The 115,343-nt window shown below is 35.3% G+C and carries 97 protein-coding genes, 8 tRNA genes and 10 pseudogenes (1 of these 115 only partly in view); 59 read left to right on the forward strand and 56 right to left on the reverse strand.

What is annotated here, in order from left to right; all coding sequences use genetic code 11:
- From RRF69_RS01730 to RRF69_RS01755, 6 genes are all read right to left on the reverse strand, one after another.
- Nucleotides 1-184 carry the start of a DUF1080 domain-containing protein gene (locus RRF69_RS01730; RefSeq protein ID WP_316940278.1) on the reverse strand. The gene continues 617 nt to the left of window position 1, outside the view, so only the first 184 of its 801 coding nucleotides appear in the window; it begins with the start codon at nt 182-184; the stop codon falls past the left edge of the window.
- A 2-nt stretch (nt 185-186) separates the two neighbouring features.
- Nucleotides 187-1,242: a sugar phosphate isomerase/epimerase gene (locus tag RRF69_RS01735; RefSeq protein WP_316940279.1), complete on the reverse strand. Its 1,056-nt coding sequence runs from the start codon at nt 1,240-1,242 to the stop codon at nt 187-189.
- A 67-nt stretch (nt 1,243-1,309) separates the two neighbouring features.
- Nucleotides 1,310-2,452, reverse strand: a complete 1,143-nt coding sequence (locus RRF69_RS01740; protein ID WP_316940280.1) for a Gfo/Idh/MocA family oxidoreductase — start codon at nt 2,450-2,452, stop codon at nt 1,310-1,312.
- Between the two features lie 56 nt (nt 2,453-2,508).
- Nucleotides 2,509-3,738, reverse strand: a complete 1,230-nt coding sequence (locus RRF69_RS01745) for a nucleoside permease (RefSeq protein WP_316940281.1) — start codon at nt 3,736-3,738, stop codon at nt 2,509-2,511.
- A 71-nt stretch (nt 3,739-3,809) separates the two neighbouring features.
- Nucleotides 3,810-4,790, reverse strand: a complete 981-nt coding sequence (locus RRF69_RS01750) for a sugar phosphate isomerase/epimerase family protein (protein WP_316940282.1) — start codon at nt 4,788-4,790, stop codon at nt 3,810-3,812.
- Between the two features lie 83 nt (nt 4,791-4,873).
- Nucleotides 4,874-5,905: an AraC family transcriptional regulator gene (locus RRF69_RS01755; RefSeq protein WP_316940283.1), complete on the reverse strand. Its 1,032-nt coding sequence runs from the start codon at nt 5,903-5,905 to the stop codon at nt 4,874-4,876.
- Between the two features lie 138 nt (nt 5,906-6,043).
- Between RRF69_RS01755 and RRF69_RS01760 the strand changes: the two genes are divergently transcribed.
- The 3 genes from RRF69_RS01760 to RRF69_RS01770 are packed head-to-tail and all read left to right on the forward strand — an operon-like array spanning nt 6,044 to nt 9,192.
- Nucleotides 6,044-7,744, forward strand: a complete 1,701-nt coding sequence (locus tag RRF69_RS01760) for a GMC family oxidoreductase (protein WP_316940284.1) — start codon at nt 6,044-6,046, stop codon at nt 7,742-7,744.
- Nucleotides 7,745-7,755: 11 nt separating this feature from the next.
- Nucleotides 7,756-8,355 carry a gluconate 2-dehydrogenase subunit 3 family protein gene (locus RRF69_RS01765; RefSeq protein WP_316940285.1) on the forward strand — a complete coding sequence of 200 codons (600 nt, stop codon included), beginning with the start codon at nt 7,756-7,758 and terminating at the stop codon, nt 8,353-8,355.
- 51 nt (nt 8,356-8,406) lie between these two features.
- Entirely contained in the window at nt 8,407-9,192 is a 786-nt protein-coding gene (locus tag RRF69_RS01770) for a DUF1080 domain-containing protein (RefSeq protein WP_316940286.1), read from the forward strand.
- Between the two features lie 37 nt (nt 9,193-9,229).
- Here the strand turns inward: RRF69_RS01770 and azu are convergent, their stop codons facing one another.
- Nucleotides 9,230-9,757, reverse strand: a complete 528-nt coding sequence (gene azu, locus RRF69_RS01775; protein ID WP_316940287.1) for an azurin — start codon at nt 9,755-9,757, stop codon at nt 9,230-9,232.
- Nucleotides 9,758-10,323: 566 nt separating this feature from the next.
- Between azu and RRF69_RS01780 the strand changes: the two genes are divergently transcribed.
- Nucleotides 10,324-11,349 (forward strand): LacI family DNA-binding transcriptional regulator, encoded by a 1,026-nt coding sequence (locus RRF69_RS01780; RefSeq protein WP_316940288.1) that lies wholly within the window; start codon nt 10,324-10,326, stop codon nt 11,347-11,349.
- A gap of 10 nt (nt 11,350-11,359) precedes the next feature.
- On the opposite strand, the gene RRF69_RS01785 is transcribed toward RRF69_RS01780, so the two are convergent.
- The 3 genes from RRF69_RS01785 to RRF69_RS01795 are packed head-to-tail and all read right to left on the reverse strand — an operon-like array spanning nt 11,360 to nt 15,177.
- A complete protein-coding gene (locus tag RRF69_RS01785) occupies nt 11,360-12,241 on the reverse strand; it encodes a carbohydrate kinase (RefSeq protein WP_316940289.1) in 882 nt (293 codons plus the stop codon).
- A gap of 13 nt (nt 12,242-12,254) precedes the next feature.
- Nucleotides 12,255-13,862, reverse strand: a complete 1,608-nt coding sequence (locus RRF69_RS01790; RefSeq protein ID WP_316940290.1) for a glycoside hydrolase family 32 protein — start codon at nt 13,860-13,862, stop codon at nt 12,255-12,257.
- Nucleotides 13,852-15,177 (reverse strand): sugar porter family MFS transporter, encoded by a 1,326-nt coding sequence (locus RRF69_RS01795; protein WP_316940291.1) that lies wholly within the window; start codon nt 15,175-15,177, stop codon nt 13,852-13,854. The genes RRF69_RS01790 and RRF69_RS01795 overlap by 11 nt, the downstream gene beginning before the upstream one ends.
- A gap of 206 nt (nt 15,178-15,383) precedes the next feature.
- On the opposite strand from RRF69_RS01795, the gene RRF69_RS01800 reads away from it, so the two are divergent.
- The 3 genes from RRF69_RS01800 to RRF69_RS01810 all read left to right on the forward strand — a co-directional run bounded on the left by RRF69_RS01800 (nt 15,384) and on the right by RRF69_RS01810 (nt 21,039).
- The gene (locus RRF69_RS01800) at nt 15,384-15,839 is read left to right on the forward strand and encodes a doxx family protein (RefSeq protein ID WP_316940292.1); all 456 of its coding nucleotides are present in this window, start codon (nt 15,384-15,386) and stop codon (nt 15,837-15,839) included.
- A complete protein-coding gene (locus tag RRF69_RS01805; protein ID WP_316940293.1) occupies nt 15,836-17,869 on the forward strand; it encodes a glycosyl hydrolase family 95 catalytic domain-containing protein in 2,034 nt (677 codons plus the stop codon). Before RRF69_RS01800 ends, RRF69_RS01805 begins: the two co-directional genes overlap by 4 nt.
- A gap of 266 nt (nt 17,870-18,135) precedes the next feature.
- Nucleotides 18,136-21,039 (forward strand): FAD-binding and (Fe-S)-binding domain-containing protein, encoded by a 2,904-nt coding sequence (locus RRF69_RS01810; protein WP_316940294.1) that lies wholly within the window; start codon nt 18,136-18,138, stop codon nt 21,037-21,039.
- 60 nt (nt 21,040-21,099) lie between these two features.
- Here the strand turns inward: RRF69_RS01810 and RRF69_RS01815 are convergent, their stop codons facing one another.
- From RRF69_RS01815 to RRF69_RS01840, 6 genes are all read right to left on the reverse strand, one after another.
- Nucleotides 21,100-22,053 (reverse strand): acetyl-CoA carboxylase carboxyltransferase subunit alpha, encoded by a 954-nt coding sequence (locus RRF69_RS01815; RefSeq protein ID WP_316940295.1) that lies wholly within the window; start codon nt 22,051-22,053, stop codon nt 21,100-21,102.
- A 75-nt stretch (nt 22,054-22,128) separates the two neighbouring features.
- A complete protein-coding gene (locus tag RRF69_RS01820; protein WP_316940296.1) occupies nt 22,129-23,049 on the reverse strand; it encodes a DMT family transporter in 921 nt (306 codons plus the stop codon).
- Nucleotides 23,036-24,118: an LptF/LptG family permease gene (locus tag RRF69_RS01825; RefSeq protein ID WP_316940297.1), complete on the reverse strand. Its 1,083-nt coding sequence runs from the start codon at nt 24,116-24,118 to the stop codon at nt 23,036-23,038. The genes RRF69_RS01820 and RRF69_RS01825 overlap by 14 nt, the downstream gene beginning before the upstream one ends.
- 57 nt (nt 24,119-24,175) lie before the next feature.
- Nucleotides 24,176-25,306, reverse strand: a complete 1,131-nt coding sequence (tgt, locus tag RRF69_RS01830; RefSeq protein WP_316940298.1) for a tRNA guanosine(34) transglycosylase Tgt — start codon at nt 25,304-25,306, stop codon at nt 24,176-24,178.
- 187 nt (nt 25,307-25,493) lie between these two features.
- Entirely contained in the window at nt 25,494-26,327 is an 834-nt protein-coding gene (gene rluF, locus RRF69_RS01835; protein WP_410479473.1) for a 23S rRNA pseudouridine(2604) synthase RluF, read from the reverse strand.
- Between the two features lie 249 nt (nt 26,328-26,576).
- On the reverse strand, nt 26,577-27,179 hold the full coding sequence (locus RRF69_RS01840) for an alpha-ketoglutarate-dependent dioxygenase AlkB family protein (RefSeq protein WP_316940300.1): 603 nt from the start codon (nt 27,177-27,179) through the stop codon (nt 26,577-26,579).
- A 65-nt stretch (nt 27,180-27,244) separates the two neighbouring features.
- Here RRF69_RS01840 and RRF69_RS01845 point away from each other — a divergent pair, with 65 nt between their 5' ends.
- The gene (locus RRF69_RS01845) at nt 27,245-28,012 is read left to right on the forward strand and encodes a LexA family transcriptional regulator (RefSeq protein ID WP_316940301.1); all 768 of its coding nucleotides are present in this window, start codon (nt 27,245-27,247) and stop codon (nt 28,010-28,012) included.
- Nucleotides 28,013-28,091: 79 nt separating this feature from the next.
- On the opposite strand, the gene RRF69_RS01850 is transcribed toward RRF69_RS01845, so the two are convergent.
- A tRNA-Ser gene (locus RRF69_RS01850) sits at nt 28,092-28,176 on the reverse strand.
- A gap of 242 nt (nt 28,177-28,418) precedes the next feature.
- Between RRF69_RS01850 and aroC the strand changes: the two genes are divergently transcribed.
- Nucleotides 28,419-29,486 (forward strand): chorismate synthase, encoded by a 1,068-nt coding sequence (gene aroC / locus RRF69_RS01855; RefSeq protein ID WP_316940302.1) that lies wholly within the window; start codon nt 28,419-28,421, stop codon nt 29,484-29,486.
- Nucleotides 29,487-29,563: 77 nt separating this feature from the next.
- Here aroC and trxB read toward each other — a convergent pair.
- Nucleotides 29,564-30,510 (reverse strand): annotated as a pseudogene (gene trxB, locus RRF69_RS01860) (thioredoxin-disulfide reductase).
- A 186-nt stretch (nt 30,511-30,696) separates the two neighbouring features.
- On the opposite strand from trxB, the gene RRF69_RS01865 reads away from it, so the two are divergent.
- The 28 genes and pseudogenes from RRF69_RS01865 (at nt 30,697) to scpA (ending at nt 50,403) form a co-directional block, all read left to right on the forward strand.
- A tRNA-Pro gene (locus RRF69_RS01865) sits at nt 30,697-30,771 on the forward strand.
- A gap of 47 nt (nt 30,772-30,818) precedes the next feature.
- Complete coding sequence (locus RRF69_RS01870; protein WP_316940303.1) at nt 30,819-31,064, forward strand: GIY-YIG nuclease family protein; 246 nt, start codon at nt 30,819-30,821, stop codon at nt 31,062-31,064.
- Between the two features lie 85 nt (nt 31,065-31,149).
- Entirely contained in the window at nt 31,150-31,362 is a 213-nt protein-coding gene (locus RRF69_RS01875) for a GIY-YIG nuclease family protein (RefSeq protein ID WP_316940304.1), read from the forward strand.
- Between the two features lie 203 nt (nt 31,363-31,565).
- Nucleotides 31,566-32,222 (forward strand): TetR family transcriptional regulator C-terminal domain-containing protein, encoded by a 657-nt coding sequence (locus tag RRF69_RS01880; RefSeq protein WP_316940305.1) that lies wholly within the window; start codon nt 31,566-31,568, stop codon nt 32,220-32,222.
- Nucleotides 32,223-32,226: 4 nt separating this feature from the next.
- On the forward strand, nt 32,227-33,537 hold the full coding sequence (locus RRF69_RS01885; protein WP_316940306.1) for an AarF/ABC1/UbiB kinase family protein: 1,311 nt from the start codon (nt 32,227-32,229) through the stop codon (nt 33,535-33,537).
- Nucleotides 33,537-34,154 carry a flavin reductase family protein gene (locus RRF69_RS01890; RefSeq protein WP_316940307.1) on the forward strand — a complete coding sequence of 206 codons (618 nt, stop codon included), beginning with the start codon at nt 33,537-33,539 and terminating at the stop codon, nt 34,152-34,154. The genes RRF69_RS01885 and RRF69_RS01890 overlap by 1 nt, the downstream gene beginning before the upstream one ends.
- 83 nt (nt 34,155-34,237) lie before the next feature.
- Entirely contained in the window at nt 34,238-35,662 is a 1,425-nt protein-coding gene (locus RRF69_RS01895; RefSeq protein WP_316940308.1) for an SDR family oxidoreductase, read from the forward strand.
- Between the two features lie 3 nt (nt 35,663-35,665).
- Nucleotides 35,666-35,806: a DUF2256 domain-containing protein gene (locus RRF69_RS01900; protein WP_316940310.1), complete on the forward strand. Its 141-nt coding sequence runs from the start codon at nt 35,666-35,668 to the stop codon at nt 35,804-35,806.
- Nucleotides 35,776-37,086 (forward strand): DASH family cryptochrome, encoded by a 1,311-nt coding sequence (locus tag RRF69_RS01905; RefSeq protein ID WP_316940311.1) that lies wholly within the window; start codon nt 35,776-35,778, stop codon nt 37,084-37,086. Before RRF69_RS01900 ends, RRF69_RS01905 begins: the two co-directional genes overlap by 31 nt.
- Nucleotides 37,087-37,089: 3 nt before the next feature.
- Complete coding sequence (locus RRF69_RS01910; protein ID WP_316940312.1) at nt 37,090-38,622, forward strand: cryptochrome/photolyase family protein; 1,533 nt, start codon at nt 37,090-37,092, stop codon at nt 38,620-38,622.
- Nucleotides 38,612-39,382, forward strand: coding sequence for a deoxyribodipyrimidine photo-lyase (locus RRF69_RS01915; RefSeq protein WP_316940313.1), 771 nt, complete (start codon nt 38,612-38,614; stop codon nt 39,380-39,382). Before RRF69_RS01910 ends, RRF69_RS01915 begins: the two co-directional genes overlap by 11 nt.
- The gene (locus tag RRF69_RS01920; RefSeq protein WP_316940314.1) at nt 39,379-40,107 is read left to right on the forward strand and encodes an FAD-binding domain-containing protein; all 729 of its coding nucleotides are present in this window, start codon (nt 39,379-39,381) and stop codon (nt 40,105-40,107) included. Before RRF69_RS01915 ends, RRF69_RS01920 begins: the two co-directional genes overlap by 4 nt.
- A gap of 87 nt (nt 40,108-40,194) precedes the next feature.
- Nucleotides 40,195-40,620, forward strand: a complete 426-nt coding sequence (locus RRF69_RS01925; protein ID WP_316940316.1) for a hypothetical protein — start codon at nt 40,195-40,197, stop codon at nt 40,618-40,620.
- The gene (locus RRF69_RS01930; protein ID WP_316940317.1) at nt 40,617-40,892 is read left to right on the forward strand and encodes a TIGR03643 family protein; all 276 of its coding nucleotides are present in this window, start codon (nt 40,617-40,619) and stop codon (nt 40,890-40,892) included. Before RRF69_RS01925 ends, RRF69_RS01930 begins: the two co-directional genes overlap by 4 nt.
- 14 nt (nt 40,893-40,906) lie before the next feature.
- Complete coding sequence (gene folE, locus RRF69_RS01935; protein ID WP_316940318.1) at nt 40,907-41,599, forward strand: GTP cyclohydrolase I FolE; 693 nt, start codon at nt 40,907-40,909, stop codon at nt 41,597-41,599.
- A 3-nt stretch (nt 41,600-41,602) separates the two neighbouring features.
- The gene (locus RRF69_RS01940) at nt 41,603-41,827 is read left to right on the forward strand and encodes a hypothetical protein (protein WP_316940319.1); all 225 of its coding nucleotides are present in this window, start codon (nt 41,603-41,605) and stop codon (nt 41,825-41,827) included.
- A 75-nt stretch (nt 41,828-41,902) separates the two neighbouring features.
- The gene (locus RRF69_RS01945) at nt 41,903-42,118 is read left to right on the forward strand and encodes a hypothetical protein (RefSeq protein WP_316940320.1); all 216 of its coding nucleotides are present in this window, start codon (nt 41,903-41,905) and stop codon (nt 42,116-42,118) included.
- A 7-nt stretch (nt 42,119-42,125) separates the two neighbouring features.
- Nucleotides 42,126-42,808, forward strand: a pseudogene (locus RRF69_RS01950) (SDR family NAD(P)-dependent oxidoreductase).
- Nucleotides 42,809-42,811: 3 nt separating this feature from the next.
- A complete protein-coding gene (locus RRF69_RS01955; protein WP_316940321.1) occupies nt 42,812-43,294 on the forward strand; it encodes a glutathione peroxidase in 483 nt (160 codons plus the stop codon).
- Nucleotides 43,295-43,297: 3 nt separating this feature from the next.
- Nucleotides 43,298-43,465, forward strand: coding sequence for a Lacal_2735 family protein (locus tag RRF69_RS01960; protein WP_316940323.1), 168 nt, complete (start codon nt 43,298-43,300; stop codon nt 43,463-43,465).
- A gap of 5 nt (nt 43,466-43,470) precedes the next feature.
- Nucleotides 43,471-43,932, forward strand: coding sequence for a TspO/MBR family protein (locus RRF69_RS01965; protein WP_316940324.1), 462 nt, complete (start codon nt 43,471-43,473; stop codon nt 43,930-43,932).
- 14 nt (nt 43,933-43,946) lie between these two features.
- Entirely contained in the window at nt 43,947-44,411 is a 465-nt protein-coding gene (locus RRF69_RS01970; RefSeq protein ID WP_316940325.1) for an SRPBCC family protein, read from the forward strand.
- Nucleotides 44,411-45,721: a deoxyribodipyrimidine photo-lyase gene (locus RRF69_RS01975; RefSeq protein ID WP_316940327.1), complete on the forward strand. Its 1,311-nt coding sequence runs from the start codon at nt 44,411-44,413 to the stop codon at nt 45,719-45,721. The genes RRF69_RS01970 and RRF69_RS01975 overlap by 1 nt, the downstream gene beginning before the upstream one ends.
- A 114-nt stretch (nt 45,722-45,835) precedes the next feature.
- Nucleotides 45,836-45,909, forward strand: a tRNA-Thr gene (locus RRF69_RS01980).
- Nucleotides 45,910-46,012: 103 nt separating this feature from the next.
- Nucleotides 46,013-46,618, forward strand: a complete 606-nt coding sequence (udk, locus tag RRF69_RS01985) for a uridine kinase (protein ID WP_316940328.1) — start codon at nt 46,013-46,015, stop codon at nt 46,616-46,618.
- A gap of 66 nt (nt 46,619-46,684) precedes the next feature.
- Nucleotides 46,685-46,945: an FtsB family cell division protein gene (locus RRF69_RS01990; protein WP_316940329.1), complete on the forward strand. Its 261-nt coding sequence runs from the start codon at nt 46,685-46,687 to the stop codon at nt 46,943-46,945.
- Nucleotides 46,945-48,318 carry a methylmalonyl-CoA mutase subunit beta gene (locus RRF69_RS01995; RefSeq protein WP_316940330.1) on the forward strand — a complete coding sequence of 458 codons (1,374 nt, stop codon included), beginning with the start codon at nt 46,945-46,947 and terminating at the stop codon, nt 48,316-48,318. The genes RRF69_RS01990 and RRF69_RS01995 overlap by 1 nt, the downstream gene beginning before the upstream one ends.
- A 3-nt stretch (nt 48,319-48,321) precedes the next feature.
- Nucleotides 48,322-50,403 carry a methylmalonyl-CoA mutase gene (gene scpA, locus RRF69_RS02000; protein WP_316940331.1) on the forward strand — a complete coding sequence of 694 codons (2,082 nt, stop codon included), beginning with the start codon at nt 48,322-48,324 and terminating at the stop codon, nt 50,401-50,403.
- A gap of 100 nt (nt 50,404-50,503) precedes the next feature.
- Here the strand turns inward: scpA and RRF69_RS02005 are convergent.
- From RRF69_RS02005 to RRF69_RS02115, 23 genes and pseudogenes are all read right to left on the reverse strand, one after another.
- Nucleotides 50,504-50,816 (reverse strand): annotated as a pseudogene (locus RRF69_RS02005) (DUF3467 domain-containing protein).
- Nucleotides 50,817-50,962: 146 nt separating this feature from the next.
- On the reverse strand, nt 50,963-55,240 hold the full coding sequence (rpoC, locus tag RRF69_RS02010; protein WP_316940332.1) for a DNA-directed RNA polymerase subunit beta': 4,278 nt from the start codon (nt 55,238-55,240) through the stop codon (nt 50,963-50,965).
- An 89-nt stretch (nt 55,241-55,329) separates the two neighbouring features.
- Nucleotides 55,330-59,146, reverse strand: a pseudogene (gene rpoB / locus RRF69_RS02015) (DNA-directed RNA polymerase subunit beta).
- Nucleotides 59,147-59,281: 135 nt separating this feature from the next.
- Nucleotides 59,282-59,653 (reverse strand): 50S ribosomal protein L7/L12, encoded by a 372-nt coding sequence (gene rplL / locus RRF69_RS02020; RefSeq protein WP_316940333.1) that lies wholly within the window; start codon nt 59,651-59,653, stop codon nt 59,282-59,284.
- 48 nt (nt 59,654-59,701) lie between these two features.
- Nucleotides 59,702-60,217, reverse strand: coding sequence for a 50S ribosomal protein L10 (gene rplJ, locus RRF69_RS02025; RefSeq protein ID WP_316940334.1), 516 nt, complete (start codon nt 60,215-60,217; stop codon nt 59,702-59,704).
- A 21-nt stretch (nt 60,218-60,238) separates the two neighbouring features.
- Complete coding sequence (rplA, locus tag RRF69_RS02030; protein ID WP_316940335.1) at nt 60,239-60,928, reverse strand: 50S ribosomal protein L1; 690 nt, start codon at nt 60,926-60,928, stop codon at nt 60,239-60,241.
- 20 nt (nt 60,929-60,948) lie between these two features.
- Entirely contained in the window at nt 60,949-61,386 is a 438-nt protein-coding gene (gene rplK / locus RRF69_RS02035; RefSeq protein ID WP_316940336.1) for a 50S ribosomal protein L11, read from the reverse strand.
- Nucleotides 61,387-61,463: 77 nt separating this feature from the next.
- A pseudogene (gene nusG / locus RRF69_RS02040) lies at nt 61,464-62,014 on the reverse strand (transcription termination/antitermination protein NusG).
- Nucleotides 62,015-62,016: 2 nt separating this feature from the next.
- The gene (secE, locus tag RRF69_RS02045) at nt 62,017-62,214 is read right to left on the reverse strand and encodes a preprotein translocase subunit SecE (protein ID WP_316940337.1); all 198 of its coding nucleotides are present in this window, start codon (nt 62,212-62,214) and stop codon (nt 62,017-62,019) included.
- A 22-nt stretch (nt 62,215-62,236) separates the two neighbouring features.
- A tRNA-Trp gene (locus RRF69_RS02050) sits at nt 62,237-62,308 on the reverse strand.
- Between the two features lie 79 nt (nt 62,309-62,387).
- Nucleotides 62,388-63,576 (reverse strand): annotated as a pseudogene (gene tuf / locus RRF69_RS02055) (elongation factor Tu).
- A gap of 61 nt (nt 63,577-63,637) precedes the next feature.
- Nucleotides 63,638-63,710: transfer RNA gene (locus RRF69_RS02060), tRNA-Thr, on the reverse strand.
- Nucleotides 63,711-63,725: 15 nt separating this feature from the next.
- Nucleotides 63,726-63,798: transfer RNA gene (locus RRF69_RS02065), tRNA-Gly, on the reverse strand.
- Between the two features lie 17 nt (nt 63,799-63,815).
- Nucleotides 63,816-63,897: transfer RNA gene (locus RRF69_RS02070), tRNA-Tyr, on the reverse strand.
- A gap of 43 nt (nt 63,898-63,940) precedes the next feature.
- A tRNA-Thr gene (locus RRF69_RS02075) sits at nt 63,941-64,014 on the reverse strand.
- A 97-nt stretch (nt 64,015-64,111) separates the two neighbouring features.
- Nucleotides 64,112-64,421, reverse strand: a pseudogene (hpf, locus tag RRF69_RS02080) (ribosome hibernation-promoting factor, HPF/YfiA family).
- A 3-nt stretch (nt 64,422-64,424) separates the two neighbouring features.
- The gene (locus tag RRF69_RS02085) at nt 64,425-65,327 is read right to left on the reverse strand and encodes a tyrosine-type recombinase/integrase (RefSeq protein ID WP_316940338.1); all 903 of its coding nucleotides are present in this window, start codon (nt 65,325-65,327) and stop codon (nt 64,425-64,427) included.
- Between the two features lie 83 nt (nt 65,328-65,410).
- Complete coding sequence (rpsU, locus tag RRF69_RS02090) at nt 65,411-65,608, reverse strand: 30S ribosomal protein S21 (protein WP_271485526.1); 198 nt, start codon at nt 65,606-65,608, stop codon at nt 65,411-65,413.
- 167 nt (nt 65,609-65,775) lie between these two features.
- Nucleotides 65,776-66,942 (reverse strand): acyl-CoA dehydrogenase family protein, encoded by a 1,167-nt coding sequence (locus RRF69_RS02095; RefSeq protein WP_316940339.1) that lies wholly within the window; start codon nt 66,940-66,942, stop codon nt 65,776-65,778.
- 20 nt (nt 66,943-66,962) lie between these two features.
- On the reverse strand, nt 66,963-67,859 hold the full coding sequence (locus RRF69_RS02100; protein WP_316940340.1) for a helix-hairpin-helix domain-containing protein: 897 nt from the start codon (nt 67,857-67,859) through the stop codon (nt 66,963-66,965).
- Between the two features lie 10 nt (nt 67,860-67,869).
- The gene (locus RRF69_RS02105) at nt 67,870-69,462 is read right to left on the reverse strand and encodes an alanine/glycine:cation symporter family protein (RefSeq protein ID WP_316940341.1); all 1,593 of its coding nucleotides are present in this window, start codon (nt 69,460-69,462) and stop codon (nt 67,870-67,872) included.
- A 261-nt stretch (nt 69,463-69,723) separates the two neighbouring features.
- Nucleotides 69,724-70,722, reverse strand: coding sequence for a potassium channel protein (locus RRF69_RS02110; protein ID WP_316940342.1), 999 nt, complete (start codon nt 70,720-70,722; stop codon nt 69,724-69,726).
- A 3-nt stretch (nt 70,723-70,725) separates the two neighbouring features.
- Entirely contained in the window at nt 70,726-70,953 is a 228-nt protein-coding gene (locus tag RRF69_RS02115) for a PspC domain-containing protein (RefSeq protein WP_316940343.1), read from the reverse strand.
- Nucleotides 70,954-71,119: 166 nt separating this feature from the next.
- Between RRF69_RS02115 and uvrA the strand changes: the two genes are divergently transcribed.
- The 4 genes and pseudogenes from uvrA to RRF69_RS02135 all read left to right on the forward strand — a co-directional run bounded on the left by uvrA (nt 71,120) and on the right by RRF69_RS02135 (nt 80,031).
- Nucleotides 71,120-73,885: an excinuclease ABC subunit UvrA gene (gene uvrA, locus RRF69_RS02120; protein ID WP_316941095.1), complete on the forward strand. Its 2,766-nt coding sequence runs from the start codon at nt 71,120-71,122 to the stop codon at nt 73,883-73,885.
- 45 nt (nt 73,886-73,930) lie between these two features.
- Nucleotides 73,931-74,638 (forward strand): annotated as a pseudogene (locus RRF69_RS02125) (TIGR00730 family Rossman fold protein).
- A 19-nt stretch (nt 74,639-74,657) separates the two neighbouring features.
- Nucleotides 74,658-77,465 (forward strand): aminopeptidase, encoded by a 2,808-nt coding sequence (locus tag RRF69_RS02130; RefSeq protein ID WP_316940344.1) that lies wholly within the window; start codon nt 74,658-74,660, stop codon nt 77,463-77,465.
- A 115-nt stretch (nt 77,466-77,580) separates the two neighbouring features.
- On the forward strand, nt 77,581-80,031 hold the full coding sequence (locus tag RRF69_RS02135; RefSeq protein ID WP_316940345.1) for a thiamine pyrophosphate-dependent enzyme: 2,451 nt from the start codon (nt 77,581-77,583) through the stop codon (nt 80,029-80,031).
- 40 nt (nt 80,032-80,071) lie between these two features.
- On the opposite strand, the gene RRF69_RS02140 is transcribed toward RRF69_RS02135, so the two are convergent.
- Both RRF69_RS02140 and RRF69_RS02145 read right to left on the reverse strand, forming a co-directional pair.
- The gene (locus RRF69_RS02140) at nt 80,072-81,451 is read right to left on the reverse strand and encodes a CotH kinase family protein (RefSeq protein ID WP_316940347.1); all 1,380 of its coding nucleotides are present in this window, start codon (nt 81,449-81,451) and stop codon (nt 80,072-80,074) included.
- 80 nt (nt 81,452-81,531) lie between these two features.
- A complete protein-coding gene (locus tag RRF69_RS02145) occupies nt 81,532-82,803 on the reverse strand; it encodes a DUF2851 family protein (RefSeq protein WP_316940348.1) in 1,272 nt (423 codons plus the stop codon).
- Nucleotides 82,804-82,932: 129 nt separating this feature from the next.
- Here RRF69_RS02145 and RRF69_RS02150 point away from each other — a divergent pair, with 129 nt between their 5' ends.
- From RRF69_RS02150 to RRF69_RS02200, 10 genes and pseudogenes are all read left to right on the forward strand, one after another.
- The gene (locus RRF69_RS02150) at nt 82,933-83,565 is read left to right on the forward strand and encodes an NAD(P)H-dependent oxidoreductase (protein ID WP_316940349.1); all 633 of its coding nucleotides are present in this window, start codon (nt 82,933-82,935) and stop codon (nt 83,563-83,565) included.
- A gap of 30 nt (nt 83,566-83,595) precedes the next feature.
- Nucleotides 83,596-85,056: an aminoacyl-histidine dipeptidase gene (locus tag RRF69_RS02155; protein WP_316940350.1), complete on the forward strand. Its 1,461-nt coding sequence runs from the start codon at nt 83,596-83,598 to the stop codon at nt 85,054-85,056.
- 216 nt (nt 85,057-85,272) lie between these two features.
- Nucleotides 85,273-86,027, forward strand: a pseudogene (locus tag RRF69_RS02160) (ParA family protein); the annotation flags it as partial.
- A complete protein-coding gene (locus tag RRF69_RS02165) occupies nt 85,973-86,857 on the forward strand; it encodes a ParB/RepB/Spo0J family partition protein (RefSeq protein WP_316940351.1) in 885 nt (294 codons plus the stop codon). The pseudogene RRF69_RS02160 and the gene RRF69_RS02165, both read left to right, overlap by 55 nt.
- Nucleotides 86,858-86,898: 41 nt before the next feature.
- Nucleotides 86,899-87,450, forward strand: coding sequence for a DUF5683 domain-containing protein (locus RRF69_RS02170; protein ID WP_316940352.1), 552 nt, complete (start codon nt 86,899-86,901; stop codon nt 87,448-87,450).
- Between the two features lie 2 nt (nt 87,451-87,452).
- On the forward strand, nt 87,453-88,154 hold the full coding sequence (gene dapB, locus RRF69_RS02175) for a 4-hydroxy-tetrahydrodipicolinate reductase (protein WP_316940353.1): 702 nt from the start codon (nt 87,453-87,455) through the stop codon (nt 88,152-88,154).
- A gap of 80 nt (nt 88,155-88,234) precedes the next feature.
- Nucleotides 88,235-89,942: pseudogene (gene lepB / locus RRF69_RS11730) on the forward strand (signal peptidase I).
- Complete coding sequence (locus RRF69_RS02190) at nt 89,942-90,538, forward strand: WbqC family protein (protein WP_316940356.1); 597 nt, start codon at nt 89,942-89,944, stop codon at nt 90,536-90,538. Before lepB ends, RRF69_RS02190 begins: the two are co-directional and overlap by 1 nt.
- A 313-nt stretch (nt 90,539-90,851) precedes the next feature.
- Nucleotides 90,852-91,439: a Crp/Fnr family transcriptional regulator gene (locus tag RRF69_RS02195; protein WP_316940357.1), complete on the forward strand. Its 588-nt coding sequence runs from the start codon at nt 90,852-90,854 to the stop codon at nt 91,437-91,439.
- 107 nt (nt 91,440-91,546) lie between these two features.
- Entirely contained in the window at nt 91,547-91,855 is a 309-nt protein-coding gene (locus tag RRF69_RS02200) for a DUF6122 family protein (RefSeq protein WP_316940358.1), read from the forward strand.
- On the opposite strand, the gene RRF69_RS02205 is transcribed toward RRF69_RS02200, so the two are convergent.
- Genes RRF69_RS02205 through RRF69_RS02235 form a run of 7 tightly spaced genes read right to left on the reverse strand, consistent with a single transcriptional unit; the run spans nt 91,846 to nt 98,505 of the window.
- A complete protein-coding gene (locus RRF69_RS02205) occupies nt 91,846-92,592 on the reverse strand; it encodes a hypothetical protein (protein ID WP_316940359.1) in 747 nt (248 codons plus the stop codon). The genes RRF69_RS02200 and RRF69_RS02205 overlap by 10 nt on opposite strands.
- Nucleotides 92,586-93,332 carry an oligosaccharide flippase family protein gene (locus RRF69_RS02210; RefSeq protein WP_316940361.1) on the reverse strand — a complete coding sequence of 249 codons (747 nt, stop codon included), beginning with the start codon at nt 93,330-93,332 and terminating at the stop codon, nt 92,586-92,588. Before RRF69_RS02210 ends, RRF69_RS02205 begins: the two co-directional genes overlap by 7 nt.
- Before the next feature lies 1 nt (nt 93,333).
- On the reverse strand, nt 93,334-94,599 hold the full coding sequence (locus tag RRF69_RS02215) for a glycosyltransferase family 4 protein (RefSeq protein ID WP_316940362.1): 1,266 nt from the start codon (nt 94,597-94,599) through the stop codon (nt 93,334-93,336).
- A complete protein-coding gene (locus tag RRF69_RS02220; RefSeq protein ID WP_316940363.1) occupies nt 94,596-95,318 on the reverse strand; it encodes a glycosyltransferase family 4 protein in 723 nt (240 codons plus the stop codon). The genes RRF69_RS02215 and RRF69_RS02220 overlap by 4 nt, the downstream gene beginning before the upstream one ends.
- A complete protein-coding gene (locus tag RRF69_RS02225; protein WP_316940364.1) occupies nt 95,315-95,785 on the reverse strand; it encodes a glycosyltransferase family 4 protein in 471 nt (156 codons plus the stop codon). Before RRF69_RS02225 ends, RRF69_RS02220 begins: the two co-directional genes overlap by 4 nt.
- 1 nt (nt 95,786) lies before the next feature.
- The gene (locus RRF69_RS02230; RefSeq protein ID WP_316940365.1) at nt 95,787-98,210 is read right to left on the reverse strand and encodes a hypothetical protein; all 2,424 of its coding nucleotides are present in this window, start codon (nt 98,208-98,210) and stop codon (nt 95,787-95,789) included.
- Nucleotides 98,200-98,505 carry a DUF4834 family protein gene (locus RRF69_RS02235; protein WP_316940366.1) on the reverse strand — a complete coding sequence of 102 codons (306 nt, stop codon included), beginning with the start codon at nt 98,503-98,505 and terminating at the stop codon, nt 98,200-98,202. The genes RRF69_RS02230 and RRF69_RS02235 overlap by 11 nt, the downstream gene beginning before the upstream one ends.
- Before the next feature lie 113 nt (nt 98,506-98,618).
- Here RRF69_RS02235 and RRF69_RS02240 point away from each other — a divergent pair, with 113 nt between their 5' ends.
- The 7 genes from RRF69_RS02240 to RRF69_RS02270 all read left to right on the forward strand — a co-directional run bounded on the left by RRF69_RS02240 (nt 98,619) and on the right by RRF69_RS02270 (nt 104,723).
- Nucleotides 98,619-99,629, forward strand: a complete 1,011-nt coding sequence (locus RRF69_RS02240) for a transporter (RefSeq protein ID WP_316940367.1) — start codon at nt 98,619-98,621, stop codon at nt 99,627-99,629.
- 44 nt (nt 99,630-99,673) lie between these two features.
- Nucleotides 99,674-100,792: a GTP cyclohydrolase gene (locus tag RRF69_RS02245; protein WP_316940368.1), complete on the forward strand. Its 1,119-nt coding sequence runs from the start codon at nt 99,674-99,676 to the stop codon at nt 100,790-100,792.
- 50 nt (nt 100,793-100,842) lie between these two features.
- Nucleotides 100,843-101,550: a 16S rRNA (uracil(1498)-N(3))-methyltransferase gene (locus RRF69_RS02250; protein WP_316940369.1), complete on the forward strand. Its 708-nt coding sequence runs from the start codon at nt 100,843-100,845 to the stop codon at nt 101,548-101,550.
- Between the two features lie 152 nt (nt 101,551-101,702).
- Nucleotides 101,703-101,918 (forward strand): hypothetical protein, encoded by a 216-nt coding sequence (locus RRF69_RS02255; protein WP_316940370.1) that lies wholly within the window; start codon nt 101,703-101,705, stop codon nt 101,916-101,918.
- Nucleotides 101,919-102,038: 120 nt separating this feature from the next.
- Nucleotides 102,039-102,680: a DUF4159 domain-containing protein gene (locus tag RRF69_RS02260; protein WP_316940371.1), complete on the forward strand. Its 642-nt coding sequence runs from the start codon at nt 102,039-102,041 to the stop codon at nt 102,678-102,680.
- Between the two features lie 22 nt (nt 102,681-102,702).
- A complete protein-coding gene (locus RRF69_RS02265; RefSeq protein WP_316940372.1) occupies nt 102,703-103,626 on the forward strand; it encodes a bile acid:sodium symporter family protein in 924 nt (307 codons plus the stop codon).
- A gap of 17 nt (nt 103,627-103,643) precedes the next feature.
- Nucleotides 103,644-104,723: a 1-acyl-sn-glycerol-3-phosphate acyltransferase gene (locus RRF69_RS02270; protein ID WP_316940373.1), complete on the forward strand. Its 1,080-nt coding sequence runs from the start codon at nt 103,644-103,646 to the stop codon at nt 104,721-104,723.
- Between the two features lie 73 nt (nt 104,724-104,796).
- On the opposite strand, the gene RRF69_RS02275 is transcribed toward RRF69_RS02270, so the two are convergent.
- The 5 genes from RRF69_RS02275 to RRF69_RS02295 all read right to left on the reverse strand — a co-directional run bounded on the left by RRF69_RS02275 (nt 104,797) and on the right by RRF69_RS02295 (nt 112,851).
- Nucleotides 104,797-107,718: a glycoside hydrolase family 3 N-terminal domain-containing protein gene (locus RRF69_RS02275; RefSeq protein ID WP_316940374.1), complete on the reverse strand. Its 2,922-nt coding sequence runs from the start codon at nt 107,716-107,718 to the stop codon at nt 104,797-104,799.
- Nucleotides 107,719-107,737: 19 nt separating this feature from the next.
- Complete coding sequence (locus tag RRF69_RS02280; protein WP_316940375.1) at nt 107,738-108,223, reverse strand: ABC transporter ATPase; 486 nt, start codon at nt 108,221-108,223, stop codon at nt 107,738-107,740.
- 52 nt (nt 108,224-108,275) lie between these two features.
- Complete coding sequence (locus tag RRF69_RS02285) at nt 108,276-109,103, reverse strand: exonuclease domain-containing protein (protein ID WP_316940376.1); 828 nt, start codon at nt 109,101-109,103, stop codon at nt 108,276-108,278.
- 230 nt (nt 109,104-109,333) lie between these two features.
- Nucleotides 109,334-110,512 (reverse strand): AIR synthase related protein, encoded by a 1,179-nt coding sequence (locus RRF69_RS02290; protein ID WP_316940377.1) that lies wholly within the window; start codon nt 110,510-110,512, stop codon nt 109,334-109,336.
- A gap of 155 nt (nt 110,513-110,667) precedes the next feature.
- Complete coding sequence (locus tag RRF69_RS02295; RefSeq protein WP_316940378.1) at nt 110,668-112,851, reverse strand: glutamine synthetase III; 2,184 nt, start codon at nt 112,849-112,851, stop codon at nt 110,668-110,670.
- Between the two features lie 169 nt (nt 112,852-113,020).
- Here RRF69_RS02295 and RRF69_RS02300 point away from each other — a divergent pair, with 169 nt between their 5' ends.
- Nucleotides 113,021-114,046 (forward strand): glutamine synthetase beta-grasp domain-containing protein, encoded by a 1,026-nt coding sequence (locus tag RRF69_RS02300; RefSeq protein ID WP_316940379.1) that lies wholly within the window; start codon nt 113,021-113,023, stop codon nt 114,044-114,046.
- 66 nt (nt 114,047-114,112) lie between these two features.
- Here the strand turns inward: RRF69_RS02300 and RRF69_RS02305 are convergent, their stop codons facing one another.
- Entirely contained in the window at nt 114,113-115,045 is a 933-nt protein-coding gene (locus tag RRF69_RS02305; RefSeq protein WP_316940380.1) for a calcium/sodium antiporter, read from the reverse strand.
- Between the last annotated feature and the right edge of the window lie 298 nt (nt 115,046-115,343).

Genomic DNA, 115,343 nt, shown 5'->3' on the forward strand with positions numbered 1-115,343 from the left:
CAGTACGTGAATCCACAGTCACAATTTTTGGTGTTGGCCCCCAAATTTCAGTTTCTTCTGGTTTTGTTGGCTCTTCTGCTACTTCCGTTAAAATGATTTCGTTTCCTTCTGGAACTTCTTTTGCTGTTTGATTACAAGCGAAAAACCCAATACTCAAACTCAATACTAATATTCTTTTTTTCATGATTATATTCCTAAAATTTTTCTTAGATATGTTTCATCTGTTACATCATTTCCTGCAAAATCGTCAAAACGTTTGTTGGTGGTTTCTATCAGATGGTCCTGAATGAAACCAACTCCTTCCCGAGCTCCTTGTTCTGGGCTTTTTATCACACATTCCCATTCTAAAACAGCCCAAACATCACAACCATATTCGGTTAGCTTTGAAAATACTTGCTTAAAATCTACTTGCCCATCTCCAGGAGATCGATAACGGCCTGCTCTGTTTTTCCAATCGTTATACCCGCCAAAAGTTCCTTTTTTTCCTGACGAATGAAACTCTGCATCTTTTACATGGAAAGCTTTGATAAATTGGTGGTAATGATCTATATATTTTAAATAATCTAATTGTTGCAATACAAAATGTGACGGATCGTATAAAATATTCACCCGTTTGTGATTTCCTGTCGCTTCTAAAAATCGCTCAAAAGTATCGCCATCATGAATATCTTCAACAGGATGCACTTCATAACAAACATCAACACCATTTTGATCAAAAACATTCAAAATTGGCAACCACCTGTCGGACAATTCCTTAAATCCTGCCTCAACCAATCCTTTCGGTTGTTGTGGCCAAGGATGCATCATTGGCCAAAGTAAGGAACCTGAAAACGTAGCGTGTGTATGAAGCCCTAGTCGTCTACTTACAATAGCTGCTTTTTTCATTTGATCTGTGGCCCAAAGAGTTCGTTCTTTCGGCTTCCCTTGCAATTCCTTAGGAGCAAAAACATCAAACATAGTATCGTGTGCAGCGTGAACCGCAACTAATTGGCCTTGAATATGTGTTGATAATTCTGTAATTTCTAATCCGTAACTATTAATTTTTCCTTTCAACTCATCGCAATAGACTTGACTGTTGGCAGCAATATCCAAATCGATGATGGTTTTGTCTAACGTAGGAATTTGCACTCCTTTGTATCCTAATTCTGAGGCCCATTTACACAGTCCATCCAATGTATTAAATGGCGCTTTATCGTCCATAAACTGCGCTAAAAAAATGGCAGGTCCTTTAATTGTATTCATTCTTCTTTATTCCTTGTTGATTCTTGATCCTTAGTTTCTGTACTCTATCCACTGCAATACGAAGCAATTACACTTCATCTATAGGTACCCAAACATTTCCGTTTTTGTGTGATGCTACTGCTTTTTCTATAAAACTGACTCCTCGAATTCCGTCGATCATTGTTGGAAATTCACCTGAATTATACGATTCTTTGTTGATGGCTTTGGCAACTCCTTTGTAAATATTTCCCATAGCATCAAAAATTCCTTCAGGATGTCCTGGAGGCAATTTTGTTCCGTCTAAAGACAATTCACTGTTATAGGCATGCCCTGGCTTTAATACCTGAAGTGGCTTTCCGTCTTCCATCAAATACAAATAATTCGGATTTTCTTGTTCCCATTTCAATCCTGCTTTATCGCCATAGACTTTTACCACAAAACTATTCTCTTCTCCCGTAGCTATCTGACTTACACAAATCACTCCTTTTACGTTGTGGCTACACCTCAAAAGAATAGTCCCATCAATATCCATTTGATTATCGGAATACAGGTAGTTGAGATCTGCCAATACACTTTCTACTTTAAGCCCTGAAACAAATTCCAACATCTCGAAAGCATGAGTTCCAATATCTCCAACACAACAACTGATCCCTGATTTCTCTGGATTCAATCGCCAAGTAGTGGAGCGTTTTTCTGAATCGTGAATAATTGGATTGATCCAACCTTGATAATATTGTGCATCTACTTTCTGAATCGTTCCTATTGCACCACTTTTTATCATTTCTCGCATTTGGCGAATCATTGGATATCCAGTATATGTGTACGTTACTGCAAAAACTGTTTTTGCTTTCTGCAATGTCTCTTTTAAAATAACCGCTTCTTCAAAAGTCGTGGTCATTGGCTTTTCACAAATCACATGAAACCCACTTTCTAACAGTTTTTTAGCCATCGAAAAATGCAAAAAATTGGGAGTCAAAATAGACACCACTTGCATTCTTTCGCTTTCTGGAAGTTGTAACTCTTTTTCGATAAGTGTATCGAAATCCCTATAGATTCGGTTGATTGGAAGTCCAATTTTATTGGCAAATCCTATGTTTTCTTCCCAATTAGGGTTGAAAACACCACCAATCACTTCATATGTATCATACATAGAAGAAGCAACTCGGTGTAATACACCAATTAACGAATCGCCACCACCTCCTAGTATTCCTAATTTTATTTTAGAACTCATCTCCTCTTTTATTTCTGTTATCTATTAGATTTATTTTTTAAAACTCTTTATAAACTTTACGAACCCTTGTACACTACTTTTTCACTTTTAAACAACAGTGCGAAAATTACAAGAACTGCAATCGCAAAAAGTGCTGGAAACATCCAAACATCTTGCCAGCTGTGAGTACCATCTGTGAGTACATTTTGGTCCACAATTTTTCCTGCTACCCAAAAACCAACAAGCATTCCAATACCATAGGTTGCTAGGGTAATTAATCCTTGAGCAGCACTTTTTACTTTATCGCCAGCTTTAGAATCGGTATAGATTTGTCCAGAAACAAAAAAGAAATCATAACAAATTCCATGCAACGCAATCCCTGTAACCAACATAAAGAAAAGATCTCCTGTGTTTCCAAAAGCAAACAAGGCATATCGAGCTCCCCATGCAAACATTCCGAAAAGGAGGGTTTTTTTGAAGCCATATTTTTTAAAGAAAAATGGTAAAAGCAACATAAAACCAACTTCAGAAATCTGACCTAAGGTCATTTTTCCAGCAGGATTTTCAACACCAATCTCACCTAAAAACTGGCCTGCATGTTGGTAATAAAATGCCAGAGGGACACAGATTAAAATTGATGAGATAAAAAAGATTAAGAAATTTCTATCTTTTAATAATTTTAAAGCATCCAATCCTAAAATATCTGAAAGGCTTACTTTTTCTCCTTTTCCTTTTGGGGGGGTATTGGGTAATGTAAAACTAAACAGCCCTAAAACGATAGAAGCTGCTGCCGTCATCATAAAAGTATTTTTCAACAATCCGTCTTGAATTCCTTGAGACGAATCCCATTTAAAAACAAAACTGATGAACAATCCCGCTAAAATCCAACCGATGGTTCCCCAAACACGGATGAATGAAAATTCTTTTTCTGGATTTTTCATTTGATTAAAAGACACCGAGTTGACCAATGCCAATGTTGGCATATAGGCAATCATATAGCCTAAAACATAGGGGTAAAAAGTATCAAAATCTGTTGCTTGATACATCATATACATTAAAACAGCTCCTATCATGTGTAATACTCCTAGAATTTTTTCAGCATTAAAATATCGATCTGCAATTAAACCGATAATAAAAGGAGCAATGATAGCACCCCAAGGTTGGGTAGAATAGGCCATTGCTATTTGCCCACCGTCAGATCGCAAGGTATTCGGTAGATAAATTCCTAAGGTTACAAACCATCCTCCCCAAATAAAAAATTCGAGAAACATCATAAATGATAGTTGAATTTTGATTGATTTTTTCATCTTTAATCTCTTTTATTGTGTAATTGTTTAACTGTGTAATAATTGAGTTCCAAACTTTACAAATGAAATTTCTACTGAACCCCTTTTGCAGATTTCAACAATAAATCTCTAATCGCAGAAATTCCTTCTTGCTCACTTAGTCGATCTCCTTCGTACTCTACTCCAATATATCCTGTATACCCTGCGTTTTTTACTAACTGAATGATTCTAGGGAAATCTAAAGTCGTTTCGTTTCCGTTAGCATCAAAATCATAGGCTTTCGCACTAACAGCTTTAGCTTTGGTAAGCATCATTTCTATTCCTTTGTATTTGTCTGAATATTCCTCTAAACAATCTCCCCAAATTGCCCCATCTTTTCTTTTTACACACCAATTTCCAAAATCAGGAAGTGTGCCACAATTCTCCATATTCACTTTTGCAATCGCATCCATTAAAACAGGAACATCTGAAGACAACCATCCGTGATTTTCACACAATACATTGATGTTTTTCGTTGCTGCGTAAATAGATAATTTTTGAAGACCATCTACCACAGAAGGTACCCAGAGCGCAGGGTCATTGGTACCAAAAGTGTTTACACGAATAGAATGACATCCTAATTTCTGTGCAGCATCCACCCATTTTTTATGATTTTCTACTGCTTGATCTCTTACCGCAACATCTGGACTTGCCAAATCGCCTTCTCCATCTATCATAATTAAGACGTTCTGCAATCCATACTTCGTACTTAAAGTTTGAAGTGAGTCAATTACAGTCTCAAAACCAAGGGCTTCAATTTCTTTTGCATACAAATGATTGACATATTCCAGTCCTTCAAACCCCATTTCTTTTGCTTGAGAAGCAAAATTAAATGGAGAGCCCTTTTCCTCATTGACATACTTATGTAGAGACCACTGTGCCAATGATAATTTAAAAAAAGGAGCGGCTACTTGTGCAGCTTCACCTGAATTTGTTTCCGTACTCTTAACTTGTTTTTTACAAGCCTGAACTACTATAAACAATAGGACGAACATGCCTATTGCTTTTAATTTTGAATTGATCTTTGTATTCATAATATTTTGTTATTTATATTTAGGAAGTTGAAAAATAAAAAATGAAACACAAAAAAGTGTGTACAATTAATCAGTGAAAAATTTTAAACAAAATTTCCTCCACTTATTGATCCCTTTTTTCGATAAGCAACTGGGGTACATTTCACTTGTTTTTTAAACATCGTTGCAAAATATTGACTTGTTGAAAAACCACAAAGATATGCCACATCAGAAATACTCATATCCAATTCCTCTAAGAGAACTTTTTTGGACATTTCTACACGTTTTAACATCAAATATTTCATAGGCGTTAAGTTGGTCAACTGCCTGCAATGATGGGTAAAACGAGTCAGCCCTACCCCTGATGATTTTGCCATTTGCTCCACAGTCCAATTCTCTGATAAATTGACTTCCAACTCTTTTAAAAACAATTGAACACTTCGAGAACTATTCATGAGGTCTTCATTTAACTGCACCTCCTCAATAACCATTAAATCTAAAATAAATAACAATAAACTGTTGACTAACAATCGAATTTTTGAAGTATTACTTCCGTTCACATCGGTATCTACCGCTTTTCCAATTCTTTGAAAACAATCTAAAATTCGCTTATCGCCTTTCCAACAAATCTTTTCATTCTGCCTCAAAATAGTAGTTAACTGTTCCAAATCTGAAGGAGCCAAAACAATCCATTCTGGCCATGTCCAATTTTGATGTGGTCGCCGAACATCTAAATCTAAAATAACCCAATAAAACTTCCCCATTCCTATGGAAGGGTTTCCAACTTTGTGTGCTTCCCAGGGTCTTGTAATTGTTAAATGATTGGGTTTCAACTCCATTTCTTCTCCCTGTTGCGCATACGGCATGGTGCCTGATTCTAAAAAATGAATTTCAATGCCTTCATTTCGATGCCAATCGAGTCCCCAGTCTTGAGGCTCATTTGCGTCCCAATAACCAATACTATTGATTCCTAATGTATCTTTTGAGAGTCGTTTGCTAGGATAAGTGTACCTTGCCAATGCGTTAAACTTTAATTTGTTTCTGGAAACTGCATCTACCAAAGGCAAACAGGTATCAGCATGATACTCCATTCCATCAATCTCAAACGGTGTTATTTTTTGTATATTTAATTTCACTGAAAAATATTGAACATTATTAGAATGCAAATTAACTAATTTGGCTGATAAATATGTAATTTTTGATGTATTAAATTTAGAATACTAGAAAAAAATCGATATAATTATACAGATAACAAACAACAATTAAGAGAAAATATGGAAAATCATCAATACGACGCTATTGTAGTTGGCACAGGAATATCTGGGGGTTGGGCAGCAAAAGAACTTTGCGAAAACGGTTTAAAAACATTGGTTCTTGAAAGAGGAAGAATGGTAAAACACGTAGAGGACTATCCAACAGCACATTTGGACCCTTGGGATTTGCCAAATGGTGGAAAAGCAACTCAAGAAACTATTGCTCGCAAACACAAACAGCACCGAACTGGATACACAACTCAAGAAGCTCGTCAACACTTTTTTGTAGACGACATTAAACATCCTTACAATGAAGACAAACGTTTTGATTGGATTCGTGGATACCACGTTGGTGGTCGTTCTTTGATGTGGGGAAGACAAAGTTACCGTTTGAGTGATCTTGATTTTGAAGCAAATAAAAAAGATGGAAATGGTGTAGACTGGCCAGTACGCTACAAAGAAATTGAACCTTGGTATGATAAGGTTGAAGAGTACATAGGAGTTAGTGGGCAAAATTTAGGCTTAAAACACATGCCTGATCAAAAACTACTGAAGCCAATGAATTTAAATTGTGTGGAGGAACACCTACAGGCAAAAATTTCAGAAAAATTTGATGACGGTCGTTTGTTAACCATTGGAAGAACTGCACATATTACCGAAGGAACCAAAGAAGGATTGGGACGAAGTACATGTCAATATAGAGATCGTTGTATGAGAGGGTGTCCTTATGGTGCTTATTTTAGTAGTAACTCCTCTACTCTTCCAGCTGCAGACGCAACTGGAAACATGACCCTAAGACCAAATTCGATTGTACATGAGGTAATCTATGATGATCAAACAAAAAAAGCAACAGGGGTTCGTGTTATCGATGCAGAGACAAAAGAAGTACATATCTATCACGCAAAAGTAATCTTCTTGTGTGCTTCTTCAATGGCATCGGCAGCAATCCTATTGCAGTCAAAATCAGAAAGATTTCCAAATGGATTAGGAAATGATAGTGGAGAACTAGGACACAATATTATGGATCACCATTTTCATGTAGGAGCACAAGCGACTGCAGAAAATTTTGAGGACAAAATTGCGAAAGGAAGAAGAGCCAATGGTATTTACATCCCTCGATTTAGAAACTTAGGTGGAAAAACGAATACAAAAGACTTTATTAGAGGCTATGGATATCAAGGAGGTGCTTCAAGAGGCGATACTTCTGAAATGGTTGCCGAGTTAAAATATGGTCCCAAACTGGTAGATGCAGTATTAAAACCCGGAGAATGGAATGTAAACCTACTCGCATTTGGAGAAACACTTCCAAATCATAAAAATAGAATGTACATGGACGAAAGTAAGTTGGATGAGTGGGGATTGCCAACGATTACTTTTGACGCGGAATTTGGAGAGAATGAATTAGCAATGCGAAAAGACATGCAAGAGCAAGCTGTCAAAATGCTGGAAGCTGCAGGCTATAAGAATGTTAGAGGATATGACAATACCAACCAAAGAGCAATGGGACTAGGAATTCATGAAATGGGAACTGCTAGAATGGGGAAAGATCCAAAAACATCTGTATTGAATAAACACAATCAAATACATGCATGTCAAAATGTATACGTAACAGATGGTGCATTTATGACCTCATCTGGATGTCAAAATCCATCTTTAACCTATATGGCATTTACTGCAAGAGCAGCTAATCACGCTGCAAAAGAATTAAAAAAGAACGCTTAATCCATAGTATTATGAAACGTAGAGACGCATTAAAAAAGTTAGGACTTGCAGCTGGTTTTGCAATAACTGCACCCAGTATTTTCAGCATGTTACAAAGTTGTACCGCAGATGTTAAAACATGGGTTCCCCAATTTTTAACTACCGACGAACAAACGGTTCTTACCAATTTGGTAGATATTATTTTACCAAAGACAGCAACCACACCTTCAGCAACAGAAGTAAAGGTTCCACAATTTATAGACCGATATATTTACGAAGTAATTGAAACCAAAGACCAAGAAATTACAAGAGCTGCCTTTGATAAGATTATGCAACTTTTAAAATCCTCAGGAACCGAATCAATCGACGATGTTACTACAGCACAATACACAGCTTTACTTGACAAATACCTATTGATCACAGGAGATATTGATGAAGAACGAAAAGCCAATCCAGAAGCTGAGATAATGACTACTTCTGAATTTTTAGGACAACTAAAATGGATGACGATCAGTGCTTTTCGAAACTCTGAACAAGTTGGTGAGAATATTCTAGTTTATGAACCCGTTCCTGCGGAATATTATTGTGGAGACATCCAGGAACTGACCGGAGGAAAGGCCTATTCTTTATAAATTTTTTTCCAATATACAAAAGCAACAAGCATTATGAACTCTATTTTTAAAATGGCATTATTCATCTTTTTTGTTGCTTTTTTTGGCTGCAAAAACGAAACCAAAAGTACCGATACAAAAGAAGCATCAATTCCCCAATGGAGGTCCATATTTAATGGAACAAATTTAGAGGGATGGACACCGAAAATCAATGGTTACGAATTAGGCAACAACTACAAAAACACCTTTCGAGTAGAAAATGGTCTTCTAAAAGTATCCTATGAAGAGTACGATCTTTTTACAGAAGAGTTTGGCCATTTATTTTACAAAACTCCGTTATCAAATTACAAAATTCGTCTACAATATCGATTTGTTGGCCAACAAGTAAATGGAGGGCAGCCTTGGGCAGCAAAAAATAGCGGAATCATGATTCATTGTCAAGCTCCAGAGACCATGTTGCTCAAACAAGGCTTTCCGATTTCTTTAGAAGCACAATTTCTTGGTGGTATTCAAGAAGGAGCAGCACGTGCTTCTGGCAATTTATGTACTCCTGGAACCCATGTTGAAATAAATGCAACAACGGTAACAGAACACTGTATTGAAACAAAGGGGAAAACATTTTATGGAGATGAATGGATTCGTGTAGAAATTGAGGTAACCCAAGATGCAATTACACATTACATCGATGGCAACCCAGTTATTTCATACTCCAACCCAACTATTGGGGGAGAATTCTTAGAGACAACTTCAAAAGAAATTCAAGAAAAAGAAGGCCAAGCCCTGACAGGAGGATATATTTCATTGCAAAGTGAAAGCCATCCTATAGAGTTCAAAAATATAGAAGTTCTTGAATTTTAATTGACCCTAAAATTCAAGAACAACAATATATTCGTATTTATTCAACAATAAACTTTCCTTTCATCATCGCATAGTGCGAAGGAAAACTACAAATAAAATCGTAGGTTCCAGCTGCAGGAGCAGTAAATTCAATCGTGGTAGTTTCACCTCCACCAATCATTTTGGTATGTGCTATCACATCTGTCGTTCCAACAGGAATGTAATCATTGTCTTTAGAAGGTGCTGCCTCTCTAGCAAAATCAGAAAGCTTAACCCCTTTTTGTAAGATCACAACATTGTGCCCCATAATTCGTTTGTCTAATTTTCCAGTATGCTGAAGCGTCAGTTTTACTTTCTGCCCCGATTTTACTGTTATTTTTCGAACATCAAACTTCATTGCATCACTCGAGGTAATGACAATATTTGCAACACCATCTGCATCTACGACAACATTGGATGTAGACTTCTTAACGTTTACTTTTTTTGGAGCCGATATTTCTTCTGGTGAAGGAGAAGAACTTTTTTGTGACTTTCCACAACTAACCAATACAAAAAAACTAAAAGTTACAATTAAAATAGATTTCATTTTTTACATTTTTAAGATGTTTAAATTTACAAAAAAAAACAAAACCAGCTCTAAAAATTTAACTAATATTTTCTATTTTTTTCTCACACAGGCTTATGTTTTATACCAATCTATTGAAAAAAAAATGAATTGAAATTTTTACCATTTACTGATCAAAAATAAACTTATTTTTTTTTGAAAATCAGTGAAACTGTTATCTGTTTTAAAAGTAAAAAAATGCTGGATTCACCATCTTAAGATACGCCCTTTTAAAACTTAAGAATATATATTGACTCACGAATCCCCTAATGATTGTAAAATGAGTTTTGATTAAAGTTAATTCACTATCTTAGTCAAGAGTAAATTTCTACACAAATAGATTTCTTACTCACCTCAATCATCAAAAAAAATCAATACTACTCAACAATTAATTATTAAAAAAATAACTTGTAAATTGTATTTTTTTACATCCTGTTTACAAAATGTGTATTTTTGATCTTTAAAGTAGGACCATTAAAGAGGTCATTAATACTTTATTGCATCTCAATTAAAAACAATAGAAAATAGAATAATACCCAAATTCAATAATGCAAAAAGCGAGTTTAAAAATAATTGCAAAAACCCTAGGGATCTCAGTTGCTACTGTTTCAAAAGCGCTGAATGACTATCCCGATGTCAGTAAAAAAACCAAGGGACTCGTGTTAGAATTGGCAGGAAAATTAAATTACAGCCCTAATACTTTTGCGGTAAATTTAAGAACAAAAGAATCTAAAACAATTGGACTGATCATCCCTGTAATTGTTCATCATTTTTTTTCAAATGTGATTGAGGGTATCCTCAAAGAGGCTGAAAAAGAAGGGTATTTGGTCATCATTCTTCAATCGAGTGACTCCTATGAGTTAGAAAAAAAACAACTTGATTTGTTATTGAATCACGGTGTCGATGGAATTATTTTATCTATCGCCAATGGTACCGCAAACTACGATCACTTTAACAATGTTATTAAACAAGGGAAGCCATTGATAATGTTTGATAAAATTGCAAAAATTATCAATTGTTCAAAAATTATTATTGATGATCGGAAAGCAGCATATACAGCCACACAGCATTTAATTGATACTGGCTGTAGGAAGATTGCACATTTTAGAGGAGCCCTCTTACCACAAAATTCAATAGATCGTTTTTTAGGCTATAAGCAAGCACTACTTGACAATAATCTTCCCTTCGATGCCTCTTTAGTATACATTTGTGAATGCGAAGACAAGAGTTTTGAAGAAGGTAAAAAAAATGCAAAACAGTTATTAATCGACCATAAAGATGTAGACGGCCTTTTTATCAATACCGATTTAATTGCAATTGGAGCCATGACCGAATTAACAAGACAAGGAGTTAAAATCCCTGAAGACATTAGTGTCGTAGGTTTTAGCAACTGGTTTATGTCTTCGGTAATCTCTCCTACACTTACGACAATTAACCAACCTGGTTATGAAATGGGGAAAATGGCTTTTAGACAGTTTTATGAAGAGGTAATGGGAATCAAAAACAAGGCTCTTATAACTCCAAAAACCATTACTTTAGAAACGGCTCTGGTTAAAAGAAACTCAACTAAGTAAATAAAACTACTTAGGCATGTAACATATCAGTGATCTGCTGATCGCTTATTTTTGGATTGGCTCCCGAACTTGAAGCCACGATTGCTCCAACTGCACACGCAAAATCAATGGCTTTTTGAGCTGAAACATTTTCTAACAATTGATGAATGAGTGCTGCTAAAAAAGAATCTCCAGCTCCTACCGTATCCTTTACTTGCACCTGATAGCCCTCATTGAAATAAAAAATATTTTCGACAAAGAGCAAAGCTCCTTTAGCTCCCAAGGTCACACATATCTTATTTGTATTGGTTTGTTTTGAAATAAATTCGACACTCTTATTTACATTAGTCGATTGAAAACCAAGCGACTTGCAAATTTCAAACAGTTCTTCATCGTTAAACTTGATGAAATCCGCTTTTTGCATCAATGTATCTATGGTACTGATTTCGTAATGCGGAGGTCTTAAATTCACATCAAAGACCTTAAAAACAGCAACATCCAAAAGTGCTAATAAAGTTGTGAAAGACATTTCACTTCTTGCAATTAAACTCCCAAAAACAAATGCATCAGAACTTTGTACGGCAGAAATTGTTGCATTGTTTAGGGAAATAAAATCCCAAGCACATGGGAATTCTATGGTATAACTCGCAGAACCTGTATCATCAATACTGACGAGTACTTCGCTAGTTTTATAAGAACCCGTAAGCTGTATAGATGTAGTGCTCAGGTCTTTCTCTTTGAGATCATCTAACAAAGCTTCACCTTGCACATCTTTCCCTACACTACTAATGATTGTTACATCATTTTCCAAAGAATTCAATCTCAACGCAACATTAAGAGGCGCACCTCCTATCATCTTATAGGACGGAAATACGTCCCACAATACTTCTCCAAAACAAACAATCGATGACATTTTTTAACAGGAATTAGTTGAATTGAAATTCTTTAATTTTGATATTTTCTAAAATCAATTGATCATCTGAAGTTGAAATTGATAAGGTCTCAAAAGGTTGATTTGGAAAGAAAATTTCAGTCATTACAGTTTCACCATCATTGTAAAAAACTTCAATCGAGGTTTTGTCGACAAGAACTTTCACCTTCAAATTAGAAGATGGAGATCTTTTTTTTGCAATAGAAATGGTATTGGCAAACTTGTCAGAGAAAGCAACTCTTCCCGATTTTTGACGATTCAAAAAATAGTTCTTTTCAATATTGTTCAATCCAAAAGAAAGACTATCTCCTTGACTGTTCTCAAAAAGAAAGGAGTAGGTGTTTTTTGTCAAATTGTTCAATTCCATCTCTAACTCAATTCTTGAAAGATCTACCTCATCTTTTGAAATAATCGCTTTCTTTTGATTGACAACCAGCTTCTCTTTTAAAATTGTTTTTGAAACATAGCTCGACAATTCTGCAATTGGAACGGAAGTCAAAACATAGCTGTTTTCAATATTTTGAAGACTTAATTCTCGAGGAATGGTCATCGCGCTTCGCCAATTTTCTGTGGGTACTTCTCTGGCATATTCCCAATTCGACATCCAACCAATAAATAGTTTTCGCCCGTCTTGTTGTGGAATATTAGACCAGGTTACCCCAGCGTAATTGTCTCGACCATAATCGACCCACAACGCATTTTCTTCTGCCAATTGGATTTTAAAATCGGGATCTACGGTAAATTGACTTCCATCAAAATCGCCTATAAAATATTGTGTTCCACTTCCTCCGTTTGGGGCTGCTGGATTGATGCTTACCAATAAGACCCATTTGGTTTGGTCAGTTCCTGCTATTTTCATAGGAAACAAATCGGGGCATTCCCACATACCGTTATGTTGACCTAGCTCTTTGCCAAACTCCGATTCCAACTTCCAATCTTTTAAGTTGTTCGAACTGTAAAATAAAACCTTGTCTGCAGCTGCCAGTGTCAGTATCCATTTACTTGTTGCTGCATTCCAAATCACTTTTGGATCTCTAAAATCTTTAATCCCTGGATTGGAAATCACAGGGTTTTTATCATATTTGATCCAGGTCATCCCCTCGTCTAAAGAATATGCAATGGCTTGAGTTTGAAAATCTAAATCTCCTGCTTTCTCCCCTTTCATGTTATGATAGGTGTAGATTGCAACGATGGGTACAATTCCATCTTTTCCAAATCCAGAGGTATTATTTGCATCAACCACCGAACTTCCGGAAAAGATCAATCCCAAATCGTCTGGATAAATAGAGATAGGCTGTTCTTCCCAAGTAATCATGTCTTTACTAATTGCGTGCCCCCAGTGCATAGGTCCCCATACATTTCCGTCGGGGTAATATTGAAAATACAAATGGTATTTACCATTTAAGAAAAACATCCCATTGGGGTCGTTCATCCAATTCGCTTTGGGTGTAAAGTGAAAATTAGGTCTATACAAAGTTTCTTCTACAGTCTTTTCTATCTCAGAAACTGACGATGCGTTTTTATTTTTGCAACTTAAACTAACTGCAAATAAAATGACCAAACTAAGACTCGATACAAGCCTTGCAAAATTTTTATGCTTCATCTCTAATTAATTTTTTACTCAAAACCTCCAATGACAACCCTTTTGTTTCTGGCATCATAAAGATGACAAACAACAGTTGAAATACCATCATAATGGCAAATACCATAAAGACAACTCCAGCTCCAATCGTTGAAAAAAGAAGCGGTACTAAAGAAGGAATAATGGCTGCCAACACCCAATGTGTTGAGGACCCAAAAGATTGTCCTTTTGCTCTTAAGTGACTTGGAAAAATTTCTGAAATAAATACCCAGATTACAGCACCTTGTCCAATAGCATGTGATGCAATGAACAAAAACAAGAAAAGTGGAACTGCGAGCCCTCCCCAGTTTTGGAAAAAAGCGATAGAAACCAAACTCAATGAAATGATATATCCTATGGAACCAATATACATCAGTGTTTTTCTTCCTAAACGATCTATTAAAAAAACACCTAGCAACGTAAAGACTAAATTAGTTGCACCAATTCCAATACTACTCAATAAGGCAGTACTTTCTCCAAGACCTGCTTCTTCAAATATTCGAGGAGCATAATATAGAAAAGCATTGATTCCTGATAATTGATTGAAAAAAGCAAGTAAAAAGGCCAAAATTAAAGGGAACCTGTATTTTTTCATGAAAATATTTTCTCCAGCAGTATGGCTTTCATTTTCTGTTTTAATTTCTGAGAGTAACTGTTCAGAATCACCATCAGGATTGATCAAGTCTAATACCTTTTTTGCTTCTTCCTCTCTATTTTTTGAAATGAGCCATCTAGGGCTGTTTGGAACCGTAAAAATAAGTACAGTATACAATAATGCTGGAAAGGCCTCTACTCCAATCATCCAACGCCAAGCATTTTCTCCAACATTGCGTAACAAATAGTTGGAAAGGAAAGCAATTAAAATTCCCAATACGATATTAAACTGATACAAAGCAACGAGTTTTCCTCTGTTTTTGGCAGGAGAAATCTCTGAAACATAGGCTGGAGCTGCAATTGTTGAAGCACCTACACCCACACCTCCGATAAACCTAAAAAAAGCAAATAAATACGGATCATTGACTAAAGAAGATCCAACTGCAGAGACAAAATACAAAGCTCCAATCCATAATAAGGTTTGCTTTCTTCCTAATACATTGGTAGGAATCCCACCAAACAAAGCACCAAATACTGTCCCCCAAAGTGCCATAGCCATAACTACAGAGCCGTGAAAGGCATCAGAAGATCCCCAAAGTGCTTGTAACTTTTTGTCTGCTCCAGAAATCACTACAATGTCAAATCCGAAAAGAAATCCAGCCAAAGCAGCTGTGATTGACCAAATTAGAATTTTTTTATTCATACAGAAGTTTTATTGTTCATTTTATTTAAAGTGAATTTACCTCATCAGCAATCAAAAGGAAGACAAATCGATGAAAAAAGTTATATTTGAATACCGAAAACGATTTCGTCTCTTTTTAGATATCGAATCCTTGAATTTACTTTGTAAGTCTCAAAAAAAACTTCACTTTCGATAAGAAGATACATCAACGGACTAAACTTAAAAAAATGAACATCCTAAGAAAAATAAAAACCAATCATATTTTAGCAATTACAATTGGTATTGTCTATGTTTGGTTTGGATCTTTAAAGTTTTTCTCATTTTTAAGCCCTGCTGAAATTTTAGCAAAAAAAACAATTAAATTCCTTACACTTGGAATGATCCCTTCCGATTTGGCTATCATTTTATTAGCGAGCTTAGAAGTCGCTATTGGTATATTATTGCTCTTCAATTTGTATCGAAAAAAAGTTGCAATCGTAGCTCTTGGACATCTGATACTTACTTTTGTACCGCTCTTTTTATTTACTGAAGATTCATTTATGATGTTGCCTTTTTCTTTTTCATTACTTGGACAATATATTTTTAAAAATATAGTCATCATGGGAGCTTTAGTCACCTTATATCGATTACCAACGAATTGCAAACCTACCATTGAATTGGAAAAAACACAAAAAATCTCATGAAAATAAAACTATTTATTTCCCTTATTCTCCTTACACACATTAGCATTGCTCAAACTGATGGTTGGCATCTTTCTACCACAAAAAACACTGATTATACTGGTATTGTTACCGCTAATGGTAGAATTGGAATCCTTCCCTCTTCGGAGTTGTTTAAAACTGCACAAATTATCTTGAATAATGTCTACGATAAAGAATCTCCGTTAGGGGTAAGCAAAATTCTGAAAGGTATTAATTTTCAAGACCTACAAATCAGTATTGATGGAGAGCTTCTCACTGACAGTACTATTTCCAATTGGAATCAAACCCTCAACATGAAAGAAGCTTCATTTACCACTCGCTTTACCTACAAAGACAAAGCGACCATTTCGTACACCATGTATGCATTGCGAAATGTTCAATATAGTGGTTATTTGGACATCTCCATTGAAGCCCATACAGACATCAACATACAGGCGACTGCAGGAATGAATACTCCTTCAGAATACCATCAACCTATCAGTACATTTAGAGTTTTAAAGGATTTGGAAACCACAATGCCTATCTTACAAACTGTTGCACGAAGTAGAGAAAACAAGCATCTTGTAGCTGCTTCAGGAACCTTTATCTGGCACGATATCAACAGTAGTAGAATACATCAAAGGCCCGAATTGAAACACGAAATCATAGATGACTACAATCATCAATTGTCCTTTTCTAAAAACATCAAAAAAGGAACTGCGTTAGCTTTTGCTTGGTCTGCTGCCATTTGTACTACTCAAGATTTTGAAGACCCTCAAACAGAATCTGAGCGCTTTGTAATTTTCAACTTATTGACTCCAAAGGAAGATTTGTTGAACCAACATAAAAAACTTTGGCAAGATTTATGGGAAGGGGATATCGTTATTGAGGGAAATTTACAAGACCAATTGGATGTTCGATTGGCATTGTATCATTTGTACGCCTTTTCAAGAGGAGATTCAAATTTGAGTATCGCTCCCATGGGTTTGTCTTCGCAAAACTATAATGGACATATTTTTTGGGATACCGAATTGTGGATGTTTCCACCATTATTGGTCCTCAATCAAGATATCGCTCGTTCATTGGTCAACTACCGTTCAGATCGAATTCAAAAAGCAAAACAAAAAGCCATCAATTTCGGATACAAAGGAGCAATGTTTCCTTGGGAGAGTGATGATACCGGTGAAGAAGCAACTCCAGCATGGGCACTCACGGGTACTTTTGAACATCACATTACCGCAGATGTAGCGATTGCCTTTTGGAATTATTATCGTGTTACTAAAAACAAAAAATGGCTGACAGAAAGAGGATATCCAATGTTAAAAGAAGTCGCCGATTATTGGGTTAGTAGAGTCACTCATAATACAGATGACACCTATTCTATAAAAAATGTAGTTGGAGCAAATGAATTTGCACCCAACGTTACCGACAATGCCTTTACCAATGGAGCTGCAAGTACTGCGATCAATTTTGCCATTTTGGCAAGTCAAGAACTACAAAGGCCTTTCCCAAAAGAATGGCAAGAAATCGCTTCAAACATTCGGATTTTAAAATTCAAAGATGGCACAACCAAAGAACATGAGACCTATAATGGAGAGCGGATCAAACAGGCCGATGTCAACTTGTTAACTTACCCACTCAACATAATTAACGACCCAGAAACTGTTGTTAAGGATTTGAAATATTACGAACCAAAATTAGCCAAAGAGGGTCCTGCTATGGGGAAATCAATTTTTGCCGTAATATATGCACGTTTGGGTGATTCTGAAAATGCCTATCGTCTGTATAAAGAAAGTTATGCCCCAAATAAAAGACCTCCATTTGGAGCATTGGCCGAATCGGCAACCAGTAACAATCCGTATTTTGCAACGGGTGCAGGAGGAATGTTGCAAACTGTTTTATTTGGATTTGGAGGACTCAAAATCACCGAACTAGGAATAGAACAAAGCAATCCAATCCTCCCCAAGGCATGGAAGTCTCTTCGAATCAAAGGAATTGGAATCGCTAAAAAAGAGTATTCTATTGAGCATTAATTTTTAGGCTTTTAACACGTGTATCTATGTAAATAGCTGCTGTACAACTTTGCTGATTTCAAATCAAGCAATCTGCTCGAAATGAAATTTTTATTGATTTTAAAATCTCTGAAGTTCAAATTTAGGGATTCAAAACAATCTCAAATTCTTAAAGATCTTGTTTATATATTAGCAAATCAACAAAAATATAGAAACAACTGAGGAAACTTCTGAATATGGTTTTTTTATTCAGATATTTGTAAAATAAGAATATCTCAGGCTTTTATATGATTCACGATGCTACTTTAAAAAAATTAGACCAGTCACTTTCTGGTAGACTAGTATTTGATAAATTACACAAAACCATCTATGCTACAGATGCATCTGTCTATCGTAAAATACCACTGGCAGTTGCATTTCCAAAAGATGAACAGGATATTAAAATTCTGATTGCCTTTGCAACTCGAAACAAAATCACATTAATCCCCAGAACTGCAGGAACCTCTTTGGCAGGTCAATGTGTTGGAGATGGAATTATAGTAGATGTTTCCAAGCATTTTACTTCAATCGTCAAATTTGATGAAATGAATAAAACAGTTACTGTTCAACCGGGAATAGTAAGAGATGAATTGAATGTGTTTTTAAAGCCATATGGATTATTTTTTGGCCCCAATACCTCAACCTCGAACCGATGTATGATGGGGGGAATGGTAGGGAATAATTCCTCGGGAAGTACCTCTATCAAATATGGCGTAACACGAGATAAAGTGTTGCAAATTGATACCATTTTAAGTGATGGCTCGACGGCCATTTTTCATGAAATTACTTCTACCGAATTCTTACAAAAAAAAGAAGAAAAAACTTTAGAAGGAAGTATCTATGCTTCTATTTTCAAAGAACTTTCCTCCAAGGTCAATCAACAAGAGATAAAAGCACAGTTTCCAAAAGAAAGCATTCATCGTAGAAATACAGGGTATGCAGTTGATGAATTTTTAACTTCCGACTTATTTGGAGGAAATCAACCGACTATTAATGTTGCAAAATTCTTATCTGGAAGCGAGGGTACCTTAGCATTTTCAACAGCAATGACATTGCAGTTAGACCCATTACCTCCCTCGGAAAGCATTATGGTTACTTCTCATTTTACGAGTATCAATGAAAGTTTAATTGCCACCGTTACAGCCATGAAACACAATTTGTATAATTGTGAATTGATGGATAAAACAATTTTAGATTGTACAAAAAGTAATCGAGAGCAAGCACAAAATAGGTTCTTTCTACAAGGGGATCCTGCTGCTGTTTTAATGTTAGAAGTTTCAGCGAATACAGCAGAAGAAGCAGAAGTTTTAGCAGACAATTTAATTGCCGATCTTGAAGCGAATCAATTTGGATATCACCACCCTAAAGTCTACGGGAAAGATATTGCAAAAGTGCATCATTTAAGGAAGGCCGGTTTGGGATTATTGGGAAATATGGTCGGTGATCAAAAAGCTGTTGCATGTATTGAAGATACTGCCGTAGCTTTGGAAGACTTACCAAAGTATATCCAAGAGTTTACCCAAATAATGGATACATATCAGCAAGATGCAGTATATTATGCCCATGCGGGAGCTGGGGAATTGCATTTACGCCCTATTTTGAATTTGAAAAAGAAAGAGGATGTGGTTTTGTTTCGTAAAATTACCACAGAAACTGCCGAGCTTGTCAAAAAATACAAGGGGTCATTTAGTGGTGAACATGGAGACGGAATTGTGCGCGCAGAGTTTATCCCATTGATGATTGGAGAGCAAAATTATCAATTATTAAGACGAATTAAAAAAGCATTTGATCCAAATAATATTTTCAATAAGGGGAAAATTACCGATGCCTTTTCAATGGATGAAAGTTTGCGTTATGAAATTGACCGAAAAGAGCCATTCATTGAAACCATTCAAGATTTTTCCGATAGCGAAGGAATTTTAAAGCTCGCTGAAAAATGTAATGGATCTGGAGACTGTAGAAAACCTGTATCTGCAGGTGGAACCATGTGTCCAAGTTATAGAGCCACCAAAAACGAAAAAGACACAACGCGTGCAAGGGCCAATATGCTGCGGGAGGTATTGACCAATAATGATGCGAAAAATAAATTCGACTCGAAAGAATTGAAGGAAGTTTTCGACTTGTGTTTGAGCTGTAAAGCGTGTGCCTCAGAATGCCCGAGTAATGTTGACATCGCAACTCTCAAAGCAGAATTCCTATATCAATACCAAGAAACTAATGGCTATTCATTTAGAAGTAGACTGTTTGCCAACAACGTAAAATACAACAAGCTGGGAAGTATCGCACCTGCTTTGACAAATGCAATTTTAAATACTCCTTTTGCAAAGGCAGCAATGGGTGTTGCTCAAGAGCGAAGTGTTCCAAAATTAGCTCCCAAAACATTTAAAAAGTGGGCAAGAAAGCAACCTACTACCAGTCATCAAAAAGTTGTGTATTTGTTTTGTGATGAGTTCACCAACTTTTATGATGTAGAAATTGGAAAAGATGCCTTTTCTCTTTTAGACCAATTAGGTTATCAGGTACGACTCGTAGATCACGAAGAATCAGGACGAAGCTTTATTTCGAAGGGATTTTTAAAACAAGCCAAAGCAGTTTGCAATACCAATGTGACAATTTTTAAAGAGTTGATTACTGCAGAAACGCCTTTGATTGGGATCGAACCCTCCGCAATTTTAACCTTTAGAGATGAATACATTCGTTTGGCAGATGATCCAATTTCGGCAGAGAAAATTTCCAAAAATGCCTTTACTTTTGAAGAGTTTTTAGCCAACGAAGTTGAAAAAGGAAACATCAATTCCAAAAGCTTTACATCAGATGAAAAGACTTTAAAAATTCATGGACACTGCCATCAAAAAGCACTATCTGGAACTCACGCTAGTTTTCAAATATTAAACATTCCGAAGAACTATGCCGTAACAATTATGAATACGGGTTGTTGTGGAATGGCAGGCTCTTTTGGGTACGAAAAAGAACACTATGCAATTTCGATGCAAGTAGGAGAAGATACTTTGTTTCCAAAAATTAGAAATACCCCAGAAGAAACAGAAATTGTTGCATCAGGAACAAGTTGTAGACATCAAATTTTTGATGGTACACAGCGAATTGCAAAACATCCCATTACGATTTTGAAAGAGGCACTAATAGCTTCCTAAAGAGTACAAAAAAACCGAAACTTAAAAGTCTCGGTTTTTTTTTATAGAACAGAAATTTTTTTAGTCTTTATACACACCCATTTCAGAATATTTCAACATTCTTTGAGCCACTAAATCTTCTGTCGTTAAATCTTTTAATTCATCAAAAGCTGTTGTAATTTGCTCTTGCACTGCTAAGAAAGCACCTTCTCTGTCATAGTGTGCTCCCCCTAAAGGTTCTTTGATAATTCCGTCGATTAAATTTAACTTTTTCATATCGGTACCAGTCAATTTTAAAGCTGCGGCTGCTTGCTCTTTGTACTCCCAACTTCTCCATAAAATTGAAGAACAAGATTCGGGTGAGATAACAGTATACCAGGTGTTTTCCATCATGTATACGCGATCCCCAACACCAATTCCCAAGGCGCCTCCAGAAGCTCCCTCACCGATAACGACCGTAATAATCGGTGTTTTTAAACGAGTCATTTCTAAGATGTTTCTAGCAATTGCCTCTCCCTGTCCACGTTCTTCAGCTTCCAAACCAGGATATGCACCTGGAGTGTCTAAAAGAGTCACAACAGGGATATTGAATTTTTCAGCCATACGCATCAAACGCAAAGCTTTTCGGTATCCTTCAGGATTTGCCATTCCAAAATTTCGATACTGACGTGTTTTGGTATTGTATCCTTTTTGTTGACCAATAAACATAAACGATTGATCTCCAATTTTCCCCAAACCACCAATCATGGCTTTGTCATCTTTTACATTTCTGTCCCCGTGAAGTTCCATAAAAGTGTCACCGCAAATTGCTTTTATATAATCTAAAGTGTAAGGTCTGTTTGGATGACGGGAAAGTTGAACTCGCTGTAAGGGCGATAAGTTTTTGTATATTTCTTTCTTTGCTTTTTCAAGCTTTTTTTCAATCTTTTTACAAGTCGCAGAAACGTCAACCTCGTTGTCTGTACCAATCTCATGACATTTAATAAGTTGCTGTTCTAACTCTTTAATTGGCATTTCAAAATCTAAATATTCCATTTAGTAGTAATTTGATTCTAGTTTGTTTGTAGCAGCAAACATACTATAAAATTTGCTTTTTACTGTACTATCGTTTCAATTTTTGCTAACAGTTTTACGTGAGAACTTCTTTTTAAAAGAAGCACTATTTTTTAAAATTCCATTTAACAAAACTACAAAAAACACAATAAAAGCTCCATAATAAAATTCTGAATTCATTTTTTCTTGATCCCCAAAAATCAATAACGCCAGTATAATTGCATAAATAGGTTCGAGATTGATTGCCAACATCACCGAATACGGCGAGATAAAGCGCATCACTTTTACAGAAACGATAAATGCATAGGCGGTACAAACACTGCTTAACACAAACAAATACATCCAATCTAATTTTGGAATTTGAAAAAATTCAATAGTAAAACTCCCTAAGAAAAATAGATACACCGTCACAAAGAGGACTCCAGACGTCAATTGATAAAAAGAAATTACATCTGCTTCATACTCTTTGACATATAGACCATTTAAAACCGCAAACAAAGCTCCTAAAAAAGAGGCGATGGAAGCATAGAAAATACCGGTTTGATAGCGAGCTACTTCAAAATTATCGAAAATAATATAGAGCCCAAAAACAACAATCAAACCTAAAACGATTTCCAAGGGTCTAATTTTTCTTTTAAAGAATAAAGGTTCTATCAATGCCGTAAAAAAAGCACCCGTCCCCATAGTAACTAGAGCAACTGAAACATTAGAAATTTTAATTGCCTTAAAAAAGAAAATCCAGTGGAGCGCAATGAGGATGCCTGTCAAAAAAAATTTTATCAACCCTTTGGTATCTACCTTAAATGATTTGTGATTCCAAACAAAATACAGCGCAATAAAGAGTACTGCTAGCCCCATACGAAACCAAACCAACGCTACAGACTCAAGAGTGATTAAGGCTCCCAAAATAGCCGTAAATCCCCAGATAAAGACCACTAAATGTAGTAAGAGGTGGTTTTTTAATTTACTTTTTAGCATGGTAGTAGAGATAAATGGCCAAGCAGCCAAAAATGATGTTTGGCAACCAAACATATAATAGCGAATTTACACCCGCAACGGCACCCAATACCTCTGCAATTTTCATTAAAAAAACATAGATAAACATAATCGCAATTCCAATCGCCAAATTCAATCCTGTTCCACCTCTCTTCTTTCGAAAGGCCAAGGCAACCGCAATAATTGTTAAAATATAGGACGCAATGGGCATGCTTGTTCTTTTGTAATACTCGACATAATACGCATTCAGATTCTTAATTCCTCTTTTCTTTGAAAGGTTGATAAAAGCACCCAACTCGTTGGAAGGCATTTCCTGAGACAATGCAGACTTATAAACCAAATCTTTTGGAGTAAATGCAAAAACAGTATCCAATCGATTTCCTTGTGAAATACTATCTTTGTTTGGAAATAACCTTCTTAATTTCCAAGTTGAAAGTGAAAACGTACTGTCTACGGCTTTCCATGTAATAGTGTTTGCAACGAGCTTTGATTTTAAAATAAGCCCGTCATACAATTCTGTTGAAAAATTAAATCCTGAATTGGATTGTGTGTCAAAATTTTGAATAAAAATATAAGTACTATCAGTAAGCTGTAAACTAAAGTTTTTTACATATTTGTCTTGGTAGTTCTGCTGTTTCAAATAATTGTTTTCAAACTTTTTCCGTTCTTTACTGCTATTGGGAACCACAAAATGATTCATCAATAAGGCCATTAAAGTGACCAAGGTAGCTCCAACAAAATAAGGATATAAAAATCTTGTAAAAGAAATTTTCGCATTATTGATGGCGATGATCTCGGTGTTATTGGACAGTTTTGAAGTAAATAAAATAACGGCAATAAACAGGGCCAATGGCATAAATGTATTGGCATAATAGATCGTGAAATGACTGTAATACTCTGTAACTACCTGATAAAAAGAGAGGTTATGATTTAAAAACTTGTCTATCTTTTCTGAAATATCTATTGCAATAGCGATAGGGATCAAAATAAGTAAGGTAAATAAGAATGTTACCAAATATCGTTTTAATATGTACCAATCTAATATTTTCAAAATATCTTAAATCTTATTAATTATTGCTCTTGAACCGATGATAGTACTGAGTAACACCTATAACCGTTTGTCCATTTGCACAACCATTTTATCTTTCCATTCTCTAAAATCACCTGCAAGAATATGTTTTCTAGCTTCTCTTGTCAACCAAACATAAAAACCAAGATTATGAATCGAAGCAATTTGTTTTCCCAACATTTCTTTAGCTGCAAACAAATGGCGCAAATAGGCTTTCGAATACATGGTATCTACCCAAGTAATCCCCATGTCATCAATGGGAGAAAAATCTTCTGCCCATTTTTTGTTTTTGATATTAATGCTTCCATGTGCGGTAAATAACATCCCGTTTCTCGCATTTCTGGTAGGCATTACACAATCGAACATATCAATTCCTAATGCTATATTTTCTAAAATATTAATGGGTGTTCCCACTCCCATTAAATAGCGAGGTTTGTCTTCTGGAAGAATTTCTGTTACAACTTCTGTCATCGCATACATCTCTTCCGCGGGTTCTCCTACGGAAAGACCTCCAATTGCATTCCCCTGTGCTCCTGCATTGGCAATGTACTCGGCAGATTGTCTTCTTAGATCTTTATAGGTACTCCCCTGCACTATTGGAAAAAAAGTTTGCTCATATCCATATTTAAAAGGTAAGGTTTCTAGATGATTGATGCAACGATCCAACCATCTGTGAGTCATGTGCATCGAACGTTTTGCATACCCATAATCACAAGGATATGGAGTACATTCATCAAAAGCCATGATGATATCAGCTCCAATAGATCGCTGAATTTCCATAACATTTTCGGGTGAAAAAAAGTGCATTGAGCCATCGATATGACTTTTAAAATTAACGCCCTGTTCGTTAATTTTTCTTCTTCCAGACAAAGAATAAACTTGATATCCACCAGAGTCGGTTAAGATATTTCGATCCCAGTTCATAAACTTGTGTAGACCTCCCGCTTTTTCTAGAATATCAATCCCAGGACGTAAATACAAATGATAGGTATTTCCTAAAATAATATCTGGATTGATCTCGTTTTTAAGTTCTGTTTGGTGCACTCCTTTTACCGTTCCAACCGTTCCTACAGGCATAAAAATCGGAGTTTCTATCTCACCATGATCTGTCGTAATAACTCCTGCCCTTGCCTTGCTTTTAGGGTCTGTAACTTTTAAATCGAATTTCACACTTTTAAATTTTGTTGCTTCTGCAATGACTAAAGATCACAGCATCAAGAACATCGTTACATACGTAGTTCTCTTTGTATTGTTTTAATTTATTTTTATGAAAAAATAAATTGTTATTTCGGTTCCTTGCGGCAAAGATACCATTATTTAAGATTTGATAAATGAAAAGATCCCGAAAGATAAAAGCTTAAAATCTACGTTTCTTTTTAGAAGAAAAACCAGTAGCATTCTTCGTTTTGGAAGAAGATTTTCGAAATGAAGCACTTTTCTTATTAAAATCATTTTTTAAAGGTGCCGTTTTCTTTTTTGAAATTGTTTTTTTGGTTTTTTGATTCACAGAAGAAGCTTCTTCTGTTTTTGATGAAGTAGCAATCATTGCATTGATCTCACTCATTTCCTCATCGGTAAGTTCTCGCCAATCTCCAGTTTGCAAATAACCCAACTCCACATTCATAATTCGAGTACGTTTCAATTTAGTCACTTCGTAATCGAGGTACTCACACATCCGTCGTATTTGTCGATTGAGGCCTTGGGTCAAAATGATTTTAAAAATTTTATCACTCACTTTTTCTATCAAACACTTTTTAGTCACTGTTCCCAAAATAGGGATTCCATTCCCAATTTTTTGGATAAAGTCTTCCGTAATCGTTTTATTTACAGAAACAAAATATTCTTTTTCATGATTGTTTCCAGCACGCAAAATCTTATTGACGATATCTCCATCATTTGTTAAAAAAATCAAGCCTTCTGAAGGTTTGTCTAAGCGTCCAATTGGAAATAATCGTTCTGGATAATTGATGTATTGAATGATATTATCTGGCTCTCTTTCATCGGTAGTTGAAACAATTCCGACAGGTTTATTCAGTGCAATGTAAAGAGTCGCATTTACAGGAACAACTAGTCGCCCGTCTAATTTTACAACATCTTTTTTGCCCACTCTGTTGCCCAACTGTGTAGCTTTACCATTAATCGTAACTCTCCCTTCGCTAATATACTTTTCAGCCTCTCTTCTAGAACACATTCCTGAAGAGCTGATATATTTATTTAAATTAGTCGTTGTTTGTTTCTTTGAATCCAAATGATAAATTTTATGCAAAAATATAGAAACTTATAACATAAAGTCAGGATTTTTAAGTCTTAAATACAGGGGAGCTGATATCCCAGTATGTGTGAATAATTTATTCCCTAAGACACAACCTCCAGAAAACTTCAAAAGTTTGGCGCTCTCAAAAATTCTTAAAGATAAAAATTGACCAAGAGGAGGTTCTGACTACAATTCGATGGTTCTAAAAGTCAAATTGATCCGGGGTGAATTCACTTTTTTGGTTGGAGGCAATCGATGCAACCAATGAGTTTGTGTAGTATCTTTCATCACCAATAAACTTCCATTTTCTAAAAAAATAGATACATTTTGTTTGGTTTCCTTGTGTTTGAAAGAGAATTTACGAGTCGCCCCTATAGTTACAGAAGCAATTGCTCCATTTTTTTTAAGCATTTTTTCACCATCAGAATGCCACCCCATTCCTTCTTCGCCAGTATGGTAGAGATTTAACAAACACGAATTATAAGTCTCCTTACTTTCCTTTTCTATAATTCTTTTTAGATCGAGTAATTCTTTGGTAAATAGGTGTGCCTTTTTGGTGACATTAGAATAGGTATACGAAAACTCCGACTCACCATACCAAGCTACTTTCCTTTTGGTAATGATCTTCTTCCCAAAAAGAATTGCCTCATCATTTTTCCAAGAAATGGTTTTCAGAAAAGCATCATAAAAAAAAGTACATTGTGCAGTAGTTAAAACTGCACCATGATAATTGGCTGTACCATCAAAGGGTAAAATATTGTCTATAAATGCGCTATTGAATAAATCCATAAGAATTTCAAAAATAGTAAATAAAACTACAAAAAATAGTTTTTGAATCCTATATTTGTAGTATTATGAATCAACTATCAAAAAACATTCGTCATTTAAGAAAACTAAGAAAGTTAACTCAGGAAGAATTCTCTAAGGAATTAAAGATGACTAAATCTAGAATTGGTTCATATGAAGAAGGGCGTTCTGAACCTTCTATAGAAACCTTAGTCGAACTTTCAACATATTTTAAACTGCCTGTAGACGTTCTAATCAAAAACGATTTGACAGCTGCTACGGCGGATTCTTTTCTAGAAATTGGAAATCAACGAATTTTATTTCCAATTATGGTCGAAGCCGATGATGACAATTTAATCGAAGTGATCCCTGAAAAAGCTTCTGCAGGATACTTATTGGGATATAATGACCCTGAATACATTGAGCAGTTGCAAAAAATCAAATTGCCTTTTTTACCGACAGGAAAGCACAGAGCCTTTCCCATAAAAGGAGATTCGATGTTACCAATGAAAGACGGTGCCTATGTCGTTGCAAAATTTGTAGACGATTTTAATAATATTAAAAACGGTAGTTCTTATGTGGTCGTGACTGCAAATGATGGCATGACCTACAAACGTGTCTATAATAAAGTGGAAGAAAGGGGCGCCTTACTACTATCTCCCGACAATAGTTCCTATCAATCCTATCATGTTCCTATTAGTGAGGTTTTAGAGTTATGGGAATTTACCTGTAGCATCAATACCCAAGAATATGACGAACGCGATTTAAAATTGAGTAGTATCATCAAAATGTTTACCGATTTGAAAGTAGAATTGGAAACCTTTGTACGAAATTGACTTGTTCGTTCTTTTACCCCAATAATTAGTAAAAAATAAAATCCCTTATAATCAAAAGATCGTAAGGGATTTTTTTATGCGGAGAAAGAGGGATTCGAACCCCCGGACCTGTTACAGTCAACAGTTTTCAAGACTGCCGCATTCGACCGCTCTGCCATTTCTCCAGAAGTCTCATCAGGTATTCCCTGAATGCGGATGCAAAGATAGAAAGTTTTTTAATTTGTAGAAATAAAACAGTCATTAATTTTAATCTTTTTTGAATATCGTAAAATGAGCTTTCTATTTTACTAACAGTCAAACCTTTTGAGTTCATTTCTCCTCTAGCTAGTCGCAAGAAAGTATAAAAAAATAGGAAGGATGCTGCTTTCTTTAGTATCTTTACGGCTTATTTTATAAAAAACACACTATGTCTTTCAATTCATTTGGAAACCTTTTAAAGCTAACAACCTATGGGGAATCTCATGGAGTAGCAATTGGTGGAGTTATTGACGGCTTTCCTGCTGGTTTAGAGGTAGATTTTGAAGCAATTCAAGAGGAACTAAACCGAAGAAAACCAGGTCAATCAAAAATAGTTACCCAACGAAAAGAGCCCGATACTGTTGAATTTTTATCTGGAATTTTTGAAGGAAAAACAACCGGAACTTCTATTGGTTTTCTCATTAAAAATACCAATCAAAAATCCAAAGATTACAATCACAACACCAATATATATCGCCCTTCGCATGCAGATTATACCTACGACAAGAAATTTGGAGAACGCGATTATAGAGGTGGCGGAAGAAGTTCTGCAAGGGAAACTGCCAATTGGGTTGTAGCCGGTGCGCTTGCAAAACAATTAATGGCAAGTATATCGATCAATGCCTATACCTCTTCTGTTGGAGAGATTTTCATTGACAAACCCTATCAAGAACTGGATTTTTCCAAGACAGAAAACAATATTGTACGCTGCCCAGATGAAGAATCTGCTGAAAGAATGATTGCGAGGATTCAGGAAATCAGAAAAGCAGGAGATACAATCGGTGGAACCATCACCTGTGTAGCTCAAAACATTCCTGTAGGATTAGGCGAACCAATTTTTAACAAATTACACGCTGAATTAGGAAAAGCAATGCTTTCAATCAACGCAGTAAAAGGATTCGAATTTGGAAGTGGTTTTTGTGGTGCAAAAATGAAGGGCTCTGAGCACAATGATATTTTTAATGCTGATGGGTCTACCCAATCAAATCTTTCAGGAGGAATTCAGGGAGGAATCAGTAATGGAATGGACATTTATTTTAGAGTAGCCTTTAAACCTGTTGCAACCATTATGAGAAGTCAACAAACCATAAATTCTGAAAATGAAGTAACAGAAATTACTGGAAAAGGAAGACATGACCCTTGCGTAGTTCCCAGAGCAGTTCCAATTATTGAAGCTATGACTGCTTTGGTCTTGGCAGACTTTTACTTATTAAATAAAACAAGAACAGTGGGTTAATTCAACCATTTTTTTTAAATCTAAAAAAAGAGATTACAATGCTGTAATCTCTTTTTATTTTGATTGTGTTTTAAAAACTATTCTAAAGCTCCTAAATAGCGTTCTGCATCTAGGGCTGCCATACAACCGGTTCCTGCAGCAGTAACTGCTTGTCTGTATTCTTTATCTTGAATGTCTCCAGCAGCAAATACGCCTGGTAAATTAGTTTTGGTCGATTTTCCTTTGGTGATTAAATATCCTGTTTCGTCCATCTCTAAAACACCTTTGAATAAATCGGAATTTGGGGTATGCCCAATGGCAATAAAAACACCAGTAACCGGAATCACTATCGTTTCTTTAGTTTGATTATTGATGGTCCGCACACCTTCTACAACAGTACTACCCAATACCTCATCAATTTCTGTATTGTACAGTACCTCAATGTTTTTGGTTTTATTTACTCTGTGTTGCATTGCTTTCGAAGCCCTCATAAAATCTTTACGAACCAATATCGTTACCTTTTTACAAATATTAGACAAATAGGTTGCTTCTTCTGCTGCAGTGTCTCCAGCTCCAACAACAACAACATCTTGCCCTTTGTAGAAAAACCCATCGCAAGTAGCACAGGCAGAAACACCTCCACCAATCAAACGCTGTTCGCTCTCTATTCCCAGGTATTTTGCAGTTGCTCCTGTAGAAATGATTACCGTCTCAGCTTCAATATGCTTTGACTCATCCACAATAATTTTATGAATCCCTCCAATTTGATCACTTAAATCTACTTTGGTTACCATACCAAAACGTACTTCAGTGCCAAAACGCTCAGCTTGGTTTTTCAAATCCTCCATCATGGCAGTTCCATCTGTTCCGTTTGCATATCCAGGAAATTATCTACTTCTGTTGTGGTAGTCAGTTGTCCCCCCATTTGCATTCCAGTATACATTACAGGTTTCATATCAGCTCTAGCTGCGTAAATAGCAGCGGTATATCCAGCAGGACCAGACCCAATAATCAAGCATTTTATTTTTTCTATATTTTCAGACATTGTTTTATTCATTTAGGATGGTAAATGTATCAAATTTTACACATTGCTAAAACCAATGTTTATAAGTTTTAATAATGAAAATATCAGCATAAACAATTCCATAAATTTTAAAATATTTTTTACCTAAAAATTGTTCATTTAAGAAAAGAACGTATATTTGCCGTCCATTAATGAGCAATCATTTTACGGGGTGTAGCGTAGCCCGGTCATCGCGCCTCGTTTGGGACGAGGAGGTCGCAGGTTCGAATCCTGCCACCCCGACTAAAACCAGTAACTTTTGTTGCTGGTTTTTTTTGTAAATTAGTTTTATGTTTACTGTATATATACTATTCTCAAAACAATTAAATACGTTTTATTGTGGTTACACTGGAACATCAATAGCTAAAAGACTACAACAGCATCTTTATGATCACAAAGGATTTACCAGTAAAGCAAAAGACTGGGAAATTATCTATTCAAAAATAGAGATTAATAAAACTGATGCAATTAAGCTTGAAAAAAAAATCAAAAAACGAGGCATAAAAAGATTTTTGAACGATATCGCGTCACGCTAAAAGCGTGAAGGTCGCAGGTTCGAATCCTGCCACCCCGACTAAAACCAGTAACTTTTGTTGCTGGTTTTTTTTGTAAATTAGTTTTATGTTTACTGTATATATACTATTCTCAAAACAATTAAATACGTTTTATTGTGGTTACACTGGAACATCAATAGCTAAAAGACTACAACAGCATCTTTATGATCACAAAGGATTTACCAGTAAAGCAAAAGACTGGGAAATTATCTATTCAAAAATAGAGATTAATAAAACTGATGCAATTAAGCTTGAAAAAAAATCAAAAAACGAGGCATAAAAAGATTTTTGAACGATATCGCGTCACGCTAAAAGCGTGAAGGTCGCAGGTTCGAATCCTGCCAAGAAAACTCAAAATTTTCATATGCATCAATACCATATTGTATTGATTTCAATCAAAAAAAAGATCTGATAATTTTGTTTAACGATCACTTTTAATCATTAAACATTTTGTATCTTTACACCAATCAAAAAACAACCATTATGGCAAGAAAAAAAATCGTTAAAAAACAAGACCTCGTTTCAATGTATATGGAATTTGTTCTAGAGAACGATCATCCCCCAAAATCAATTTTTAGTTTTGCAAAAGAGAATAATTTTGAAGAAGCCAATTTTTATGAATTTTTTGGTTCTTTTGAAGCTATTGAAACTTCAGTATTTGAAACCTTTTTTGAAAACACACTTCAATTACTTTCAAAAAGTGAGGACTATCAAAATTATGATGCTAGAAACAAATTACTAAGTTTTTATTTTACATTTTTTGAACTATTGACCGCAAACAGAAGCTATGTTGTGTATGCATTCCATAAGGGAAAAAATAATTTAAAGAGTTTAAAAAGCCTGAATGGTTTCCGAAAGCACTTTAAACAATTCATCGATGAATTAGACATCGAGACTCTAGACATCCAACAAGAGCAATTAGAAAAATTTCAACATAAAACCTTACAAGAATCTGCGTGGATTCAATTGTTAGTTACAATGAAATTTTGGCTAGACGACACATCTCCTTCATTTGAAAAAACGGATATTTTTATTGAAAAATCAGTAAATACTAGCTTTGATTTGCTAGACATTAAACCCCTAAGAAGCATTCTTGACTTTGGAAAATTTTTATTCAAAGAAAAAATGATGCAAAACTAAAACAATGAAAACATTAGATTCGATCCCAACTTCCAAAATACAACGAGCTTCTAAGTTAATGACTACTGGCGCAAAAGTTGGTGTGAATTATTTGAAATACTACGGTGATAAATTGGTAACCAACGAAGTAGATGCCAAAGCTCGACTCAACGAAAACAATGCTGAAGATATATACGACGGCTTGAAACAATTGAAGGGAAGTGCATTAAAAGTTGCACAAATGCTTAGCATGGAAAAAAGTATTCTCCCAGCTGCATATGTAGAGAAATTCTCTTTGGCTCAATTTTCGGTTCCACCACTCTCTCCTCCGTTGGTGAGTAAAACTTTTAAAAAATACTTTGGTAAAAATCCCAATGAAATTTTTGATCAGTTCAATTTAACTTCTGTCAACGCAGCAAGTATTGGACAAGTTCACAAAGCTGAAAAAGACGGAAAAACATTGGCTGTAAAAATCCAATATCCTGGTGTTGCTGAAAGTGTCGCTTCTGACCTAGCTTTAGTAAAGCCTATCGCTATTAAAATGTTTAATATCAGAGGTAAAGATTCTGATAAATATTTTAAAGAAGTGGAAGATAAATTGACTGAAGAGACCAATTATATCTTAGAAATTGCACAAAGTAAAGAAATTGGTGAAAAGTGTAAACATATTCCCAACTTAAAATTTCCAGAATACTATTCTGAATACTCTTCAGATAGAATCATTACCATGGATTGGATGAAAGGAGAACACCTTTCTGAATTTACTGCACACAATTCGAATCAAGAAGCATCTAATATGTTAGGTCAGGCCTTGTGGGATTTTTATATGCATCAAATTCATAATCTTAGAAAAGTGCATGCAGACCCACATCCAGGAAACTTTTTAGTTTCTAAAAACACAGAATTGATTGCATTGGATTTTGGGTGTATGAAATCAATTCCGGAAGATTTTTATGTTCCCTACTTCGAACTGGCAAAACCAGAGAGTATTGCAGATCCAGCTATTTTTGAGGAAAAACTATTTGAATTGGAAATCTTACGAAGAGATGATTCTAAAGAAGAACTTATCTTTTTCCGTGCTATGTTTCATGAAATGTTGAGTTTATTCACCCAACCCTTTCACGAAGAAGAATTTGACTTTTCTGATGCAGAATTTTTTGGCAAAATTTCTGATTTGGGTGCCAAATATGCTAAAAGTTCCGAACTTAAAAACATGAACGGAAACAGGGGATCTAAACACTTTATTTACATCAACAGAACCTTTTTTGGATTGTATAATTTGATGCACGACCTAAAAGCAAAATCTGTAAAAATCAACAATTTTAAATCTTTGTAATGGCAATTTTTAAAAGAAAGGATATCGACGCGTTAGATAAAATTTATAAGATCAATTTGATCAACAGTTGTTCAGGGTTTAAGTCAGCAAATTTATTAGGCTCTATCTCCACTGAAGGAGTTTCAAATGTAGCAGTCTTTAGTTCTGTAATTCATTTAGGGTCCAATCCTCCAACCTTAGGATTCATCTTAAGACCCACTTCCGTTCCTAGAAATACACACAAAAACATCAAAGATCTTGGACATTTTACCATCAATCATATTTATGAAGAAATCATAGAAGATGCACATCATACCTCAGCAAAATACCCTGATAATATTTCAGAATTTGATGTTACAGAATTGGAAGAAGAATTTAAGGGCGAATTTTCTGCCCCCTTTGTAAAAAACGCTCCTGTTCAGATGAGTATGAAATTTATTGAGGAAATTTACGTACCTTCAAACGATGTGATGCTGATTGTATCACAAATTGAGGAATTGTATGTGAATGACGCGCTTCTACAAGAAGATGGATTGATCAACCTTTCAATTGGAAAGGTCGTCGCTATCAATGGTTTAGACACCTATACCATTCCCACTTTTAAAAAACAACTTTCTTATCAGAGACCCAGAAAATAGCTGTTTTGAGATAGATCCTAATACTTAAATACTCATAAGAATAACGCATAGACTATACCAGTGACCACTTAAAAAACTAGCACATGAAAATTCTCGTTACAGGAGCAACCGGATACATTGGCAAGCGATTAATTCCGCTTTTGTTAAATGATGGGCATAAGGTTGTTTGCGCTGTAAGAGACAAAGAAAGGGCAAAAAACTATTTTCGAGATCGCAAAAACATAGCGTTGGTAGAAGTAGATTTTTTAAACTCTGAAAGTTTAGAAAATATTCCAAAAGATATCGAAGCCGCTTACTACCTGATACATTCGATGTCCAATTCTGCTAAAGAATTCCATATTTTAGAAGAAAAATGCGCCTTCAATTTTAAGCGTTTTATAGAAAAAACATCAGTAGCCCAAGTTATTTATTTGAGTGGAATTACCAACGACACCAAGTTGTCTAAACATTTACTTTCTAGAAAAAATGTTGAAAAAACATTGTCTTCAAAAAACTATGCACTCACTACATTTAAGGCAGGTATCATAGTCGGCTCTGGGAGTTCTTCTTTTGAAATCATTCGCGATATCGTAGAAAAACTTCCGGTCATGATTGCTCCCAAATGGTTGAATACAAAAACTCAACCACTGGGAATTAGAGATGTATTGTCTTTTTTACACAAAGCCCTCAAAAACGAAACCCTATACAATCAATCTTTTGATGTTTTTGGCCCTGAAGTATTGACTTACAAAGAAATGCTATACCAATTTGCAGAAGTAAGAGGATTGAAACGATGGATCTGGACAGTTCCTGTCATGACTCCAAAACTATCTTCCTATTGGTTGTATTTTGTGACTTCAACATCATACAAACTTGCAAATTCATTAGTCAATTCGATGGGAGTTGAAGTGATTGGAAAAAAAAGTGAGATCAATAAAATCCTAGGAGTAACGCCTATGAGTTATCAACAGGCCGTAAAATTTGCATTTGAAAAAATAAAACAGAACAGTATTATTTCAAGCTGGAAGGACTCTTACATCAGCAGTGGAAAATTGAAAAACTACGTTCATCAATTCATCAATGTTCCTAAGCATGGATGTTTTCGTGATCTTAAAAGCAGAAAAATACTTCACAAAGAAGAATCCTTGCAGAAGATATGGGCCATTGGAGGAGAAACGGGTTGGTACTATGGAACTGCTTTGTGGAAAATTAGGGGATTTATTGACCAATTTTTTGGAGGTGCAGGTTTAAGACGAGGAAGACGACATCCAACAGAATTGAATGCAGGAGATGCTTTGGATTTTTGGAGAGTAATTTATGCTGACAAAACCAATCAAAAATTACTCCTCTATGCAGAAATGGTCTTGCCTTATGAAGCATGGCTTGAGTTTAAAATCGAAGATGGAACACTTTATCAGACTGCTACTTTCAGACCCAAAGGATTGGCAGGAAGGCTTTATTGGTATGCGGTGGCACCTTTCCATTGGTTTATTTTTAATGGAATGATTGATAAAATTGCAAAACCCTAAGCCTTGAAAAAACAACATTTGCCTCAAAAAATTTGTCTGACTTGCAAAAAACCCTATGCATGGAGAAAGAAATGGGAAAAAAATTGGGATAACGTAAAATATTGTAGTGAAAAATGCAGAAGGAACAAAAATCAACAGGACTGATCTGGTTCAAAAACAACTTACGAATTTCAGATAATATAACAATTGATCTAGCTTGTAAAAAACATGATCAAATCATCGCCATATACATCTTTGACAAGAATGTTTTTGATGAAACTATTTTTGGATTTAAAAAAATGGGGGTACATAGAGCTCAATTTCTAATCGAAACAGTTCAACAACTGAAAGAAAACTTGGCTCAAAAAAACATATCACTCCTAACCTTTGTTGGAGTTCCTGAACAAATACTTCCAAAAATTTGTAACGAATATAACATTACCGAAATATTTGCTCAAAAAGAATGGACTTCTGAGGAAGTCAACACCTACAAAAAAGTAGAACAAAAAATACAAAACGATTGTAAGATAAGCTATTCTTATGACCAATTTTTGTATCACCCAGAGGACATCAATATAGAATTTAAAGATATTCCAAGTGTTTTTTCAAACTTTAGGCGAAAAGTCGAAAAGTACATTTCTGTCAGAAAAGAAAGTACTTTTGAAAAGAGACACGAGGAAAACCTCATTGAAACCACTACAACAATTCCGGATGTAAAGGCCCTAGGATATCCTTCATTAATCCAAGACCGTAGTACATCTTTCCCCTTTACAGGAGGAGAAAATGAGGCCTTGAAAAGAATTGATTATTACTTTTTTGAATCTAAAAAAATTAGTTTCTATAAAGAAACTAGAAATGGTTTGCTAGGGGCAGACTACAGTTCAAAACTTTCTCCATGGCTTGCAAATGGCAGTATTTCTGCGAAAACAATCTATTGGAAACTAAAGGAATATGAACTTAAACATGGGGGAAATGAATCAACCTATTGGTTGATTTTTGAACTGATTTGGAGAGATTATTTTAAATACATATCCATAAAACACGGAAATGAACTATTTAAAATAGGTGGAATCTTACAAAAAAAATATGAATGGAGTTCAAATGAACTTGAAATTCAAAATTGGATTCACGGTAGAACAAATGAGCCTTTTGTGAATGCAAATATGATTGAACTAAAAGAAACCGGTTTTATGAGTAATCGAGGAAGGCAAAATGTTGCTTCCTATTTTTCGAAAGAGCTTTTGTTGGATTGGCGAATTGGAGCTGCATATTTTGAATCGATGTTGGTCGATTTTGATGTGCACTCAAATTATGGAAATTGGCTATACCTCTCTGGTGTTGGAAATGATCCTAGAGATCGAAAATTCAATATAAAAGTACAAGCAGAAAGATATGACTCAAAGCAGGAGTATCAAAATCATTGGTTAAAAAACACACACTTTTAGAGGATGAAAACAATCAGATTAATTCTTGGAGATCAATTAAATAAAAATCATTCATGGTTTCTTCAAAAAGAAGATAACGTCCTATATTGCTTGTTTGAAATGCGTCAAGAAACAGACTATGTGGTTCATCACATTCAAAAGGTAACGGGCTTCTTTGCCGCTATGAGAAATTTTGCAGAAGAACTTATTGAAGAAGGACATGCTGTAAAGTACGTGAAAATCTTAGACTTAAAAAACACGCATTCCCTTATCAAAAATTTATCACAAGAGATTGAAGAATTTAAAGCCGAAAAATTTGAATATTTACTTCCTGATGAATACCGTCTGAATGCACAATTGATAGAATTTTGCAAGACGCTAACAATACAAAATTCTGTGGTGGACACAGAACATTTTTATACTCAAAGGGATGAATTGGCCGTTTTCTTTAAAGGAAAAAAACAATTTTTGATGGAGAATTTTTATAGAAATATGAGAAAAAAACATCAATTATTAATGATCAATGATCAACCCGAAGGAGGCAAATGGAACTATGACAAAAGCAATCGAAAAAAATGGAAAGAAGACACCCTGATTCCCCCCTTCAAGAGTTTCGATAATAATGTCGAAGATATTCATACAGAAATACAAAAAGCTGGAATCAAAACAATTGGAAAAATCAATCCAAAATATTTTGAATATCCTATAAACAGATCACAAGCACTAAGCCAATTAGCATATTTTTGCGAACACCTTTTGATTCATTTTGGAGATTTTCAAGATGCAATGCACACCAATCAAATCTATTTATACCATGCGAGGATCTCCTTTGCAATGAATATCAAATTGATTTCACCTAAAGAAGTTATTGAAACTACTATCCAAACCTATCGTCAACAAAAAGAAGAAATTGAAATCTCACAAGTAGAAGGATTTGTTAGACAAATCTTGGGTTGGCGGGAATATATGAGAGGAATGTACTGGGCATTGATGCCGAATTACAAAACGCTAAATACACTCAACAATACCAACAAATTACCAGACTTCTTTTGGACAGGAGAAACCAAAATGAACTGTTTAAAAAATGCAATTAACAATTCTTTAGACAACAGCTATGCACACCACATTCAACGGTTAATGATTACGGGAAATTACGCTTTGCTAACCCAAACACATCCCGACGAAGTTGATGCTTGGTATTTGGGAATTTATGCAGATGCTGTAGAGTGGGTTCAACTTCCAAATACCAGAGGAATGAGCCAATTTGCTGATGGTGGAAAAATTGCAACAAAACCTTATGTTTCTAGCGGGAGCTATATTCATAAAATGGGAAATTATTGCGATAGCTGCTCGTATAATAAAAAAGAAAAAACAACAAAGGACGCATGTCCTTTTAACAGTCTGTATTGGAATTTTTTAGACGACAAAAAAGAAGAATTGTCTGGGAATTTCAGAATGGGTATGATGTACAATTTACTGCGGAAGATTCCAGCAGAAAAGTTATTTGAAATCAAAGAAAAAGCAGCACATATTATAGCAAATCCAAATGAGTATTAATAAAGAACCCATTCATGTTGTTTGGCTAAAACGCGATTTGCGTTTGGACGATAATGAGGCAATTACAAATGCACTCGCATCCAACAATCGCACACTTCTACTCTATGCATTTGAGGAGACATTGATACATGACCCTCATTATAGTGAACGCCACTGGGACTTTATTAAACAATCAATAGAGGATATAAACCTTCAATTACAGAAGTACAACACAAAAGTTTTTGCGGTGAATTCAGAAGTGATTCCCTGTTTGAACCAGCTGCAAAACTATTTTAGTATTGATCATATCTATTCACATCAAGAAACAGGCCTCTTAATTACCTTCAACAGAGATCGAGACGTTAATAGGTACTGTAAAAACAATTCTATAGAATGGACTGAAAACATTAACAACGGTGTTTTAAGAGGGTTACTAAATAGAGAGGATTGGTTTGAAAATTGGAATCGATATATGCACGATGAACAATTCAACTTTAAACCAAGAAAAAATCAATTCTTAACGATTGAAGAAATAGATCATATTTCAACAGATTTTAACACTACAGATTTAAAAACTTCAACTTCCCCATGGTCTTCCAAAAAGGGGGTACAACAACTGCTTGGAAGTATGCAAATTCTTTCTTTGAAGAAAGGCATAAAGAATACCTCTTTAATATTTCAAAACCAGAAAAATCAAGAACAAGTTCGAGTAGACTCTCTCCCTATATTGCTTGGGGAAACGTATCGATCAGATCGATTTTTCAAAAAGCAACATTCTTGAAATCTGATAAAGAAAATAACAAACATCTAGGGGCATTTATTTCAAGATTGCGATGGCAAGCCCATTTTATCCAGAAATTTGAAATGGAGCATACTATGGAAGAATCGAGCATTAACAAGGGATATCACAAACTCAAAAAGAGCATCTCAGAGACCTATAAAACTGCATGGGAAACAGGTATGACAGGCTTCCCTCTAGTCGATGCCAGTATGCGTTGTTTAAATGAAACCGGCTATCTAAATTTTAGAATGCGTTCAATGCTTGTTTCGTTTTTTACGCACATCCTTTGGCAGCCTTGGCAGGAGGCAACCGCTCATTTATCAAAAATGTTTCTAGATTTTGAACCCGGAATTCATTTTCCACAACTACAAATGCAAGCGGGAGAAACAGGAATTAATAGTCTTCGAATTTACAACCCGATAAAAAACAGCCTCGATCATGACGCACATGCTGTTTTTATAAAAAAATGGTGTCCAGAGCTAGCCAACTTACCGGTGTGTTTTATTCATGAACCTTACTTAATGACCGCCTTAGACATGCAGTTTAGTGATTTTGAATTAGGTATTGATTACCCAAAACCAGTCGTAGATATTAAAACAAATAGGAAAAAGGCAAGTGATATCCTATGGAATTTAAAAAAGAACCCTTTGGTACAAGAAGAAAGCTTTCGGATACTTAAAAGACACACCTTATCCAACCGAAGTAAGCTATTGCCAAACGAATGACAAAGCTGCAACACAATTTTAAAAATTTTTGTTTAATCAATATCAATTTTTGTTAAACATTTTGTATATTTGAATAGAATTTAGAAAATGATATTCAACACCACACACAAAAATTCAGAAACAGAAGCAAGCATTAATAGCTTGGTAGGCAAAGCCTATTCATTTTTTGAAGCGATTAAAAAAAAAGGGGTTGGGTCTAAAAGGATGATGATCGCTGAGGTTAGTCAAGGCTTCAAAAACGTCATGAATACCGTTTCTGACATCAACTATGCAAATATTGAAATTCGCGAAAAAGGAATTCTTGTTCATATCAATAAAGGATTGAAAAATTTTAGTTGGGCAATACCCTTCTACCAATTACACACATACAAAACCAATGGATATAGTATCTATGGGCAAGGTAATTTCGTTCGTTTTTCAAACAATAAACTCTTAAAAGAGAATAGAAAATTCATTGATAAGTTGACCGATTTAAAAATCGAGAACGACAAAAACTACGCCTTTTACGAATGATAAGTTTAGATACAATTACAATCGATAGAGTCATTGAAATGGCTTGGGAAGATAGAACAACATTCGAAGCCATCGAATATCAGTTTGGACTTAAAGAACAAGAGGTGATCCGTTTGATGAGAGACCAAATGAAATTAAAGAGTTTTAAACTTTGGAGAGAACGAGTTCAGGGGAGAAAAACAAAGCATGAAAAATTAAGATCTTTTGAAAAAGGAAGATTTAAGTGTACACGACAGAGATCCATCTCTAACAACGGAATCTCTAAAAGGTAAGAAACGAAAAAGCTATGAGTACAGAAGTATCCTTAAAAGAAAACAACCATACATTACAAAACTTTTCAATTGAAGAAGTGGGTGATGATCACTTATATACTGGTTTAAGAACCCCAATGATAACAGATGCTTTCAAGATATCTGATGAAGAAAAGAAAGAAAAAATTGCAGACTTGTTTAAAGAGATTATGAACGTAATGGGGCTTGATCTTACAGACGATTCACTAAAAGGGACTCCAAAAAGAGTTGCAAAAATGTATATTGAAGAAATATTTTCGGGATTGAATCCAGCCAATAAACCCAAAGTTGCATTGTTTAGTAATAAGTATCAGTACAATCAAATGTTGGTAGAGAAAAATATCACTTTCTACTCAAATTGTGAGCACCATTTTGTACCCATTATGGGAAAAGCACATGTGGCATATGTCTCTTCTGGAAAAGTCATTGGATTGTCGAAATTAAATCGGATTGTACAGTACTATGCAAAAAGACCACAAGTTCAGGAACGATTGACAAATCAGATTGCTGAAGAACTAAAAATCCTCCTAGAAACCGAAGACGTAGCTGTCATAATTGATGCGAAACATTTATGTGTTTCATCTAGAGGGATTAAAGACGACACTTCTTCGACAGTGACCTCCTATTTTGGAGGCGCATTTAATAGCCCCGAAAAAATTGTTGAATTACAAAATACTCTAAATTATTAACCCATGGAATTGATAGAAAAAGCACTGGAATTCGAAACAAGAAAAATGCGATTTCCAACAACCAGTGATAGAATTATGGCTGCTAGAGAAGCAAAAGAGTTAATTTTAAATTTGAATGAAATTTACAAAAAAAACAAAGATGAGAAAATCATGGAAGTCATGAAACGTCTGACTTTGATAAAACAACGAATTGAGAGAAGATTGAAAGGAAAACCCTTAACCTCATAATAAGTTCAGTTTTCTCTTGCTTTTTAAACATTTATATTTATATTCGAAAATTACATAAAATCGCATATACATACAATGACATTAACAGAAAAAGCAGTAGAATTTGAAACAAGAAAATTCTCATTCAAAACAACAAGTGACCGAATTATTGCATCTAGAGAGGTAAAAGCCTTAATACTAGAGCTTAACGAAGTTTATAAAAAAGATAAAGATCCAGAAATAATGGACCTTATGAAACGCTTAACAGTAGTCAAACAAAAAATTGAAAAGCGTTTGAAAGGAAGACCTTAAACGATATATGAAAAAAATCTTAGTGATTGGCGGAAGCAAAGGAATTGGACAAGCAATTATTGCTTCTTTAGTAGAAGAAAACAACGTAATTAATCTCAGTAGAACACCTCCTGCGTTAAGTCATCCAAATTTAACGCATCATCATTGCGATATACTTACCGATGAATTACCCCAATTAGAGGAATTAGATACACTTATCTATTGCCCAGGAGCATCAATTTAAAACCCATATCACGTTTAAAGTTAGACGACTTCAGAGTAGATTTTGAAATCAACGTGATTGGAGCTGTAAAAGCAATTCAACAGTACCTTCCTCTTCTGAAAAGGGGAGAAACACCTTCAATATTATTATTTAGTACCGTAGCTGCCAAATTAGGAATGCCATTTCATGCGAGCGTAGCAGCTGCAAAATCGGCTGTAGAAGGTTTAGTAAAATCATTGGGAGCAGAACTAGCACCAACTATTAGAGTCAATGGAATTGCACCAACAGTAACCGATACAGAATTGGCCTCAAAATTATTAAGAAACGAAAGAATGATCGAAAGTATTACCGATCGTCATCCTCTTAAAAAATTCTTAAATCCTACCGAAGTTGCCGACATGGCATGCTTTTTAACCTCGGACAAAGCAAGTTCAATATCTGGTCAAATTTTTCAGATGGATTGTGGAATTGTTAGTTTTAAACTTTAAATCATGGCAAGAACATCAATTTACGACGTGCATATAAATGATTTACAAGGAAATGAAATTCAGTTATCAAAATACAAAGGAAAACATATTCTCTTTGTAAACGTCGCTTCAAAATGTGGTTTCACCCCACAATATGAAAGTTTAGAAAAATTGAGCAGTACTTATAAAAATAATTTAGTAGTCATAGGAGTTCCATGCAACCAGTTTGGGAAACAAGAACTAGGAAGTTCCTCTGAAATTCAAGAATTTTGCCAAGTCAACTATGGAGTAACTTTTCTAATTACTGAAAAGATTGAAGTAAAAGGTGAGAATCAGCATCCACTTTATGAGTGGCTTACCCTTCGAAGTTTGAATGGTAAAAAAAGTTCCTCTGTTAAATGGAATTTCCAAAAGTATTTGATCGATCCTGATGGAAAATTAATCGACTATTTCTTTTCAATCACAAAGCCATTTAGTTCAAAAATAACAAAACACTTAAGATACTAAACCATGTTCGGACTATTTAAAAAAAAATCTGAAGTAGAAAAGCTTCAAGAAAAGTACAAAAAGGTAATGGAAGAAGGATTTAAACTTCAATCCATTAACCGAAGTGATAGTGATCAGAAATATTTGGAAGCAGACGCGATTTTAAAAGAGATCGATGCTCTAAAAAAATAGAGTGCATGAAACTAGCCAAACTTGTCATTCTTTTTATGATTTTAAACTTTGGCGGACTTGCCATGGGGAGTTGGCTGATGAACAATGGTCCAACATCTCCTTGGTATACCAGCTTACATCAAGCACCTTGGACACCCCCTGGATGGGCATTTGGAGTTGCTTGGACCCTGATTATGCTTTGTTTTTCAGTATATCTTGGCTTTCTTTTTCTTAGACAAAACGATCTAAAACTCAGAATAACCTATGCAATACAATTACTTTTAAATGTTAGCTGGAATTACCTATTCTTCAACCAACATTTAGTTTCATGGGCGTTTCTAAATATTCTCCTATTAACAGCAGTGGTATTTCACTTCTATTTCAAATATAAACTACATTCCCAAAAATTAAACTACTTATTAGTTCCCTACATGGGCTGGCTATGTATTGCGAGCTCATTAAATCTATACATTTTAATTTACAATTAGAATCCGCAAAACCAATGAAAATCTATACGCTTCATAAAAAACAACAGCTGCCAATTTCATTGGATGAAGCTTGGGCTTTTTTATCAAACCCATCAAATTTAAAAGTTATTACACCCGACTACATGAGTTTTAATATTGTTTCTACAATAGACAGGCCATTATATACTGGGCAAATCATACAATATATAGTAACGCCGCTTTTAGGGATTAAGACCCAATGGGTTTCAGAAATTACCCATATTTCAGAAAAAAAATATTTTGTTGATGAGCAACTCTATGGTCCCTATGCTCTTTGGCACCATAAACATTTTATTAAGGAAATTGAGGGAGGCGTTGAACTAGAAGACATTATTGACTATAAAGTCCCTCTAGGGATTCTAGGCCAACTGGTACATCCTTTTTTAGTAAAGCCAAAACTGGAAGAAATTTTTGCCTACAGACAACAAAAGCTTATTGAACTTTTTGGGGAATGCAACTGATGAAAGAACAAGTACACATTTTTTGGTTCCGTAGGGACCTTCGTCTAACAGATAATTGCGGCCTATTTCATGCGTTGAGTAGCGAAAAAAAGGTGCTTCCAATTTTTATTTTTGATGAAGACATCTTAACCAAATTAGCTTCAAAAAACGATTCAAGAGTTTCATTTATTCATCAAGAATTAGAAAACATGAATCGTCATTTGCTAACTTTCGGATCTGGAATAGCTGTATATCATGGTAAACCTGTCAAAGTATTTGAGGAATTATCAGAAAAATATGCAATAGACACGGTTTTTACAAACCATGATTACGAGCCCTATGCAATGCAAAGAGATCAAGAGATCAAAGATTTTTTGAGAATAAAGAATATTTCATTCAAAACCTACAAAGATCAAGTACTCTTTGAAAGAAACGAAATTGTTAAAAAAGATGGTACGGCTTATAAAGTATATACTCCCTATTCCAAAAAGTGGATTGAAGCTTTTCAGCACAGAGGAATTGATTTTTTCCCTTCAGAAGAACTTCTCGGTCAGTGTCTCAAAACTGACCTACTCCCTTTTTTAAGCCTTGCAGCAATCGGGTTTCACCCCTCTAGCATCAGAGTAGCCTCCTATGAAGTTAGTTCAGGATTGATCGATTCTTACGATGAAACACGAAATTTCCCAGCTTTAGATAGTACATCTAAACTCGGTACACACCTTCGTTTTGGAACGGTAAGTGTCCGTAAAATGATTGATAAAGCCTCTAAAAGCGATAGTATCACATTTTTAAAAGAACTGATTTGGCGTGAGTTTTTTATGCAAATTTTATGGCATTATCCGCAGACTACAAAAGATAGTTTTAAACCACAATACGACAGAATTCTTTGGAGAAACAACGAAGAAGAATTTAAACGATGGTGCGAAGGTACCACAGGATATCCTTTAGTAGACGCAGGAATGAGAGAACTCAACCAAACTGGTTTTATGCACAACAGAGTGCGGATGTTGGTTGGAAGTTTTTTATGCAAACACTTATTGATCGATTGGAGATTGGGAGAGGCATACTTTGCAGAGAAATTACACGATTTCGAGCTCTCTAGCAATGTTGGAAATTGGCAATGGGTTGCTGGTTGTGGTGTTGACGCGGCACCTTATTTTAGAATCTTTAACCCCATTACTCAAGTTGAAAAATTTGACAAAGACCTCAAATACATTCAAAAATGGGTTCCAGACTTTCAAGAACTCACTTACCCTACACCGATTGTCGATCATAAACTTGCCAGAGAACGTTGCTTGAGCACCTATAAAACCGCTATCAATGGTGAGTAAATAAAGGCAGTATTTAAAAATTAGTTCACAGAGAGAACAATCACTAAAAAAAACAAAAATAAGTGTAGGTGGTTGTCTAAAAAACATAGTAATTTGCCAACTCTTAATTCAAAAGCCGATGTAGCTCAGCTGGCTAGAGCAGCTGATTTGTAATCAGCAGGTCGTGGGTTCGAGTCCCTCCATCGGCTCAAAAAGTTCTTTCCTTTGAAAGAACTTTTTTTATACACAGATATCCCTATATTTTTTTTTAAATTTGTTCAAAATGATCTCCAGAAATAAATGTCAAACAAAATGCTAATTATAGGAATTGCAGGTGGTACAGGTAGCGGCAAAACGACGGTTGTCAATCAAATTATAAACCAACTCCCTACAGATGAAGTATGTGTAATAACTCAAGACTCCTATTACAAAGCAACAGACTCTCTATCTTATGATGAAAGGGTTCAGATCAACTTCGACCACCCAAGATCTATTGATTTTGAATTATTGATTAATCATTTAAAGCTTCTTAAAAAAGGGGAAACCATTGCACAACCTGTCTATTCTTTTGTAGAACACAACAGAACCAAAGAGTCAGTAAAAACACACCCTCGAAAAGTAGTTATTGTTGAAGGCATCTTAATTTTTAATAGCGAAGAACTTCGATCTCTTTTTGATATCAAAATATTTGTCCATGCAGAAACCGATGAACGCTTAATTCGTAGATTGCGAAGAGACATCACAGAACGCGGCAGAGATTTAGAAGAGGTATTGAACAGGTATCAAAACACCTTGAAACCAATGCATCAACAATTTATTGAGCCGACCAAGAATTTTGCAGATATCATTATTCCTAATGACCGACACAATACGGTTGCTATTGATATTCTAAGAACCGTGATTAACGAATACCTGTAAATCGACATGAATTTCAAAAAACTACAACCCAAATCAAAATTTCTAAAGTTCGTTACAAATACCTTTGTGCTAATTATAGTTCCATTTATCATTTGGATGCTTTTTTTTGATGAAAATTCTTATTTAGCACATCGAAAATACAATGCAGAAATAGACGATTTAAAAAAAACCATTGAGTTTTATCAATCAGAAATCACAAAGGATAGTACCATCATCAAAGGGCTGAAAGATTCAATAGAGTTGGAACGCTTTGCCAGAGAAAAATATTTGATGAAAAAAGAAAATGAAGATATTTATATCATAGAATTTGACACCCTAAAAAAATAATGAACCCATCTCTATTTCGTGAATTTGAAGAAAGCTCCGCAGCTGCTTGGAAACAAAAAATTCAAGTAGACCTTAATGGGTTGGATTATAATGAAAGTCTTCTTTGGAAAACTACAGAAGATATTGTCGTAAAACCTTTCTACACCATCGACGACCGAAAGGAACTGAAAATAGCAGCACAAAAAGAACCCTTCTCAATTTGTCAATCCATTTTTATCGATGATGTGAAAATTGCAAACTCATTGGCCCTTAACGCATTAAAAAGAGGTGCTAATGCCATTCAATTTATTGCGAATAAAACATTTGATTTTAAGGCTTTATTGGAACGCATCGATTTACAATCAACCAAATTATTTTTCAAGCTTCATTTTTTGGAGCAAGAATTCGTTGAAAAACTCTCAAATATCACTAATTCAAAAAACACATTCTTTCAATTAGACATTATTGGAAATTTAGCCGAAAATGGTAATTGGTTTGAAAGCTTGTCTTCAGATATTCAAAAATTCGACACCATTTCTAAAAAGACTGCAAACACAGTTTGTGTCGATGTATCGCTTTATGAAAATGCAGGTGCGGGAATTGTACAACAGTTGGCTTATGCCCTAGCCCACACCAATGAATACCTTGTACAACTTCATAAAGATGCAATTACCAACATTCATTTTATGATTTCTGTAAGAGGTAATTATTTTTTCGAAATCGCAAAATTACGCGCTTTCAAACTTCTTGTACAAACGCTCTTTAAAGATTATCAACACAAAGCAGCTCACATTGAACTCTTTGTTCAACCCAGTGCTCGTAACAAAACCATTTACGATTATAATGTAAATATGCTGAGAACAACCTCCGAATGCATGAGTGCTATTTTGGGAGGTGCTACAAGTATCTCGAATCTTTCTTATGACGAAATATATCACAAGTCGAATGAATTTGGAGAACGAATTTCTAGAAATCAATTGCTTATTTTAAAAGAAGAAGCCGGCTTTAATCAAGGACATTTACTTGCTAAAGGAAGCTATTATATCGAGTCTATCACCCATCAGCTTGCTGAAAAAGGATTGGCACTTTTTAAAACCATCGAAAAATCTGGCGGATTCTTAAAATTATTAAAAGAAGGAAGTATTCAACAAAAAATAGCTGAAAAAGCAGGAAAAGAACAAGCGCAATTTGATACACAATCACTTCCTCTTTTAGGAAGTAATTTACATCCCAATACCGAAGATCGAATTCTAAACCATTTGGAATTATATCCTTTTGTAAAACAACGAAACATCAAAACTCTCATTGTTCCAATCAACCGAAAACGTTTGGCAGAAGCCTATGAGAAGGAGCGGTTAGAGAACGAAAAAAAAACTCTAAAAGGTCTTCACTAGGTAATGAATAGAAAAAACATACAACATCTACAAATAGATATCGAAAAGAATTCTGAAGAAGGGTTTTCCCATGAGCACTTTATAGCAGGGACGGCACCCTATTTACGCGGCCCATATAGTACCATGTATGTTCGAAAACCATGGACCATCAGGCAGTATGCTGGTTTTTCAACAGCAGAAGAAAGCAATGCTTTTTATCGAAGAAATTTAAAAGCGGGTCAAAAAGGACTTTCTGTTGCCTTTGACTTAGCTACGCATCGAGGATACGATTCCGATCACGAACGTGTTCAAGGAGATGTTGGAAAAGCAGGGGTGGCAATTGATACAGTGGAAGACATGAAGATTTTGTTTGACAAAATTCCCTTAGAAAGCATGTCCGTTTCAATGACGATGAATGGTGCCGTTTTACCAATTTTAGCCTTTTATATTGTAGCAGCACAAGAACAAGGTGTTGCATTAGAAGCCCTTTCTGGAACCATTCAGAATGATATTTTGAAAGAATTTATGGTGCGAAACACCTATATCTACCCACCTGAACCTTCTATGAAAATTATTGCGGACATTTTTAAATATACCAGCAATAAGATGCCAAAGTTCAATTCCATTTCTATCTCTGGATATCACATGCAAGAAGCCGGTGCCACAGAAGAAATTGAGCTGGCTTATACCCTAGCAGACGGATTGGAATACCTTCGAAAAGGTATTGAAGCAGGCATGGATATTGATGCCTTTGCACCGAGATTGTCTTTCTTTTGGGCAATAGGAATGAACCATTTTAAAGAGATTGCAAAATTAAGAGCAGGTAGAATGTTGTGGGCCAAAATGGTCAAAAAATTCAATCCAAAAAATCCAAAATCACTCGCTTTAAGGACCCATTGCCAAACAAGTGGTTGGAGCTTAACCGCACAAGACCCTTTTAACAATGTTTCAAGAACTGTTATCGAAGCGATGGCTGCAGTTTTTGGTGGTACACAAAGTTTGCATACCAATGCCTTAGATGAGGCCATTGCATTGCCAACTGAATTTTCTGCGCGTATCGCAAGAAATACCCAAATTTATTTACAGGAAGAAACGGGGATTACAAAGACTGTCGATCCATGGGCAGGAAGTTACCAGTTGGAACACCTGACTGAAGAGATTGCCAACAATGCTTGGAAATTGATTGAAGAAATAGAACGTTTGGGCGGAATGACGAAAGCAATCGAAAAAGGAATTCCGAAAATGCGAATAGAGGAAGCTGCAGCAAAAAAACAAGCTAGAATAGACAGTGGAAAGGATGTGATAGTAGGAGTTAATCAATATCAATTACAACAAGAAGATCCCCTACACATTTTAGAAGTCGACAACGATGTAGTTCGTTTATCACAAATAGAACGATTGGAAAAGATAAAATCAGAACGAAATAGTTCAGAAGTTCAAAAATCTTTGCTAAATTTAACAAACGTTGCCAAGACCGGGGAAGGGAACTTATTGGAATTGGCAATAATTGCAGCAAAAAAAAGGGCTACTTTAGGTGAAATTTCAGAGGCTTTAGAACTTGTTTTTGGAAGGTACAAAGCAGTCAATAAAACCATATCTGGCGTGTATCGTAAAGAAATAAAGGACGACATACTATTTAAAGAGGCAGCTTCGTTGACCGATCAATTTGCAAAATTGGAAGGAAGACGCCCTAGAATTATGATTGCCAAATTAGGACAAGATGGACATGATCGTGGAGCAAAAGTGGTAGCTACTAGCTATGCTGATTTGGGTTTTGATGTCGATATGGGTCCATTGTTTCAAACACCACAAGAAGCAGCAAAACAGGCCATTGAAAATGATGTCCATATTTTAGGGGTTTCCTCTTTAGCAGCAGGTCATAAAACTTTGGTGCCACAAGTCATTGAAGCTTTGAAAGAATACGAACGAGAAGACATTATGGTTATTGTTGGAGGTGTCATCCCTCCTCAGGACTACCAATTTTTGTTTGATGTCGGAGCTGTAGGCATTTTTGGGCCTGGTACTAAAATTGCACAAGCAGCTATCGATTTAGTGACCATTTTGATTGATAGTGTTGAAGACGCTAAAGGACAAAAAAAGGAATAGATTAACGACTTCTAGCAGAGTAAAAACCGTATCCATTTTATTTAAAAAATCCCCCAAAAAGCAGTTTGCTATGGGGGATTGTATCTTGTATGTGTTCTTTTTAAGCCTGTCCTGTAGGACCAAAATTCATTGGGATTGGTGGTTGTTCCGAATCTTTGATTTCACCATGGGCACTTTCAAACTTTCGCACATTATCGGCCAATGCCTTGGTCAATCTTTTAGCATGTTGTGGAGTCAGGATAATTCTTGATTTCACTTTTGCTTTAGGAACTCCGGGCATGATATTGATAAAATCGACAATAAACTCTGACATAGAATGATTGATGATTGCCAAGGTTTGAATAGGTTCCTTCAGCAATTTCCTGATCCAATTCAATGTTTAACTGTCCGTCTTTATTTTTATTTTCTTCCATAATGAATTTTATAACTGTTGAATTATATCCTTATTGATTAGGGTTTTCTTTGAAATTTAAAAATACAAAAAAAAAGTTGAATTGAATGCTATCACAAGTATAGTAAACAATTCAACTTTTATGTATGTGTAACGATTGAACGTTTCTTAGAAACTTTGTTCTATTTCATCTTTGGGTCCTACCAAAATATGATCGTACTTTCTCATTCCTGTACCTGCAGGTATTTTCTTACCTACAATTACATTCTCTTTCAAGCCTTCTAAAGTATCAATTTTACCGTTCACAGCTGCTTCATTCAATACTTTCGTCGTCTCTTGGAAGGAAGCTGCAGAAATAAATGATTTTGTCTGTAAAGAAGCTCTTGTAATCCCTTGCAACACCTGCTCTGCAGTTGCTGGTTTAGCATCTCTTGCTTCTACTAAATTCAAGTCATTTCTTCGTAATAAAGAATTTTCATCTCTTAGCTGACGTGCAGTAATAATTTGACCCGCTTTTAAGTTTTCTGAATCTCCAGCACTTTCAACTACTTTCATTCCGTAAATAGCATCGTTGTCTTTGATAAAGTCAATTTTATGGATTAGCTGATTCTCTAAGAATAGAGTGTCCCCTGAATCAATAATCTTCACTTTACGCATCATTTGACGTACGACTACTTCAAAATGCTTGTCATTAATTTTCACACCTTGCAAACGATAAACTTCTTGGATCTCATTTACTAAGTATTGTTGTACTGCTGCAGGTCCTTTAATTCTTAAAATATCTGAAGGAGTGGTTGCTCCGTCTGACAACGGCATTCCAGCTTTGATAAAGTCATTTTCTTGAACTAAAATCTGGTTCGATAACTTTACTAAATATTTGCTGATATCTCCAGTTTTGGATTCTACGATAATTTCTCTGTTTCCACGTTTGATTTTTCCAAAAGAAACTACACCATCAATTTCTGAAACTACAGAAGGGTTTGATGGGTTACGAGCTTCAAATAGCTCAGTTACTCTTGGTAAACCTCCTGTAATATCACCTGCTTTACCAGATTTACGAGGAATTTTTACTAAGGTATGTCCTGCTGCTACTTTATCTCCATCACTTACCATTAGATGTGCACCTACTGGTAAACTGTACGAACGCAATGCATTACCCTCTTTATCTTCAATGATTAAAGAAGCGATAATTTTTTTGTTCTTAGAGTCAGTCATTACTTTCTCTTGAAAACCTGTTTGTTCATCAATTTCAACAGTGTAATTGACACCTTGCTCTAAGTTATCAAACTTCACTTTTCCATCAAATTCAGAAACAATAACTCCATTAAAAGGATCCCACTGACAAATGACATCACCTTTTTTGATACTTGTTCTTTCCTTTTCGAAAATATAAGAACCATAAGGAATAATATTTGTACTCAAAACAATTCCTGTTTTCTTATCGATTACTTTGATTTCAGCAGTTCTAGAAATAACGATCTCAACTTCTTTCCCGTCATTATCTTTACCTTTAACGGTACGTAAATCTTCGATGGTAACTTTCCCTTCAAATTTAGCCGTTAATTTGTTCTCTTCAGAAATGTTTCCTGCAACCCCACCAACGTGGAATGTACGAAGTGTTAACTGAGTCCCTGGTTCTCCAATAGACTGAGCTGCTATAACACCCACTGCTTCACCAATTTGTACTTTATTACGGGTAGATAAACTTTGTCCGTAACATTTTGCACAAATTCCTTTGGTAGATTCACAAGTTAATGCAGATCTTACTTCTACTCTATCAATTCCAGAAGCTTGAATTGCATCTGCAATTTTAATAGTAATAGATTCTCCTGCTCCTACTAATAATACATCATCAGAAGTTGGGTCGTATACATCTTGTAAAGAAATTCGTCCTTCAATTCTATCTGATAAAGATTCTACAATCTCATCATTTTTCTTTAAAGGAGCTACTTCCAATCCTCTTAAAGTACCACAGTCTTCTTCGTTTACAATTACATCTTGAGAGACATCTACCAAACGACGAGTTAAGTAACCAGCATCTGCTGTTTTTAAAGCGGTATCTGCAAGACCTTTACGTGCACCGTGAGTAGAGATAAAGTATTCATGAATCGATAATCCTTCCTTAAAGTTAGAAAGAATTGGATTTTCAATAATTTCACCACCACCTGCAGTCGATTTTTTGGGTTTTGCCATTAATCCACGCATACCTGTTAACTGACGAATCTGTTCTTTAGATCCACGCGCACCAGAATCAAGCATCATGTATACTGAGTTGAATCCTTGTTGGTCTTCACGTAAACGTTTCATAGACAATTCAGTTAAATCATTATTGGTTCTTCCCCAAATATCAATTACCTGATTGTAACGCTCTTTTTGCGTTAACATCCCCATGTTATAGTTCATAATAATTGTATCCACTTCTTTATTAGCTTCTGCAATCATTGATGTTTTTTCTTTAGGAATAATAATATCTCCTAAACTGAAAGATAAACCACCTTGGAAGGCAAATTTATATCCCATGTTCTTTATTTCATCTAAGAAATCTCCTGTAGTAGGAATGTCAGTAGCTTTTAAAATACCACCAATAATTCCACGTAAGTTTTTCTTAGTCAATACTTCATTGATATATCCAGCGGCAGGAGGAACAACTTCATTAAATAAAACTCTACCAACAGTTGTTGCTATAATTTTAGTAACTTGTTCTCCATTCTCATCGATATCTTGAGTTCTAACCTTGATTCCAGCATTCAAATCAACCATTTCCTCGTTAAAAGCAATGGTAACTTCTTCTGGCGAATAGAAAGTCAATCCTTCTCCTTTAATTGGTACTTCTGGAGTAGAAATTCTTTCTTTTGTCATATAGTACAAACCAAGTACCATATCCTGAGAAGGAACTGTTACTGGGGCACCATTGGCAGGATTCAAGATATTGTGAGAAGCTAACATTAATATTTGCGCTTCAAGAATAGCCTCTGGTCCTAGTGGTAAATGAACTGCCATTTGATCTCCATCAAAATCCGCATTAAAGGCGGTACAAACTAACGGGTGAAGTTGGATTGCTTTTCCTTCAATTAATTTTGGTTGAAATGCTTGGATTCCTAGTCTGTGTAAAGTAGGTGCTCTGTTCAATAAAACAGGATGCCCTTTGATTACATTTTCTAAAATGTCCCAAACTACTGGCTCTTTACGATCTATTATTTTCTTCGCTGATTTTACAGTTTTTACAATTCCTCTTTCAATCAATTTACGGATTACAAAAGGCTTGTATAGTTCTGCTGCCATATCCTTAGGGATACCACATTCTGATAATTTTAATTCAGGTCCAACAACAATAACCGAACGAGCAGAATAATCAACACGTTTACCTAATAAATTCTGACGGAAACGTCCTTGTTTTCCTTTTAATGAATCTGATAAAGATTTTAAAGGTCTGTTCGATTCTGTTTTTACTGCTGATGATTTACGTGTGTTATCAAATAATGAATCTACTGATTCTTGTAACATACGCTTCTCATTACGTAAAATAACTTCTGGAGCTTTGATCTCTACCAATCTTTTTAAACGATTGTTTCTGATAATTACTCTTCGATATAAATCATTCAAATCGGAAGTTGCAAAACGACCTCCATCTAAAGGAACTAATGGACGTAATTCTGGTGGTATAACCGGAATTACTTTCATAATCATCCACTCTGGATTGTTCTCTCTGTTTTTCTGAGAATCTTTAAATGCTTCTACGACATTTAAACGTTTCAGTGCTTCTGTTTTACGTTGTTTAGATGTTTCTGTATTGGCTTTGTGACGCAATTCAAAAGACAAAGCTTCTAGATCGATACGTGCTAACAAATCAATTAAACATTCAGCACCCATTTTAGCGATAAACTTCTCTGGGTCTGCGTCATCTAAATATTGATTTTCTTTTGGAATTGCATCTAGGATGTCTAAATATTCTTCTTCTGTTAAGAAGTCCATTTTTTGTAAAGATGCACCTTCTTCATTTTTTGCAATACCAGGTTGTATGACTACATAACGTTCGTAATAAATAATCATGTCTAACTTTTTAGAAGGCAATCCTAAAAGGTACCCCATTTTGTTAGGCAATGATCTAAAGTACCAAATATGTGCTACAGGTACCACCAAATTGATGTGTCCTACTCGGTCTCTACGTACTTTCTTTTCTGTTACTTCAACACCACATCGGTCACAAACGATCCCTTTGTAGCGAATTCTTTTGTACTTTCCACAAGCACATTCATAGTCCTTTACAGGGCCAAAAATACGCTCACAAAACAAACCATCTCTTTCTGGTTTGTGGGTACGGTAATTTATTGTTTCTGGTTTTAAAACTTCACCCTTAGAGATTTCTAAAATAGACTCTGGTGATGATAAACCAATGGAGATTTTATTAAACTTTTTTACAGTGTACTTCTCTTGTTTTCTTGCCATTTCTTTCGTATTCAGTATTCAGTTGGCAGTATTCAGTTTCAGTATTCAGCTCAAATTGGGTGCCGAATACTGAAAACTGTTTACTGAAATTATTCTTCTAATCGAACGTCTAATCCTAAACCTTTCAGTTCGTGCATTAATACATTAAATGATTCTGGTAAACCTGGTTCTGGCATTGCCTCCCCTTTTACAATACTTTCGTATGTTTTGGCTCTACCCATTACATCATCAGATTTTACAGTTAAGATTTCTCGTAAGATACTAGAAGCACCATATGCTTCTAATGCCCAAACTTCCATCTCTCCAAAACGCTGACCTCCAAATTGAGCTTTACCTCCTAATGGTTGTTGTGTAATTAATGAATATGGTCCAATAGAACGTGCATGCATTTTATCTTCAATCATGTGTCCTAGCTTAATCATATAGATGATTCCAACTGTTGCCGGTTGATCAAAACGTTTTCCTGTTCCTCCATCATATAAATAAGTATGTCCAAATCTTGGTACACCTGCCTTAGTCTGTAATTTCATTGATTTGATCTAAAGAAGCTCCATCAAAAATTGGTGTTGCATATTTAGTTCCTAATTTTTGACCTGCCCAACCAAGAACAGTTTCATAAATCTGACCAATGTTCATACGAGAAGGTACTCCTAATGGATTTAAAACGATGTCTACTGGTGTTCCGTCCTCTAGGAAAGGCATGTCTTCTGCTCTTACAATACGAGCAACAATTCCTTTATTTCCGTGACGACCCGCCATTTTGTCACCTACTTTTAACTTACGCTTTTTAGCGATGTACACTTTAGCCAATTTCAAGATTCCAGCTGGTAATTCATCTCCTACAGAAATTGTAAATTTCTGACGACGTAAACTACCTTGTAAATCATTTACTCTAATTTTGTAGTTATGAACTAATTCACCTACTAGAGAATTTAAAGTGTCATCGGTTGTCCAAGATCCTGTTAAGTGCACATAATCGTCTACAGAGTTTAACATTTTAAGAGTATATTTCTTACCTTTTGGCAATACTTCTTCTCCTAAATCATTAAAGACTCCTTGTGATGTTTTCCCGCTAATCAGGCCAAATAACTTATCGATTAAACTGTCTTTTAACTCTTCAAATTTAGAAACAAAAGAAGCCTCTAAAGTTGCTACTGCTTCTTTATCTCTTAATCTCTTGTTTTTATCTTTTACAGCTCTTTTGAATAATTTTTTATCAATTACCACACCTCTTAATGATGGAGAAGCTTTTAACGATGCGTCTTTCACATCACCTGCTTTATCACCAAAAATAGCACGTAATAATTTTTCTTCTGGAGTTGGATCTGATTCTCCTTTTGGTGTAATTTTACCTATTAAGATATCACCAGGATTTACTTCAGCTCCAATACGAATCATTCCATTCTCATCTAAATCTTTTGTTGCTTCTTCAGAAACGTTCGGGATATCATTAGTCAACTCTTCAGTTCCTAATTTAGTATCTCTTACGTCTAATGAATATTCATCAATATGGATGGATGTAAAAATATCTTCACGAACGACTCTTTCAGAAATTACAATTGCATCCTCAAAATTATACCCTTTCCAAGGCATAAAGGCTACTTTCATATTGATCCCTAAAGCGAGTTCTCCTTTTTGTGTTGCATATCCTTCACAAAGAACTTGACCTTCTTCAACTCGATCGCCTTTTTGTACAATTGGTTTTAGGTTGATGTTTGTTCCCTGATTGGTTTTTCTAAATTTAATTAAGTTATATGATTTCTCGTCAGAATCAAAACTTACAAGTTTTTCTTCTTCGGTTCGATCGTACTTAATGGTAATAATATCTGCATCAACATATTCTACAACACCACTTCCTTCAGCATTGATTAAGATTCTAGAGTCTTTTGCAACTCTTCTTTCTAATCCAGTACCAACTATGGGTGCTTGTGGACGCAATAATGGAACTGCTTGACGCATCATGTTCGATCCCATCAATGCACGGTTGGCATCATCATGTTCTAAGAATGGAATTAACGATGCTGAAATCGAAGCTATCTGATTCGGAGCAACATCAATATAATCTACTTCCTTAGGAGTTACAACTGGAAAATCTCCACCTTCTCGTGAAATCACACGATCACCTTGTAAATTTCCTTTTGCATCTACTGCCATATTCGATTGTGCAAACTTCATTCCTTCTTCCTCTTCTGCACTCAAATAAATATGCTCGTGACTTGTATCTACATTTCCATCAACTACTTTGATATAAGGTGTTTCAATAAATCCTAAGTTATTCACTTTTGCAAAAACAGAAAGAGAAGAGATCAGACCAATGTTTGGTCCCTCTGGAGTTTCAATTGGACAAAGACGACCATAATGCGTATAGTGAACATCACGTACCTCAAATCCAGCTCTTTCTCTTGATAAACCACCTTATGGTCCTAATGCAGACAAACGACGTTTGTGTGTAATTTCTGCTAATGGATTGGTTTGATCCATAAATTGTGACAACTGATTCGTTCCAAAAAATGAATTAATTACAGAAGACAAGGTCTTCGCGTTAATCAAGTCAATTGGTGTAAACACTTCGTTATCACGCACATTCATTCGCTCACGAATGGTTCTAGCCATACGTGCTAAACCAACACCAAATTGTTGTGCTAGCTGTTCTCCAACAGTTCTAACACGACGGTTTGATAAGTGATCAATATCATCTACTTCTGCTTTCGAATTGATCAATTCAATCAAATACTTGATGATTGTAATAATATCAAGCTTTGTTAGTACTTTCTGATCAATTGGTTCGTTTAACTGAAGTTTTGTATTCATTCTAAAACGACCAACTTCACCTAAATTGTAACGTTGTTCAGAAAAGAACAATTTATCGATAATTCCTCTAGCAGTCTCTTCATCTGGCGGTTCTGCATTACGAAGTTGTCTATAGATATGTTCTACAGCTTCTTTTTCAGAATTTGTAGGATCTTTTTGTAATGTGTTGTGTATGATAGAATAATCGGCATTTGCATTGTCTTGTTTGTGCAACAAAACTGTTTTGGCACCTGCTTCAATAATTTCGTCAATATGTTCTTTTTCAAGAATCGTATCTCTATCTAAAATGATCTCGTTTCGCTCAATAGATACAACTTCACCTGTATCTTCATCTACGAAATCTTCATGCCAAGTTTTTAAAACTCTAGCAGCTAATTTACGTCCTAATACTTTTTTTAATCCAGCTTTAGAAACTTTGATTTCTTCTGCAAGGTTGAAAATCTCTAAAATATCTTTATCTCTTTCAAAACCAATGGCTCTGAATAAAGTAGTAACTGGTAATTTTTTCTTTCTATCAATATAAGCGTACATCACTTGATTGATATCGGTCGCAAATTCAATCCAAGAACCTTTGAAAGGAATTACTCTTGCTGAATATAATTTTGTACCGTTTGCATGGAAAGATTGTCCAAAGAATACATCAGGAGATCTATGTAATTGAGAAACAACTACACGTTCTGCTCCATTGATTACGAATGTACCAGAATTGGTCATGTAAGGAATTGTTCCAAGATAAACATCTTGTACAATGGTTTCGAAATCTTCGTGTTCTGGATCTGTACAGAAAAGCTTTAAACGCGCTTTTAAAGGAACACTATGTGTCAATCCTCTTTCTATACATTCTTGTATGCTATATCTTGGTGGGTCTACAAAATAATCTAAAAATTCTAATACGAACTGATTTCTAGTATCTGTAATTGGGAAATTATCCATGAAGGTTTTGTATAAACCTTCTTCACCTCTTTCTTCGGCTTTAGTTTGTAATTGAAAAAAGTCTTGAAAAGACTTAACCTGAATATCAAGAAAATCTGGATAATCAGAAACTAGTTGTGAAGATGCGAAGTTGATTCTTTCTGTGGTGTTTTTCGTTGCCAAAAGAGAATATATTTTTGATTAAAATCTGAATTAAAATAAAAACGAATATATACACAAAATGGTTTAGGACTAAAAACATTCATTTTTAGTACCTAAACCTTAATTTGTTGTTCCCGAAGTTGATCGGGGAAAAGCTTACTTAAGCTCTACCTCTGCTCCAGCTTCTTCTAAAGATTTTTTAAGCCCTTCAGCCTCATCTTTAGATACACCTTCTTTTACTGCTGCTGGTGCGCTATCAACGATCCCTTTAGCTTCTTTCAAACCTAAACCAGTTAATTCTTTTACTAATTTTACAACTGCAAGTTTAGAAGCTCCTGCTGCTGTTAAAATTACGTCAAATTCAGACTGCTCTTCAGCTACTTCACCAGCTGCTGCTGGTCCTGCTACAGCTACTGCTGCTGCTGCTGGTTCGATACCGTACTCGTCTTTTAAAATTGTAGCTAATTCATTAACTTCTTTTACTGTTAAGTTAACTAATTGTTCTGCGAAATCTTTTAAATCTGCCATTTTGTTTGTTTTTAAAAATTGTTTTATTATAGTTTATTTGTGCGCTAATTATTTTTCAGATAACGTTGTTAAGATACCTGAAAGCTTGTTTCCACCTGATTGTAATGCTGAAATAACATTCTTGGCAGGTGATTGTAATAATGAGATAATATCTCCAATAAGTTCTTCTCTAGATTTGATGTCTACAAGAGCGTCTAATTGGTCATCACCAATATAAACAGACTCTTCTGCGTAAGCACCTTTCAAGAATGGCTTCTTAGATTTTTTTCTAAACTCTTTGATTAGTTTTGCAGGTGCATTTGCAGCCTCTGCAACTAACATGGAAGTATTACCTTTTAATACTGATGGTAAGTCTCCGAAATCTTTATCAGAAGCTTCCATTGCTTTTGAAAGCAAAGTGTTTTTTACAACTGATAACTGAACACCAGCTTTAAAACAGGCTCTACGTAGATTAGATGTTGTTTGTGCATCCAATCCTGAGATATCTGCTAAATAGATGGTACTTGTATCTGCTAACTTTGCTGTTAAATCTTGAATTACTTGTGATTTTTCCTCTCTAGTCATAATTATAGGTTTTAACTGCGATTAAACAGATTTTACATCAAGTTGTACACTTGGACTCATCGTGCTAGACATGAATACACTTTTAATGTAAGTTCCTTTAGCAGTGGTTGGTTTCAGTTTGATGATTGTTTGAATTAATTCGTTTGCATTTTCTGCAATCTTATCTGCATCGAAAGAAACTTTACCAATTGCTGCATGTACGATACCGGTCTTATCAACTTTAAAGTCAATCTTACCAGCTTTTACATCTTGAACTGCTTTTGCAACATCCATCGTTACTGTACCTGTCTTTGGGTTGGGCATTAAACCTCTTGGGCCTAAAATCCTACCTAAAGGTCCTAACTTACCCATAACACTTGGCATGGTAATAATCACATCAACGTCGGTCCAACCGCCTTTGATTTTTTGTAAAAACTCGTCCAAACCAACATAATCTGCACCCGCTGCTGTAGCTTCGGCTTCTTTATCTGGGGTTACTAAAGCTAATACTTTTACGTCTTTCCCGGTACCATGTGGTAACGTCACTACTCCTCTTACCATTTGATTGGCTTTACGAGGATCTACTCCTAATCTGATCGCAACTTCTACTGATGCATCAAACTTTACAGTAGTAATATCTTTGATTAATGCTGAAGCCGCATTTAAATCGTACGACATGTTAGCGTCTACTTTAGCGTATGCAACTTTTTGCTTTTTTGTTAATCTTGCCATTTTACTAATTTTTATAAAGTTTATGCTGGTGCATTACCTTTTACGGTTAAACCCATAGAACGCGCTGTACCTGCAATCATTTTCATTGCTGAAGAAATTTCAAAGGCATTTAAATCTACCATTTTATCTTCTGCAATAAGTTTAATTTGATCCCAAGTAACGGATGCTACTTTCTTTCTGTTTGGTTCTCCTGAACCCTTTTTAATTTTGGCTGCTTCTAGTAACTGAACAGCGGCTGGAGGAGTCTTTACAAGAAAATCGAATGATTTATCTTTGAAAACAGTAATGACAACTGGTAATACTTTACCTTGTTTGTCTTGCGTTCTAGCATTGAACTGTTTACAGAACTCCATAATGTTAACTCCAGCAGCTCCCAAAGCAGGTCCTACCGGCGGCGATGGATTCGCAGCGCCTCCCTTAACTTGTAACTTAACTACTTTACTAACTTCTTTTGCCATTTTTCTAAAATGTTTAATGATGTGTTTTAATGTTGGAAGCCTTAAAACGCATCGGTAAATATATATTTGTGTAACAATTATATCTTTTCTACTTGCATATAACTCAATTCTAACGGTGTTTTTCTTCCAAAGATTTTCACCATTACCTCAAGCTTACGCTTTTCTTCATTTACTTTTTCTATTGTTCCGTCGAAACCATTAAATGGTCCGTCCACAACTTTTACAGTTTCTCCAATATCGAAAGGAATGGCAACGTTTTCGTCTTGAATAGACAATTCGTCGACTTTCCCTAACATTCTGTTTACTTCTGATTTTCTCATTGGTACAGGCTCACCTCCTTTAGTCTCTCCTAAGAAACCAATTACACCTGTAATCGATTTGATAACGTGAGGAACTTCTCCGGAAAGATTCGCTTCAACCATAATGTACCTGGAAAATAAACTTTTTCCTTGGTGATTTTTTTACCGTCCTTTATTTGAATCACATTCTCTTTCGGAACGATTACCTGATTCACAAAGTCTGAAAGTCCTAAGCGATTAATTTCTGTCTCAATGTAAGACTGAACTTTATTTTCTTGACCTCCAATGGCTCTTACGACATACCATTTCATTACTGAATCAGTTGCCATAATTAATTAGATTTAAACATTGTAAAAAAGTTATCTAAGCCTGTTTGAAAAACATAATCGATACCTGCAACTGCCAAAGCGAACAAAATAGTAAAAACAGCAACAGTTACTGTTGATTTTTGAGCGTCCTCTTTAGAGATCCAGGTCATGTGGTTATTTAATTCTTCAAAAGAATCTTTGATGTATTGAATAAACTTCATTAGTTATAAATGTTTTTATTTGCACGGGCGGAGAGATTCGAACTCCCGACAGCTGGTTTTGGAGACCAGTGCTCTACCGCTGAACTACGCCCGTCTCTGGTTTTTATTCATAAAAGGCATCCCGAAAAATCGGGACACCCTTTTGAATTTATTGGTAATAAACTAAACGAGGTTTAGTCTAAAATCTGAGTTACTTGACCAGCCCCAACAGTTCTTCCTCCTTCACGGATTGCGAAACGTAGACCTAAGCTTAAAGCAATTGGTTGAAGTAAATCAACTGTAATTGTTAAGTTATCTCCTGGCATTACCATTTCTACACCATCAGGCAATTGGATAGTACCAGTAACGTCTGTAGTTCTTACATAAAACTGTGGACGATAGTTATTATGGAATGGAGTATGACGTCCACCTTCTTCTTTTTTAAGAACATATACCTCAGCTTTAAACTTTGCATGAGGAGTTACAGAACCTAACTTACAGATTACCATACCTCTTTTAATATCTTCTTTTGCAATACCTCTTAATAAGATACCAGCATTATCTCCAGCTTCACCTCTATCTAAGATCTGACGGAACATTTCAATACCAGTAATAGTAGACTGCATTTTTTCTGCACCCATACCAATGATATCTACTGAATCTCCTGTATTTGCAATACCAGTTTCGATACGACCTGTAGCTACAGTTCCACGACCAGTAATAGAAAATACATCTTCAATTGGCATTAAGAAATCTTTATCAACCTCTCTTAAAGGCTCTTCGATCCAAACATCAACTTGTGCCATTAATTCTAAAACGGTATCAACCCATTTTTGTTCACCATTTAAAGCTCCTAAAGCAGAACCTGAAACTACAGGACCATTATCTCCATCGTACTCATAGAAAGATAATAATTCTCTAACTTCCATGTCAACTAATTCTAAAAGCTCTTCATCATCAACCATATCCACTTTGTTCAAGAAAACAACCATACGTGGAATACCAATACTGGCGTCCTAATAAGATGTGCTCTCTAGTTTGTGGCATTGGACCATCAGTTGCAGCAACTACTAAAATTGCTCCATCCATTTGTGCTGCTCCCGTTACCATGTTCTTAACGTAATCCGCGTGACCTGGACAGTCAACGTGCGCATAGTGACGATTTGCTGTTTGATATTCTACATGTGAAGTATTAATTGTAATACCTCTTTCTTTTTCTTCAGGTGCGTTGTCAATCTGATCGAATGATTTTGCTTCTGAGAAACCTGCATCAGCTAATACTTTAGTAATAGCAGCAGTTAAAGTTGTTTTACCGTGATCTACGTGTCCGATTGTACCAATGTTTAAGTGTGGTTTCGAACGGTCAAAAGTTGCCTTTGCCATGATTATTAATTTTAATTCTTAGTTTAAATATATTTAGTCTATAATAATACGTATTAAATTGAGCCAGCGATGGGATTTGAACCCACGACCTCATCCCTACCAAGGATGCGCTCTACCAACTGAGCTACACCGGCTTGCTGGTAGTCTTGAGCGAAAGACCGGGTTCGAACCGGCGACATTCAGCTTGGAAGGCTGACGCTCTACCAACTGAGCTACTTTCGCAAAATTTATGTAAATTGTGGGGAGAGCAGGATTCGAACCTGCGAAGACGTAGTCAACGGAGTTACAGTCCGTCCTCGTTGGCCGCTTGAGTATCTCCCCTTAATTTACTATTTTAATGAACTTTTTTAGTTGCTTTTTTTTGAGCCGATGGAGGGACTCGAACCCACGACCTGCTGATTACAAATCAGCTGCTCTAGCCAGCTGAGCTACATCGGCTTTTGTTGCAAAAAAACAACCCGCTATTTCTAACGGATTGCAAATGTATAAAGTTTTTTTATATTCTAAAACAATTTATAATTATATTTTTGTTTTTTTATGAAATTAATGAATCTCGATGTTTTTCCTTAGACCTTTTCAACTGTCTTTTTAGCGAATCTACTGCCAAATTCACACCTTCTTCAAAAGTCTTAGTTTCTCTCTTTACCATTAATTCACTACTATGGTATGTTGATTTTCACTTCTGTAATCTTGTTTTCCTTATCGCTTGTGTTCTGAACCTTTAAAAAAACTTCAGCATCTACGATTTTGTCATGATACTTTGCCAAGGATTCTACTTTCTTAGAGGTAAAGTCAATTAAACTTTGATCTGCATTGAAATTGACTGATTGAGTGAATACTTTCATGAATTATTCTTTTTTTCTACTCCTAGGGTGAGCTTGGTTATATACTTTTTTCATTTCAGCTATACTATTATGGGTATAGACTTGTGTTGAGGCTAAACTGGCATGCCCTAGTAATTCTTTTACCGAATTCAAGTCAGCACCCTCGTTTAATAAATGTGTGGCAAATGAATGCCTTAATAAATGTGGACTTTTTTTCTCCTTTGTTGAGACTTCACTAAAGTAAGAATTTATCACTCTATACACAAGAGTTTCATATATTTTATTTCCTTTATTTGTAATGAATAGAAAATCGAGGGTGGTAGCTACCTCTTTCCTCAAGGCCAAATACTCCGTTAATGTTTTGACTACCGATGGAAGTATAGAAACAAAACGCTCTTTATTTCTTTTTCCTAATACTTTTATTAATTTATCTGAAAGATGTACTGATCCTAATCGAATATGGATCAACTCTGATCTTCGAATTCCTGTAGTATAAAATAACTCAACCATTAATTTGTTTCGAACCGAATCAAAATCGTTCTTTTGAGCTAATAATTCAATAACTTGATTGATTTCCGATTCTGAAAAAGGATTCTGAACTCGCTTGGCTACTTTTAACGCTTTGTGTTTTGTGAGCGGGTTGAAATCGATCTGCTTTGTTTTTTGAAGAAATTCATAAAATGACCTTAACGAACTTATCTTTCGGTTGATACTCCTATTCGAAATCCCTTGATCAACCATACTCACGATCCAACTTCTGATTTGTGGGTACTGAACCGTCACAAGTTCATTCTGTGCGTAGTGACTTTCGCAAAAATATTTAAAGGACATTAAATCTTTTTTATAAGCCGTGACAGTATGCTGAGAATAGTTTTTCTCTAAAGCAACATACTCAATAAAAGCGGGAATCATGATTTCTTTTTTCATTGGCTCAAATCTATGAAAAAATGTGTAAAAAAAAATCTCGCACAATAATGTGCGAGATTTATAGTACAAAGAACTAGATTCAATTAACCTACTTCTTCTTGTGTTCTTAATTTTTGTACATAAGAGGCTTTGATTCTTTGCGCTCTATTTGCTACTGAAGGCTTTGTAAAGTTTTTTCTATTACGTAAGTTCTTCATTGTTTTCGTACGATCGAATTTTCTCTTAAAACGCTTCAACGCTCTATCGATATTCTCGCCTTCTTTTACGGGTATAATTAACATATATTGGCACCTCCTTTCATCTGATCTCAAAAGTTTTAAAACAGTCCTTAAACTGTTTGTTTTTAATTTTGGACTGCAAAGGTAAGTATTAATTACCAACTACAAATTTAATTTAAGAATTTCTTCTTTCAAAGTTCATCCTTGAGTTTTGAACCCTGAACCAACAACTAGGTCGCTGGTTTATATTCTTTATGGTCAATAACTATTTTTGCAATGATCTCTTTTAAAATTTCTGAAGTTCCTCCTCCAATAGGTCCCAATCGACTGTCTCTCATCAATCTTGCCAATGGATACTCTTCCATATACCCGTAACCTCCTAATAGCTGGAGCGCATCATAAATCACTTCGTCTGCCATTTTTGTAGACAACAACTTGGTCATACTGGCTTCTTTTACGACATATTGACCTTGATCTAAGCGTTTTGTTATGGAATAATTATATTCTTTACACATATCGATTTTACTTGCCATTTCTGCAATCTTGTGGCGTAATGCCTGAAAGCTATCTAATGTTTTTCCAAAGGCTTGTCTTTCGCGCATGTACTCCATAGTGTATGCTAAGGCAAATTCTGCCCTTGCATGTGCATTGACCCCCATAATAAGTCTTTCAGATGCAAAGTGCTGCATGATGTATGGAAATCCTTTTCCTTCTTCACCTAATAAATTTTCTGCAGGAATTACAACATTGTCAAAAGCAATTTCTCCAGTATCGGAAGCTTTCCAACCTAATTTGTCCAATTTTGTTGCAGACACTCCAGGGGTATCCCTATCAACAATAAAAAGACTAATTCCTTTGTATTTTTCGGATGCATCTGTTTTAGCAGCTACAATCAAGTAATCTGAATACACCCCATTTGTGATAAAAGTTTTAGAACCATTTAAAACATAGTTGTCTCCTTTTTTGATAGCTGTAGAGCGCATCCCAGCAACATCAGAACCTCCAAAAGGTTCTGTAATACACAAACAACCAATCATCTCGCCAGCAACACTGGGGACTAAATATTTTTGTTTGATCTCCTCAGAAGCTTCGGTATTTAAATGGGTCATTGCCAAATATTCATGCGCCCACATTGCAGCTGCAAACCCTCCTGAGTTTATTTTTTGCATTTCTTCTAAAAAAATAACGGTATAAAAAAGATCTAAACCCAATCCTCCATAGGCCTCTGGGGTCTGTAGCCCGAAGTAGCCCATTTCACCAAATTTTTTCCAAATAAAGCGTTCAATGGTTCCTGTTTTCTCCCACTTCTCAATGTGAGGCACTACTTCTTTTTGCAAAAAATATTTAAAACTCGTTCGAAAAGCTTCGTGCTCCTCAGTAAAGTACATACTGTCCATGTAATAGCAATTAGGGTTGTTTATTCTGCCGTCAAATATAAGGCTATTCTGTCGTATTTCTCCAAAGGAAAATCTTTGATATTTTTTAATTCTACTATCGACTGAAGTTCTGCGACCTCATCTCTATAGTTGAGAATCTTCTTACAAAGCTCATAATCGACATAGGGAATTCTAAGTAACTCCTTGAAGTTTAAGCTATTTACATTCACTTTTTGAATGTTGGGTTTGTGAATAATCTGAAAGGTTTTTAAGATCTTTTGAGTGAGCTTTGCATCGATTTTATATACTTCATCCAACTGACTTTCAAAAGAAAATCCTTCTAATTTAGAACGATACCGAACAATTCTTTCGGCTAGAGAGGCACTAACTCCACTTACAAATTGAAAATCGAGAACTGTTGCCGCATTGAGATCTGTAGTGGTTAATTCGATACTGTGTTTTGTAGCCCTATTGTGTTCAACAACTCCCCTTCTCTTTTTTTGGTCTTGGCGATTTCTGTTTACGACCCAGTCTGGAAATTTAAAATAGATTGAAATTGTTTCCAACAAACTATCGGATACTTTTGTAACCTGCTGAAATTCTTTTTTAGAGTTGACAAACTTTCCTGATCTTCTGAAGGTGAACAAGCGATCTATTTCAGCTACAGATATTCCCAATTGAGCTGCTTTAGCATCGGAAATATAATTGGGATTGAATGGAAAAATTTTAGGTTTTCTAAGTGCCGACTCCATTGCTTTTACACTATCAATCTTTTTTTGAAAAGCAATAATCTCTGGCGAATCTGATGGAGGGATTTCTCCGGGATACCTATCAATTTGATAAGAAACTAGTTGAACGAAAAGGATCAAAAGTAGTAAAAATAAAATCCCATTCCTTTGGCTTTTTTCATACCAGAAATGGGATTTAAATAAATTCATTTGTAGTCGTTTATGCCTTACTCTCTTTGATCGCTTTCATGTATTTATTCAATTCTTCTTTCACTTTTGGTGCTAGAAGAATTAAACCAATCATATTGGGTACCATCATTGCAAAAACCATGGCATCTGAGAAACCAATTACAGAACCTAAACTTGCAGCAGCACCTATGACTACAAAGACACAGAAAATTACCTTGTAGGTATATTCCATTCTTTTTGATCTTCCAAATAAGAAGACCCATCCTTGAAAACCGTAATAAGACCAAGAAATCATAGAACTAAATGCAAATAATACAACTGCTACCGTTAGAACATATGGGAACCATGAAATTGCTGATTCAAATGCTCCTGAGGTTAATAAAATGGCTTGAGCATCATTTAATGTTGCATTTTCAGCAGCTACATTTCCTGTAATGATTAACACTAAGGCAGTCATAGTACACACCACTACTGTATCAATAAACGGTTCCAACAAAGCAACCATTCCTTCACTTGCAGCATATTTTGTTTTTACTGCAGAATGGGCTATGGATGCAGAACCAATCCCTGCTTCGTTTGAAAAAGCAGCTCTTCTAAATCCTTGTACCAATACTCCTACAGCACCCCCTGCAATTCCTTCTGGACTAAATGCGCCGTTAAAAATTTGACTAAAAGCTTCTCCAATCATGGTATAGTTAGAAAAAATCACAAACAAAGAAGCTGCAACATAAATTGCCACCATAAATGGAACGATCTTATCAGTGACTTTTGCAATTTTTTTGATTCCTCCAATAATTACAATCCCTACTAAAGTAGCCATTACCAATCCGAACAACCAGCCTTTACCATGCAAGATAGAAACTCCACCTAAGGGTGTTGTAATATTTTCAACCAATTGAAAAGCTTGATTCACCTGAAACATATTTCCACCACCAAAAGAACCTCCAATAACGAAAATAGCAAACAACACGGCTAAAAATTTACCTAATGTCTTGTTTTTCAACCCTTTTGTTAAGTAATACATTGGACCTCCATAAACAGTTCCATCAGCTTCAATATCTCTGTATTTTACCCCTAAGGTACATTCAACAAATTTGGAAGCCATTCCTAAGAAACCAGCAACAATCATCCAAAAAGTAGCTCCTGCCCCTCCTATTGAAACTGCAATCGCAACTCCAGCAATATTTCCTAAACCAACTGTTGCAGATAGAGCAGCTGTTAATGCTTGAAAGTGAGAAACCTCACCAGTATGACCTTCAATTCTAATTGTGTCAGGATTGTCCTCTTCATCCGTAAACTCTGATTTTGAGATTTCGACATTGTGATCTTCTCTACCTTCTAGACTGTCATACTTTCCTCGAACGATATTGATCGATGTAAAAAACCCTTTAAAATTGATGAAATTAAAATAAAATGTAAAATATAAAGCTCCCAAGATTAATGGAAACAATACCCAATAGATTTGAATTGTATCTGAAAAAGGTATTTGATAAAAAACAATATTCACAAACCAACCTGTTGCATTTCCAAAGGCTTCGTCGATTTGCTGATCCAATCCTTTTTCTTGTGCAAATGATACCATTGGTATTGCCAGTAATAGCAATGAAAGAATTCTTTTCTTCATAATTGATTTGATGAATTATTATAGTTAGTTAGTAAAAGTATTTTAAAAGTTGCAATATCATAAAAAAATGCCCTTTTGACAAGTTTTCCCTGTTAAATGTATTTATTCGTATGTTTTTCTTTGGGTGTTTACAAGTGATAACGAAAGGAATGCACTACTCTCTAAAAACCAATCACTCCATCTCATTATTTTTCTGAAGCAATCCACATGATACAAATTACCCCAATAATTTAGAATCCAATGAAATTAAAATCATCTTCATTAAAACAACTCTCTCAGTTTAATGATTTGTTCGGGTCTTCCTAACACGATTAAACTAGAACCTGAGATGAGTTTAATCCCTGCCTCAGGGTTGATAATATAATCCTTGTCTGGATTTCTAAAACCGATTACAGTACAGCCTGTTTCTCTTCTTAGATCCAAATCTAGAATTGTTTTATTAACATATATTTTAGGCAAATCGTCAACCGCGATCTCTTCCAAATTGGCCGTATTTTTCCCTTCTATTGTTAGTCGATCTACAAATTCAATAACATCTGGGGTCACTACTAGGGATGCCATGTGGTCACCACCTAATTTATCGGGCATAATTACATTGCTAGCTCCTGCAATTTTCAGCTTTGCGTAAGAGGATTCATTTGAAGCCCTACTAATAACAATGCAGGCTCCATTCAATTGTTTTGCAGTGAGTACCACAAATAAATTATCTGCGTCCGAAGGCAAGGCGGTAATTAAATTCGAAGCATTAAGAATCCCTGCTCTCAATAAAGTCTCATCCAAAGTTGCATCTCCTTCAATATGCAAAATGCCTTCTTTTTCCAAGAATGCCATTACCTCTTTATCCTTTTCTACAACAACAATTTGTTTGTTGTAATTGGTTAGCTTAAGAATTGCTTGTTTTCCATTTCTCCCAAAACCACAAACAATCGTGTGTCCCTTTAAATTATTAATCTGCTTTTCCACTTTTCTGTGTTTAAAATGTTCAAATAGTTTTCCACTGACCAAATATTCGGAAAAAGTGGAAACTGCATACCCAAAAACTGAGATGCTTGTAAGAATTAAAATTATGGTAAATATTTTCTCTTCAGGAGTAAAGGGTTTTACTTCCCCAAAACCAACTGTGGTAATCGTGATGACAGTCATATACAATGCATCTACAAAAGAATAGTTCGATAAAAGCATATAGCCCACGACTCCCGATAAAATAATGGAGAAGACCAAAAAGAGAATTTTGTTAATTCTAGATTCTAAAATACTCATAGCTTATAAATCAAAAACGGAATTTCGTTTTGTGTAAATCATGTCTTTTAACTTAAATAAAAAAGCCATCGTTAAGTATACTCCAAACGAAAGACCCACTGTAAAAAATGTGACGTAAATAAAAAATAAGCGCACATTGGTTGCTCTCATTCCAAGTCGATCTGCCAGCCTGGAAGAAACATGAAAGCCATTACGTTCTAAAACATGTCTTGTTGAATCGATCAATTTCATCTTTAAACTTTATATTCAAAGATACTATTTTAAACGAATTTGCTATTAGCATCACTGTTAAAAATGATTTGTAATGATTAACTTTGTGTTTTTATACAAATCTACACTTTTGAAAGACTAGGAATACCTAGAGGTTTACGGAGCAAGAGCTCATAATTTAAAGAATATTGACGTCAAAATTCCGCGAGAAAAACTGGTTGTAATTACCGGTTTAAGTGGAAGTGGAAAATCTTCTTTGGCTTTTGACACCATCTATGCTGAAGGTCAACGACGTTACATTGAAACTTTTTCGGCATATGCTCGGCAATTTTTAGGTGGATTGGAACGCCCCGATGTAGATAAAATTGACGGGCTATCACCTGTCATTTCTATTGAACAAAAAACAACCAACAAAAGTCCTCGCTCAACGGTAGGTACCATTACAGAAATTTACGATTTTTTACGACTCTTATATGCCCGAGCATCAGATGCTTACTCTTACAATACAGGTCAGAAAATGGTAAGCTACTCCGATGAACAAATAAAAGAACTTATTCTTAGCGATTTTGCGGATCAAAAGATTGCCATTTTAGCCCCACTCATCAAATCCCGAAAAGGTCACTACAGAGAACTCTTTGAGCAAATATCCAAACAAGGGTTTTTAAGAGTTCGTGTAGATGGCAAAATCCAAGAAATCGAAAAAGGCATGAAATTGGATCGATACAAAAATCACGACATTGAAGTGGTTATTGATCGATTGGTGGTTCAGGAAACTTCAGAAAAACGTTTAGAAGAAACCATTAAAACAGCTTTGTATTCTGGAGACAATATTTTAATGGTACTTGCCATTGGTGACAATCAACCACGCTATTTTAGTCGGGAGCTTATGTGCCCAATCTCAGGAATTGCCTATCCAAATCCAGAACCCAATTCCTTTTCTTTTAATTCTCCAAAAGGAGCTTGTGATACATGCAACGGCCTTGGAATTACACAAGAAATTAATCTTCAAAAAATCATCCCAGACACTGCTATTTCGATCAAATCGGGGGGAATTATACCACTTGGAGAACAAAAAAATAGCTGGATTTTCAAACAAATTGAAAATATTGCAGAACGCTATCAATTCAAAATCAACGACCCTATTCAAGCAATCCCAGAAGCTGCTATGGAAATTATTCTCAATGGTGGTCGTGAAACGTTTTCAATCACATCGAAAACTGCTGGAGTAACTCGAAATTATGAAATTGATTTTGAAGGAATTATCTCATTTATTGAAAATCAACATGAAAATGCAGAGAGTACTTCTATCAAACGCTGGGCAAAAAACTTTATGGATGAAGTTTCTTGTAAAACCTGCGAAGGAAAAAGGTTGAAAAAAGAAGCATTACACTTTAAAATTTCAGAAAAAAGCATCAGCGACTTAGTGCAAATGGACATTACGGAACTGGCACACTGGTTTCAAAACATTGAGAAAGATTTATCTAAAAAACAACTGGCAATTGGAAGCGAAATTCTGAAGGAAATTCGAACTCGAATTCAATTCCTACTCGATGTTGGCCTAGATTATCTGACTTTAGACAGGACCTCAAAATCACTTTCTGGAGGAGAAGCACAAAGAATCCGCTTAGCTACACAAATTGGATCACAATTGGTGGGTGTGCTATATATTTTAGATGAACCAAGCATCGGCCTGCATCAAAGAGACAACCAAAAACTAATTGATTCGTTAATCAAATTAAGAAATCTTGGAAATTCAGTTTTAGTCGTAGAACACGATAAAGACATGATTGAACATGCTGATTATGTGTTTGACATTGGTCCTGGAGCTGGGAAATATGGTGGGGAAATTGTTTCGCAAGGAACCTTCAAAGAACTCACCCAGCAAAGAACTCTTACCTCTGATTATTTAACAGGAAAAAGAGCAATCTCTGTTCCGAAAAAGCGAAGAGATGGAAATGGAAAAACCATCAAACTTTCAGGTGCATCTGGAAATAATTTAAAAAATGTGACGGTTGAATTCCCGCTAGGAAAAATGATTTGTGTTACTGGAGTTTCTGGAAGTGGAAAATCAACACTAATCAATGAAACCCTGTATCCAATTTTAAACGCACACATCTATAGAGGGGTTAAGAAACCCATGCCCTACAAAAAAATTGAAGGTCTGGAATACATAGACAAAGTTATCGATATCGATCAGTCACCTATTGGAAGGACACCCCGCTCCAATCCGGCTACTTATACCGGTACTTTCGGAGAAATCAGAAGCCTGTTTGCAAAAACACCAGAAGCGGCTATTAGAGGCTATAAGCCCGGGCGTTTCTCTTTTAATGTTACTGGTGGAAGATGTGAAACTTGTCAAGGTGGTGGTGTTCGCGTAATTGAAATGAATTTTTTACCCGATGTGCAAGTAGAATGTGAAACCTGTCAAGGAAAACGCTTCAATAGAGAAACACTTGAGATTCGATACAAAGGAAAGTCCATTTCTGATGTATTAAACATGACCATAGAAGATGCCACGAATTTCTTTGAAAATATTCCAAAAATTTACAGAAAACTGAAAACAATTCAAGATGTTGGTTTGGGATACATTACCCTTGGACAACAATCTACTACCCTCTCTGGTGGTGAAGCACAGCGTATCAAACTGGCTTCAGAGTTGTCTAAAAGAGATACTGGAAACACCTTCTACATATTAGACGAACCTACAACTGGACTTCATTTTGAAGACATAAGAGTTTTGATGGATGTGTTGAATAAATTGGCAAACAAAGGAAATACCGTCTTAATAATCGAACACAATTTGGATGTTGTCAAACTCGCAGACTATATCATCGATGTTGGAATGGAGGGTGGAAAAAAAGGAGGAACTATTTTATGTACAGGAACCCCAGAGGTAGTAGCCAAACATAAAAAGAGTTATACCGCCCAGTTTTTAAAAAAAGAATTACTTTAGTAAAGCTGTTTTCAAAAAAAACATACCCACAAAGGATAGAAAATTATGATGAATGACGACCGAAAAATCAAAGAAAAACTACAAACCAAAACTTGGAATGAAATAAAGACAAACGATTCTTGGGCCATTTTTAAGATCATGGCTGAATTTGTAGATGGGTATGAAAAACTTAGTAAAATTGGTCCTTCTGTTTCTATTTTTGGTTCTGCAAGAACCAAACCTGAAGATCCGTATTATATCTTGGCAGAAGAAATTGCATTTCAATTGACTCAAAATGGCTATGGTGTCATTACGGGTGGAGGTCCTGGAATTATGGAGGCTGGTAATAAAGGAGCCCAAAGAGGAAAAGGATCTTCTGTTGGTTTAAATATCGAACTGCCTTTTGAACAACATTACAATCCATGGATAGACAATGATAAAAATTTAGAATTCGATTATTTTTTTGTTAGAAAAGTAATGTTTGTCAAATACTCGCAGGGCTTTGTTGTCATGTAAGGTGGATTTGGAACACTCGACGAACTTTTTGAAGCAATCACCTTGATTCAGACTCATAAAATAGGTCGTTTTCCAATTATTTTGGTGGGAAGTAAATTTTGGGGAGGCTTGATGGATTGGATCAAAAGCACCTTATTAGAACAAGGAAACATTTCAGAAAAAGATCTAAAATTGTTTCGGGTAGTAGATACCGCTGACGAGGCTATTGACCACCTCAATAAATTCTATTCGAAGTACCAATTAAAACCGAACTTCTAATTATTTTTTAAAGCTATAGATGCAATCTTTCTCAATATTCGTTTTGTTATTTCTCTTGAGCTTCACTACCATCGCTCAACAAAATTCGATTGATATCAAAGCATCACTTGATGACTCTAAAGACCAGCTCAATATTCAGCAGAGGATAGTTTACTACAACAAATCTAACACCGAGTTGAAACGAATTTATTTACACAACTGGGCCAATAGTTTTAAGAACAGAAAAACAGCACTCTCCAAACGATTTATAGAAGCTTATCAAAAAAACTTATATTTTGCAAAAAAGGAAGACTTGGGTTTTACGGACATCAAAAACATCTCGGTCAACTTTGAAACTGCTCGCTTTCAAGAAATAAAAGATCAAATTGACATCTTAGAAATTACACTGAATTATCCGTTAAAACAAAACGACAGTGTGGTGATAAACGCTACCTACAGCGTTAAAATCCCCAATGCACAATTTACCAACTACGGAAAAACAAAGACAGGTTACCATCTTCGATATTGGTATTTGAATCCAGCTGTTTACACTACAGAATGGCAACTAATGAGCAATCTAAATACAGATGACCTCTACGAGATTCCTACAAATTACAGCATAGTGTTAGAGCTCCCAAAAGCCTATGCAATCAATAGCAACCTCTACAAATACACTACTAAGGGGAAAGCATATAATCAGTATTATTTTACAGGAAAACAAAAAATTGATGTGGTCCTCAGTATTGAAAAAATTGATCGATTCAGAGTTTACAAAACAAAAAATGTAGCCATTCATACAGACATTTTAGAAAAAGAAACTGACTATGCCCTTGCTACAAATTTGCTTAACAAAGAGCTCGCTTTTTTAGAAAAATATCTCGGTCCCTATCCTCACAAAGAAATTTTCCTTGACAAAGTCGCACAAAAAAAAGACCCCATATACGGCTTAAGTCAGTTACCCGATTTTATTCGTCCTTTTTCCGACACCTTCAAAACTGATCTTACCTTATTTAAAATTTTAACCAAAAAATATATTGAAAACACCCTAATAGTTAATAAGCGAAAAGAATATTGGATTACTGACGGCCTTCAGAGTTATTTAATGATGGAATATGTAGATACCTTTTATCCAGAAGTAAAACTTTTAGGATCTACCTCAAACGCTTGGTTTTTAAAAAACTACAATATTTCAAAATTAGCCTTTAATGACAAATACCCTTTCATTTATGAACTAAGTGCGCGTAGTTTTTTGGACCAACCCTTAACAACGAGTGCAGATTCACTTTCCAATTTTAATCGGATAATCGTAAATAAATACAAGGCAGGACTAGGTTTTAGATATCTCAATGGCTTTTTAGGAGATTCAATTTTAAATACCTCAATCAAAGAATTTTATCAGCAGAAAAAGTTACTCCAAGTAGCTACAAATGATTTTAAAGAAATCATCACTCAGAAAACAACAAAGGATCTCAACTGGTTTTTTGGAGACTATATTCAAACCAATAAAAAAATAGATTACACCATCAAAAAAGCAGAAGTTGTTGGTGACAGTGTGCAAATTACACTCAAAAACAAACGAAATATTACAGTCCCGGTGGCTTTATACGCTTTGAAAAACAAAGAGGTTAGTTTTAAAAAATGGTACTCAGATATTGATAGCACAAAAACAATCACATTGAAAAATGAAGACTATGAATCCTTTTCTTTGAATTATGAGAAGCAATATCCTGAACACAATACAGCAGACAACCAAAAAAACTTACAAAAGAAACTTTTTAGCAAACCTCTAAAATTTTCATTTATCAAAGATATTGCAGATCCTCATTCCTATCAAATATTTTATCAGCCCAATTTCGACTTTAACTTTTATGACGGTTTTATTTTGGGGCTAAAACTGGATAACAAACCTATTGTTAAAAGAAATTTAGAACTAACTTTAAAACCTTCTTATGCGTTCAAAAGTCAATCGATAACCGGAAGTTTTTTGTTAAAATACAATCAGTATTTTGAAGATACTAAGATTTATAAAATCGCATATGGAATATTTGGAAGCACACAACATTACACCGAAAATTTATCTTATAATGCCTTCAGTCCATATATCAATATCCTTTTCAAAAGAAAATCATTAAGAGCGGTAAGTTCAGAGTCTCTCTCTGCGAAACTGATCAACATCCACCAAGAGACTGCAGCAAACCAACCCTTAAAGAAACAAAATTCCTACAGTGTTTTTAGCCTTAGTTATCAATATGCCAATCCCGACATTATCGATGATTTTAGATATCGAATAAGTACAGAAGCTGCGGAAGATTTTTCCAAACTTTCTTTCGACTTGAGGTATCGGACCCTTACCTCAAAGGACACTCAATTAGATTTTAGAGTTTTTGCAGGTACATTTCTAAACAATTCGACAACTGGTGATTTTTTTAGTTTTGGATTGGACAGACCCAACGATTATCTATTCGAACTCAATTACTTTGGAAGATCGGAAAGTACTGGTTTTTTTAGTCAGCAATTCATCATCACCGAAGGAGGATTTAAATCAGTTTTACCGACAAGATTTGCAAATCAATTTTTATTTTCTTCCCATTCAAGTGTTGGGTTATGGAAATGGATAGAAGCCTATAACGGAGTTGCTTTTTTAAAGAACAAAGGAGAGCGTTTGTATTTTGCTTATGAGAACGGAGTCCGCTTTAATTTTATTCATAACATCTTAGAAGTTTATTTTCCATTATACTCAAACAATGGCTGGGAAATTTCTCAAAAAACATATGCCTCAAAAATCAGATTTACAGTATCAGCTGACATTCAATCGATATATAATTTTTTTAGACGTGGATTTTTATGATATTCTCATATAAATTAGTATTGTCATCAAAAAAATTCAATATTATTCTTATAATAAGATAAGTTTTTAAATTTAATTTAGAAGCAGTACTTTTGTAAAACTTTAAAAATCGTTTATGACAAACACGGCTACACTACAAAAACAAAACATTTCCTTTGAAGATTTCAAAAAAGAAGTCTTACACGATTACAAAATCGCAAGAATTAGTCGGGAATGTAGTTTATTAGGTAGACGTGAAGTACTTACTGGTAAAGCCAAGTTTGGAATTTTTGGAGATGGAAAAGAGGTTCCACAATTGGCTCTTGCAAAGGCCTTTAAAGATGGTGATTTTCGATCGGGATATTATCGAGATCAAACCTTTATGATGTCGATTGGCGAACTCAATGCACAACAGTTTTTTGCAGGTTTGTATGCACATACAGATATTGAGGTAGAACCCATGTCGGCCGGAAGACAAATGGGAGGCCATTTTGCAACCCATAGTTTGCATGAAGATGGTTCTTGGAAAAACCTTACTCAACAAAAAAATTCCTCTTCAGATATTTCTCCTACCGCAGCTCAAATGCCCCGTCTATTAGGTTTGGCTCAAGCATCAAAAATTTACAGAAATGTTCCTATTTTAAAAAATAGTCCAAATTTTTCGAACAATGGAAATGAAGTTGCTTGGGGAACCATTGGAAATGCAAGTACCAGTGAAGGAGTCTTTTTTGAAACTATCAATGCTGCAGGAGTCCTTCAAGTACCGATGGTAATGAGTGTTTGGGATGACGAGTATGGAATTTCTGTTCACGCCAAACATCAAACCACCAAAGAAAATATTTCAGAAATTTTAAAAGGATTCCAACGTGATGAACATCATGACGGATATGAGATATTGATAGTAAACGGATGGGATTATGTACAATTGGTAGAGGTCTATCAAAAAGCTGGAGAAATTGCTCGAACCACACATGTTCCTGTTTTGATTCATGTAAAAGAATTGACACAGCCTCAAGGACATTCAACATCGGGCTCTCACGAGCGATACAAAGATCTTGAGCGTTTGCAATGGGAAAAGGAATTTGACTGTATCGTTAAAATGCGAGAATGGATTTTAAATTTCGAACTCAAAACACCTGATGGGGAACTCTTGAAGTTTATAGATTCTGAAGAAGAATTAATCCTTATTGATCGTGATGCTAAAAAAGAAGTAGCAAATGCCAAAAGAGTGGCATGGAATAACTGTCTCAATGAAATAAAAGCAGAACGAAAAAATGCCCTTCAACTTTTGAACAATGTAGCTCAAATAAGTAGCAACAAAACGTTTATTTTAAAATACAAAAACGATTTGTCAGATATTGTAGAACCCATTCGAAAAGATATTTTAGTTGCACTTCGTAAAAGTTTGCGGCTTTTAAAAGATGAAGAATTTACAGCAAAAATAGAGCTGCAACAATTTATCAAGAGCTATTCGAGTACCATACAAGAAAAATACTCTTCGCATTTAACAAGCGAAACAGCACTTTCAGTTTTAAAAATTCAACCAGAACTCCCTAATTATTCTCAAGAAAAAAACCTAGTAGACGGTCGTATTATTATGCGCGATAACTTTGAGGTGCTTTTGAAAAAACATCCTGAATTGTTAATCTTTGGTGAAGACGCAGGATTTATTGGCGATGTAAATCAAGGACTAGAAGGCTTGCAAGCAAAGTTTGGAGAGCTTCGAGTTTCTGATACTGGAATTCGAGAAGCTACAATTATTGGTCAAGGAATTGGAATGGCTATGCGAGGGTTAAGACCCATCGCAGAAATTCAATATTTAGACTATTTATTGTATGCTTTGCAAATTATGAGTGATGATCTAGCTACTTTACTATACCGAACCCATGGGAAGCAAAAAGCGCCATTGATTATTAGAACGAGAGGGCATCGTCTGGAAGGTATTTGGCATGCGGGTTCTCCAATGGGAGGAATTATTAATAATGTTCGCGGAATTCATGTATTGGTTCCAAGAAATATGACCAAAGCAGCTGGTTTTTACAATACACTACTAGAAGGGGACGAACCCGCCTTGGTAATTGAATGTTTGAACGGATACCGTTTAAAAGAAGAGATGCCAGTAAACTTAGGAAGCTACAAAACTCAAATTGGAGTAGTAGAAACAATTCAAAAAGGAGAAGACATGACGGTCATTTCGTACGGATCTACACTAAGAATTGTAGAAGAAGCCGCAAGAGATTTGGCACATGTGGGGATTCAGATTGAAATTATTGACGCACAGTCTTTACTCCCGTTTGATGTCAATCACGAGACCGTAAAATCACTTGCAAAAACAAATAGATTGTTGGTTGTAGATGAAGATGTTCCTGGAGGAGCCTCGGCATATTTATTACAAGAAATTTTAGAAAATCAAAACGGATATCAACACTTAGACAGCAAACCTGCTACCTTGACCGCTAAAGCCCACAGACCTGCTTATGGAACTGACGGAGATTATTTCTCGAAACCTTCTGCTGAGGATGTTTTTGAAAAAGTCTATGAAATGATGAATGAAGTTGACCCCCAAAAATTCAAAAGCTTATTTTAAAAATATGTTAAAAGTTCAAACAGGAATGTCTGAACTTTTTTTACAGACCCCCTATTGCAACATCCATCCAAGCAACTCTGTCATTGACCCAATCGATTAGATATTCTCGTTCTTCGTTATAAGTGTTTCCTATAAAATTATTCGGCCAAACATATTCTCCCAAAACAGGCCATCTTTCGAAGTTATTTTGAATTCCCCCAGACAAAGTCAATATTTCTGTATAGGTGTCAATTTTTTGTAAGATTGCAGCATTCGAAAAAACGCCACTTCGTAATTCAGACCAACGCAATTTTAATTCAGAGACAAATGCAGGATCCTCCATTAGCCGTTCCCACCAGAATGGAATTAGCCAAAAATCTCCTGAACAGCGTTCATTAAACTTATAGGTCCATACATCAGTAGCATTCCCACTGCAATAATTAACATTTCCAAAGGCCAAATTAAAATCCCAAATTGGCCCCATTTTTAGTTTTTCGTTTTTGTCTTTAGTCAACCAAGTACTTAATCGGTATCCGTCTACATTGTTAGAGAGTTCATTCAATAAAAAAAATTCAATAAAACTTTGAGTATCAATATATGCTGCGTAACCCGTTGTAGGATCTGCAAAATTATCACCTGCTAATGCATTCTCAAAAGAAGCCATATAATTACTTATATAGCCCCTTTGTTCGGCAGTAATGTCCTCTTCTTTAGGTGTATCGTATAAAAAATTAATTGTTTGTCCATTCGTTGCGTTGGTCGGGGCGTAAGCTGAAGGAATTGAATTGTAGGTTGTATACAACATTTCATCCATACCCCCTGCTTTATCTACTTTCAAAATGTAGCCACCAGTAAGGTCTTCTCCAGTATTTTCATCCGCTTTGAGTTTATTAATATCGATGCGATTTTTATCTCGTTTCAGTTTTTCCAACAACACATAAACTCCATTATAATTGTCATTAATAGTAACCTCTACAAATTTTGCTCTACTGGCATAGCGATCTATATCACGGGATAGGTCGTACATCAATACATTTCGCATCAATGATTTATCACTATAAGGAGCATAAAGAATCCAATCTTCTTCCTCTGGAAAACCGAGTAAAGAAACATTTAGATCTTCATTCGCAGCATCTCTAGTTTCCAACCCAAACTGTTTTTTTGGAAACATCTGAGAAGAAGAACCTCGAATTTCAATTCCAATTGCACCATCATAATCGACCACATCATTTACTGAAATAATCATTTGAGCGTCTACTTTGGGCTCATCAACAATTTCGGCGCCATTGGTTTGAATATAAACTTGTGGAAGTTTGTTTTCAGGAAGTAATACAATCGGTTCCTCAGCTGGGAGTTCTTCAAGCTGAAGACTTACTTCTTTTTGGCAAGAAAAAAAGACAACTAAAAGAGAAAGAATACAAATATTTTTTAGAAAATTCATTGTGTGGGGATTATTTAACAATGTAAATATAACAGAAAAAAACTAAAATTGATTTTTAAGATTGCTCTGTTTAACAGAATTTACTTTTTTAGAATATAATTTCCAATCGCACAGTCTAAACATCGCTTGGGAGCGCAATAACAATTTTTTAGCTCCAACAAAGCTTGAGTCTCAAAAGCTGATTGAGAAGAAATCCCTAGCTCTTCAAACTTGGAAATAATCGAATTCTTTTCGGGGTCTACCTGATTCAGAATTTCTAAAATTGAGGACGTATTTACAATCCCACGTTGTTTTTCAAATACAAATTTCAGGGGAATAATAGTGTTGATCAATAACAAATCAACAAAGGGTTTTGTCAATTTTTTAGGAGACTTTTTCGAAGGTGTGTCAAAGGTGTAGTGACTCTGCCAAAATGCTGAAATAGAAACCGAAAAAAAAGTATAAAAATCTTCAATCTTAGATAGCTGCATCAAATTGGAAAACAAATTATGATGCAAATGATACAGAGAGGCCAATTGCGCGATTCGGATGGTCGGAAAATTGTTTGGGCGCATTCTAAAAAAAGAAAACTGATGTTTCGAAATTGACTGTAAATTGTATTTGTGTCGCAAATAGGCATATTCTTTTTTCATACAAATGAATTCAGCTTCTTGAAGTTCATCTTCCAAAAAACCCGCTTGACCAAACAATAGAGCCATTAATTGTGATTCTTCTGTTCGGACTTTCCGAATGATTGAAAAATCAATTGATCTTGAAAGCTGTAAAAAAGCATCTCCATTAATTTTCAATCCAAAATTCTTTGCCAATAGTTGAAATAGCACCGCTTCAAAATCATTGTTTTGATCCTCTAATAATTGGTGAATTAACAATGATTTTCGTTCCAAGCGCTCAAAAAATAATCGTTCTTTCCAATTTGAAAAAGTAAACGTATCCACCTGCTGTATTTGATCTCCACATGGAATCCAGTTGGAATGTGAATTTGCTAATTTTTGATATTGTTGAATTAGGCTTGGAGCTATCAAGTCTTTCATAACTAGGGTAGGTAACGACTGATTCCCTCTCAAAAACACCTCCACGTCATGCTCAAAAACAACATGTAAAATGGTTGCGTCATAATTAGCATCCTTCTCATGATGATGTGCATACCAATCCGAGGACTTTAAATGGATTTCAACATTTCCAGCCCAGATTTGGTTGTCAATTTCAATAGAAGCGTTCAGGAAATCGGGTCCAGCATTTGTATTGTGAGTTCCCGATTTTAAGATATGAATAGCTTCTCCTTTAGTGGTTGCTAAATTTTCTTTATGAAATAATTTATACATCCACACATAATGTAAAAAATCTTCTTTCATCACTTTTATTTCTATAGGTTAAAGTACAAAAAAATAAAAAGACTTTATTGATGTTTGCATCAATTTTTACAATTATAAAGGGTAACTACCAGTAATATTAAGCTTATTTTTGCATAAAAACATAAAGAAATGAATACCATAGAAAGCTTAGAATGGCGCTACGCTACAAAGAAATTTGACGACAGCAAACAACTATCAATTACCCAAATAAACACCCTAAAAGAAGCCTTTAATTTAACTGCTACTTCTTATGGTTTACAACCTATCAAATTAATTGTCATTCAGAATAAAGCGTTGCAAGAAAAACTAGTATCAGCCTCTTGGAACCAACAACAGATTGTGCAAGCTTCTCATGTTTTGGTCATTTGTGTTCAAAGCGAATTCACTTCAAAAGACGTGAATAATTATTTTACACTGTTGAAAAAAATTCGAAATACTCCCGACGAAATACTCAACCCCTTTAAAGAGTTTTTAGTTGCTGAAATGGATAAAAAATCGATTCAAGAAATTGAAATATGGAATAAAAATCAAGCGTATTTAGCCTTGGGGAATCTTCTTACAGTTTGTGCAATCGAGAAAATTGATGCCTGCCCAATGGAAGGTTTTGTTCCAGAACAATATGACGAAATTTTAGGTTTACAATCACAAAACTTAAAATCTACATTGGTATTACCAGTTGGTTTTAGAGCCGAAGATGATTATATGAAAGATCTCGCAAAAGTTCGCAAGGATCTTCAGGACTCTGTCATCGAAATTTCGTAAATTTAAAAAATAGATCTTCATTCAATATTTATGAATACAGCTGTCAGAAATCAAGAACCGAAAGAAGTTTGGAATCATTTTGCCGATTTAAATGCCGTACCACGTCCTTCTAAAAAAGAAGAACGAGTGATTGCATTTATGGTCGCATTTGGAAAGAAATTGAACTTAAAAACAATTGTTGACTCGGTTGGTAATGTCATCATTACGAAACCTGCTACAAAAGGTTTTGAAGATAGAAAGACTGTTGTAATGCAAAGCCATTTGGATATGGTGCATCAAAAAAACACAGAAACTGTTTTTGATTTTGATTCTCAAGGAATTGAGATGCTTGTTGAAGGAGACTGGATCACTGCAAATGGAACAACTTTAGGAGCCGACAACGGTTTAGGAGTTGCTGCAATCATGGCTGTTTTGTCTTCCAAAAGCATTGAACATCCTCATTTAGAAGCCTTATTCACCATCGATGAAGAAACGGGAATGACAGGTGCAATGGGTTTAAAAGGAGGTCTTTTGGAAGGAACTATTTTATTAAATCTCGACACCGAAGAAGATGATGAAATTGGGATGGGTTGTGCAGGTGGAGTTGACATTACCGCCAGAAGAACCTATACTGAAGAGGAAATACCAAGCAATTCATCAGGATATTCAATTACCGTAAAAGGATTGAACGGAGGACATTCTGGAATGGAAATTCACAAGGGTTTAGGTAATGCAAATAAAATCATGAACCGCGTATTGTTTGATGGTTTCACCAACTACGGTTTGAGAATTTCTGAAATAAATGGAGGGAGTTTGCGAAATGCAATTCCAAGAGAAAGTACTGCTATCGTAAGCGTAGAAAATGCTTCTAAAGAAGCTTTCCTTTTTGAAACCAAGGCACTTATCAACAATATCAAAGAAGAGTTTTCAACAATTGAACCGAATTTGTCTATTGAAATTAACTCTATTTCACTTCCTAAAAAAGTAATGGACATAGCTGTTCAAGAAAGCTTTATAAAATCGATATACGCTGGATTCAATGGGGTATATCGAATGAGTCCAGACATTAAAGATTTGGTAGAAACCTCCAACAATATTGCAAGAGTGATTGTAAAAGAAGGTGCTATTAAAGTTGGCTGTCTGACAAGATCTTCGTCTGAAACCAACAGAACCGATTTGGCAAACTCCTTACGTTCCTCGTTTGAATTAGCGGGTTTTGAAGTAGCATTCTCTGGAGAATATCCAGGATGGCAACCAAATGTTGACTCAGAAATCTTAAAAATAGTTGCAGCACTTTATGAAAATCTACATGGCGAAAAGGCACGTGTCGCAGCTTGTCACGCAGGTTTGGAATGTGGGATTTTAGGTCAGAACTACCCCAGCATGGATATGGTTTCTTTTGGACCAACCATCCTTGGAGCTCACTCTCCCGATGAACGAGCGAGCATTTCATCAACTCAAAAATTTTGGAAATTTTTAAAAGAAATTTTAAAAAATATTCCTAAAAAATAATTACATATTTAAACAATCATAAGAAACAATACCAATAAAATACCTTAATCCATTAAAAAACAGTACTTTATAATTTTAATACGTTTTTAACATCTTAAACATTAAAAAAAAAGAATATATTGTATTTTTACTTTTCAAAAAAAAGACAATTTAATGGGTAAAATAATTGCAATCGCAAATCAAAAAGGAGGGGTTGGTAAAACTACTACAAGTATAAACTTGGCTGCTTCTTTGGGCGTGTTAGAAAAAAAGTTTTACTTATTGATGCAGATCCACAAGCAAATGCTTCCTCAGGACTGGGAATTGATGTCGACAGCGTTGAGTTTGGCACCTATCAAGTTTTAGAACACACAATTTCTGCAGAAAACGCAATTATTAAAACTACAACACCCAATTTAGATATTATCCCAGCTCATATCGACTTGGTAGCCATAGAGATTGAATTAGTAGACAAACAAGATCGAGAACACATGCTTAAAAAAGCATTGGTTCCTTTGAAAGAAAAATACGATTATATCATCATTGATTGTGCACCTTCATTGGGGTTAATTACACTCAATTCCTTAGTCGCTGCCGATTCAGTCATCATACCAATCCAATGCGAATACTTTGCTCTTGAAGGTTTAGGAAAATTGTTGAATACAGTCAAAAGTATACAAAACATTCACAATGCAGATCTAGAAATAGAAGGCTTATTATTGACCATGTTTGATTCTCGTTTACGATTGTCTAATCAAGTTGTTGATGAAGTTAGAAAGCACTTTTCGATTATGGTTTTTGATACCATCATTAGAAGAAATGTACGTTTGAGTGAAGCACCAAGTTACGGGGAAAGTATTATTGCCTATGACGCCACTAGCAAGGGTGCCGTAAATTACTTAAATTTGGCACACGAATTGATTAAAAAAATCGATAAATGGCGAAAGCAACAAAGAAACAAGCATTGGGAAGAGGCCTTTCGGCCTTGCTAAGTGAATCCTCACATATTGTATCAGCATCCGACAAAAATGCAGACAAGCTTGTAGGTAGTATAATTGAAATCGATCTCAATTTAATTGAGGTTAACCCCTTTCAACCTAGAACCTATTTTGACGAGGAATCCTTGGAGGAACTAGGAAATTCTATTAAAGAATTGGGAGTAATTCAACCCATTACCGTTCGTAAACTCGAAGGAAATAAATTTCAATTGGTCTCAGGTGAAAGACGTTTTCGAGCATCAAAATTAATAGGAAACAGTTCTATACCCGCATACATTCGACTTGCCAATGACCAAGAAATGCTTGAAATGGCTTTGGTTGAAAACATACAACGTAAAAATTTAGACCCAATAGAGGTTGCCCTTTCCTACCAGCGTTTGATTGACGAAATTCAATTAACACAAGAAGAGTTGAGCACCAGAGTTGGTAAAAAGCGTTCTACCGTAACAAACTATTTACGATTGCTCAAATTAGATCCAATATTACAAACTGGCATGCGGGATGGTTTTATTTCTATGGGACATGGTAGAGCTATCATCAATGTTGAAGACGTACAAGATCAATTGCAAATTTACGAGCAAATTATTCGTGAAAAATTATCGGTTCGACAGACAGAAGAATTGGTGAAAAATTTCAAAAAACCTGTCAAAACCTCTTCAAAAAAGAAAGAAATACCAAAATTCATTAAAGATCATCTTCAAGAAATCAACACATTTTTTGGAAATCCAGTAGCGATTAGTGTTGGAGCAAACGGGAAAGGAAAATTGACAATTCCATTTCATTCTGAGGAAGATTTTAACAGAATCAAAAAATTATTAAAATAGTGATTCTAAAAAAGTCGGTCTTTTCATGCTTACTTGTTATCATGATAACAAATTCTCTTTTTGCCCAAAAAGATTCTACTGCTGTGAAAGATGTGATAGTGAATGAATCTTTATTTATCCCCGAAGGTATCTACAACCCTTTGTCACCATCAAGAGCCGCATTTTATGCTGCTATCTTACTAGGAATGGGACAGGTATACAATAAAAAATACTGGAGAGCTCCGATAGTATGGGCTGTTTTAGGTGGAACGACCTATCTTTATATAGACAACAACAATCTTTACCAAAAATACAGAACAGCATATCGAATTCGAAAAGCAGGTCTGCAGGACGAATTCACTCTAGACGATGGGACTGTTTTAATTTCTGAAACAGGTTTAGAAAGTGCCCAAAAAGTATTGCGAGAAAACAGAGACATGGCACTTTTAACAACTATTTTAGCCTATGTCTTACAAATTGTAGAAGCAAGTGTCACAGCTCATCTACTCCAATTTAACACTGATGATAATTTATCCTTCAAGCCTTCATTAATTCCAGACAATATGAATTTTGCCAATACGGCTGTAGGATTTACTTTAAAATACGACTTTTAATTATGAAAATTGCTTTATTAGGATATGGTAGAATGGGAAAAGAGATTGAAAAAATCGCTATTTCTCGGGGTCATGAAATCGTTATCAAAAGTGAAGGTATCGAAGCCTATGACATTACGATGGCAGACGCTGCTATTGACTTTAGCATACCAGACTCAGCGTTTAAAAATATATCAAATTGTATACAACATCAAGTTCCAGTAGTTTCTGGAACCACGGGCTGGCTCGAAAAATATGCAGATGCAGTGGCTCTTTGCCATGAAAATAAAGGCGCTTTTATCTATGCTTCAAACTTTAGCTTAGGCGTCAATATTTTCTTTGAACTCAATAATCAATTGGCAAAAATGATGCGTCAATTAAAAGACTATTCTGTATCCATCGAAGAAATACATCACACACAAAAGTTAGATGCCCCCAGTGGAACAGCAATCACACTGGCAGAAGGAATTCTTGAAAATTCTGACTTTTCTCAATGGGAGTTAGACCAAGCAACTACCAAGGATAACTTACCCATCTATGCAAAAAGAATTGCTGATGTACCAGGTACACATACCGTATCCTACACCTCAGAAGTTGATGAAATTCATATCAATCATACAGCAAAAAACAGACAGGGGTTTGCCTTGGGTGCAGTAATTGCAGCAGAATGGCTTCTGAATAAAACAGGTGTCTACTCGATGAGAGATGTGTTAAATATTGTTTAAACCAGTAACATTTTCTAACAACGAACGCCTAATTAAAACGAAAACAAACTCTTTATTCGTAAAGACCAAACAACATACCGATGACATTTACACAATGGTTGCTATTCTTTCTTACAATTCAATTAATCCACTTCTTAGGAACATGGAAACTATATGTAAAAGCAGGTAGAAAACCTTGGGAAGCAATTGTACCCATTTATAACGGAATTGTATTGATGCAAATCATTAATCGTCCAAAATGGTGGGTCATTTTATTATTTATTCCTGTCGTAAATTTATTAATGTTTCCAGTCATCTGGATTGAAACCATCCGAACTTTTGGTTATTATAAAAAAATCGATTCTCTTTTAGTAATCTTAACTTTTGGCCTTTATATCTTTTATGTCAACTTCAATCCCAATCCAAACTACAATGCAGGAAGAAGCATAAAGCCTCAATCAGAATTAGGCGAATGGATTAGCTCTATTACCTTTGCAATTGTTGCTGCAACGTTGGTGCACACCTATTTTATGCAACCTTTTACCATTCCCAGTTCTTCTCTAGAAAAGTCATTATTAATTGGCGATTTCTTGTTTGTGAGTAAGTTTCATTATGGGGCACGAATTCCTTCTACCGTAATTGCAGCACCCATGGTTCACGACACCATCCCGGTTCCATTTACTGGAAAAAACTTTGGCTCATACCTTAGCAAACCACAATTACCGCCCTTAAGATTTGGGGTTCCAAAAAATAAAAAATAATGATATTGTGTGTTTTAACTGGCCTGCAGATTCTTTAAAGACCATGTGGGGAGATACCTCTGGTGAGTTTACCTACAAGCCCGTAGACAAAAAAACCAACTATGTAAAACGTTGTGTGGCCATTGCTGGAGATACTTTGGAAATTCGCAATGGAACAGTCTATCTCAATGGGAAAAAAAATATCTTACCCTACCGAGCAAAAATACAATTTAAGCACATCATCTATTCCTCAAAAGGAATTAGCACCAACAAAATACTTCGATATACAGGAAAAGAATTTGAACGAAAATTCACGATTACTTTCAAGAATCAGGAGGAATACCAAAGCATCGTACGTCATATCACAAGCTTAAATCTTGTACAAGGAAATACCTACGAATTGACCACAAACAGTTACGATAACTTTAAAAAAGTAACTGATCAGTACAGATCAGAAATTACCGAGGTGAAAACCAATAAAAGAGTTACCAATCTAACCCTTTCATTGGCAGAAAAAATCAGAAAGGACTCTGAAGTTGATAGCGTTGTACAAATAGTACACGAAGCAGACAATGCAATATTTCCACATATTGCCAGCAATCAATGGAGCCAAGACAATATGGGACCTATCTATGTTCCAAAGAAAGGAGTGACTGTAACGATCAATAGTGCCAACCTTCCCTACTACCGACAAATCATTGAATTGTATGAAAACAATAATTTAGTGGTCAATAATGAGGATATTTACATCAATGGGAAAAGTGCAACGGAGTATACGTTTCAACAAGATTATTATTGGTTGATGGGAGATAATCGACACAATTCTTTAGACTCTCGTTATTGGGGATTTGTTCCTTTCGATCACGTTTTGGGAAAACCCGTAATGGTTTGGTTTAGTTGGGATGCAGATGCCCCCACTTTAATGGCAAAAATCAAATCGATTCGTTGGGACAGAATGTTTACCACAGTGGGTGGTGAAGGAGAGCCTGTATCCTATAGGTATGTCGTATTTGCTTTGATAATCGCTTACATCGGATATCAAATCTTTAAGAAAAAGAAAACGGAATAATGGGAATATTTGTCCCCAGCTACTTTGCACCTATTTTTCAGTTTTCTCAGATGTACCAATCCGATGAAATCATCTTTGAAGTAGAAGATAATTATCAAAAACAAAGTTACCGAAACAGGTGTTATATTTATGGTGCTAACGGGAAACAAATGTTAAACATTCCCGTAAAAAAAAACAATTCAGAAGGAAAGCAAAAAACCAAAGACACACGGATAGAAAATAGTGTAAAATGGCAAGACCAACATTTCAAATCACTAAAAGCTTCTTACAATTGCTCTCCATTTTTTGAATTTTATGAAGACGATTTGCAAGCACTTTTTAGGAAGAAATATTCCTTTTTGAACGATATCAACAATGATTGTTTTTTGTTTTTTAACGAAGCACTCCAACTTGACCTCTCATATTCGAAAACATTAAGCTACCTGCCTACCTATAAAGAAAATGACTTTCGACACCTTGCCGATACAAAGCAAACCCACACCACACAAACGTTAAAGTACATTCAGGTCTTTGAAGACAAGCACGGATTTATCCCAAATTTATCCATGTTGGATTTACTTTTTATGGAAGGTCCAAATGCAATAAGTTTTTTATAGTTTTTTTAATTTTTTTGTATTAAATTTGAAAAAAATAATTACTTACTGATAACTACCCAAACAGAAGTACAATAATACTTCGAAACAAATCAGAAGTTTTTTTTATAATTATAGTTTAATGTTTGAATCTATAATGCAAAAAAAAATATTGTGTCCCCAACACAAAAAACTAATGGTTAATATACCGTAGTAACAATAAGTAATATTTTTATAATGTAAATTTCGGCACGTGATCGTTTAGTCAAAAAAAGATATTTCTTCTTTTTTTTATTTCAGACACTTGAAGCTGGAATTGTTATAAATTTTTAACCATATGGATTTTTTAATTGAATTAATTTCGGAAAACAACAAATTACCTTTAAAAACGATAAATAATTTGAATAAATTATTTACTGTAAGAACTGCAAAAAAAAGAAGAATTCTAACTAGGAGAGGTGAAACACCCGAAGAATTTTTTATTATTAAACAAGGAGTTGTTCGCTCTTATTTCCATGACAAAAAAGGGAGACAAGTCATTCAATCACTTTACGGAGCTAATAGTGCTACCGGTGATTTTTCAGCTTTAATTGAAAACAGACCTTCCAAGATTACTTATGATTGCCTTACCGATTGTGAAATGTATGTTGCAGATTTTGTTGAGTTTAAAAAACTTTTAAAGAAAGATGCTCATCTTAATGCATATTATCACAAAATATTAGAAGCTTCATTTGTTAATATGGAGGAAAGAATTTACGAACTTTCAATGTTGGATGCTACTGAGCTTTACTTAAAAATTAGAAAAGATCTACCTGAAATTGAAAAGCAAATTGCGCAATATCATATTGCTTCTTATTTGAATATTACACCAATACAATTGAGTAGAGTTCGAAGAAGTTTGAACATCAAGAAAAAAGGAATTTAATATCCCCTTTTTTCAATCTCAAAAACTATAATTTTACAGCTCTGAATTTGTTCCGTCTGTAAATGATACAAAAAGACTTATTCGTAAGTCTTTTTTGCTTTTAAAAAATGATCTTCAAAAACCTACTTCATTACGGATTGCACTTTGTAGCACCTTTGCTAATCTCTTATTGCTTTTTCAATAAAAGGTGGCAAAGAGTCTACCTAGTTTTCTTACTATCGATGTTTATCGATTTAGATCACGTACTCGCAACTCCCATTTTTGACAAAAACAGGTGCAGCATTAGTTTCCATCCACTACACACCTATTATGCAATTGGAATTTATGCTTTTGGTCTCTTGTTCAGAAAGACTCGGATTTTAGCCATTGCTTTGGTGTTGCACATGATTGCAGATGCTCTTGATTGCTATTTATAGTATCTTTTAAGGAGTCGATCGAACTCTGGAGAGATGTGTAATTTAAATGTTAGAAAAAGAAACACAGCCACTATCAAAATACTTTTTAAGAAAATATTAATAATTGGATGGATAGGAAAATCCCAAACATAGATATGATCCACCTGAAAGTCCCAACTATTGAAGAAAAGGTATAGAATTGCAATAATAAAGATTAAGAGGAGTGACTTATTGGTAAAAGGAGTCATCGAAAATTTAAGTTTTACGAAAAACAACTTAAAGGTGTTTGCTGTAAAAATCACGATAAGAGTCGCCAATGCCAATCCGTTTGTGCCCATATCCAATTCATAATAAAAAAGTTTATTTAAAAAATAAACAGAAATTGCCATACTAAGACTGATAGGCAATGTTATTCGGTAAAACTTTGAATTATTGATGATCGCTCCATTATTTCCTAAAAACCCGTTATATAACTTGAGTAATGAAATCATCAAAACCACCAATACTCCTCCTGAATATTCTTTGGGTAACAAACGAAACAATTGATCAATATTTGCGTTAATCAACACAAAAAACAGACCACTAATCAAGAGTAAATTCAGAGAACTCTTTTTGTATAGCGATGCAACCTCAATGTGATCTTCTTCATTTAAAGTTTTTGAAGTTAAAGGTTGTAAGATGTTTAACATTGCCCTACTAGGCGCTTCAATAAAAGATCCAATAAACACTGCTACCGTGTAATAGGCTGCTATTACCAAAGATTCTTTTCAGGAATCATAAACTTATCGATGTCCAAAATAATAGCGCCAGCGCTTCCTGCTAAAATAATATACCCAGAAAAACGGAGTACTTCTTTAAAATTTTCAGGTTTAGAAAAGGTGAATTTTGGCATGTACAAATTGAATGCATATAGCATCATGACTAGCATTCTTAAAAAATAGGCTCCCGTTAAATAATAGATAAATTCAGACTTGCTAATTAAATCGAGATACACAGCAAACAACAAAATCATCACAACAACTCTGTTCCACAACTCTTTTAAAATATTTCCAAATACCGATTGATACTGCACCTTCGCCCAAGCATAAAAAATTTCGAAATAAGAACAAGCAACCGCAATGAAGTAAATCACAAAAGTATAGTCTTTAATTATTGGATTTTCTTTTGAAAAAAACATTCCAATTTCTTCATAAAATAAATTCCCAAAATAGGCTATTGGAATCGCTATCAAACAAGGTAAAAAAAGGATTGATGATAAAAAACGGTCTTTCTCTTGTTTAGTGAGGTAGCTAGAAAAGAACTTTACAATCGTATGATGAATTCCTAAAGCGATTAAAGGCATTAACAAATTGGAAGTCGACAAAAGAAAGGTAACCAATCCATAATATTCGTCTTCCAAGAAACGGGTGTATAAAAATAAGGTATTCACACCTCCAAAGACAAAGCCTAGGTAGATAAATAGTGTGTTTTTAAAAGACTGTTTTAGTACAATTCCCATTTCAATCTACTAATTTTTTAATGATCTTTGCCAACTGATTTGTTAATTCTCTCCGATGAAATTGTTCGATGTTTTTCGAAACAACCTTTAGGGTTCCGTTTTTGAAGTTCGTGTATAGCTTCTGTATTTCAAGAAACAATTTCTCTTCATTTTCATATCCAGTCACAACTCCAGCGTTGGTGTCTTTTAAGATATCAGATAAGTCTCCATCTTCTGGCCCAATTGCTAAGATAGGGCGTTTTGCAGCCAAATACTCAAATAATTTTCCTGTTAAAATCCCTTTTGAATTCATCACATTCGGAATCAACAATAACAAAACTTGTGCTTTGTGTTGATATTCAATTGCTTTTTGATGCGAAATACGACCCATAAAATTTGCTTTGGAGATCAAATCATTGGCTTCGATTTCTAGCCGTACCTCGTTGGAAATATCACCTATAAAGTTGATTTTCAAATCCTCAGAAAACAAAGAATCTTCTTCACAGAGTCGCTTTAAAACTTTAAACAAGACTTTCGGATTGCTTTGTTTTGGCAGAAGTCCAATATAGGAAATCGTGAATTTTTCATCCAATTGCGAAGGAACATTGGCAAAAACCTCGTTATCAAAACCATTGGTGATGAGTTCAACATGTTTTGCAGTTTGTAAAAATTCTTTTTGCAAAGTAGCACTCACAGTGATTACGCAGTCCGCTTGTTGCAAAACTTGGGTTTCTAATTTTTTATTTCTACGTTTCGCAAATCCTCCTTGCTTAAAATCAATATTATAATACAAATTGGTCCAAGGATCTCTAAAATCTGCAATCCATTTGATTCTATTATTTTGGTGCAACTTCTTAGCAATCAAATGCATGCTGTGTGGTGGCCCTGTAGAAATGATGACATCGATCGTGTTGGAGTCTATATAATGTTGAAGATAGGATACCGATTTCGCTACCCAACCAATTTTAGGGTCAGGGATAAAGAAATTACCCCGTATAAATGAGAAAAAACCACCCTTACTCGTATTCGAAACATCTTTTGGAATGCTTTTTTCCTTTTTCCAGAAAAGCAAATCAGTTGGATCCCAAATGGATTGTTTTAAAATTTCAATTGTGTCGGGAACTTCACTTGCCAGAGAATCATCTAAAGTGGGATACGCTCCATTCTCAGTAGTATATACCACAGGTTCAATACCAAATTCTTGTAAATATTTAACAAATTTCAACCAACGCTGAACGCCCGACCCTCCCGCTGGAGGCCAATAGTAAGTGATGATTAAGACTTTCAATTTGAGATATTTTTATACATATCAATAAGACCTTTGGAGGTTTTCTCCCATGAAAACTCCTCTTTTACAAAGCGTTCCCCATTCTTTCCCATAGTTGTTCTCAATGTTTTATTTCGATACAATTCTAATACCTTTTCAGTAAAATCAAATACGCTTTTTTCTAGATGTACTAAACCAGAATTGGTATTCTCGACCAGTTCTTTTTGAGCAATTGCATCACTGACCAAAAGAGGTTTTCCAAAACTCATATATTGAAAAATCTTGTTTGCATAAGCAACATCGTGTTGTAAATTTCGATGTAAAGGCGAAATACAGATAGCACTCATTAAGATATAAGATTGAAATAATGAAACATTTTGCCAGCCCTCAAAATCTACAAAAGAGTTGACCTTAAGTTTTTTTACTTGTTGTTTTAAAACCAAATCTGTCGAACTCTTACCTACTATAACTAGCTTAATGTTTGGAATATGAATCTGTAGTTCTTTGATTGCAGAGATTGCAGTTTGCAGACCTCTCCTTAAATGAGTATCTCCCAAATATAGAAGGACAAACTGTCCTTTATAGCGATTGATAATCGCTTGATCAGAAATATAATTTTCAAAAAAAGAAGCACGAATTGTGTTTGGCACCAAAACCAATTTATTAGCCGCTGCAGGAACTCTCAATTTTAAAGCCTGAAGAAACTGAGGTGATACCGAAATTACCTTATCAGATTTCAAAATAAACTCTTCTTCTTTGATTTTCCATTTTTTTGGCGAAATAAGATACTTCCCAGGAATTTCTGAAGGTGTGGATATAACTTCATGACCTCTGGCATATTATCATGCAAGTCTAAAACTACGGGTAAATGCCGCTTCTTGTTAGCATTAAAAACCGCTTGTGCTATTCGCATATCATGAATGTGCAATGCTTCTATTTGATTTGCCTTTAAAAATTTTGTTATTTTTAATTTCATCAGAAAAGAATACAACGGAATTGTATAGGCCAATGCAGATAATTTATACTCAAATCTATTGGACAAATATCTTTTTACTTGAATCTTGTTGATCACTTCTGATGCAGGTTCCGAACTATACTTTAAACAAAAAAGAAAAACTTCGTGCCCATGATTAAGTAACGAAATTGCTTCATTTTCCACTCTTGGATCAGGTGGAAAGTTAGCGTCAAGAATCATTCCTATTCTCATGCTATCTCCTTTTCTTTTTATAAATAAACCACCCAACAGGAATCAATAATAACAATGCATAAGCGATTAATGAAATAACTTTCCCTTGCTGAATTACATTAGGTTCAAACTTAAATTCGATGGTATGATCTCCAGCTGGAACATACATTCCTCGCAATACATAATCTACATTGAAGTGTGGGGCCAATACACCATCAATATAAGCATTCCAACCATCTTTGTAATATATTTCTGAAAAGACAGCAAATTGAGGGGTTTTGGTATTCGAATGGTAGCGCAGTTCAGTAACTTCATAGACTTCCAATAGGATGCTTGCAGTTGAATCTTTCTCAAATAGGGTCATAGGATCTGAAGTAAAAAGACCCTCAATATTTTTCGAATTCAAGACCGCAACCCGTTTCGAATCTATGGAGTCTAAGGCTTTTATTTCTTCATTTGCAGAACTGACAAGCTGAAGTTGATCTACAAACCAAGCATTGCCATTTGCCTCAGCATTGAGTTGTACCTGAAGCTCTCCTTCGGCATCAGAGAATATGATGTATTTGGTATTGAGCATGTCTAAAACCTTCATATTTCTCTGACTTATCTGATAATCAAAAAGTTCTTGATAGCGCCCCATTTTAGCGGCATGATAGCCTCCAATAGAGTTATGAAAATATGAAGTTCGTCCCTCTTGCAAAGGATCTCCTGCAAAATTTGCTACCCGATACTGTGTAGTGTCTTGTAAAATAAGTCGATCAACACTAGTTGCCTCGAATGGGTTTTCAATTGTTTTCGCTGAAGAAAAATCATCCTCATTCACATAGCGTCTATCAATCGAAATTAAATCGAAAAGAATTAAAAAAGCTAAGGCAAAAACAACTTGCAGTTGCTTCAGTTTTTGATTGAGCAACAACCCTAAAACTCCAGCAGATACTCCCATTAATCCTAATGATCGGAGACTATCAGTCAATAACATCGATTTTCGATCGGCAATCAAAGCATCAACCAACCCTAGTAAAGAACTGTATTGTTGCTCGTCTCGAAGTCCTTCAAAAGCAGCAAACAGATGAGCCAAAATAAAGCCAAGTATCACCATCCCTGCAAAAACAGTCACGGCTTTTTTTAGCGCCTCCCTTTTTTCCAAAGCGGTTCGTGTTGCCGAAAAGAACTCTTTCAATCCTAAAAAACCTAAAATTGGCACACACAACTCTGCAATAATTTGAATGGATGAAACCGCTCGAAACTTGTTGTACAAAGGGATGTAGTCAATGCAAAAATTGGTTAGGATTTCGAAATTTCGTCCCCAGCTCATCACAATCGAAAAAATTGTTGCAGCCACCAACCATTTTTTGTTTTTTTCTTTGACCAAGAAAAATCCTAAAAAAAACAGAAAAAATAAAACAGCTCCAATATAAGCGGGTGCTTCCACGATAGGTTGATCTCCCCAATAAGTCAAGACTTGTTGTGAATATTCATCGGCAACTTTTCTTCCTGCCTTGGAGGCAATCAATTGATAGAATTCAGAATTGTCGTCCAACTTCTCTACCGTTCCTCCTCCCATAAAACGGGGAATAAACAAGTTAAAGGTTTCCAATTTAGCATAACTGTATTGCGTAATATAGTCTTTATCCAACCCGTTAGAAGCTATTTTAGAACTTCCATCGGGTGTGATTGTCAATTCTGATTTTCCACGAGTACTATAGTCAGAATATTCTTTCATTGCCAGCAAACGTGGAGCATTTACAGCAACTCCCAAAAAAACAGCACCAATTAAAAGAACAGATTGTTTGAAAAATACAGGAAGTACTTTTTCTTTGATTGCATTGATGAATTCTACAATTCCTAAAATCAACAAACAAAAACCCAAATAATAGGTCATTTGCGGATGATTGGTATATATTTCTAAAGCCATTGCAATACCTGTAAGCACAAAGCCCAACAAATATCTTCTTTGGAAGATCCAAATAACTCCTGCCAATACCAAGGGCATATATCCGATTGCATGAGCTTTTGCGTTGTGTCCCGCACCAAAAATGATGATTAAGTACGTAGAAAAACCAAAGGATAATCCACCTAGAAGAGCCAATTTCCAGTCGACCTTCAAAGCCAATAAGAGTATAAAAAAACCAAAGAAATATAAAAAAGTATAATCAGCAGGTCGTGGCAAAAACCGAATCGCTTGGTCTAATGTTCTTACAAAATCATTCGGATAATATGCACTTAACTGATAGGCTGGCATACCACTAAACGAAGTTCCTGTCCAATAGGGTTCTGTGTTTTTTTCAGCTCTAAAATCCTGAATTTCTTTAACCATACCACGAAACTGGGTGATGTCTGATTGAGCTATTTTTTGTCCTTTTAAAACAGGATGAAAATAGGTAATTGCTGCCATTACAAACATAAGAATGGCAACTACAAAAGGAATGCTTTTTTTATAATTCATCTTCGTCTATTTCTTCAAAATCAACATATTCACCCACCGTATTTTTAACACGCGCTTGACTACTTGGGGCTTTATCAATCACGGTCTCACCTTCTTTAACAGTAGATTTTGGTTGTTGATTTCTAAATTGTTCTGCCGCTTTTTCTTGCATTTTATTCGCTACTTTTTTGAGTAAAAAAGGCGCAAATAGTCTTGCTAAAAACTTAAAAACGTACATAAAAAATACTATGAATAAAATTGTTTTGATTAAACCCATTGCTTCAACCTTCGCTTTATAATTAATAATTCTCCTCAAAAATAACAATTTGAAAACAATACGAACGTTAACAAACTACAAATGTATGCTTGAAGTAAAAAAAGGAGGCTTCAAAATAAAAAATGATATTTTTACAGTATGTTTGTAGAGAGATGAAAAACAAATTTTTAAACCTTTTAAAATTGAATCCTATTTCAACAAAACACAGTATTCCATTTCTATTTATTTGTCTTTTCAGCCTGACAACAAATGCCCAATACACTCAGATCATCAACTCAAACAAACCTGGGTTTTCTGAGAGCCCATATAGCGTAGGCCCGGGGGTTTATCAATTTGAAAACAGTGTTTTTTTTAAAAAGACAAGTATCGAACCAACCTTTTCTCAGCCAGAATCTATGGGTATTGATTTGTTATTTAGAACCAGTTTTTTTCTGGAAAAACTTGAATTGAATACTCATATTAGCTATCAAAAAGATCAGGTTGCTTTTCAAAATATTTTTACCTCTCATTATTTTACAGCTGGACTTAGCAAAGCTACCATAGGAGCTAAGTATTTAGTGTTTCAACAAGAATATACCGACAAAACCAAAGAAGTACGTAGTTGGAAAAGAAGGTTTGCTTTTGACAAAAAAAGACTCATTCCCTCAGTAGCAATTTATGCTGGATTCAATACAAATTTTTTAGGTGAAGTGCACAAAACTTCAAAAATGACTCCAAAGATTGGGATTTTATTGCAAAATGATTTGAGCAACGACTTCAATATTATTACAAATTTTTTTTATGACAACATGGGAACAGATGCCGTTGAGTTTTCATACATCGTCACAGGAACCTTTAGTTTCAGTGATCGATGGTCTACTTTTTTTGAAAACCAAGGAGTATTTAGAAAAGAGAGAACGGATACAAATATCGGAACTGGATTGGCTTTTTTACTCACGACCAACCTTCAAATAAATGCTTCTGCTAGGGGCATTTTAGAAGGAAAATCTGAGGGTTTTTATGGAAGTGTTGGAATCTCCTACAGAATCAATAGACACCGGGATACGTATATTGAATTAGATCCTAACGGAAATCCTTTGGAAGAAAGCCCTACGGAATCCTATGCGAAAAAGGGCAATTTCTTTAAACGAATGCTAAGCATCTTTAAAAAGAAAAAAAACTAAGACACCTCTCCTCGTTTGCAAATTTTCAATTTTAACTTTAAACTATGATTTCACTTCAGAAAGTTAGCACCAAAAAGGAAATGAGACAGTTTGTAGAATTCCCCTTTTCGCTCTACAGAGACAATCCGTATTGGGTTCCACCTATAATATCTGATGAAATAGACAGTTTTGACCCTAAAAAAAATCCTGTTTTCGAAAATGCCGAAGCACAATTTTTTATCGCCTATTCAAAAAATCAGATTGTTGGGAGGGTTGCTGCCATAGTGAACTGGATAGAAGTTGAGAAACAACAAATCAAAAAAATGCGCTTTGGTTGGTTTGATGTCATTGATGATATTGAAGTTTCCAAAAGCCTTTTGGATAAAGTTGCAACGATTGGAAAAGAACACCAGTTGGAATATGTTGAAGGCCCTGTGGGTTTTACAAACTTGGATAAAACAGGAATCCTAATTGAAGGATTTGAACACCTTGGAACGATGATCACTTGGTACAACCTCCCGTATTACAAGGATCATTTAGAGCAATTGGGCTATACAAAAGAGAAAGAATACCTAGAACATACTTTTAAATTTGAAAATGTCGATGCACTCTATTTCAATAGAATCAGTGGGATTATACAACAACGATTACACGTAAAGGCCTTGAATTTTACCAAGACAAAAGAGGTACTTCCTTTTGTAGACGAAATGTTTTGTGTTTTTGACAAAGCCTATTCAAAACTACCAACCTACGTGCCTATTTCAAAGGCTCAAATCGCATTTTTCAAGAAGAAGTATATCCGTTTTATTAATCCAGAATACATCAAATTCGTTGTCGATACACAACAGCGTATGATTGCATTTGCCATCGTAATGCCCTCTTTTTCAAAAGCTTTACAAAAAACAAACGGAAAATTGTTCCCTTTTGGTTTTTATCATTTGTTAAAAGCACGTAGACAGGCGAAAGATGTCACCTTTTATTTGATTGGAGTGGTTCCTGAATATCAAAACAAAGGGATCCATGCCATTCTTTTTGACCAATATTGCAAAATTTTTGAAAAAAAAGGAATCATAAATTGTATTCGAACTCCAGAATTAGAAGACAATATAGCAATCCAAAAGATCTGGGAGAAATTTGATCCTGTAATACACAAACGTCGACGAACATACACCAAGAAACTGTAACTTTACAACTTTTCAATACAGAACCCATAACTTTACATCTAAAAGCGACCATGCAACTCTTTTACAACTCAGAAATTTCTGCCCTTACAAAGCAAATTACCTTCGACAAGATAGAAAGCAAGCATATGGTTCGAGTATTGCGTAAAAAAGAAAATGATGTTTTAAAGATTACCAATGGAAAGGGGTTTTTGTTTGATGCACAAATCACTTTTGCAAGTGATAAAAAATGTATGGCAGCTATTATATCGGCAACTGCTATAGCAAAGCCATGGAACTACTATCTGCATATTGCCATAGCTCCAACCAAAAATAATGATCGCATAGAGTGGTTTTTGGAAAAAGCCACAGAAATTGGAATTGATGAAATTACCCCTATCATTTGTTCAAATTCGGAACGACGAATTGTAAAGTTAGACCGCTTTGAGAAAATCATTCAATCAGCGATGAAGCAATCTTTGAAATTTACCTTACCCAAACTGAATGAACCGGTAAAATTCGATGATTTTCTTGCCCGAGAGATTGAAGGAACCCTTTGCATTGCACATTGTGAAGAAAACCAAAAAACGGCATTGCAATCCCTTGTGAAGCCAACAGAAAAGATAACAATTATGATAGGGCCAGAAGGCGATTTCTCATCCAAAGAGATTCAAAAAGCACTGGCAAGAAACGCAAAACCAGTTTCTTTGGGAGAAAGTAGGTTGCGAACCGAAACAGCCGCTTTGGTTGCCGTGAATATTGTTTCTTTAATCAATGCTTAAATTCTTTTTTTTATAGCATTGCCACCAATCGGCTTTTCCCAACTGTCCCAAATTTTACAAATGTGTCCCAGATTTTCAATAATTAGGAAATTTGGGACTCTTGTTTTTGAATGGTGCCTAATTTGGTGAAAAATTAAGATCATGAGAGATGTATGTACTCTTTATCAATCTCTATCTTACTACAAAGTTATTTTTCTTATGATAGTTTTGTCATCAATGACTATGAAAAAATAAAACAACGAAAATTTTCATTTTCAAAAACTGGAGGTGCTGCACTACTTAGGTTTGTTGTTATAGTGGTTGCTGTAATCATATCCAACTTTAAAATAAATACTGGAATTTCAAATTGGAATTGGAATTTTAGATAAATGAAGATAAATTGAAAAAGAGAATTTGTTTTCTGGAAAACGTCCTTAGCTATTTTTAAGGGCGTTTTTTTTGCATCATTGAATTTAGTATCTTGCTTCAAATCTAACACATACAACTTGATGAAGCAGATTTTACTTCTTTTTTATAGCGCGGTATTGTTTACGGTCAATGCCCAGGAAGTCGCCATCCTAAAATACAACGGCGGCGGCGATTGGTATGCCAATCCAACTGCGGTTCCTAATTTGATAGATTTTGCCAATGCCAATATTCAAACCCGAATTTCTAAAAATCTACAAACCGTTGCCGTAGGAAGTGAAGATCTTTTTAAGTATCCCATTCTTTTTATGACCGGACACGGAAATGTGAATTTTACACCCGAAGAAGCTCAAAACCTCCGCAACTATTTAATATCTGGAGGGTTTTTACACATCTCAGACAACTATGGTTTGGACAAGTTCATTCGGAAAGAACTCAAAAAAGTATTTCCCAATCTTAGACTTACTGAAATTCCGCAAAACCATCCCATCTACCATCAGAGGTATAAATTTCCAAATGGAATTCCAAAAATTCACGAGCACGACAAAAAACAGGCCCAAGGATTTGGCTTGTTCTATGAAGGAAGATTGATCATGTTTTACGACTATGAAAGCGACTTAAGTGATGGTTGGGAAGATGCTTCCATACACAATAACCCAGAAGAAGTTCGCCAAAAAGCTCTCCAAATGGGTGCAAATATCATCGAATTTGCTTTTAAAAATTAAGTTTAATTTTTTATAAGAAAACATGCAGACCCCAATAGACATTGACTCCATAAAAATCAACTTTGATGCACAAGGCTTGTGGGTTTTAAATATTGCCATTGCCATAATTATGTTTGGAGTAGCATTGGGTATCTCTATCAACGATTTTAAACGCCTCTTGAAAAGTCCAAAAATTGTTTTTGTGGGGGTCTTCTCTCAATTCTTTGTATTGCCTGCTTTTACTTTTATAACCATTTTGGTGATTGAACCCCACCCCAGTTTTGCATTAGGAATGATGCTAATAGCCGCCTGCCCAGGTGGAAATGTCTCCAACTTTTTTAGTAAAATGGCAGGTGGAAATGCTGCCTTGTCGGTAAGTTTAACCGCCTTTGCAACCCTGATTTGCATCCTAATGACGCCTTTCAATTTACAGTTTTGGGGTAGTTTATATGCTCCAACCAACGAAATTTTAAAAGCAGTGGAACTCAATTGGGTCGACCTACTCAAACTAGTTTCTCTTATATTAGGCATCCCCTTATGTCTAGGAATGTTCATCAAGCACTACCATGCAGGGGTGGCCAACAAAATAGAAAAAACATTAAAACCACTATCCATGATGGTTTTTATTGCCCTTATTGGAATTGCATTTTCTCAAAACATCAACGTCTTTCTCGATCATATTCATCATGTAGCCTTGTTGGTTATTTTTCATAATATTTTTGCCTTTATCTTAGGATTTTATACCGCCAAAAGTTGTGGGCTCAACAAAAGGGATACCAAAACCATAGCCATGGAAACTGGAATTCAAAATGGAGGACTGGGATTATTGTTGATTTTTGGCTTTTTTGATGGTTTGGGTGGAATGGCGTTACTGGCTGCTTTTTGGGGAATTTGGGATGTGTTTTCTGGAATTCTTCTTGCCACATATTGGGGTCGAAAAACTACCAACAGTCAAGAAATAAAATAACATATAAAGAAATAGCAATGATGTTTCAAAAAATCTGGTATCACCTCATATGGAGCTACATAAAATTTAGCTTGTTTTTTTATGCCAAAAAAATAAAGATAAAAGGAAGTAGAAACATCCCTAAAAAGGGAGCAGTATTGTTTGCTGTAAATCATCCAAATGGCTTGCTCGACCCCTTGTTTGTAACCACTACAAATCGAAGACAAAATCATTTTTTGGTACGTGCAGCATCGTTTAAAAACCCCTTGGTTAAAAAACTATTGGAGTCCTTGTACCTCATGCCAATTTATAGAATTCGTGATGGCATACAGCAGTTGGCAAACAACCAAGAAATTTTTGAAAAGTGCTACCGCATTTTACACAAAGAAGAAAGTTTAATGATTTTCCCTGAGGGAAGTCACAATAAAAAAAGAAGTATTCGTCCTTTAAGTAAAGGATTTACGAGAATCGTTTCCGGAGCTTTGGAAAGGTATCCTGATTTAGAAGTCAAGGTAGTGCCCGTTGGAATTACCTATCAGCACTCCTCGGATTTCCCCGCAAAGGTGTCTGTCAATCATGGGCAACCCATTCCTACCCGAGAAATTTTTACCCACAATACCCCCGCAAAAGCTATCAATCTTCTGAAAACTGCCGTAACAGAACAATTAAAAACCCTTAGTGTACACATTCCAGATGATGAAAATTATGAAACTATTTTGAACCAATTGAATGAAGCACAAGTGGATTTTACAGACGTGGATGTCGTAAACCGTATGATACGAACGGGGAGGATTCCAAAAAAGAAAGCAGCAAAAAAGAACCTAGTAAAACCGTTACTTTATGTGATTCTGTTCAATAGCCTCATTCCTTTTTTACTCTGGAAAATTGCGCTAAAAAAAATTGATGAAATTGAATTCATAGATACTTTTCGCTTTGGCCTAAACTTGCTATTAATCCCCTTATTTTATAGTTTACAAGCGCTTGTAATTGCTTCTTTTTATGGAAAATTAATCGGCTTTTTTTACTTTACTGTTTCAGCGATGTTGATCGTGCTCTATACAAAATGTGCACCTACAAATGCCAAGAGCCATATTGAGCTTGATGAAGTTGACGAATAGTTACCCCTGATGAGTGCATTTATATTAGCTCTCCATCATCGAGGGAGCGAGTGTGGAAAGCAAGAAGTAGGCTTTAATCAACAATTACTGCATCTTGAATAATTTGCTGGATTTTGGTTCGCATATTGGTTTCAATCAACCCTCTATTTTCCATGTTTGGATAAACTCTATTGGACAAGAAAACATATACAATTTCGCTAATAGGATCTGCCCAAGTATAGGTTCCTGTAAATCCGGAATGCCCAAAACTCTCATCGGAAACACAGCCACAGGTGGCCATGACCTCTTGATCTAATTGGGGCTTGTCGAAGCCTAACCCTCTACGAACATGTTCGTCGGAAAAATAGCGGTGGTTGAATTTTTCAATAGTTGTTGTTTTTAAGTACCGTTTTCCTCCATAAAATCCTTTTTGCAAAAACATTTGCATGATCTTGGCAACATCGTTTGCATTGGAAAATAAACCTGCATGACCCCCAACACCGCCCATCATGGCTGCCCCCATATCGTGTACATATCCATGCAAGAGTTGATTCCTGTAGTACGTGTCTTTTTCGGTTGGGACAATTTCTTCTTTTTTGAATTTTTGTAAGGGAAGATACGAGGTTCTATCGGCTCCTAAAGATTGATAGAATTGTTGATCGGCAAGTTGATTTAATTGACTATTGTAGCTGTTTTCAAGCACCTCTTTGAAAACATAATACCCTAAATCACTGTATTTATATCCTGGAACTTCTGTTTGATCGGCATCTCTGATGTGTTTATAGATACTGTCTTTGTAACTCTGCTGAAAATACATGTTTTCGGCAACTTTGACCTTGAACTTCTTGGAAGCTCTAGAACGATAAAATTGCTTTAAATTTTTTCCTGTGATAGAATCTTGAGTATCTTTATAAAAGGGAATCCAGGGTTGTAAGCGTCCAAAGTGCGACAATATTTCTTTAACGGTAATCGTGTCTTTATTAGATCCTTTAAAAAATGGCAACACTTCTGCCAACGGAGCATCTAAAGAAATTTTTTGATCCTCTTCTGCCTTCATGATGAGTGGTAAAGAGGCTAAAATTTTTGTCAGAGATGCCAAATCGTAGAGATCTGAATTTTTTACTGCGGTTGTATGATCATTGGTGTGAAACCCAAAACTTTTTTGATAAATCACTTTTCCTTTTCTAGCGACTAAAACCTGAACATAAGGTGCCATTTTTTCTTTTAGAATAGTATCGATAGTCTGTTGAATGGCTTCCAACTTTCGAGAAGACATGCCCACCTCTTCTGGGATGGAATACCCCAATCGATGCAAGGCTGCTGTAGGGAGACCGAGTCCCTCAGGAAATTCGTTTTTAAGAGAAACTGGCAACTTCCCTTTTGCCTTGATCGCACCAAAAATAAGTTGTGCCGAAAGTTCTTGTGCGATTGTACTGTTTTGATAGGAAACAATAATACTCTCGATATTGGTAAACGATTGCACCTGCAACAAACTATACGGACTGGCAAATACATCTAAAATAACTCTTTTTTTACGGGCTATCTCTTGCAGTTTGACTAGTTCTTTAATCCGAAATTTATAACTTTTCCATGGGTTTGCATTCGACTTATGAAAACCGATAATCACCAAATTATACGGTTGTAACTTCAGCAGTAACTCATCTAAATTGTCATCGGTAACAACATCTACTTTGGTGTATTGTTGAAGCATCGACACAAAAGGGTCACCAGAATCATCTCCTAGAGAAACATAGGCAATTTTTTGATTTTCTAATTCACGAAGGGGTAAAAGTACTTTTTCATTTTTGATGACTGTCAATGAATTTTCAACCAATTTTCGATGTAAGAGTTGATCGGTAACAGTATTTAAATCTTCATGTAATTTTTCAATAACTACTGGTGTATAGGCATTTAAACCTACTAGGTATTTTGCAGAAAGAATCTTTCGTACAGAAAAATCCAATCGCTCTGGGGTTAATTCTCCTGAGAACAACGCTGTTTTAATCAACTGGACAGATGCTGGAACATCTTGAGGAATTAACAAAAGGTCATTTCCTGCTAAAATAGCCGCTAGATCTATTGCCGCCGAAGTTGCATAATTGGCAGCACCTTTCATATTTAAACCATCAGTAATGATCAATCCCAAGAAGCCCATTTTCTCTTTGAGTAAATCAGTTACTATGGCGGGCGATAACGAAGAAGGCAATTCAGGATTACTGACCAATTGTGGGATGCTTAAATGCGCAGTCATCACGCTGGCTATACCTTCATCAAATATCTTCTTATACGGATACAACTCCAAGGTGTCCAATCTTTTTTCATCAAAATCGATCACTGGCAATGTATGATGCGAATCTGTAGCGGTATCTCCATGGCCAGGAAAATGCTTTGCACTTGCCAATACCCCAGCTTGTTGCATTCCTTTGATAAACGCTATGGATTTCTCGGTAACATTTTCTTTGTTCTCTCCAAAGGAGCGATTGCCAATAATTGGATTCTCTGGGTTTGTATTGATATCTACTACTGGAGCAAAATTGATGTGAATTCCCAATCTTTTACAATGCACACCCAATCGCTCTCCGAACTGTCTGATCAGTGTTGTATCGTTCACTGCACCCAATGCCATATTCCAAGGATAGCGAAAGGTGTTTTTCAAACGCATGTCTAAACCCCACTCTCCATCGAAACCAATGAGTAATGGAACCTTGGAAACCGCTTGGTATTTATTATTTAAAAGGGCTTGTTTTTCTGGAGTGCCTTGCATAAAAATTAAATTCCCAACATGGTATTTGGTAATTAATTCTTTTATGAAATTTTCGTGCTTCGTATCTAAATTGGAATAGGCCTGCACCATAAATAATTGCCCAATTTTTTCATCAACAGACATGCTATTGAGCACACTATCTACCCAAATTTCTTGAGCTTCAAAATCTTTTGCTTTTAAAGGATTGACACGTTGAGCAAACCCATTCAAAACAAAACTCAAACACAATAGCAACACCCCGTTTTTCTTCATACATCTATGTCTTAAAATTTTAGATTAAAAAACGTTTGTGCCAGCTTTGCGATGCAGCAACTTCCCAATTATTTTCAAAATCTTCTTTGGTAGCTACCATATTGTTAAAAACAATGGTTTCTGAAGTGATTCTTTTCTCTGATGCCAATCGTTGAAATTCAGATAATTTCACGATTTGAAGCACTGAATTGTCTTTAAAACTGACATTCATTTTGTCCATAAAATCAACTTGCAATTCGTTTTGTAACTGTTGGATAAAACGAACCGAACTGTCGATAGAACAACCCGAAACGTTATTGAAACTTTCATCGACTGCTAATACTAAAAATTGATCGTATTGAATGGTGAAGGAACCTTTTAAATCGTCTCCATGACGCGTCCATTGATTGATGAAATCTTCTGCTTTAATAGCGATGTATTCCATTTCTTTATGAGTAAAGGCTCTATCGGATTGATAAATCCAAACACGAGAATTAGGTGGTAAATTTTGATAGGCTGTAAACATGGTAAGGTTTTTATGAATAGATCTTTTCGGTTTTCCTTGAAATGATGTGTGATTACCTTAAATTAAATTTCTGCTGCAATGCTTGTAATTTTTCCGTTTCAGAAAGGGTTTCTTTTGGTTGGACCATTCTTTCTTTAATTGTTTGCAGGACTTTCTTGGTATACAAAGGAAAATCTGCATTCTGAATCCAATTGTTGTATCCTGGATTCTCTTTTAAAACCTCTTCGACTATTCTTCCTTTGTGCTTCCCGAAAGAAAAAATTTCTTGACCATCTTCGTTCATCAAAATAAAACCTGCGAAATCGGCTCTTTTTCCGTGAGAAGAATACTCACTTAAAGCCGCTACTGAATTTTCAATATCTTCGTATTTTTCTAATTGTGCTAGTAAAATTTCATAGGTTGCATTGGTATCAGCTTCAGCTCCATGTGCTCCTTCTAATTCTTTGCCACAATAAAATTGATATCCGGCACCTAGAGTACGCTGTTCTTTTTTATGAAAAATCACTTGTACATCAATTGCTTTTCTATCTTTCATATCAAAATCGATGCCAGCTCGCATCAACTCTTCTGCCAACAATGGAATGTCAAATCGGTTCGAATTGAAACCCGCCAAATCGCAACCTGCAATCATTTTGTCAATTTCTGGTGCTAATTCTTTAAATGTCGGTTCAGTCACAACTTGTTCGTTGGTAATCGTATGAATTGCTGAAGCTTCTGCAGGAATTTCTACTTCCGGATTTACCAACCAAGTTTTGCTTTCTTTATTTCCATTTGGAAAGACCTTTAAGATGGAAATTTCGACAACTCTGTCGGTTGCAATATTGACCCCTGTTGTTTCTAGGTCGAAGAAGACAATCGGTTTTGTTAAGTTTAATTTCATTTTTATTTTTTTTGACTGATTTTGATTTTTGATAAATCACCTCATGAAAACTACAACATAAATCTCCACAAAAAATGACTCAAAAACAGGATAGCATAAAGATAGAAAAAATAGTGGTTTATTTCCTTTAAAAGACAACACATCCACAATTGTTTTTCTGCAAGTACAATTTGAGAGCATTCTATAAAAACACTAACAAACAAAAGCGGTTCTTTAAAAGAACCGTAATGCTAATATTCAAAAACGCCAAACTCACTTTTAATTGTCAGTTTTTTAGAATCAGATGCTTCTACCCTACCTACAATTTGAGCATTTACTTGATATGATTTTGACAATGCTATAATATCCTCTGCTATTTCAGGAGAAACGTAGAGTTCCATTCGGTGCCCACAATTGAATACTTGATACATCTCTTTCCAATCGGTGTTTGACTGTTCTTGTATCAACTTGAATAATGGTGGAACTGGGAACATATTGTCTTTTACTATGTGTAGATCGTCTACAAAGTGTAAAATTTTTGTTTGTGCACCTCCCGAACAATGAATCATTCCATGTACCGTAGAAGCGTCATATTTTGATAATATCTTTTTAATAATTGGAGCGTAGGTTCTTGTGGGAGATAAGACTAATTTTCCTGCATCAATGGGAGAATCAACTACACGATCAGTCAATCTTGTATTTCCAGAATAGACCAATTCTTCTGGAACAGCAGCATCAAAACTTTCTGGATATTTTTTAGCCAAATACTTGTGGAATACATCGTGACGTGCAGAGGTCAACCCATTAGACCCCATTCCTCCGTTGTATTCGGTTTCATAAGATGCTTGACCAAAAGACTCTAAACCAACAATCAAATCGCCAGGTTTGATATGTGCGTTATCAATCACATCCGATCGTTTCATTCTAGCCGTTACGGTCGAATCTACTATAATGGTTCGAACCAAATCGCCAACATCAGCTGTTTCTCCACCGGTAGAATGGATGGTAACTCCAAAGCCTTTCAAATCTTCAATCAATTCCTCTGTTCCATTGATAATGGCAGAAAGAACTTCATAAGGTATTTTACTTTTATTTCGCCCAATGGTTGAAGACAACATAATATTGTCAGTGGCTCCTACACAGAGTAAGTCGTCAATATTCATGATCAACGCATCTTGAGCGATGCCTTTCCAAACAGAAATATCACCTGTTTCTTTCCAATACATATACGCTAGAGAAGACTTTGTTCCAGCACCATCTGCATGCATGATCAAACAATAGTCACTGTCATTTGTCAAATAATCAGGTACAATTTTACAGAATGCTTTGGGAAACAATCCTTTGTCAATATTCTTAATGGCATTGTGCACATCTTCTTTAGATGCAGATACGCCTCTTTGTGCATATCTTTTAGAAACTTCTTGGCTCATAGTATCGTGTTGTTCGGCAAAGGTAATTTTTTGCAGAGAAAAAGAGAAGTAAATTGTTCATTTAAAACCATCTGTTTACAGAAGGCTGGTTATCAAGTGAGCTAGGAAGAACTTCAAATAGTAAAACTTTCAAGTCCTTCCTTCTCTGTCTATACTCAATTTGTAAACAAAAGTTCTCTGTATTTGGTGAGTGGCCATAAATTATCATCAACCATAGTTTCTAACTTGTCACAGTGATAACGAATTTCTTCAAAATAAGGCTTTACCTTATTGCAATACAAAGCTGCTGATTTGACCACTGGTTGTGTATTGGCTTTTTTACGTTCTTCAGTCATTTTGTTGACCAAGGCATTGATTTCTGTGATATGATTCGATATAACCATAATTAGCTCAATTTGTTCTTTTGCAATATTTTGATACTCCTCTCCAAATATTTCCTTCAAATTTTTGGTGTTTTCAAGCAAGGTATTCTGATAAATAATTGCTGTTGGCACTACATGATTTCTAGAAATATCTGCCAAAACCCGACTTTCAATCTGAATTTTTTTGGTGTATTCTGCCATTTCAATTTCGTAACGAGCTTCAATTTCCGTCTTATTCATGACTTCCATCTCTTCGTACAAATCAACAACTGCTTTAGAGACCTTTACCTTCAGAGCATCAGGAGTTGTTTTATTGTGAAATAGTCCTCGTTTTTTAGCTTCTTTTTCCCATGCCTCACCATAACCGTCTCCTTCAAATCTAATTTTTTTAGACGCTTTGATGTACTCTCTTAAAACATTGAAAACAGCTTCGTCTTTTTTGAGGTTTTTAGTGTCTATCAGTTTATCTACTTCAATCTTAAACTCTTTTAATTGCTTGGCAACAATCGTGTTTAACACCGTCATAGGAGTTGCACAATTGGACCAAGAACCTACAGCTCGAAACTCAAACTTATTTCCTGTAAAAGCAAATGGTGAGGTCCTATTTTGATCTGTATTGTCTAATAAAATTTCAGGAATCTTTCCAATAATATTCAGTTTTAAATCTGTTTTTTCTTGAGGAGATAACTTTCCTTTGGTTACATTTTCCAATTCATCTAATACCTGCGACAGCTGACTCCCGATAAACACAGACATGATGGCTGATGGTGCTTCATTCGAACCTAATCGACAGTCGTTACTTGCCGATGCAATAGAAGCTCTTAACAATTCTTGGTACTCGTATACAGCCTTAATTGTGTTTACAAAAAACGTTAAGAATTGTAAATTTTTCATTGGTGTTTTTCCAGGACTCAATAAATTGACACCCGTATCTGAATACAACGACCAATTGCTATGTTTTGCAGATCCATTAATTCCAGCAAAAGGTTTTTCATGGAATAATACTTTGAAATGATGGCGTTTAGAAACTTTTTCCATGACATCCATCAAAAGTGAATTGTGGTCGACTGCCAAATTTGCTTCTTCAAAGATTGGTGCCAATTCAAACTGATTGGGAGCCACTTCGTTATGTCTTGTTTTAACAGGGATTCCCAACAACATACACTCTTGCTCTAAATCTTGCATAAAACTCATAGCACGAGTCGGAATAGTTCCAAAATAGTGATCATCTAATTGTTGTCCTTTTGCAGGTAAGTGCCCTAATAAGGTTCTGCCTGTCATAGTAATATCGGGTCTCGAAAGTGCCAATGCTTCATCTATCAAGAAATATTCTTGTTCCCAACCCAAAGTTGCATTTACTTTCGAAACATTCTTATCAAAGTATTTACAGACCCCAGTTGCGGCAAGATCAAGGGCTTGCAATGCTTTTAACAAAGGAGTTTTATTATCCAAAGCTTCTCCTGTATAGGACACAAAAATTGTAGGAATACACAAGGTCGTTTCATATACAAAAGCAGGTGAAGTTGGATCCCAAGCAGTATACCCTCTTGCTTCAAAGGTGTTTCTAATCCCTCCATTTGGGAAGCTAGACGCATCGGGTTCTTGTTGTACCAATTGTTCACCGTCAAACTTTTCTACGGCCAAACTTCCGTTAATCGATTCGAAAAAAGCATCGTGTTTTTCGGCTGTTGCTCCTGTTAGGGGTTGAAACCAATGTGTATAATGTGTTGCCCCTTTGGACATGGCCCAATCTTTCATACTTACGGCTACTTGATCTGCAATTTTTCGATCAATTTTATTGCCGTGAACAATGGCATCCATGACGCTATCATACGCAGCTCTAGTAAGATACTGCTGCATGGCATTTTTGTTAAATACATTTTTGCCAAATAGAGAAGACCTTTTTTCTCCTTCTATAATTTTTATAGGCTTTCGGTGGAGTGTTTCGTGTAAAGCATTAAATCTAATGATTGACATATTGATAATTTTTGATTGAAATAATTTTAATTATACAAATATACCCTTTCATTTTTAGGGATTAAATTAATTTTAAAACATTTTTAATTTTTTACCCCCTATTTTTTTGATACCTCGTTAAAAATTTTCATTTTTGTAGTGTTAATAATATTCATAAAATTATTTTACTATGGCAAAAATTAAATTAGAATACATTTGGTTAGATGGGTACTTCCCAACTCAAAACATGAGGAGTAAAACCAAAGTAGAAGAACATGAAAATTTCCAAGGAACAATTGCAGAATTAGGAAATTGGTCTTTTGATGGTTCATCTACACGACAAGCATCAGGTGGTGCCTCTGATTGTTTATTAAAACCTGTTGCAATTTATCCAGATCCTACAAGAAGAAATGGATATTTAGTAATGACCGAGGTTTTGAATGCCGATGGAACTCCACATGTTTCTAACGGAAGAGCTACAATTGAAGATGAAGATGATGATTTCTGGTTCGGATTTGAGCAAGAGTATTTTATTATGGATACCAAAACACAATTGCCATTAGGATTCCCTATTGGTGGTTATCCTGCACCACAAGGAATGTATTATTGTTCAGTTGGTGGATTGCATACACACGGAAGAAATATTGTTGAAGAGCATGCTGACTTATGTATTGATGCTGGATTGAATTTTGAAGGAATCAACCAAGAAGTTGCTTCAGGACAATGGGAATTTCAATTATTTGCAAAAGGAGCAAGACAAGCAGGTGACGAAATCTGGATTGCACGTTACTTATTAGACAGATTGACAGAGAAGTACGGTTACTATATTGAATATCATCCAAAACCATTAGGAAAAGATATGGACTGGAATGGTTCTGGTATGCATGCAAACTTTTCAAATACTGTTTTAAGAGAATGTGGTTCTAAAGAAACTTATGAAAAAATTTGTGAAGCATTTAGACCTGTAGTAAAAGAGCACATTGAGGTTTATGGTGAGTTTAATGATCAACGTTTAACTGGTGATCACGAAACAGCTTCTATCCATGATTTCTCATACGGAGTTTCTGATAGAGGTGCTTCTATTCGAATTCCAATTATCACAGTTGAAAAAGGCTGGAAAGGTTGGTTAGAAGACAGAAGACCTGCTTCAAATGGAGATCCTTATAAGATTGCAGGAAGAATTATTAAAACTGTAAAATCAGCTAACATTAGCTAATTTCAATAGATAGATTCAAAAAAGGCTCGCAATTTGCGAGCCTTTTTTTGTACAAAACTTTATCTTTTAAATGGTTGTATAAATAAACGCAGCATAAACTAGGAGAAGAACTATTCCGTCTTTCCAATTCAGGCGATATCCTCTTGGAATGAACACCAAAGGTACTATCAAGAAAGAGATGGCTAGCATCCACAAAATATCGTTAGACAATAATCTCTGATCAGCAAGAGCAATGGGTGTAATCATTGAGGTAATTCCTAAAACCGCTAAAATATTAAAAACATTTGAGCCTATTAAATTCCCTAAAGAAATTGCTTTTTCTTTCTTAATAATGGCAATAATAGATGCCGCTAATTCTGGTATACTTGTCCCAACAGAAACGACCGTAACGGCGATGATTCGTTCGCTAACACCAAATTCTTGCGCCATCGAAGTAGCCCCTTGAATCAACAATTCTGATCCTCCCCAAAGCCCGATTCCACCCAACACAAAAAAAAGGACAATCTTATACAATGGTAGTACTTCATCATCCTCTGGAAGTTCGTCAATAATTGCTGTTTTTTGAAAGCGCAATAGATAAATCAAAAAGAGCACCAAAGAGCTAAACAAAATGATTCCTTCATACTGAACAATTACTGCATCGCCCATTAAAAAAATGTACAATAAGATGGATGCGATCATCATCACAGGCCAATCTGTTTGATAAAAACTTTTCTGAACCTCCATACCACCAAACAATAGGGTAATCCCCAACACCAATCCTAAATTGGCAATATTAGATCCGATGACATTCCCCAAGGCCAAATCGGGGGAACCATTCAAGGCTGCATTTAAACTTACAATCAACTCGGGTGCAGAAGTCGCAAAAGAAACAACAGTCATTCCAATCACAATTTTAGGAACATTCAATTGCAGAGACAAAGCCACTGCCGATTTTAACAACCAGTTTCCTCCTAATATCAACAACACCAATCCTCCAAGAATGAGTAAAAAATTCATCAATTTTATTTTTTAGCGAAGATACATTTTTATCAGTTTGTATGATATGAAAAAAGAAAAAGCACAAATATGTGTTTCAAAAATAATCAAAGAGATACTTCTCGCTGTAATAGTACATTTTTTAGTAAATTTGAAGATCAATCAACTCAAAATGAAAAAGTCCCTTTTCAAAATTATTGCCAAACTGAATAAAAGTATTCTCCCATCTTTTACAAAAAAACAGCTCGATATCTCAAGAGCAACAAAGTTACAATTAATCGTTATTGGATGGAGAGCATATATTACAATGAATTCACTG

Origin of the sequence: Polaribacter sp. HL-MS24, from assembly GCF_032758595.1 — a bacterium.
Classification (GTDB): Bacteria; Bacteroidota; Bacteroidia; order Flavobacteriales; family Flavobacteriaceae; genus Polaribacter.

Excerpts from the sequence above, each read along its gene's own strand:
- rplA (WP_316940335.1), bottom strand. The coding sequence starts at position 60,928 with ATGGCAAGATTAACAAAAAAGCAAAAAGTTGCATACGCTAAAGTAGAC.
- scpA (WP_316940331.1), top strand. The coding sequence starts at position 48,322 with ATGAATAGAAAAAACATACAACATCTACAAATAGATATCGAAAAGAAT.
- RRF69_RS01875 (WP_316940304.1), top strand. The coding sequence starts at position 31,150 with ATGTTTACTGTATATATACTATTCTCAAAACAATTAAATACGTTTTAT.
- RRF69_RS01845 (WP_316940301.1), top strand. The coding sequence starts at position 27,245 with ATGAATCAACTATCAAAAAACATTCGTCATTTAAGAAAACTAAGAAAG.
- RRF69_RS02200 (WP_316940358.1), top strand. The coding sequence starts at position 91,547 with ATGATCTTCAAAAACCTACTTCATTACGGATTGCACTTTGTAGCACCT.
- azu (WP_316940287.1), bottom strand. The coding sequence starts at position 9,757 with ATGAAATCTATTTTAATTGTAACTTTTAGTTTTTTTGTATTGGTTAGT.
- RRF69_RS02145 (WP_316940348.1), bottom strand. The coding sequence starts at position 82,803 with ATGAAAGAAGATTTTTTACATTATGTGTGGATGTATAAATTATTTCAT.
- RRF69_RS01810 (WP_316940294.1), top strand. The coding sequence starts at position 18,136 with ATGATTCACGATGCTACTTTAAAAAAATTAGACCAGTCACTTTCTGGT.
- RRF69_RS01735 (WP_316940279.1), bottom strand. The coding sequence starts at position 1,242 with ATGAATACAATTAAAGGACCTGCCATTTTTTTAGCGCAGTTTATGGAC.
- RRF69_RS02105 (WP_316940341.1), bottom strand. The coding sequence starts at position 69,462 with ATGAAGAAAAGAATTCTTTCATTGCTATTACTGGCAATACCAATGGTA.
- RRF69_RS02250 (WP_316940369.1), top strand. The coding sequence starts at position 100,843 with ATGCAACTCTTTTACAACTCAGAAATTTCTGCCCTTACAAAGCAAATT.
- RRF69_RS02230 (WP_316940365.1), bottom strand. The coding sequence starts at position 98,210 with ATGAATTATAAAAAAAGCATTCCTTTTGTAGTTGCCATTCTTATGTTT.
- rplK (WP_316940336.1), bottom strand. The coding sequence starts at position 61,386 with ATGGCAAAAGAAGTTAGTAAAGTAGTTAAGTTACAAGTTAAGGGAGGC.
- RRF69_RS02275 (WP_316940374.1), bottom strand. The coding sequence starts at position 107,718 with ATGAAGAAAAACGGGGTGTTGCTATTGTGTTTGAGTTTTGTTTTGAAT.
- RRF69_RS01885 (WP_316940306.1), top strand. The coding sequence starts at position 32,227 with ATGAAAACATTAGATTCGATCCCAACTTCCAAAATACAACGAGCTTCT.
- RRF69_RS01780 (WP_316940288.1), top strand. The coding sequence starts at position 10,324 with ATGCAAAAAGCGAGTTTAAAAATAATTGCAAAAACCCTAGGGATCTCA.
- RRF69_RS02305 (WP_316940380.1), bottom strand. The coding sequence starts at position 115,045 with ATGAATTTTTTACTCATTCTTGGAGGATTGGTGTTGTTGATATTAGGA.
- rplL (WP_316940333.1), bottom strand. The coding sequence starts at position 59,653 with ATGGCAGATTTAAAAGATTTCGCAGAACAATTAGTTAACTTAACAGTA.
- dapB (WP_316940353.1), top strand. The coding sequence starts at position 87,453 with ATGAAAATTGCTTTATTAGGATATGGTAGAATGGGAAAAGAGATTGAA.
- rpoC (WP_316940332.1), bottom strand. The coding sequence starts at position 55,240 with ATGGCAAGAAAACAAGAGAAGTACACTGTAAAAAAGTTTAATAAAATC.
- RRF69_RS02155 (WP_316940350.1), top strand. The coding sequence starts at position 83,596 with ATGAATACAGCTGTCAGAAATCAAGAACCGAAAGAAGTTTGGAATCAT.
- RRF69_RS01995 (WP_316940330.1), top strand. The coding sequence starts at position 46,945 with ATGAACCCATCTCTATTTCGTGAATTTGAAGAAAGCTCCGCAGCTGCT.
- RRF69_RS01975 (WP_316940327.1), top strand. The coding sequence starts at position 44,411 with ATGAAAGAACAAGTACACATTTTTTGGTTCCGTAGGGACCTTCGTCTA.
- rluF (WP_410479473.1), bottom strand. The coding sequence starts at position 26,327 with ATGTGTTCTAGAAGAGAGGCTGAAAAGTATATTAGCGAAGGGAGAGTT.
- RRF69_RS02285 (WP_316940376.1), bottom strand. The coding sequence starts at position 109,103 with ATGAAATTAAACTTAACAAAACCGATTGTCTTCTTCGACCTAGAAACA.
- RRF69_RS01770 (WP_316940286.1), top strand. The coding sequence starts at position 8,407 with ATGGCATTATTCATCTTTTTTGTTGCTTTTTTTGGCTGCAAAAACGAA.
- RRF69_RS01790 (WP_316940290.1), bottom strand. The coding sequence starts at position 13,862 with ATGAAGCATAAAAATTTTGCAAGGCTTGTATCGAGTCTTAGTTTGGTC.
- rplJ (WP_316940334.1), bottom strand. The coding sequence starts at position 60,217 with ATGACTAGAGAGGAAAAATCACAAGTAATTCAAGATTTAACAGCAAAG.
- udk (WP_316940328.1), top strand. The coding sequence starts at position 46,013 with ATGCTAATTATAGGAATTGCAGGTGGTACAGGTAGCGGCAAAACGACG.
- RRF69_RS01905 (WP_316940311.1), top strand. The coding sequence starts at position 35,776 with ATGCAGAAGGAACAAAAATCAACAGGACTGATCTGGTTCAAAAACAAC.
- RRF69_RS01880 (WP_316940305.1), top strand. The coding sequence starts at position 31,566 with ATGGCAAGAAAAAAAATCGTTAAAAAACAAGACCTCGTTTCAATGTAT.
- RRF69_RS02135 (WP_316940345.1), top strand. The coding sequence starts at position 77,581 with ATGACAAACACGGCTACACTACAAAAACAAAACATTTCCTTTGAAGAT.
- RRF69_RS02295 (WP_316940378.1), bottom strand. The coding sequence starts at position 112,851 with ATGTCAATCATTAGATTTAATGCTTTACACGAAACACTCCACCGAAAG.
- RRF69_RS01940 (WP_316940319.1), top strand. The coding sequence starts at position 41,603 with ATGGAATTGATAGAAAAAGCACTGGAATTCGAAACAAGAAAAATGCGA.
- RRF69_RS01820 (WP_316940296.1), bottom strand. The coding sequence starts at position 23,049 with ATGCTAAAAAGTAAATTAAAAAACCACCTCTTACTACATTTAGTGGTC.
- RRF69_RS01890 (WP_316940307.1), top strand. The coding sequence starts at position 33,537 with ATGGCAATTTTTAAAAGAAAGGATATCGACGCGTTAGATAAAATTTAT.
- RRF69_RS02085 (WP_316940338.1), bottom strand. The coding sequence starts at position 65,327 with ATGAAAAAAGAAATCATGATTCCCGCTTTTATTGAGTATGTTGCTTTA.
- RRF69_RS01960 (WP_316940323.1), top strand. The coding sequence starts at position 43,298 with ATGTTCGGACTATTTAAAAAAAAATCTGAAGTAGAAAAGCTTCAAGAA.
- RRF69_RS02225 (WP_316940364.1), bottom strand. The coding sequence starts at position 95,785 with ATGAGAATAGGAATGATTCTTGACGCTAACTTTCCACCTGATCCAAGA.
- RRF69_RS01740 (WP_316940280.1), bottom strand. The coding sequence starts at position 2,452 with ATGAGTTCTAAAATAAAATTAGGAATACTAGGAGGTGGTGGCGATTCG.
- RRF69_RS02280 (WP_316940375.1), bottom strand. The coding sequence starts at position 108,223 with ATGTTTACAGCCTATCAAAATTTACCACCTAATTCTCGTGTTTGGATT.
- RRF69_RS01765 (WP_316940285.1), top strand. The coding sequence starts at position 7,756 with ATGAAACGTAGAGACGCATTAAAAAAGTTAGGACTTGCAGCTGGTTTT.
- RRF69_RS02255 (WP_316940370.1), top strand. The coding sequence starts at position 101,703 with ATGTACTCTTTATCAATCTCTATCTTACTACAAAGTTATTTTTCTTAT.
- RRF69_RS01785 (WP_316940289.1), bottom strand. The coding sequence starts at position 12,241 with ATGTCATCGATTGTTTGTTTTGGAGAAGTATTGTGGGACGTATTTCCG.
- secE (WP_316940337.1), bottom strand. The coding sequence starts at position 62,214 with ATGAAGTTTATTCAATACATCAAAGATTCTTTTGAAGAATTAAATAAC.
- RRF69_RS01955 (WP_316940321.1), top strand. The coding sequence starts at position 42,812 with ATGGCAAGAACATCAATTTACGACGTGCATATAAATGATTTACAAGGA.
- RRF69_RS02260 (WP_316940371.1), top strand. The coding sequence starts at position 102,039 with ATGAAGCAGATTTTACTTCTTTTTTATAGCGCGGTATTGTTTACGGTC.
- RRF69_RS01925 (WP_316940316.1), top strand. The coding sequence starts at position 40,195 with ATGATATTCAACACCACACACAAAAATTCAGAAACAGAAGCAAGCATT.
- RRF69_RS02100 (WP_316940340.1), bottom strand. The coding sequence starts at position 67,859 with ATGAATTTATTTAAATCCCATTTCTGGTATGAAAAAAGCCAAAGGAAT.
- RRF69_RS01870 (WP_316940303.1), top strand. The coding sequence starts at position 30,819 with ATGTTTACTGTATATATACTATTCTCAAAACAATTAAATACGTTTTAT.
- RRF69_RS01760 (WP_316940284.1), top strand. The coding sequence starts at position 6,044 with ATGGAAAATCATCAATACGACGCTATTGTAGTTGGCACAGGAATATCT.
- RRF69_RS01805 (WP_316940293.1), top strand. The coding sequence starts at position 15,836 with ATGAAAATAAAACTATTTATTTCCCTTATTCTCCTTACACACATTAGC.
- aroC (WP_316940302.1), top strand. The coding sequence starts at position 28,419 with ATGTCTTTCAATTCATTTGGAAACCTTTTAAAGCTAACAACCTATGGG.
- RRF69_RS02210 (WP_316940361.1), bottom strand. The coding sequence starts at position 93,332 with ATGGGAATTGTACTAAAACAGTCTTTTAAAAACACACTATTTATCTAC.
- RRF69_RS02270 (WP_316940373.1), top strand. The coding sequence starts at position 103,644 with ATGATGTTTCAAAAAATCTGGTATCACCTCATATGGAGCTACATAAAA.
- RRF69_RS01745 (WP_316940281.1), bottom strand. The coding sequence starts at position 3,738 with ATGAAAAAATCAATCAAAATTCAACTATCATTTATGATGTTTCTCGAA.
- RRF69_RS02190 (WP_316940356.1), top strand. The coding sequence starts at position 89,942 with ATGGGAATATTTGTCCCCAGCTACTTTGCACCTATTTTTCAGTTTTCT.
- RRF69_RS02290 (WP_316940377.1), bottom strand. The coding sequence starts at position 110,512 with ATGAGCCAAGAAGTTTCTAAAAGATATGCACAAAGAGGCGTATCTGCA.
- RRF69_RS02195 (WP_316940357.1), top strand. The coding sequence starts at position 90,852 with ATGGATTTTTTAATTGAATTAATTTCGGAAAACAACAAATTACCTTTA.
- RRF69_RS01795 (WP_316940291.1), bottom strand. The coding sequence starts at position 15,177 with ATGAATAAAAAAATTCTAATTTGGTCAATCACAGCTGCTTTGGCTGGA.
- RRF69_RS01970 (WP_316940325.1), top strand. The coding sequence starts at position 43,947 with ATGAAAATCTATACGCTTCATAAAAAACAACAGCTGCCAATTTCATTG.
- RRF69_RS01965 (WP_316940324.1), top strand. The coding sequence starts at position 43,471 with ATGAAACTAGCCAAACTTGTCATTCTTTTTATGATTTTAAACTTTGGC.
- RRF69_RS02140 (WP_316940347.1), bottom strand. The coding sequence starts at position 81,451 with ATGAATTTTCTAAAAAATATTTGTATTCTTTCTCTTTTAGTTGTCTTT.
- RRF69_RS02115 (WP_316940343.1), bottom strand. The coding sequence starts at position 70,953 with ATGAAATTGATCGATTCAACAAGACATGTTTTAGAACGTAATGGCTTT.
- RRF69_RS01800 (WP_316940292.1), top strand. The coding sequence starts at position 15,384 with ATGAACATCCTAAGAAAAATAAAAACCAATCATATTTTAGCAATTACA.
- RRF69_RS02170 (WP_316940352.1), top strand. The coding sequence starts at position 86,899 with ATGATAACAAATTCTCTTTTTGCCCAAAAAGATTCTACTGCTGTGAAA.
- RRF69_RS01895 (WP_316940308.1), top strand. The coding sequence starts at position 34,238 with ATGAAAATTCTCGTTACAGGAGCAACCGGATACATTGGCAAGCGATTA.
- RRF69_RS02165 (WP_316940351.1), top strand. The coding sequence starts at position 85,973 with ATGGCGAAAGCAACAAAGAAACAAGCATTGGGAAGAGGCCTTTCGGCC.
- folE (WP_316940318.1), top strand. The coding sequence starts at position 40,907 with ATGAGTACAGAAGTATCCTTAAAAGAAAACAACCATACATTACAAAAC.
- RRF69_RS02300 (WP_316940379.1), top strand. The coding sequence starts at position 113,021 with ATGGCAAAAATTAAATTAGAATACATTTGGTTAGATGGGTACTTCCCA.
- RRF69_RS02150 (WP_316940349.1), top strand. The coding sequence starts at position 82,933 with ATGAATACCATAGAAAGCTTAGAATGGCGCTACGCTACAAAGAAATTT.
- RRF69_RS01945 (WP_316940320.1), top strand. The coding sequence starts at position 41,903 with ATGACATTAACAGAAAAAGCAGTAGAATTTGAAACAAGAAAATTCTCA.
- RRF69_RS02095 (WP_316940339.1), bottom strand. The coding sequence starts at position 66,942 with ATGGACAGTATGTACTTTACTGAGGAGCACGAAGCTTTTCGAACGAGT.
- RRF69_RS01815 (WP_316940295.1), bottom strand. The coding sequence starts at position 22,053 with ATGGAATATTTAGATTTTGAAATGCCAATTAAAGAGTTAGAACAGCAA.
- RRF69_RS01840 (WP_316940300.1), bottom strand. The coding sequence starts at position 27,179 with ATGGATTTATTCAATAGCGCATTTATAGACAATATTTTACCCTTTGAT.
- RRF69_RS02265 (WP_316940372.1), top strand. The coding sequence starts at position 102,703 with ATGCAGACCCCAATAGACATTGACTCCATAAAAATCAACTTTGATGCA.
- RRF69_RS02240 (WP_316940367.1), top strand. The coding sequence starts at position 98,619 with ATGAAAAACAAATTTTTAAACCTTTTAAAATTGAATCCTATTTCAACA.
- RRF69_RS01910 (WP_316940312.1), top strand. The coding sequence starts at position 37,090 with ATGAAAACAATCAGATTAATTCTTGGAGATCAATTAAATAAAAATCAT.
- rpsU (WP_271485526.1), bottom strand. The coding sequence starts at position 65,608 with ATGTTAATTATACCCGTAAAAGAAGGCGAGAATATCGATAGAGCGTTG.
- RRF69_RS02245 (WP_316940368.1), top strand. The coding sequence starts at position 99,674 with ATGATTTCACTTCAGAAAGTTAGCACCAAAAAGGAAATGAGACAGTTT.
- RRF69_RS02110 (WP_316940342.1), bottom strand. The coding sequence starts at position 70,722 with ATGAGTATTTTAGAATCTAGAATTAACAAAATTCTCTTTTTGGTCTTC.
- RRF69_RS01915 (WP_316940313.1), top strand. The coding sequence starts at position 38,612 with ATGAGTATTAATAAAGAACCCATTCATGTTGTTTGGCTAAAACGCGAT.
- RRF69_RS02130 (WP_316940344.1), top strand. The coding sequence starts at position 74,658 with ATGCAATCTTTCTCAATATTCGTTTTGTTATTTCTCTTGAGCTTCACT.
- RRF69_RS01750 (WP_316940282.1), bottom strand. The coding sequence starts at position 4,790 with ATGAATACAAAGATCAATTCAAAATTAAAAGCAATAGGCATGTTCGTC.
- RRF69_RS01930 (WP_316940317.1), top strand. The coding sequence starts at position 40,617 with ATGATAAGTTTAGATACAATTACAATCGATAGAGTCATTGAAATGGCT.